We start from the raw sequence: 115,343 nt of genomic DNA, 5'->3' as shown, positions 1-115,343 counted from the left end.
AGGTCAATGATGAGCTGATTGCTGCTGATCAAATCATTGTCGCCACCGGTAGCTCGCCGTTTATTCCTGATGGATGGGCGGACAAGCTTGGTGATACCATGCTCACTTCTGATAGTGTCTTTGAGCTTGAAGATTTGCCGAAGACTATGGCTGTCGTCGGTGCTGGTGCTATTGGTCTAGAACTTGCGCAAGCATTTACACGCTTAGGTGTGGAAGTCACGCTGCTAAACCGTGCCAAACAAGTGGCTGGTCTAAAAGACGATGATATTAATAATAAAGCCATGGATTGCTTAAGTCATGAACTAACCATGCATTTAGGCAGCGAAATTACCAATGTAGGTACAACAGCAGATGGAGGTAATACAAGTGCGTTTATCAAATATGAAGACAGCGCTAGTGAGTCTCAGCAATGGCAAGGCGAGTACGTATTAGTTGCTACTGGTCGTCGCAACAATATTAAGCAGCTAGGTGTCGAAAACTTAGGTGTCGAGCTAGACGATAAGAACCGTCCAAAAAACTTGAGTAAAAAAACAGGCCAAATTGGCGACTTAAACGTCTATATCGTTGGAGATGCCAATGCTAATATTCCGTTACTGCATGTGGCTAGCGATGAGGGCTATAGTGCAGGCAGTATGGTCTGCGAGAACACAGAAGCGGCCTATATTCGCCCACCTGCGACTCCTTTCTCTATCGTATTTTGCTCACCGCAAATCGTCAATGTTGGTATGTCGCTACCAGAGATTCAAAAAGATTCAGAACTAGAATTTGTTATCGGTAGTGTGAGCTTTGATAATCAAGGACGTAGCCGTGTAATGGGTGTCAACTGCGGCTTACTACATATCTATGGCTGTAAAAAGACAGACAGAATTTTAGGCGCTAGTATGGTCGGTCCTGATGCTGAATATATCGGTCATATACTTGCTACAGCGATTACCAATGATTTGAGTATTAAAGATATGCTCGACACCCCTTTTTATCATCCGACGATACTAGAGGGACTACGTACGGCGTTACGTGATGTGCAGTACAAAATGGAGATACCTTTCCAATCTCTAGATACCCAAAAGGATAACTCTTAACAGGCCCTTTGACTAAGTCCTCAAGTCAGCAATGCCTTTAAATTAATAGTAGCTAGTCTTAACCATTACTTTATTTGATTGCTTTGACGACTTGAGGTAATTTATAAATATATATTCATTTATAATTTTTTGTACAAACACATCCTGCATGGACGAAAAAATGCCAATCGCTAGTGTTACCGACTTTTTTCAAGAGATCGTTCGCGACTTACATACTAGCCTATATCTTGCTCTCGGCGGCTCTATCGATGAAGAGTCACTTAATTGGTCCTCTCAGGCAGTAGAACTGGCGAGCACTGGCATCAAAATCCTAATACTGCTTGCGGTATTGGGATTTTTTTATTGGTTGGCCAATTATATCCTTAGACAAAGCCGTGCCAAAATTCGATTAAATGAGCGCCGCACTAAGATTGTCCGTTCAGTTTTGCGCTATGTCTGGATTGTCGCCAGTCTGATAGCAATTATGAGTCAGATAAACTTTGAGCCAGAAACCATCAAAGCCACCGCAAAGGCAAGTACTTGGGCAGGTATCTATTACGTACTTTGGGCATCATCAGGACAAATCATTCACAGAGTCCTACAGCACTATGGTCTCAATGCTTCCATAGAGCAGCTACTCAAAAATATTTTATCTGTACTACTATTGGTACTCGGGCTTGCCAGCGTCATGGCTCAATTTGGCTTTGACATCGTATCGTTAGTGGCGGGTTTAGGTATTGTTGGTTTGGCAGTAGGTTTCGCCGCTCAGTCTACCCTTGCTAATTTTATCGCTGGGATCACTATTCTGCTTGAGCAGTCTTTTCAAGTCGGTGATTGGATTCATATCAATGACAATGAAGGGCGTGTGGTACTTATCGCGTTGCGCACTACTCACATCCTCACTCGAGACAACATCACTGTCATTATCCCAAACTCTAACGTTGCCTCATCAGAAGTCATCAACCTGACTTCCAAGAACTTTATACGTTTTGATATTCGCGTACGTATCGCGTTTGAAGATGATATAGAAACAGCTCGCAAGGAAATTTTGCAAGTACTCAGCGATACCGATGCGGTGCTTAATCGTCCTGAAACTTCAGCGACCGTGGCAGAAATTGGCGAGTATGGGGTGTTCTTTATCGTACGCTTTTGGGTCAAACCAGCAGCCGTTGCCCGCATACCCAAAATCAAAGAAGTGCTACAAGAAGAGATTAAAATTGCATTTGATGCGGCTAATATCTCTACGCCCTATCCGCATATGCGATTGCTGATGCCAAAGGATGTTGACTACCCTATTGCAACCAAGCCCTTTGCAACCACTACTCAAATCGTCCCAGAGGAATTATCACTGACAAAGGGTGAGTAGAGAATTTATTGTCACGTATTTAGCTATCACATCTTAAAATCTTAAACACGGCTACTTTGAACCATCCTACTGTGAATTATGGTAAAATTGCTGGTTACACCGATTATCTTATTATTTGCTTTTTTGTCAATTTAGCCCACAGGTACCCGTATGACCGAACAAACCGCGCCCGCATCTCTAACAGCAGCTTCACCAGAGTTGTCGCTTGATCTTATTATTACCTGTGCCGATGGGCTTGAGGCACCACTGCAGACTGAGCTAACCAGTTTTGGCATTGACAGCGAAATCAAAAGTACCGGCCGTCTAGCCGTAACGGGTGGTTTACGTGAGCTATATACCATCTGCCTATGGTCACGCGTGGCCTCGCGGGTATTGATGCTGATCAAACGTAAAAATATCAATGCAGAATACGACGTTGCGGAGCAGCTATACGGCTTGGCAAAATCCGTCAATTGGACTGAGCAGTTTAGCCTAGAGCAAACCTTTGCTATTCGTCTGTCTGTCGATAAGCGTGTCGCTGTCAGTCAGCAGTTTGCGATGCTACGTATCAAAGATGCGATTGCCGATACCTTTAACGAAGTTTACGACAGCCGTCCTAACGTCGATAGCAAAAATCCAGACTTCTCTGTTTTTGCCACCATTAATGACAAGCAAGCTGAGCTGTATTTAGATTTATCAGGTACCAGTTTGCATCGCCGTGGTTACCGTGTGGCCATGACAGAAGCGCCACTAAAAGAAAACTTAGCAGCTGCCCTACTCTATAGCGCTGGTTGGCACAAGAAAAACGAAGCTGGCGACGCACCTTTCTATAATGCGTTAATTGACCCAATGTGCGGCTCTGGAACGTTCCTTATCGAAGCGCTATTGATGCATTGCGACTATGCCGTGGGTATCGACAAAGCTGCCAATCAATTTGGTTTTTATCAGTGGCAGCATCATGACGAGACGCTATGGCAAGAGATGATCGATGATGCTCAAACGCGTTTTCGCGAAGCATTAGAGATTGCCAATGAGCAGCCTGATACATTGCCGCTTATGTTGGGCTTTGATGCTGATAGTGGTGCGATTCTTGCCACAGAAAAAAACTTAATTGCCGCAGGTTTACAAGACCTTTTACCGCTACTCGATATCGAGCATCGTGCGCTTGACCAACTTAGTAATGTGCTTGAGCCATTGGTCAATGATGGTCGATTGAGCAATCCTTTGGTCATTACCAACCCACCGTATGGTGAGCGTTTGGGTGATGAAGAAATGATTAAGCCGTTGTACCAAGCGATTGGGCTGATATTGCAAGACAGCTTTGCCGGTAGTGGCATTGACCCGATGCTTGGCATATTGGCCTCTCATGTCGAACAAGTAGATATTCTACCGATTAAAGAACCAAAAACTTTACGCTGTCATAATGGTGCTATCACCGTCTATTTCCGCTACGGAAAGCTTATCGTTGGGCAAACGGGCAATCTTGTTAGTCGTTTTGAGAAACGCGAGATTGAAGTAGAAGAGGGTCAAGACTTCATTAACCGTCTGCAAAAAAACCTTGCTAAGCTCAAGAAACTGGCCAAAAAAGACAATGTAAGCAATATTCGTGTTTACGATGCTGATTTACCTGATTTCAAAGTCGCGATCGATTTATACGGTGATTATGCACATGTACAAGAATATGCGCCGCCAAAGACCATCCCACCTGAAACTGCAAAGAAACGCTTTAACTTGGCATTGATGGGTATCCGTGAAGTCTTTGATATTAACCGTGAACAGATCTTTATCAAAACGCGTGCCCGTCAGTCTGGTAACGATCAGTACAGCAAGCAGAACACCACAGAAAAACGTGGCAAGTTTCATGTTGCGCGCGAAGATGGTGCCTACCTGTATGTCAACTTTACCGATTATTTAGATACTGGTCTGTTTATCGATCACCGTAATATGCGTGCTCGTATCAAAGATAACAGCCGCGGTAAAGCAGTACTTAACCTATTTGCTTATACTTGTACCGCAAGTGTGCATGCAGCGCTTGCTGGTGCGAAAAAAGTCACTAGCGTTGACTTGTCACAGAACTATCTAGATTGGGGCAAACAAAACTTTGTCTTGAACGGTTTGGACGTTAGCCGCAATAAGTACCAGTTCGTTGCTGCCGATATCTTTGAGTGGATTAAAGACAATACCGAGCAGTTCGATGTTATCTTTATTGATCCACCGACCTTTTCAAACTCTAAGAAGTTTCAAGGTACTTTTGATGTGCAACGTGACCATGCTGCACTGATTAATCGTGCCATGAACCGCCTCACCTCTGATGGCGTCTTGTACTTTTCTAACAACTTTACGCGTTTTGAATTAGATGAGCAGTTGACTCAGCGTTATGACATCATTGATATTACGCAAAAAACCATTGGCTTTGATTTCAATATCAAAAAGCCTATTCATCAAAGCTTTGAGATTCGTCATCGTCAAAGTCTATAATTCGAAGTTTTAGATTTATAGTTTAGAATCTAAAGTCCGTAAACAGGATTTTGATAAATAAGACTATAGATTTATAAGGGCAATATAAGTACCTGAAACTTCTATTTTTTGCTGAATGTATATGAAATATAACAATGGTCCAATCAGCTTTGATTGGGCCATTTTTTGTTGCTATGATAGAGCGTTACTAGGCGATGGATTTGCGCAGTTATTGCGTAAGCATCGCCTTTTTTCGATGACTTTATAAAACCACTAATGTCTAATAAAAAGGATAACACCATGGCTTTATCACTTAATAAAGGCGGTAATTTATCGCTAACAAAAACTGACCCAAATTTAACCAAGTTACTTATCGGTCTTGGTTGGGATGAGCGCGCCACTTCTGGTGCTGAGTTCGACCTTGATGCTAGCGTATTTCTACTAAATGGCGCGGGTAAAGTACGCGGCGATCATGACTTTATCTTTTATAATCAGCTGAAGTCTGACAATGGCGCTGTCGAGCATACTGGTGACAACCGTACTGGCGAAGGCGATGGTGATGATGAAGTTATCAAAGTAAATCTCACTCAAGTACCTGCAGACGTAGATAAAGTAGTCGTGACAGTGACTATTCATGACGCTGCTGCTCGCAGCCAGAACTTTGGTCAAGTCGCAAACGCCTTTATCCGTGTTGTTAACGAAGAGACTGGCACTGAAGTCGTACGTTTTGATCTAGCAGAAGACTACTCTGTAGAGACAGCGATGGTGTTTGGCGAAGTATATCGTCACAACGGTGAATGGAAATTCCGCGCTGTTGGTCAAGGCTATTCAGGCGGTTTACAAGCGATGTGTCAACAATACGGTGTTGATATCTAAAACCATTATTTACTGGTATTTAGTCAGTTATTAGTCACCGTCAACACGTCCAAAATAGCAAATAGCCATCGTTGCAAATAGTCACAATTTTTAATGGCCAAATGACTAGTAATGCTTTACGTTTCGTTTAAAATTATGCATAAAAAGTGGTTAGTAATAACCGCTTTTTTGCGGTTCATGCCTATACTAGGTAGACCTTAGCTTTACGCAACCATACAGGATGTGTCATGAGACATTTTTATTTAGACTTTATCTTCACCGCAATTGCTTTGGCAATAGCAGCATGGTGGGGATATTCACATGGCGGTATGGGTGGCATGATAGCCACTCTTTCTATTACCGCTATTTTGGCCGTCATGGAAATTTCATTATCTTTTGATAATGCGGTGGTCAATGCTTCAGTCCTTAAGGGCTGGGACGAATTTTGGAAAAAGATATTTTTAACCGTTGGTATCCTAATCGCCGTATTCGGTATGCGATTGGTCTTCCCTATTGTCATCGTCGCGGTTACTGCCGACCTTGGTATGATGGAAGTCATCAACTTGGCTTTATATAGCCCTGAAGAGTATTCAGCAAGACTGATGGCACACCATGCAGAAATCTCAGCATTTGGTGGTATTTTCTTACTATTGGTATTCTTGAACTTTATTTTTGATGACAAAGAAGTACATTGGTTTGACTGGCTTGAGAGCCGTTTAGCCAAGCTAGGTAAAGTCGATGCCATGAGCGTATTTGTAGCGCTTATCGTCTTGATGATTGCGGTATCGTGGGCTAATGCAGAGCAGTCAAGCGCTGTCCTAATCGCAGGTGTTTGGGGTATCTTGGTTTATCTGGGCGTACAGGTTGTATCAGGTATGCTTGAGGGCGATCTGGAAGAAGACCTAGAGAACGAAGAGAATGGTTCGGGCGCTGCGGCAACTAGTGCCATTATGAAAGGCGGTATCATTGGTTTCTTATACTTAGAAGTCCTAGATGCTTCATTCAGTTTCGATGGTGTGATTGGCGCATTTGCAATCACCAATGACGTGATTGTTATCATGTTAGGTCTTGCAATTGGTGCGATGTTCGTACGTTCTATGACTATCTTCTTGGTAGACAAAGGCACGCTTGACGAGTTCATCTATCTTGAGCATGGTGCGCATTATGCAATCGGCGCATTGGCACTGATTATGCTATTGTCAGTGAAGTTCCATGTACCAGAGATTATCACTGGTCTGATTGGTATTGCCTTTATTGGTTGGGCGCTGCTAGCGTCACTTCAGCACCGTAAAGCTGAGAAAGCAAGCCTAAACTAAGGCATGTTCTCAGTGTAATATCGTCTGTATCTAGTTATACATCTAAGCAGGTCATATCATCAGGTATGGCCTGTTTTTTTTGTCACACTGTTTTTGTCATACTGTTTTTGCCACCCTATCAGGTCATATTGAAGCCCGAAGATATCGGAATAACCAATAATTGAGACAATCAATGGTTAAAATTACGTTTGCCCTGTTACTATTACCCTATCTTCAGTTAAAATCCTCGTCCTTAAATAACTTGTCGAAATAAGACCCTATAAACGATATGCAAAAAATTCTTGATGATATTGCCGCAGAGATGGCAAGAGAAACTGACCGCGGCAAAGTCGCAGATTATATCCCTCAATTGGCTCATATTGATCCTAATCAGTTCGGTATAGCCGTAGCGACTCCTGATGGGCATATGTATGCAGCAGGTGATGCAAGCACTCTGTTTTCCATCCAAAGTATCTCTAAGGTATTTACCTTAACCATTGGTCTTGGCAAGCTAGGCGATACACTTTGGACACACGTCGGACGCGAACCATCTGGCGATCCTTTTAATTCAATTGTGATGCTCGAGCATGAGTCTGGCCGACCGCGCAACCCATTTATCAATGCTGGTGCCATTGCCGTGGTGGATGCTATTATGATGGGGCATAAACCTAAAGAAACATTGGGTGAAATCCTGCAGTTTGTCCACCTCATTGCAGATGATGAGTCAATTCGCTTTGATCATAAAGTAGCGGCTTCTGAGATGGCGCACAAGGACCGAAATGCCTCTCTGGCGCACTTTATGAAATCCTTTGGTCGTTTAAGACACGATGTGGATAATGTATTAGGTACGTATTTTCATCAGTGCTCAATTGCAATGAACTGCCAACAGTTGGCCAGTGCCGGTCTTTATTTAGTGTCTAACGGAGTTGATAAGCACTCAGGAGTACGTGTAATCAATGAAAAACGAGCACGCCGTATTAACTCATTGATGATGATGTGTGGTCATTATGATGGTTCTGGCGAATTTGCTTACCGCGTGGGCTTACCAGGCAAAAGTGGTGTTGGTGGCGGTATTTTGACGATAGCACCTGGTAAAGGTTCTATCGCTGTCTGGTCACCAGGGCTTGATCATGTAGGTAACTCTAAGCTTGGACTAAAAGCACTAGAGCGCTTCGTACAAAAAACTGGCTGGTCGGTTTTTGCAGAATAAGAGATACATGTATATTTGTCTAAATAGGTTTTTTATATAATGCCAAGCTCTCATACTAGCTGCGAAGCATACCTAAGCCATGAGTTGGTTTATTCTAAGCCCATATAGTCAGTCGGTGCTTTTTAAAGCGATTGTTTTATCTAAGCTACCTTTGTGTTAAATCCCTTTTGTATGAAACATTACTTTTCATAACAATATCTTAACGACTATTGCTAAGTTGATTAGAAATTATCAAAGATACAGAAGTATTATGTCCCTTAGTAAGCATATAGTAAGCGCACAAAATACGCCTTGCTTAGTGAGCAAACGCTTAGTATAGTAAAACCTAATGATATGCAGGGCATAGCGTACAGGTAAGTTTTTATTATTTGCTCTGAGGTATCAGTCACTGCACAACTTTTAGTTTATTTTTTATCAATCAATCCACTTAACTATTAATCCAAAGGATATTTGTATGGCTATTAGCTTAACAAAAGGCGGCAACGTAAACTTATCAAAAGAAGCGCCAGGTTTAACTAACATTACAGTCGGTCTAGGCTGGGATCCACGTGCCACTGACGGGCAAGAGTTTGATTTAGATGCAATCGGTTTCTTGATTAACGAAGCAGGCAAAGTCCGTAACGACCAAGATTTTATCTTTTTCAATAACCTAAAATCAGACAACGGCGCTGTTGAGCATACTGGTGATAACCGTACTGGCGAAGGCGATGGCGATGATGAGAAAATCAAAATCAATCTTGCGAGCATTCCATCTGATGTCAACAAAGTAGCTATCTGTGCCATCATCTATGAAGGCCAAGCACGTAACCAAAACTTCGGTCAAGTGGGTGATGCTTATATCCGCGTTGTAAACGACAATGGCGAATCTGAAATCGCTCGTTACGACTTATCAGAAGATGGCAGTACTGAAACAGCGATGATTTTCGGTGAGTTATATCGTCACAGCGGTGATTGGAAATTCCGTGCGGTTGGTCAAGGCTTCAGCGGTGGTCTTGGACCATTAGCAGCCTCTTATGGCGTAAATGTTTAACGTTAAAACCAACGTAAACGTTTAGCAAGCCAATTATCATAAACAGACGTCTGGTTGTGATCTAATGAGCCATCAAGTGTGCCCCTTTAACGCATTTGATGGCTTTAAATTTAATTGGCTTATCATTAAAAGCTATAGAGCATATAAAAGCACACGCACATATTAAGAGCATTTAACAAAGATATTAGAATAAGGATTTGCAAGCCATGGCCGCAACATTCAGTTTAATCGGTACTATTGAACCTTTTTTGCATTGTAATCTTAAAAAAGGCGATTCAATTTATTGTGAAGCCAATGCGATGGTGATGATGGAGTCCAATCTTGAGCTGAAAGGTAAGCTACAAGGTGGCCTGATGCAATCACTGATGCGCCGCTTTGCAAACGATGAATCGTTGTTTCAACAGCAGATTGAAGCGGTTAATGGTGAGGGCGACTGTTTGCTTGCGCCTACGCTCGATGGTGATATGCAAATCATAGAAGTTGGCAAGCAGCAGTATACATTGAGTGATGGTGCGTTTGTCGCGGCTCAAACTGGTGTCGATATCAGAGCCAATATTCAGCGCAACTTAGGCGGTGCAGTATTCGGTGATACAGGCGGCTTTATGGTAATGCAGACTCAAGGCCAAGGCCAAGTCGTAGTATCTGGTTTTGGCTCGTTGTTCGAGATTGATGTCACACCAGACAAAGACGTCATTATTGATAACGGTCATGTGGTCTGCTGGGACTCAAACCTTGAATACAAACTGTCAGTTTCGACCAGTAAGAAAAAAGGCATCATGAGCAATATCATCAACTCTGTCACTAGTGGCGAAGGTATGGTTCTGAACTTTTCAGGAAGTGGCAAAGTCATTATTTGCTCGCGCAATCGCGACAGTTATCAAGGTTGGATACAAAGCGTCTTAGGTAGTAGCTCAGGCGGACGTGGCGGCGGTGGCGGATTTTTAGACAATATCTTATAGCACCTTTCGCAATTTATAATACTCTTTAGCATTATTTTTAAACGGTTTTACTCACAATTATTATAAGGATACTCACATGGCAGTTAGTCTTCAAAAAGGTCAAAAAATCTCCCTAAGCAAAGAAGCTGGTGGCGAGCTTACTCAAGTTAAATTGGGTCTAGGTTGGGATGTCGCTCAAGGGCCACAAGATAAAAAAGGTGGTTTCTTAGGAAAATTATTCGGCGGCGGTTCTGGCGGCGACTCTATCGATTTAGATGCTTCATGCATCATGTTCGATGCTAATAAGCAAGCAGTCGATGCCATTTGGTTCAGTCAGCTAAAATCGAAAGATGGCAGTATCGTGCATACTGGCGATAACCGTACTGGCGACGGTGATGGTGATGATGAAGTCATCAATGTCGATCTCTCAAGAGTACCTGCTAATGTGGTCTCATTGGTATTTACAGTTAATAGCTTTACTGGTCAAACTTTTGAGACAGTAGAAAATGCGTTTTGCCGTATCGTTAATGCCAATAACAATAGCGAAGTAGCACGTTATAATTTGTCTGCCCAAGGTGGACACACAGCGATGGTAATGGCAAAGGTTTATCGTCATAACAATGAATGGAAAATGCATGCGATTGGCGAGACAGCTTCTGGCCGCACCTTCCACGACTTAATGCCTGCTATCACACCGCATGCATAATTGACTTGAGACTTTAACTGGATTATTACCAATCTAGTTAAATAGTTTATTTCATAAAAGAGCGGCCCATCTATCAATAGATGGGCCGCTCTTTTATGTTTATTGTTTATAGTTAAGAATACTATTTACGTCCACGTTTCCAGCTAAAGCCCCAATTAAACGCTTTGTCCATCTCTTGATGACCTTTAAAATATTGGTTGATACGCTCAACATTGATACTGCCTTGCTGATTGACCAAACGGGCAATGGCACACATTGGTAGATTACCCGCACCTTCGGTCAAACGTGTCTCAATCGGTGATTGCTCTGGCACATGGATAGTCACAACCCCATCGGTTTTTTCCCAGTTGGGCGCGCCTTCATAAATAAACGCAAAGATAAACACCTCTTCAATCTGTGACCATTGCTGACCGTTAATATCTAGCCATTCACCACCGCTTACCTGCCCCGTTCTATCATCCGCACGTAGGCAAACATAAGGCGCTGATTGTAAACTACCAAAACGATTACCCAACGCTTGAATCAGGGTTTTTTCACCATTTTTTAGATGAATCATAGCGCCGACATCTAGATCGATACCGCTTGATTGATGCTGCTTAAATAAATCCCCTAGTATGCCTTTCTTGGGCGCTGATTTATCACTTTGCGGGCGTTGATTCCAATCTAAATTGACCGAAATTTTGCCAAAATCATCACGTTTTTTAAGATTAATGCTAGATTGGTTTTTGGTTAACGTTATTTTACTTAAGTTAATTGAAGAGTTAGCAGGAATCGGTGGCGGGTTGTTAGTTTGAGACGTGCTGCCTGCTTTTTGCGTATTGATTGGTCGCTGAGTGTTGATAGGTTGAGGCTGGCTTTGCGCAGGGTTATGGTTTTGGGCAGGTGCGTCATCAGCGATTTCCACACCAAAATGCTCAGATAAAGGCTTTAGCCCTCCCTCAAACCCTTGGGCGATAAAACGAAATTTCCAGTTTCCTTGTCTTCGATAGCATTCAGCTAATATAATGGCTTTTTCATTACGGCCTGCGCTACTCAGCTGACAGGTCATCAGTACTTGACTGCCCTGCAAAACTTGAATGTCCACATCGCCAACTTGCGACAGTGTTTGCGCACTAGAGAACGCTAGGGCAATTTTCTCAATAGTTGCAGGCTGTGCAGACAAATTGACATCAAAAAACCCATCACTGTCATGACCACGGAAGCTAACGCTACCATCATCGCTACGTGTCTGACCATAAAATATCATGTCTCCATCACCGCGTACTTTTCCGTCATTAGTCAGGCGATAAGCGGCACAATCGATGGCATTTTGGCTTAAAATACGAATACTAATATTGTCAGTTGGTAATGGCGCATTGGCACCTGCAATTAGTTTTTGAGGTTGGTTTTGACTCATCATACGTCCTTTAGATTATTTATTATGCTGTTGTCATTGTCATGCCGACTATCATCATATAGTAGCATGGATATTATGAAAGTTTTGAATCAGGCAATCGTGATATAAGCGACAAAGTCATCCTTACAAATCCCTATGACTATTTTATCAGAGGCGTTTATAACGCATATCATTTGTATATAATACGTCCTATTAAACCGTATACCTTTGCTAATATTACTACTAGATTTGCAGTAGCAGTATTGACTTGTCCACTCCCCTACACCTAATGATAACGCTGAGAGAATTATGAATAATCTTGCTGACAATAGTAACCCTTCAATACCAGTAGCGGCGTGGTTAGCTGAAGGTCAATCTAGCCAGCGTGATATGTTAGAGAGCTTACAAAATTTAAAGAGTAAATCAAATAAGCCTTTCCAAGTTATTGCCTCACACCGTCATGATAGACCTGAGATTTTCGAATTCGCCGATATAATTTATCGTGAGCCATCTAATTCAGCTATGGATGCTGATACCCAGACGACTAGCGAATCTGCTATACCACGCTGGCAGTTCGTATTGGAACAAGCTCAAAAGCATAACGTAAAAGTACTACTGACTGGACGCAATGGTATTGATTATGAAGTGCATCGTGAGAAATTTGACGCTGCGGGTATTCGCTTATTGACGGGAGCAACTAGCGTAGCGGCACTAGAATCAATCGATGACAAGTTTGCTTTTATGCAGCATTGTCACACTCATAATATCCCAGTGGCAGACGCATGGCGTTTTGACAATACGGCGGAGCTTGAGGATTTATTAGCCAAATATGGTGACCAACCTCTATGCGTCAAACCTGTTGTCGGTATTTTTGCCCAAGGGTTTTGGCGACTAGACACGGGTAAAGCAGATAGTACTGCGTACGATAGCTTTGAGCACTTATACTTCACTGAAGAGAAAAAAATCAACACAGCTCAATTTGTGAATGCCTATACCAACAGCCAAATGGTACATGAGCGCCCTATTCCCATGCTGCTTATGCCTTATTTATCAGGGCAAGAGTACTCTATCGATGTAGTTTGTGAATATGGTGAAGTCCTAGCTGCTGTTACTCGTCATAAAACAGGGAAAATACAACACGTTGGTTATGAGCAGTCTGTCATGGATGTCGTAATCCCACTGATTAGGGCCTTTGGCTGTGATGGCATCGTCAGTGTACAAACTAAAGCTGATGATAGCGGTCAGCACCGAGTTCTTGAGATTAATAGCCGTCCATCAGGTGGTATTGGGTATACCTCTCATAGTGGAATTGATTTGACGCAAGTCGGATTTTCTTATTGGTTGCGGCTATCAGAGAGACCTAACTTAGAAACCAATATTCAGCATATTGAACCATGCCAAGTACGCTCTATTATGATGAGTGTCAAAATTGAAAAGGATGATGAATAATAGTCTGCTAAGCATGCACGTGTTTAGCAGATGATTTGAACAGACACAAAAAAAGGTTTTTAGATTAATATCTAAAAACCTTTTTTATTTTCATTTTTAATTGGTATTAAAAATGAGCGTTTAAAATTACTCGCCAAATGCTAGTGTCGCTTGCTTAGGTGCATTTTTAGAAGCAATGACCCATAGTAAGCTTAATACAATTGCTGAACCGATGAAGATCATAATTGATGAAGAAATAGCACCTGCATGCGTGTAATCCATAGACATCGAGTGATTAGTCATCGTCATTTCCATCGCGGCTATACCAGTGTAATGCATCCCACAAACTGCAAGACCCATGATAAACGCACTACCAAAACGCTGTAATGTACCACGTAGATTGAATGCCAACCATAGCGCAGCGATAGCGGCTGCAATAGCAATTACAATCGATAATATAAGCAGCGGTATATTATATGACATGGTAGCCTCCATCTGCATAGAGGCCATACCGGTATAATGCATAGCTGCAACACCCAGCCCAGTAAGCACACCGCCACCAATTAACTTAGCAACGCTTGGTTCACCGCGACCTACGATGACGATACCGACTGCAACGAAACAAATCGCGAGTAGCATTGAGACAATCGTCAGACCCAAGTCATAAGTCACAGGCATTTTCATATCTACAGCCATCATACCGATATAATGCATAGACCAGATCGCACCGCCGATGGCAATCGATGATAGCGCCACCCAAAAGTACAAATCCGTTCCTGGCTTAGCAGAAGGTACTCGAATAGCAAGGTTTAAGCCAACATAAGAACCAAATACTGCAATGACGTATGAGACCAACACCAAAAGTAAGTTATATTCAACTTCCATCATTTTTTTGCCTTTTAACTATCATAAGAATTGAGTCAAATAACGTTACTTTTATTGCAACACGGTGCGTCATTCGCTCATTGATTTTTTTGCACAGACATGAAATTATCTACACACAGTTTTTCTTACCCAATGGTAAATTCACAAATATTGGTACTGCCTGCGCCGCAGTTAGTCTCTTCAACTTGAACCACATCTATAGCAGGGTTGCTTGCCAAAAAGCCTTCTATATAACCTACAATAAAATGGCATCCCGAGTGAGTATGATCTGACGACTTACAGAACGGACATTTAATTAAATAGATCACATTGTTCTTTGCTTTAACTTTAGACAGACCTTTTAATGCTGGCACAAGCTCACGAGTGATCGTAGTAGGCATCTTTAGTGGACTACCAAGTGAATAATCACGCTGGTAAATACCGCCGCCAACCTTGCGACCCAACTCCTGCAATGCAGTCACACGTCGCTCAATAGGCAAACTATCTTCATACTGACTGACAATATCTGCTATTTTAGGGTAATAAGCACCGATGGCTGATAAGACGCTTTTTTCATCTAATGTCTTTTTTGCAGGGGCAGCTGACGAGCCGCCCTCTTCATCTATTTCTAGATTAAAAAGCGTACAGCCTTCAATTGAAGACAAGTCATCGATTAGATCTGCTTGCGTTTTAGAGCCTAGGCTTCTTGCGATCACATGAATGATATTACCACCATTCTCTGAAGCCTCTTGTCTTTGGGAAACCAGCTGATAACCTGCTTTAATAAGCGGCGAAATAACATTGACCAGACGAATACGTTCAGAAGACGTTTCTAATGCACAAGAGAATTTCACAGAGCACTCCTTTTCTTAAAATACTGCTACGCTTTCTTATATCAAGCTATCTAGATAAGCTAATGTGAATAACGTTTCAAAGGTCCGACCAACTGGCTTTCTCACAATATAAAAGATATGCAGACATCAACCATGTGACAGTTTTTATATATCTTTTATATTATAAGAAATGAACTATATTCAGTAGATGAAACTTTGATTTTATAGTTATTAAGCATACAAGTGCTCTAACTACTAGAAATTCATTAATCGAGAAACAGCAATAAGCTTGAAAATAAGATTAGAATTAATAGGTTTAAATCAAATACTATTTTTAAACTTTACAGATAACACTTGGTCACAGTAAAGTTACTAAATAGCAATAGATTTTGATTGTATTATCACCGGAATCTTGTTTTGTAGCAATACGCTATATGGCTTTGTCCGATAAGTGGCTACATTAACCGACAAATGGCTAGACTATAAAACCTCATTATTATTTTCTAAAAGTAATTAATTATTAAAAGGAATTCCGAAACTATTAAAACCTATATATCTTGGTATATCTATTATGTAATTAATCTTAACTGTATATTAAAACACCTATTAACGTTTTCTCTTTGTAGAATCACAGGTTCAAAATAAAATCATTAACAATAAAAATAACTATAATCGCGCAAATAAACTAAGGAAATGTGATGTCGAAGCAAGTCGAATTAGTGCTAGGAGCCAATACGGTTATCGAAAATACAAAGTGTTCGATCGCATTTTCTACTACTAAACCATTAGAGTTTGGACAGCAGCTTGGGCTATTGTGGTTGCCATTAAATGCCCATCGTAAAGCCGTTTGTAGTCCTGCTTATTTACATGAGGCTAAAGACTGGGCTCAGCTCGATAGCAAGGATAATCCAAGCGCATGGCAGTTAGACTTACCTCAGTTATTTGATAAAAATAATGTTAATTTCTTACAACTGATTGCTTATGTTTATCATGATCCAAGCCTAAACTTGCCAGCGGTAGAGTTAAATGACGTAAACCTCATACTCAACAACGGGGATATGCGCTATAACTTCACAACAAACGAGCGGCATGTCAAAGCGGCGATTATATTAGAAATATATCAGCGTAATGGACAGTTCAAATGTCGGGCGCTTGGTGAGGCATCAACGCAAGGCTTGGCGAGCCTTGAACATCATGTACAGGTTAGTCTGGATGTTCGTCCACCTAGCACACATATACTTATTCAAGAAGCGCAACAGCAGCAGCGTACTCAACCAAACAACGAAGCTCGCCCTCCCCGTCAAGTACAAGCAGGCGAAACTTGGACAGGAACAGCGTTTGCTGTTGATCCCTATCATCTGCTGACCTGCTATCATGTGATTGAGTCAGCAGCGATGGTTGGCATACGTCAGCAAGGTCAGCCTGATCGCGAGGCACAAGTTGTACTTAGCGATATCGGAAGCGATTCAGCTATTATTAGAGTTAGCGATCCTTTGCCTAGCTATCTCCCATTGGCGCAGCAATGTGTTGATATATTGGGCGAGACCATTACCACACTGGGGTTTCCGTTATCAGGACTGAGTAGCCAACTGCAAGTCACTCAAGGCTGTATATCAGGATTGACAGGCTTAAATAACGATATCCGTCATGTGCAATTCACCGCACCCATTCAGCCTGGTTCTAGTGGTAGTCCTTTATTATTGCCGACTGGAGAGGTCGTCGGCATGGTCACATCCAGTCTGGTTCATGAACATGCACAAAATATGAACTATGCGGTGAAATTTCAGTTATTATCTGCCCTACTGGCGAGCGCTGGCGTCAGCTTGGAGAACACGACTGATTTGACCAGTGCTACGCCTCTTACAACACCTCAGCTAAGCAAGCAAAGTCGCAGTGCCTTATGGCTGGTTGGCTGTCAGGGTTAAAAATCTACGACGACATATAATTAAAAGCGCCAAGGAATATGAATGTTAAATGAGCAACACAGTACGACCATCACCCTACCCCGTGGTACGCTAGATCTGACTTATCAAACCAACTCAGCCACTAATAAAAATGGCGCAGAACAACACGAGCATTATCAATTAGAAGATTTGCTAGGATTTGCCCAGCGTATTAATCCAAAGCGTGCATTTTTGTTTGTCTCAAAAGTGCTAGGTCGTCATATTCCCGTTGCGCCAAGCACCATGCGAGAGGCATTCACTGATTTGGCTAACTTAGTGCCTAGTGACTTGGCTGAACCAGTACTAGTCATTGGTATGGCAGAGACCGCGGTAGGTCTATCTGCAGGCGTCCATCAGGCACTACAAACGCGCTATCCTCAAGCCCTGCTATTGAACTCTACGCGTCATGCACAGCAAGATGAAAGTAGTGATCCGAATGGTACCGACTCCTTGCTAACAACGTTTCGTGAAGATCACAGTCATGCCAGCCAGCATTTGATTTATCAGAGCAAAGATAGCGTTACTCAAGCGCAGCTACTGGCCAGTAAAACACTGATTATGGTCGATGATGAAGCCTCAACGGGCAATACCTGTGTTAATGTCGTCACTGCCTTACGTGAAGCAGGACTGACCCAGTTAGAGCAAGTACATCTGACGACACTGGTGGACTGGTCATTAGATCAAGAAAAACCTCACCCACAGTCAAATGATAAACCTGCACGTATGACTGATCGTCTCGCTGGTATTGAGTTTCATCGCCATCATTTATTGTCTGGCGCATGGCAATGGACAGACGCACCCAATCCTGAACCCATTACGATGCCATCGGTTGATACTACTGCCGCTGGTAGTCAGGCGCTCGGTGATACGGGTAATTGGGGCCGATTTCCAACGCTAGACAGTACAGAGAGTTTTGCTAACTATCTTTCAAGTTTTCAGACTGCATTTACGCGCTTCGATGGCCAAGAAAACTTTGATGTTACTCAGCTACCAAAAAGAATCCTAGTATTGGGTAGCAATGAGTTTGTTTGGTTGCCATTTTTATTGGCTGAATGGCTTGAAATAGAGTTTAAAAAACTGAGCGGAGATACAGCGTCCATGGTTAATTTTAGCGCATTAACCCGTTCACCGATTGCGCTTGGTGGAGCGATTACCACGATGCTAAGCTTCAGCGACAATTATGGGCTTGGTATGACCAATTTTGCTTATAACGTTGAGCCTAGTGATTGGGATTTGATTGTGTTGTGTATAGAAACATCAGCTGATAGTGTGGATGCTATGTGGCGAGGTTTGGATAACGTGCTGGTGGTAGGTGCAGGTCATGGAAATAGCTGAGCTCCTGACTTATATCAAAACCATTACAGGGTTTGGTGAATCCTCACTAGCAATCATAGCGCTTATATTTTCCGGTATTTTCGTATTAGTAAAGCTTTTTATTTATATCGTTAATCGTGTTGATGCTAAAGATGATAAACAGTTTGAAATGCTCTATAAAATAATTGATGACGAAAATTTTCTTGAACGACTGAGTAACCAACCATTCCTAATCAAGCAACTTTTTTACAAGCGCTTGTACCTACTCAAAGACTATAAGGTTGAAGAAATAGAGTTTCTGATGTCTCAGAAGTTTTTAAAAATTAACCTACATGAGCTTAGCGCTTTAAAATCAGGTTCTATAATAAGATTCGAAGATGGACAGTACATCAAGAAGGTTAGAGGTTTAAGTAGCTATTGGAGCAATAACTATCATCGATTCAATATTTTCATTATTATTTTTTTCTTGATCTGGATACTGATAGTAGGTTTTTTATCTCTCGTTCTCTTTCAAAATCAAACACTATTTTATATTGCAATGATACCTCTCTACATACTAGAAGCATATTTATTATTCAAAATTGATGCAGTAAGAACTTATTTGAGAACAAAAAACTTGATAGACGAATTTGTACATCAAAGTCAATTATTCAAAGACAATCAATGCAATAGGAACATATGACTACCTCATTTTTTAAAGCTAACCCAGACATTATTAAGCCTTATGCCTTGATGGATTTAGACGATACTCTATTCCAAACTCAACGCAAAATTGATACGTGGGATTTACCCACTACTGAACCTGAATCTTTGGTATGTGCAACGGTCAATAAACAAGACGAGCCACTGAGCTTTATGAGTCAGCGCCAAGCAACCTTTTTTAATTGGCTACTTGCCAGCACCGAATTAGTTGTAGTGACGGCGCGGGATCGTAGTGAAATAAAACGCGTTAAATTGCCCTTTGATAGCTGGCAAGTATTGACCCATGGAGCGATTATTTTAACGTCTGACGGAGCGCTGCTGAGCAGTTGGCAGCAGCATATGTATAGTAAGCTTGCGCCATTGCAAGTTAAGCTTACTAAGTTAAGCCAGTTATTTGCCAATCATAGTCAAAGCGAGCAAAGTCATTTAGTATTCACACCGCATATCGATAGCTTTAACAATGGTTCTGTTGATGAAGAATTAACGATTTATCTGGCTATCAAACATGCGCAAAAAGATCATCAATCGCTCGTAGATTTAGCTGAGAAACTGCCCACTCTGATACGCGATTTTGATCAAGATTTCTATGTACATGTGAATGCTAATAACCTAGCGATATTGCCACATGCGGTTCATAAGCGTCATGCGGTACAGTTTTTATTAGAGCATCATTTAGACCATCAGCGTCCCAGTTTTGGTTTTGGTGATAGCTTAGCTGATCTGCCTTTCTTACAGTTATTGGACTGGTACGGTATGCCCAATCATGGCCAATTGCATGAGCAATACCAGTCTAAATCGTCAGGCTAAATCATCAGCTTAAACTGCAGCCACGCAAATCCACTGTTATCATCACGAGTGCTATTATTCATACTATGACTTTACCTAATATACAGACAAAAAGAGCTACTCTGCAAAACTATGGCTCAGGCAGCTATCTTGCAAGCGATGTCACTGTCCTACTCGATATGGTGGATAAGGACGCAGTTGCCGATGTGCCCGTCAGTCAAAAAGAAGCGCTTATCCAAAGCGGACAACGCCATTACTCTGACATGTTGACTTTAGAGCAAGCGCCTACTGCAATGCATGAGCAGCTATACAAACAGGCATTAGAGCAAGGCTCAACAAGGACCGCGACCGATATCGCTCATTTGTCTCATACGCTACATCATGTTTTTCAGCAGAATGTGAGTGATGAGCATCCACTGGTTTTGGTCAGTTTGGTACGAGCAGGTCTACCAATTGGGGTGTTATTGCAGCGTGCGCTCTCGGATACAGACAGTAGCTATAACCTGCCAAGTGTACATTATGGTATCAGTATCATTCGCGATCGTGGTCTTGATCCAGTGGCCCTGCAAATGCTACTAGAGGCTTATCCAAACAGTCCAATCGTATTCGTCGATGGCTGGACAGGTAAAGGTGCCATCTATCAAGAGTTGGCTCGCAGTTTAGAGACGTTTAGCGATTCTACTCATGCTAATTTTGCTAATATTTTTCATCAAGGCGCTGACGTCATTCCGCTACTGACTCTCGCCGATCCTGCTGGCGTTGCTTGGCTGGCGGCAAGTGAAGAAGACTGGTTGATCCCATCTGGTTTATTGAATAGCACCGTATCAGGATTAATTTCACGCAGCTTATACACGGAGCCGTCATCAGGCCTGCATCGCAGTGTCTTTTATGATGATTTAATAGCAGCAGATCATAGCTTGGCATTTATCGAGCATATTGATGCCGCGAGACGATCATTGGCTACTACTCCAGCGCGTTTACCGACTTACCAGCAGCCACGCTATCAGACGGCTGCATTGATAAAGACGTTGGCAGCAGATTATCATATCGTCAATCGTAACCGTATTAAGCCGACTATTGCCGAGGCAACACGTGCCATATTACGCCGCGATCCAGAGCGCATATTGCTCGCCACTGCTGAGCACCCTGATACCATACTGCTACGCCATTTATGTGCACAACGAAACATCACTATCAGTGTATTAGGTGATAAAATACTGCCTTATCAAGCCATCACGCTTATCAAGCAGCGCTCCCAAAACACTTAATACATTTACCAGTATTAAATACTTTCTTTTTCGTTCTCTTATACTCTCTACTTATGATGCCAATTATGTCAGATATGCTAAAAACCGAGTCAGACCTTTACAATGATACCCAATCTTATGCGCATCTGATCACTGAGCGTCATGCGATGGTCAAACCGCACACGCACCATCCATATCAGCTCGGTGCTAGCTTGTACATGCCTGCGACTCGCCAAGATATTTGGCAAGTCATCAAGCGGGACAAACTACCGACGATTAATAGTATTATTATCTGTCTAGAGGATGCGGTCAGTCAGCAGGATGTTGAGTTAGCGCTTGAGCGTTTGCGAACCCTGCTCGATACATGGGCTGAGCATGTCAATAGCATCAATGCGCCATCTAAATCGGCAAAGATTCATGCCCAGCATCCGACACGTCCACTGGTCTTTATACGTCCACGTAGCCCGATGATGCTACAGCAACTGGCTGATTATACCCATATCGATCTTATCGATGGTTTCGTTATGCCAAAAGTTGATATGTATAGCCTATCTAACTGGCGCATGGCTTGTCAGAACCTAAAAGTAGATCAACTACTTATGCCGACGCTCGAAACCGCAGCGCTATTCAATCCGCATCACAATCAGGAGCTTGCCATCGCTTTTAAAGAAGCATTTAGCCAGCCAGTTTTTGCATTGCGTATCGGTGGTAATGACTTATTTGCAGCATTGCGCTTACGTCGCCCAAAAAACAGTATTGTTTACGATTCGCCTATCGGTACGTTGGCTTATCAAATGCTAGGCTGTTTTGTGCCGCATGGTTTTTATCTTACCGCGCCAGTATTTGAGTACTTGGATCAGCCGACGCTGTTTATGCAAGAGCTGAACCGAGACGTCAGCTTAGGGATGGTAGGCAAAACTGTCATTCATCCAAGCCAAATCGCCCTAGTACAGCAAGCTTACTGTGTGCCACTGAGTACACTGGATGAAGCACAAGCGATCCTTCACTCTGAAGCCAAAGCGGTATTTAAGTACAATAATACGATGCTAGAGCCTGCGACGCACCGTGCTTGGGCGACTGAAATCGTCAATCGTGCAGAAGCCTTTGGAACCATTGATGACGGACATAGCCAATACAGCTCACGAATGTAACTGTCATCGCTAATACAGATAACTGTCTGCTATTTAACAACTTACACCATACAAAAAGCCGCTATCAAATGACAGGTAGCGGCTTTTTTATATGGATATTTGCTTAGGATTTTCTATAGATATAAGGCTTTAAAGCTCTCGAACAGTATCTATATTAAGCACAACTTTCCAAAAACTGACGAAGTACCTGGTTCACTTGATCAGGCTCTTCTACTGTCGATGTATGACCCGCACCTTTAATAATAGCAAGCTTGGACCCAGCGATAGCAAAATGCATGCGTTCAGATTTGGCATAAGGCGTGGCGGCATCTTCATCACCTACCACAATCAGTGTCGGCGTTGCAATCTCACCCAACTGCTCATAAGTACCTGTACGCTCAATAACGCCCATTGTTGCTTTGACCACACCGCCCTTGCGATTGCTTTGTAGCATCGTTAGCCACTGCTTACGGTCAGATTTGCGCAGCTTGTCTGCCAAAAACGTACTGCCAAACATGATTGGCATCACTTTGTTACTCACACGCTTCATACCTAACCAGCGAATCGCTTTCACTAGCTTGCGATACTGAGGGATATTTTTTGGATCTTCAGGGTCAGCAGAGGTTTCTAACAGCGTTAATGACAACAACAACTCAGGGCGTTTGAGCGCAATACGTTGAGCCACGAACCCGCCCATAGATAGCCCAACAAAGTGACACTTATCAATACCAAGCGCTGCAAGCAAGCTAAGTGTATCTTCAGTCAGCGTCTCCATATCATAGCCAGACTTAGTAACCTGCGACTGACCTTGCCCGCGAAAATCAAAAGCAATACAACGATAGTCTGTTTGAAAGTGCTCCACTTGCTTGTCATACATCTGTGAGCTCCACAATAGACCGTGAGCAAATACGATAACGGGCTTTGTTGTGTCATTCGGTGCACTGTCTTCGTAATAAATATCAGCGTTATTTACAGTGATAGTTGGCATAACCACATCCTTGTTTGATCAATGAAAAGTTTAAGCGTACCCTTGTGTTTTTTACGACTCTTTTACGCTCAACCTGGCATATTAGCATAATCCATTACCCCATTAGGTCATAGCCTTTTTACGAGTCAGTCGTTTTGTCTCATTAGCTAGCATCAGCTTTTACGATAGAATAGTAAAGTTTACCAGTATATAGATGTGTCTTAAGCGCCCACAAAACACGCTTTTATAATCATAGCAAGCTGCTATAGTAATCAGCATTGAACCATTTTCACTTTTATTTCGTACCATTGTCATTGATACAGAATATTAAAACAGTCATTTAAAATAAGGAAATCTCAAATGTCACAGTCTCTCGTCGATTATCAAGTTGCAGAGCACATTGCTACCATTACCTTTAACGATCCAAAAAGCTTAAACGCCTTTGGCACGCCCTTAAAAAACCAAGTCTTGATAGCGCTAGATAAAGCGGCTGCAGACGATCAGGTACGGGTGATTATTTTGCAAGGGGCTGGTGGTAATTTCTCCAGCGGCGGCGATATTAAAGAGATGTTGTCTGAAGGATTAGACAAGGATATTGTTTCAAACAAATTAAGAGGTATGGTAGAAGGTGCAGGCGAAGTCAGCTTAAAATTACGTCATATTCATAAGCCGATTATTGCCAAATTAGAAGGTGCTGTAGCTGGTGCTGGCATGAACTTGGCGCTTACTTGTGACTTTCGAATTGCCGCAGACAATGCAAAGTTTGTACAAGCATTTGTTAATATTGGCCTAGTGCCAGATGCAGGTGGTATTTACTTACTAAACCAATTGGTTGGTGCAGCAAAAGCCACTGAGCTTGTAATGATAGGTGACAAATTAAAAGCAGAAGATATGGCACGTTTAAATCTAGTGAACAACGTAGTTAGTGCTGACGAGTTAGACGCCACCGTACAAGCATTGGCGCTACGATTGAGCCAGTTACCAGGCAAAGCGTTGGCCGCTATGAAAGAAAGCTTCAACGTACACGCCTTCGCTGGTTTGAGCGCGGCGTTAGATAAGGAAGTAGAACAGCAGACCGTAATGGCAAAAACTGATGACTTTATCGAAGGAGTTAGTGCTTTTATTGCAAAGCGTAAGCCTGTATATCAAGGTAAGTAACAAGATAAACAATAATGCCATCAAAAAAAGGCTGCCAGTATGGTAGCCCTTTTTTTGTTAATGCCTTTAATTAAGAAGCGGTTGCTGGTTTAGAATGATGAGGTAAAGTAAATATCTTGTCAAAGATCAGAGTAAACGTAAACGTATAAACTAAGAAAAACAGCAGTAGCGCTACTTCCATCATAAAGGCTTTTACTAGACCAACATCGTACCAAATCATATAAAGTGGCAAGCAGATTAACACTAGCCCACCTTCAAAACCAAAAGCATGAACACTGCGTATCCATAACGTGCGACGTACAATACGTCTGCGGCGTTCCCACGCTTCAAAAGCGGTATTGTATATAAAGTTCCAAACGACGGCTGCTACCGACATCATTACGGCGATTGGTAAGGATTCTGATGCGTCACTGTGACTGAGTTTCATCAATATGAGGGTAGATAAGATAATCGCGATAATTTCGAAAGCGGTCACATAAATTAAGCGACGTTTAAGCGGTGATAAGGTCATCAACCAAGACTCCAAAGCACCTGTATTCAAACAGCAAGGTGCGTATCAAAGTACCGGTCCGTCCCGAGTTAGAAAAGATAAAGGAAGTGCAGAGCCACGGTTTCCGCCTGCATTTATATTATACATAAGATGGCATAAAAAATCAGCCTGTACATTTATACAGACGTAAGCCGTTTTATTAACGATTATCGCCTGTTTTAACCGGACTATTTCGCTGGTAGACCCCATTTATTGGTTTCAGGCTTGGTATCACTCGCTAGAAATACCAGTAATATAATAGAGCCTATCAGTGGCACTATCCCTATCAAAAACCACCATCCTGAGCGGCTAGTATCATGCAAGCGACGGATAGTCACGGCAAGACCAGGCAGAAATAAACCAAGTGCCGCTACTATGTAAAATAAACCTGTCTCTGAGCTGAATATTAATGCGTCTAGCAGCATTGCAACGATCATCACCCCCATTTGCACTAGAAAGAAATACCAGTACTCTTTACGGCGCGCACGACCAGAAAAATTCGTGTAATTTCTCATGCCCTTTTTAAACCAATCAATGATGCCGTAATTTGCTTCAGCACTATGATTATTAGCCAACGTAGATCTAGGCAATGGCGGCGGTGTCGCTTTATCAAGCTTGATATTATTTTCCATAGGGCTTTTTATCTCAGTCGTGAAAAGTAGAAATCGTCAGTGAAAATTATCACAATTAGCTTTGATTATAGATACTCAATAAAAGTTTGTAAATGAATACTAGTTTTCTTAGAGTCATCAATAAAAAACCCCGCATCATGACGATACGGGGTTTTATTTATTCAAAAACGTTTTGCTTAAGCTGCAACCAAGATTAGGTCAACTGAGCAACGTTAATTTTGTCTGCTTCTTCAGTATAGTCTTCCATACGGTCGAAGTTCATGTATTGATAGACTTCATCACCCATGCTGTTTAGCATACCAGCATACTGCTGATACTCATCGTTAGTCGGCAATTTACCAAGTACCGCTGCGACTGCTGCAAGCTCTGCAGAAGCTAGGTATACGTTAGCGCCTTGACCTAAACGGTTCGGGAAGTTACGAGTTGAGGTCGATACCGCTGTAGATTTCGGTGCGATACGTGCTTGGTTACCCATACATAGTGAACAACCTGGCATTTCAGTACGAGCGCCGGCTTGTGCATAGATGTTGTAGTAACCTTCTTCCATCAACTGGCGTGCATCCATCTTAGTAGGAGGTGCAATCCATAGACGAGTCTTCAAGCTACCTGCTGGTACGTCTTGTAGCAATTTACCAGCGGCACGGAAGTGACCGATGTTAGTCATACATGAACCAATGAATACTTCATCAATCGTATCACCAGCCACGTCTGCTAGCGTTTTTGCATCATCTGGATCGTTCGGGCAGCAAAGGATAGGCTCTTTGATTTCGCTCATATCGATAGTGATGTCGATCGCGTATTCAGCATCATCATCAGCACGCATGAGGCTTGGATTAGCCAACCACTCTTGCATTTGCTCAACACGGCGGCTGATCGTACGTGCATCGCCATAGCCTTCTGAGATCATCCACTTAAGCAGCGTGATGTTTGAGTTTAGGTACTCAGTCACTGACGCTTCAGATAAAGTGATGGTACAACCAGCAGCACTACGCTCAGCTGAGGCATCAGACAATTCAAACGCTTGCTCAGCGGTCAAATCTTCTAGACCTTCGATTTCAAGAATACGGCCGTTGAACTCGTTGATTTTACCTTTCTTATCAACCGTCAAGTAACCTTCCTTGATCGCTTGATAAGGGATAGCATGTACTAGGTCACGTAGAGTGATACCAGCTTGACGCTCACCAACAAAACGAACACGAACAGATTCAGGCATATCAAGTGGCATCACACCAGTTGCAGCTGCGAAAGCAACTAGACCAGAACCCGCTGGGAACGAGATACCCATTGGGAAACGAGTATGCGAGTCACCACCAGTACCAACGGTATCTGGAAGTAGCATGCGGTTCAACCACGAGTGAATGATACCATCACCTGGACGTAAGCTTACGCCGCCGCGGTTCATGATAAAGTCAGGTAGTGTGTGCTGAGTCTCAACGTCAACTGGCTTTGGATAAGCCGCAGTATGACAGAATGACTGCATTACTAGGTCTGCTTGGAAGCCTAAACATGCCAAGTCTTTTAGCTCATCACGCGTCATCGGACCAGTCGTATCCTGAGAGCCGACCGTAGTCATCTTAGGCTCACAGTACATACCTGGACGTACGCCTGTCAGACCACACGCTTTACCAACCATTTTCTGGGCAAGCGTAAAGCCTTTACCGGTATCAGCTGGCTCTTCTGGCTTAGCAAAGATGTCTGAATGACCAAGACCCATGTATTCACGAGCACGGTTAGTCAAACCACGACCAACGATTAATGGAATACGGCCGCCAGCACGAACTTCATCAAGCAATGTTGGTGAGTTTAGTGAGAACGTTGATAGTACTTCATCAGAGTTATGCTTAGTGATTTTGCCTTCGTACGGATAGATGTCAAATACATCGCCCATGTTTAGGTTATCAACTGCCACTTTTTCGATTGGCAATGCGCCAGAATCTTCCATCGTGTTGAAGAAGATAGGAGCGATATTGTTACCAAGTACTAAACCGCCGCCACGTTTGTTTGGCACGTTAGGGATATCTTCACCCATCAACCACAATACTGAGTTGGTTGCAGACTTACGGCTAGAACCAGTACCAACAACATCACCAACATAGGCTAGCGGATGGCCTTTTTCTTTAAGCGCTTCGATTTGCTTCATTGGGCCAACAACGCCCTCTTCGTCAGCATTGATGCCGTCGCGAGAGTTTTTGTGCATGGCTAGTGAATGCAATGGGATATCAGGACGGCTCCATGCGTCTTGCGCAGGTGACAAGTCATCCGTGTTGGTTTCGCCAGTTACTTTAAACGTCGTGTAAGTGGTTTTCTTTGGTACTTCAGCACGGTTCAAGAACCATTCTGCGTCAGCCCAAGACTGAATCACTTCTTTAGCAATAGTGTTGCCAGCTTCAGCTTTTTCAGTCACATCATTGAACGCGTCAAATACTAGCAAAGTTTTCTTTAGTGCTTCAGCAGCGTCTTGTGCAACTTCGCTATCATCTAGTGCAGCAACTAGTGGCTGAACGTTGTAACCACCTTGCATAGTACCTAGAATTTCAACAGCTTTTTGCTTGCTGATAAGTGGTGATGATGTTTCACCCTTTAAGATAGCAGCCAAAAATGCCGCTTTAACGTATGCTGCTTGGTCAACACCAGCAGGGATACGGTTTTCTAATAGGTTCATCAAGAACGCATCTTCGCCTGCAGGCGGGTTCTTTAATAATTCAACCAACTCTACTACTTGTTTTTCATTTAGTGGTAGGGGTACAGTTCCTAGCTCAGCACGTTCTTCGACATGTTTACGATAAGCTTCTAACACAATAGTCGTCCTCGTCAGTTGGGGTGTAGCACATTACGTGGGTAGTCAGCATGACTGCCTGCGTCTATATACTATATGAAATAATTATCCGTGCAATCATAGCTTAAAACGCTTTAAATGTTAATGGCTCAGCTCTGAAAAGGCGCATAGTAAGGCCATATTGAACATTTATTATAAAAATAGTGCCATCAATAAATGATTGTAGCGCTCATTATAACTGGCATTTGCCTGATTACGCTTATCAATAAATACTTGCTTTATGACTGAGCAGACACCATATGACTGATATACAATTTTGTAAGAAACAACTTCGATAAAATTCAGCTTAAAGAAATGTAGCAACTTAGATTTATTAATAGTCGATTGATTAGTAGTCGATTTGGTAAAAACATTTTGGTAAAACATTAAGGACGACAATATGACTGATAGCAATACGGACAACAATATTAACTATGATAATGGTCTCAAGGTACGCACTGAGGTGATGGGTGAGCAGCATGTCAAACGCTCGCTTGATGCTGCCACAGGATTTACCCAACCATTGCAAGACTGGATTATCGAACACGCTTGGGGCAGCACTTGGCAAGATGACTCAGTATTACCACGCAAGTATCGCTCATTAATCACTATTGCCTTTTTAATTGCCCAAAAAAGCCCAAACGAGTTGAAAGGACATATACGCGGTGCCATTAACAACGGGGCCAGTGTCGCTGAGATTAGAGAAGTGCTCATGCATAGCTTGCCGTACTGCGGTGCACCTGCCACTCAAGAAGCGTTTCGCGCCGCCATAGATATACTGAATGAGTTGGAAATCGATATAGATATTTAAAACTATGGTCGTCCGAGCAATCATAGTAATCTTAACAATATTGTTTAAAAATTGACGACCAAATTTCTGCTATAATATCTGCACTCATAAAACATTCTGATAATTCCATAAACCCTTATAATATAAAGGGTTAAGAGATAACTCCATTATGACAACTGCCGTACAAACACATGTACCTGCTGCTAAGGCCAAACCAAAAAAAGCCATCCAAGGCGAAAAGCTGCGTGGCTATGACAAAGTTGCCCGTATCCCAATTAAGGTAATCCCGACTGTCGAGGCCAAGAAAAAGCCTGATTGGATTCGGGTAAAAATGTCCTCGCCTGCTGAAGTCGCTCGTATTAAAGCAACCTTGCGTGAGCAAAAGCTTTATACCGTTTGTGAAGAAGCGGCCTGCCCTAACCTGCCACAGTGCTTCGCTGATGGTACAGCCACCTTTATGATCATGGGTGATATCTGTACGCGTCGCTGCCCATTCTGTGATGTAGGACATGGTCGTCCTAATGAGCTAGACAAGGATGAGCCGCGTCATACTGCTGAGACGATTCAAGGTTTACAGCTTAAGTATGCCGTAATCACCTCTGTCGATCGCGATGATCTAAAAGACGGCGGTGCGGGACATTTTGTAGAAGTGCTAAACGAATCAAGAGCACTTAGCCCAAACTGCTTGATTGAAATCCTAGTACCAGATTTCCGTGGTCGTATGGATATTGCATTGGATTTATTGACAGAGACTGCACCAGATGTGTTTAACCACAACATCGAAACCGTGCCACGTTTATACAAAGCCTTCCGTCCAGGTTCAGACTATCAGCATTCGTTAGATTTGCTTAAGATTTATAAAGAGCGTCGTCCTGATATCGCCACCAAGTGCGGCTTTATGGTTGGTCTTGGTGAGACAGAAGAAGAGATCTATGCCCTACTCGATGATCTAAAAGCTCATGATGTAGATATGATCACTATTGGTCAGTATCTACAGCCTAGTAAAAACCATGCGCCTGTCGATCGTTATGTCCATCCAGACGAGTTCCAACGCTATATGGACTACGGCAAAAAAATTGGCTTCTTTAGCATTTGGGCAGGTCCAATGGTACGCTCAAGCTACTTTGCAGATCGTCAGTACTATGGCGAAGATTGCCCAGCACCGATCCGTAGCAAGAAAGCATTAGAAGCTGAAGGCAAACTTGGCTGCTAATTTAGCTACAAAGTGATGTGAAAGTAGTTGCGAACAACAGCCGCTAGGACATCTAGAGAATATTAAAAAGGGTGAATAACAGATTTGTTATTCACCCTTTTTTTAGCTTTGTTAGATTTAAGAATGATTAAACCTAACGCTTTACACGGTTAAAGTTGGCGTTGGCTTTCCAGCTGTTTTTATATTGAATGCAGCAATACCAAGGACAATAATACCACCTGCGATACTAGTCGTAATCTCAGGATAAATCAATAATAAAGCGCCAATAGCTAAGATGACACGGGTCACCGTATTCATACCGCCTCTGAAGTAGCCTTCAAGTGCTGAGCTCAGTGCAATGACACCAGTTACCGAAGTCACTACCACTGTAATGATATCTACAATAGGTGGCAGCGGGAAATCTTTTGCCGTGACTGCTAGGCCAGTTGGATCTATCATCAACATCGTTGGATTATAGATAAACATAAACGGCACGATGAATCCTGCGAGGGCAAGTTTGAGGGACAAGAACCCTGTCTTCATCGGATCACCACCGGATATACCTGCACCCGCAAAGGCTGCAAGACACACAGGCGGTGTAATATTGGCAAAGATACCAAAATAAAAAACAAACATGTGCGCTGACAAGATTGGAATATCAAAACCGGCCAATGCTGGCGCAGCCATCGTCGCCGTAATGATATAGGCAGGAATAGATGGTAGTCCCATGCCCAAGACCATTGATGCCAACATCGTCAAGATAAGCGTGAAGAATAATGATCCTGCACCTAACGTGACGATAGAGGATGTCATCACCGTACCAAAACTGGTCAGACTCACAACCCCAATGATAATACCGACGACCGCACAAGCAGCCATGACCGCTAGTGACTGGCGCGCACCATCTTCTAATGCACCTAAAATATCAGAAAAACTCATGCGCGTTTCAGCACGCAGCATACTGATCACAACAGTGAAACCAATGGTATAAGCTGCTGCATATCCTACAGGTACGTTTCTGATTAATAAGAAAATCAAGAAGACAATCGGCAATAGCATATGACCGCGGGCTTTCAATACTTCTTTTACCGCTGGTAAATTTTCTTTAGCAATACCTTTTAGATCGCGACGTCCAGCGCGGAAATGCACCTGCGCAATGACGCCTAAATAGTATAATATCGCTGGCAATAATGCTGCTAAGGCAATCGTGCTATACGGCAAGCCTGTTGTCTCAGCCATAATGAAGGCACTGGCACCCATAATCGGTGGCAAAATCTGTCCACCAACCGAAGCACTGGCCTCAACTGCACCCGCGAAATCTTTGTGATAGCCGACCTTTTTCATCAACGGAATGGTAAAAGCACCTGTACTAACCACATTTGATAAAGCTGAGCCATTGATACTGCCCATAAAGCCACTAGAGATGACTGCTACTTTTGCAGGTCCGCCCTTTTTATGACCAGCGATAGCCAATGCCAAGTCATTAAATAACTGCCCCATTCCTGAACGTGCTAAAAACGCACCGAATAGAATGAATAAGAAGATAAAGGTAACCGAGGCACCAATCGCAACAGAGTACAAACCTTCTGTTTTTAAGAATAATTGACCAAAGATATCACCCATATCATAAGGGCGAGTCAAAAGCCTGTCAGGCATAAAGTCTAAATGACTGACAAATGGATAGGCCAAAAATATGCCGGCCAAGATTGGCAAAATCCAACCAGTGATACGGCGACTGCCCTCTAGTACGCAGACTACCGTAATCAAGGAAAATATCACATCGACCTGATTGGCCATACCGCCACGCGAGGTCACGATATCTTGATATTCATAGATGAGATAGCCCATACCGGATAGAGACAGGGCAAACCAAATCCAGTCATACCATGCCACTCGCTTGCGACTGCTTTTTTTGCTGGCTGGAAAAATTAGGAATATCAATGCAAAACCAACACCCACGTGTACAGAGCGCTGTAACAGTGCTGGCATTGGATTAAAAGTAATATATAAATGAAACAGTGAATAGAGTATACAAATGCCAGCAATAAAATATTTTACTGGTCCTTGAGTGATATGACGCGTGATTGACTCTCGGTCATATTTTTCCAATACTGCTCGGTTGACCGCATCCGCCTCAGCATCGTTATCAACTTGAGCATCTGGCATGGTAGTCACACTACCTTGATCCGTCACTTGGGAGTTCATGACAAAAGTCCTTTTTAAATCTATCAATTAAATCATACGTCTTAGGCATGATCACCACTTCAGAATAGTCTGGCACCCACTGGTGAATCAAGAAACGATGACCACCATAATCCATTTCACCTTTGGTCAGTCTAGATACGACCCAATTAAGGCGATGCAGTTTTTCGTTGATTTGATAACCCAGATAGCCAGGCTTTTGTATAGGAGCGAGCATTTCGGTGGAGGGTGTCCCTGCACCGAACGCTTCAAAATAGGTCGTGGTCAGTAACAGCTCCGCACCTTCTGTACTGCTGCCGTCTATGCGTTGATACTGCTCTTCCCACCACTGTTTTTCTACAGAATGTATCCAACGTAGCTGAAAATCAGGCTCCGTGAAATAGCAGACCTTATCATCAGCACCGTCTACGCCTGCGACTCGCACTTCAACGACAGACTGAAGCGTAGAGCCTAACCATAGCGTAAAAAAAACTAGCGCTGCAATAAATGCCGCGCCAGTTGATAACCATAATGAATTACTTGGCTGCTTGTTCGTCATAGTACTTTTTAGCTCCAGGATGGATTGGGGCTACCATGCCATCACGAGCGGTTTCTAGACTGATATCATTGGCCGCTTGGTGAGCTGTTTTTAGACCATCTAAATTATCGAACAATGCTTTGGTTAGTTTATAACCATCCGCTTCAGACAGATCAGAGCTAACCAATAGTGCATTCATAATTGCTGCAGTTGGTACGGCTGTTTCGTTACCATAAGTGCCAGCAGGAATCTCAAAGGTTTTGAAGTAAGGCTTGGTCGCGATGATTTCTTTTAGCTTGTCTTGGTTGATAGTGACAATCTGTAAATCTAAACCTTGCTCTAACTCCATCAAAGATGAGTTTGGTAGGCCACTACTAAAGAATGCCGCTTCAATCTTACCTGCTTTCATACCATCAGCAGCTTCAGCAAAACCTAGATAATCAACGGTGACATCATCATACGTGATACCAAACCCTTCAAGTAAAGTACGAGCATTGACTTCAGTACCAGAACCTTGATCGCCTACAGCAATACGCTTGCCTCGTAAATCCTCAATGTTTTTGATACCAGATTTTTTCGAGGTCACGATTTGCACCACATTAGGGTACAAAACAGCAATCTGTTGAATGTTAGTGATTGGCTGCTCAAAGTTGTTTTTACCTTCGACAGCATCTGTCACTACGTCACTTAGTGCCAAGACCATGTCGACCTTGCCTTGGGTCAATAGATTGACGTTTTCAACTGATGCGCCAGTGGTTTGAGTTTTTGAGTTTACGCCAAAGGTTTTGACATAGACTTCAGACAATGAAGTACCAATGATATTGTAAGGGCCAGACGCGCCGCCAGTAGCGATGGTCAAAAACTTAGTATCAAGCTTATCTGCTGCAGTATCTGTTGTAGCGCTATCTGCAGATGCAGTATCACTGTCTTCTGAGCTTGGAGATGAGCATGCAGTTAGACCTAACGCAGCACTCAACATAGCTGACAAAAGTAACGGGGATTTTAAAGAATTAAGCATTGAATTCATCCTTGAAGTGATCGGTTTTATACGTTTAACAATATCCGTATTTATACATAAATACGTTACAGACGAGTAATAATATAGTAATTCTATCAATAAATAAACCTTAGCTTACTTTCTCTTTTTCTTTCAATACCTTATATTTAAAGCTATCAGAGAAAATATAGGGCATTCATTAATTAAGCTAACATATATGTATGTTTTGCTATGCGAAACAAAGTTCCATTTAATAAATATTAAAACAAAAATCGTCGCTATTGTAAACCTTTATCGATATCTGAAAAATATTGTCATATCGCATTATTTCTTAGGAATTTTTAGATATAGCAAATTAATGAGAATTCTCTATTTATAACTATCTCGATTTATAACTATAAGGACAAAAGTTCTGCTATATTTTATCTGAGCTATTTTTTGGTTCAGGATATTACATGGCACTAGTCTGTGTCTCTCTTTTATTAATCTACTCGGATAGTTCTTATGACAATACCCCACACGGAAGTACTGGCAACGTTATCTGCTGATATTGCTATCATTGGTGGTAGCGGTCTCTACCAAATGTCATCACTGACCAACAAACGCAGTGTGACAATACAGACGCCTTATGGCAGTCCATCTGATGATATTGTCTTAGGTGAGCTTGAGGGAGTGACAGTCGCATTTCTAACACGGCATGGTCAGGGCCACAGACTGACCCCGTCTGAAGTGCCTTATCGTGCCAATATCTATGCGCTAAAAACGCTAGGGGTACGCTATATCGTCTCTGTATCCGCAGTTGGCTCTCTACGAGAATCGCTTAAACCATTAGATATGGTCGTGCCTGATCAAATGATTGATATGACTAAGCAGCGAGTGAGTACTTTCTTTGGTGAGGGTGCCGTCGCTCATGTGTCGATGGCAGACCCACTATGCCCTGTCCTAGCAGACATCTTGACGCGCGCTTATGACCAAGCAAATATTGTAGAAGGTAGCAGTCATTTTAAGGCAACTTATGTCTGTATCGAAGGGCCTCAATTCTCAACTCGGGCAGAGTCAGAATGGTATCGTCAGATGCAGGCAGATATTATTGGCATGACCAATATGCCAGAAGCCAAATTGGCACGTGAAGCCAGTATTGCTTATGCCACGTTAGCTCTGGTGACAGACTTCGACTGTTGGCATCCAACGGAAAAAGCCGTCAGTGCCGACTATGCTATACAGAACCTAATGAAAAATGCGGACAATGCTCAAAAAGTGATTAAAGAAGCCGTTGCTTTAATTGCTGCTGAACTGCCTGACTCAATCGCCCACAATGCCCTCACGCAAGCATTGGTCACACCTATAGATGCGATGGACGAGCATACCAAGATTAGACTGGCCGCCTTGCTAACGTAATCTTAATACGTACTCTCCATTTTGGACTGACTACTGCTAATCGGTCTAATTTTAATCGTGCTGTTTCCCATTGAATCAAAAAAGGCCATTATCTAAAATAATGGCCTTTTTTATAATTAAGCATGTATATTTAAATTTATGCTAAATACATTACTTTAATGTTAGCAACAACCACCTGCACCAGATGCCAGCATCATAGGTTGATTAAATGGCATTAACTCACCGCAACCTGCAAAAATACCGTAGTGGCGACTTTCATCACCGATAAACTCAAAGTGCGGCGCAAAGCGTGATTCTTGTAGCATTCTAAACGTATTGCCACATACTGGAAATACCCGACCAACTTCGATAGCATGATGTTTATCTAAATCAAACCGATGCGGGGACTGCTCGATAGTTCCTTTATATATCACCGCTTGTCCGTGATCTTCGCAAGCATCCTCAAGCGACGCTATCTTAAACAAACGGTAAGTCGCAGAGAAAAATTGAATATCACCAATTTTGGCTGCCAATGCAGGATCTGTAATCTCAAGTGGGCGATCTTCAACCAAACGTACGTCTAAAAACCCTGCCCCTCGCGCCAGTCGGTTAAAGTCCTTCCAATACAACGCGCCGCTCAAACACTCTCCATATAAGACTGGGTCATCGATCAGATGTTGCGGGATACGGCGATCGGCATAGACGTCAGAAAAATAAAACTCCCCACCAGGTTTCAGCAAACGCTGCACACTGGCCATAACCGCGGCTTTATCTGGTGATAGATTGATAACGCAATTGGAGACGATAATATCAAAGCTATTAGCCTCAAGATCTAGTTCATCTAGTTTCTCGATGTAGCCGTGTAAAAATGTCACATTATCATAACCGAACTTATCGACATGGTAGGCTTGATGCTGTCTGGCCACGGCTAGCTGTTCATCGGTCATATCAACACCGACTACGTGCCCACTCTCACCAACCAGTTGCGCCAATGCGTAGACATCTCGTCCTGAGCCACTGCCCAAATCTAAAACTCGGCAGCCTTCAAGCAGTGCTGGACATACCAGACCGCAGCCATAATAGCGATTCAATACTTCATCGTGAATATTCGCGAGTAATGGTTTGAGCCACTCAGGCATATTGCTGATATCACAACAAGCCGAGGTCTTTAAATCATCGGTACTCTGTAACTCTTTTCCATAGTAATTTTGCACGACGTCATGCATAACAATATCCTTATTAAATGTACCATCCGGTTAAAAGTATTAGGGCGTGTCCTCATTTTAAAAATGGTGATAAAAATGAGATAAATTGCAGTCAAACAAGGAAAATAGCGCAGATAATATCGAGATATTAGTCAGCTATTTGACGCCGTTTGGCAAGATTTAGCCATTTTTAACCCATTTAGATAACTATCGATTGAATTGAGGACACGCCCTAGTAAATCATCTTAGAATATACAGCTACGTTAGTGAGTTTATTAACCTAGTTATTAATTATGCGTTATCAGCTATCAGTCGTTATCGACTTTGATATTGAGTTGAGAGTCTGGCCAGCCTGACGGTAAATGCACTAGATCTTTAGGCTCATCAATATCGCGCAAAGGGTCAAATAGTGCCAGTGTCCAACCTAATGCCGCCATGCGCTGCCTGGTAACAGCGGCTACACTAGCCGTACTCCAGATTATGTTCGAAAACAGGCTTTCATCAACTCGCTTAAACCCTAACAACACATAACCACCATCAGTCGCTGGAATCATAACCGTGTCGTGTTGATCTAGCTGCTGTACCGCTGTCTGAATACGTGTTGTCGTGAGACTAGGACAGTCCGTACCAATTAATACAACCTTGTCAAAACGTTCCAATGCCCGCTGACTGGCTATCAACATACGCAAACCCAAATCACCGTCGGCCTGCGTAGACCAACGCAGTGAGTTGGGCAAATCAAGCGCCTGCCAACATGGATCTGTTGGTGCTGGACTCACACATAACTCAACGGAAAAGCCTGTATCAACGGCCTGCTCAATACTATGCAATAATAGTTGCCTCGCCATACGTGCAGCGCCATCTACCCCTAGCGCTGGCTGCAAACGGGTCTTCGCCTTATTAGGCGCTGGATATTTTGCAAACAGAAAGATGCAGGTATCTTGCTGTCTTGCAGATGAATCAGCTGTCACTATAACTGTCTCTCAATTGGTCAAATGCATCAGTACGAGTTTGTTTTCCTTCTTACCTACCATGTTTATGAACTAAACAATCTCACTAGTTATAGTAGCGTTGCTTTAAGACGCTAGGCGATACGCCGCGCCAATAATCAAAGCGCAACTGCCACATCAAAAAAATCGTCCGCCACGTGCCATGCTGCTGCCAACGCCGCGCGGATGTTATGACTTTACTTTTTAGACAAGCTGGTCGAGCAATTTTCTTTAGACGTTTACAGAGCTCAATATCTTCCATCAGTGGCTGATCAGGATAGCCACCAATCTGCTCGAACAAAGACTTTTTGATAAATATTGCTTGATCACCAGTGGCTATACCCATTAAGCGCGAGCGTTGATTTATCATTAATCCGACGATTTTTAACAATGGCTCACGGCTGTCTAAACGGACATCAAAACGTCCCCAATCGTACTGAACTACTGCCTGCTGAACGTTATCTATCGCGTCAGCTGGCAGCTCGGTATCGGCATGTAAAAATAGCAACACATCACCTGTTGCTAACATAGCGCCCGCATTCATTTGCTGTGCACGCCCTACCGTAGATTCGATAATATGCCAATCAATGATTGATTGAGCAATCTCTGTACTTTTGAGCACACTGTTGGCGATAGCAACCGAGCCATCCGTTGACCCACCATCGACCAATATCACTTGCTGCGCTGCTGGATCGAGACTGGCAATATGAGCGATAAGCTGCGGCAAGTTATCCGCTTCATTTAACAATGGAATGATGATGGAGAGTTTCAATGGATATACCGTCACGTTAATCAGCGGGTAAGATTAAAAACTGGCTTATTTCTTATTTAGGTTCCAGTTGTAGTCGGTATAGCTTATTTTTATCTTGCCTTGTTTTAGCTCTGCTGTCTGAGCTTTACTCAAGCCTAGTGACAAGCTATAACGACCCAAAAACCCTGCTAAATCTTTTGTTCCACGCCAGTTGGTTGCAAAGTCTTCTTTATACCATTTAAAAATTGGTGACACTCTTAGCGTATCGCCTTTAAGACTGTTGCGGCTACTGTCTGCTAAAAACTTGGACGTTGCCTGTTCTAATTGACTGTCTAAACGCTTGCCGGTAAAGGCATCATCTTGCAGTGCAGGACAACCAATACTGGCACAATTGACCGCAAAGTGAATGCGCGGATCGTTGTAACGCTTAGAACCACGGATAAGATTGTGCTCGATATCATCAAGTGAGCGCGTTTTACCGAGTAGCGAAACAAACTCTTGTTTCCATGGTGACCCAAACAGTCCGCCAATATCTTTGATAGATTTGACGTTTGGATATTTCGTCAATACCAAATCAACCGTACCAGCGTTATAAACATTGATTAAAAATGCCAACTGCTCGTTTTTACTCCAACGATTGAATTCTGATTGAGACACTTTGCTCGTCGCCTCTAGATAGCTTGTCAGCTTACTTTGATCTGCTTTCATACCAGCATAATTGACCACTGAAGCTTTACCACCGTTGGTCATGGTCACATGCTTATTTAATAAACCATCCCAACTCTGATGATTAAAGTCAGCATGAGCGGCCACGCTTGCTAATAAAATAGTCGTGGCAATCACTGGTTGTGCGAACAACGTTTTCGCTGAAAAGTTAAATACTGACATAAGGCTTACTCCGTTTACACTGATTGTTTTTTATCTATGTTTTTTATCTATGCCTTAGTACTTATATTGAACGTACTTATATTAAAAGTACTTACATTAGAACGACTAAGGCGTGTCTACTAACGCTGGTTCTACTGCCTCTTCTTCTAACGCGCCGCCACAACTACTGCCCTGTCCTGCTGTACAGCCATAGCAGTGGTCAGCAATGGCGATGTCATCACCAGACGGGTTTTGCGTTAACAAATCACTTAGGTGTCGCCGTGACTTGTTTGGGACAGGAATCTCTAACTGCTGATTGAAATCACAATCAAACAGCTCACCCAACCAGTTGACACTAATGGTCGAACGGCACATGACCTCGGCCAAATTAGCAGCCATATAATTAGCTTTGAGCAAATCCATATACGGGTGGAACTGTTTTTTTGCCAATAGCACCGCCCCAAACCGCTGAATCGGCATGTTTGTTAGGGCAAACAGATGATTAAACTCGATATCAAAGTGTGCTTTTAACTCACGCTTGTAATCTGCTTCAAGCTGCTGTTGATTGGGCGGCAGCGTCGCGCCTTGTGGATTGAAGACCAAGTTTAATGTTAAATTTGAATCAGGCTTGCCATAGCCCAACTGATTGAGCTTCTGCAATCCCAATATACTGTCGTCAAACGCACCTTTACCGCGCTGCTTATCTACATTTTCTAAGGAATAACAAGGCAAAGAAGCCACCACTTCCACTTGGTTATCTGCTAAAAACTGCGCCATATCCTCATAACCCTCTTCCATAAGAATGGTCAGGTTACAGCGGTCTATCACTTTGACACCTAATGCCCGAGCGGCCTTGACCAAATACTTAAAATCCTCGTGCATCTCAGGCGCACCGCCTGTCAAATCAAGCGTATCGATATTTTGTGCTTGCAATACTTCTGGTATCAACTCGACCAATTCACGCGACATCATCTCGGTACGATAAGGGCTGGCAGCCACATGACAGTGTACGCAAGACATATTGCATAAATAGCCCATATTCACTTGCAATATGGTCAGTTGACGACGTTTTATCGCTGGAAAATCCGTATGCTCAAGTAGCTCGATAGTTGATTTCATGGTGGTCTAAAATCCTGTTAGCAGTACAACTAAAAAAGGATAGCAACGTGACATTAAAGATTAAAAAACACAGATAGCGCATTGCTTTTACTGTTTATTTTTAATATTTACAACGTAAAACCTGATTGCTCACTTTATGGTTTATCTAATCAATCATACCTGATTATCAATAAGCATTGACAACTAATCATATGGATTTTATGGTTTATTCCAAATGAGCATTAACCTTCGTTAGTTCTTATCAGCTTCGTCAACTCTTATCAACTTCGATAAAACGCTTATCGATATACTTCTTGAGATGCCATACCCAGCGACCTTGTAGATTTACATTACCCCAACTACCAATGGCATATTTATCGCCGCACGATAGCAGGTATAGCGTGCGTGACTTTGGCTGATAGCTCTTCATTACGCTATCTTTCAAATAGGCCAATAAGTTATTGGCTTCGACAGCACCGCCGTGCACCGAGTGAACCCCCGAATGCGCCACGTATTTATCGACTCGTGTCGCCACATCACCAACCGCAAACACATTAGGATGAGAGACGCTCTGTTGCTTATCGTTCACCGCGACAAACCCATTACCTTCTATCTCCAAATCTGTAGAAGCCGTCCATGCCGACCCTATGACGCCAGTCGCAGCGATGACAGCATTTATGGGCAATAATTTATGCGTAGTTGATAATTTACCATCACAATAATCGGTCGCTCGTTCTCGAACTATCGTAATGTCATGACTATGTAACTGCTTAATAACCCGTTGTCGAAAACCCGAATTAAACCCTGACAAGAGATTCTCACCGCATACTAATGTCACCTGATGGTTACGGTTGATGTTCCGTAGCGCGACTTGGGCTGCCATCACCAATTCTATTGCCGCAGCGCCTGCCCCGATAATAGCCAATTGATATTTTTCAGATTGCTGAGCTTCCTTTAGAATCCGCTGCCATTGTGTGATGAATGTTGATAACGGTCGTATGGCAATCACGTCGGTATTAGCATAGGTATTAACAGCGCCAACATCTCTATCATCACTATCGCTTTTATGCTCGTTGTAGCCATTGTGGTCACGTAGCCAACGCATATCTGTATCTGCGCCCGTATTTAAAGACAAAACATCGTAGTCAAAATCCGTTTTTTCATCGCCAGTCGTAACCACCTTGTTTGACGCTGCGTTTACTTGTACAAGCGACTGCTGAATAAAACGCACGCCTGCTCGCACACAAAGCGATTTGATATCGATACTGATATCATGCAGCTGATAATGCCCTGCCATCCAACCTGGTAACATGCCAGAATAGATGGTTTGCGGTTGCTCACTAATTAAGTGAATGTCTGCCTCTATCATATCGGCATCCTTTAAACGCGCTGCGCTAAGTCGGCGTAACATGCCAATGTGAGCGTGACCTGCGCCTGCCAATAGTAGTGTCTTTTTCGGTAAAAATTTTGTCATAGATGATTTTATCAAGGCGGTTGGTTGCTGTTAGTGTTTGATCGAATGTTGATTGATATAAATGACTTTAAAAACTCATTTAAAAGTATCATATAAATAAGACCAGTCTGTTGCGGGCAAACAGTAAGAGCGTAAATGGCTTATGTGATTCATGTGACTTATACATATTCAACCATAGTCACTGCGTTAACCGTTATTGGCAGAACGCTATTTTGTATAACTGAATTAAAATCATAAAATAAGGTGAAATTATTTATCATCGCCCAGTACAATAGGACATTATAAAAGCCGCATGATAAATTGTGCTGCTTAACTCATTGTTTGAGAAACATCATCAAAACCGTTAATGAAAATTATAAGTAATCAAGGAACCTTACATGAGTACCAATATCGATACCAGTAACGATCACATTTTGTCTTCTGACAATATTCACTACTTGCACCATGATTTTTTTGAACCAAGTAGCAAAGACGTCGAGATTAGCGCGACTTTACTGATTGTGCATGGCATGGCAGAGCACAGCGGTCGCTATAGCGATTTTGCACAGTTTTTGGCAGATAGTGGTATCGCTGTGGCCACTTACGATCATTTGGGTCATGGACAGACAATCAAGACTGAGGCCGATCTTGGGTTTTTTGGTGAAGAGCATCCGGTACAGTCGCTTTTGAAAGACGTGATTGTCATGGCCGATAGCCTAAAAGACCGTCATCCAGACGTCCCGCATTTTGTGATGGGTCACTCGATGGGGTCGTTTATCGTGCGCAATGTACTCAAGCATCATGCGCATAATTTCACAGGCGCCATCCTAATGGGTTCCGCAGACGCCAACCCACTGGCAAAGGTTCTATTACCTATTAACAAGCTACTGGCCAGAATCGCCCCAAGACAACCGAATACAGTTTTCGCCAAGGTGATGAATAAAGTCCTCAACAGCCAACTCCCTGATCGCAATTCGTCCTCACAGTTTGCTTGGCTCAGTGAAAATACCGCAAACATTGAAGCCTATGAAGCCGATCCTAAGACTGGTTTTGACTTTACCAATAATGGCTTTATGACATTGTTTACGCTCATGGATACTGGACTGAATAAAAATTGGGCTACCACTATTGCCAAAAACTTCCCGATGCTGTTTATCAGCGGTGAAGATGATCCGATTGGTGAAATGGGTCGCGGTATACGTAGGGTTGTCACGCGTCTGGACAAGCGTCATTTCAGTCATGTCGATATTCAGCTGTATCCTAATATGCGTCATGAAGTGCTGCACGAAAAGGATAAACAGACCGTTTATCAAGATATTTTAGAGTGGATAGAGACCAACACGACAGACGATTAAATCATGATAGATGAGTTGTTTTGAGGGAATATCTGAAAACAACTCATTTAATATTATCATAATAAGACCCTCAACGCGTTTGCTAAAAGTGGTCAAATTAGCGACAATACGGCAAGCAAGTTTTTGGACCAAGCCATACCTTGAATTTTCTTTAGGCTGGGTCATATAAGTCTTTAACCATAACATTAAGATCACCCTCCCTTTCATTCATTTTAGGAACCTTTATGTCATTACAACAAACCATCGAACAAGCATTTGAAAATCGCAACGAATACAGCCCAGCTAATATGCCACAAGATGTGCGTGATGCTATCAATCAAGTACTTGAGCAACTAGATAACGGTAGCCTGCGCGTAGCAGAAAAGAAAGATGGCGAATGGGTTGTCAATCAGTGGGCCAAAAAAGCCGTATTATTGTCTTTCCGTCTAAACGACAACTACGTTCAAGCTGCTGGCGAACACGTACAGTTCTATGACAAAGTACCGACTAAATTTGCTAACTGGACTGAAGCACAGTTTAAAGAAGCAGGCGTACGCGTTGTACCACCAGCTGTCGCGCGTAGAGGTTCATTCATCGCAGCAGGCGCAGTATTGATGCCGTCATACGTCAACATCGGTGCATATGTCGATCAAGGCGCGATGGTTGATACATGGGCGACTGTTGGTTCATGTGCTCAAATCGGTAAAAACGTGCATTTATCAGGCGGCGTTGGCATCGGCGGTGTATTAGAGCCATTGCAAGCAAACCCTACTATCATCGAAGACAACTGCTTCATCGGTGCACGCTCTGAAATCGTTGAAGGCGTTATCGTTGAAGAAGGCGCGGTCATCTCTATGGGCGTCTACATCGGTCAATCGACGCGCATCTATGATCGCGAGACTGGCGAGATTCATCGTGGCCGTGTACCAGCAGGTTCTGTTGTCGTACCAGGTAGCTTACCGTCAGAAGATGGCACGCACAGCTTGTACGCTGCTATCATCGTGAAAAAAGTTGACGCGCAAACTCGTGCAAAAACATCAGTAAATGAGCTATTACGCCTAGCCTAAATATCTGGCAAGTACCGTTGTTTATTGAATAATATTGTTTTATATGAAGATGCTGGGGGGATGACTCCAGCATCTTTTTTGCAGCTTAATATAGCGCGTTACGTTATAATCCTCTTTTAGTTTGTCTGTATACAAACGCAAAATCATTCGTACCATTCCCTGCCTTTTTATTACGATTGATAAGCGCTTCATCGCCTTATCGACCTTTAACTGTATTTGAAATATTATGAGTGAATCATCATTACGCACCGCCGCTATCCCTGTCACTGACCCTGAAGCAGGGTTACGTCTGACTGAGATTTTTTATTCCTTACAAGGTGAGGCAATCACTTCAGGCTTGCCGACGATATTTGTACGTCTAACAGGCTGTCCGCTGCGCTGCGTCTATTGTGATACTGAATATGCTTTTACTGGCGGCGAACGTCAATCATTAGAAACCATCATAGAAACCATCAAAGGTTATCCGTGCAAGCGCATCTGTCTGACTGGTGGTGAGCCGTTAGCACAGCCAAATGCCATTGAATTGATGAAACGTTTGCTGAGCGATGGGTATGAGATATCCCTTGAGACCGCAGGTGCGCTCACGGTAGAAAACGTGCCAGCAGCAGTCAGTAAGGTAATGGATCTTAAAACACCAAGCTCAGGCGAAGTCGATAAAAATCTATGGTCAAACCTCGACTACCTCACTCAGCACGACCAGATCAAGTTTGTCATTATGAATCGTACAGATTACGACTGGGCAAAAGCTAAATTGACTGAGTATAAGCTAAACGAATTGGTCGGTACGGTATGGTTCTCTCCAATGTTTAACGTCGCAGATGATGTCGATGAACAGCTCAGCCCTGAAGTACCTGTACTGGCGCGCGAGCTAGCAGAATGGATGTTGGCTGATGCCTTACCAGTTCGTTTTCAGCTGCAATTGCACAAAATCATCTGGGCAGATGCCAAAGGCAAGTAACTATCAGCAAGTAACAAACAGAAAGTGTGAACACGTTGAGTGCCATGGATAAGGTAGCGGTATGATCAAACTCATTTTATTGGGCTTGCTAGCGGGTGCGTTTTTTAGCTTGACATTTATCTTAAATGAGCTTATGAGTAGCGCAGGTGGACATTGGTTTTGGTCAGCGAGTCTACGCTATGTCTTTATGCTGTTGATTATCACCGCCGTTATTACGATGCAACATGGCTTTGGTCGTATTAAAGCGCTAATAAAGATTTTTCTACAGCATTGGGGCTTTTGGTGCATTACTGGCAGTATTGGGTTTGGACTGTTTTATACCGGTATTTGCTATGCCGCAGATCATGTTGCGGGATGGGTAGTAGCAGCTACCTTTATGTTTACCGTCGTCGCCAGTTTGCTTGTGCTATCGGCATTTGGTCAACGTTTTGATAAAAAGTTCATCGTATATGCTGTCATTGTATTTATCGGTGTGGCGTTCGTTAATATCAGCGAAGGTCTGCATGCTGCTTCTATAACCGACACCGTCCCCATGTCTGACATGCTGCTCTATGGTGCGCTACCCGCTCTTATCGCTGCTTTTAGCTACCCAATTGGTAACCAGCTGGTTTGGCAGGCTTCTCATAATGCCCGCCAGCGTAATACTGAATTACAGAAGGCAGCAGAGTTGAACGCTCAAAAAGCTAGTATTGGTATTGATATTAATGAGCAGAGTGAACCGCTCATATCTGAAGCTTATGATTTGCCAGCTACGACATATGATGCTACCGATATTGATAGCGTACTTCAAAGTGACAACACTGCGGCAACCTCATCCCTACAAAATCTAATTGCTCGTATTCCTTCTATCGAAACCACGCTACTGCAAAATGCCTTTAACAAAGTTTGGCTAATGACTCTTGGGTGTTTGCCATTTTGGCTGTTTTTGGGCATTATAGTGCGCCCTGACCAGCCCCACCCCTCACAAATAATCAATACGTTGCTCGTTGCTCTATTAGCAGGCGTGGCAGCGACCACTATATTTTTGTATGCGCGCGAGCAAGCTGTTACTTCAAGCGAGGTTGCAGGCGTTGACTCAACTCAAGCCAGTGAAGTTATCTTTGCTTTGATTGGGGGTATATTACTGTTAGATAATGCCATACCTTCGTCGATGGGACTGGTCGGTATAGGGCTGATTATTGTAGGGCTGATATTCTTTGCAAAAGATGGCTAAATGGTGCTATAACACTACGCCTATTTCGTCAAAGTTATGCATTGAATAACCGCATAAAAGACACCTATCACTTTGATGATCTCGATTTGGCACTATAACCATGGGTAATGCTTTGATTTTTCCTGATATTCTATTATATTTATTGGACATGGTTGGCATTATTGCCTGCGCGATTGCAGGGACTTTGCTTGCGCAGCATAAAGGCTTCGATATCGCTGGGTGTATTCTGGTAGCGATGGTCAATGCCATCGGCGGTGGTACTTTACGTGATATGGCTCTAGACCGTCATCCTCTATTTTGGATGACTGATCTTAATTACGTGATCGTTATCACGGTGACCTCCCTTATCTTACAAATATTCTTTCACCTTTATCATAAGATTGATAATGCATTGAAACTCTTTGATGCCATCGGGTTGGCCGCTTTTAGTGTCATTGGTTTTAAGGTGGCCTTGACCCTAGATATGTCTCCCCTTATTGCTATTATGATGGGTGTCTGGACTGCCATTATCGGTGGTCTACTACGTGATATCATTTGTAATGAGATTCCGCTGGTACTACAGCGTGAGATTTATATTACTGCCAGTATCGCAGGGTCTGTAACCTATTTATGCTTACAGTATTTCGGAGTGGGTGCTAGTCTCAACGAATTTATTATGCTGTTTGTCATCTTTGCGGTACGTATGCTCGCGCTCAGATTCGACTGGCATCTGCCTTCTATTCGACTCGTGGATTGATTGATTGAGCAAGACTCTACTTAGATAGCCTTTGTTTAACTGACAATAATTGAAAATAGTGAGAACTGCCCATGTTGGCTATCGTATTGGATCCTACCGTACTGATCACTACTTTTGACCCGCGCTCTTTGATATATTTCTTTGATATGATTGGCATCATCGCCTGTAGCGTCTCAGGCACGATACTTGCCAAGCACAAAAACTTCGACGTCTTCGGCTGTCTGCTCGTGTCTATTGTCACTGCTATCGGTGGCGGTACGGTACGTGATGTCATTCTGGATCGCCATCCGTTATTTTGGATGGTAGATATGAGCTATCTGACCCTTATTACGATTTCATCGCTAGCGATGCAGATATTTTTTCATCCAAACTCTAGACGAGTAGATAAGTTCCTCAAACTTTCCGACACTATTGGTCTGTCAGCATTTACGCTGATCGGTATCAAAGTCGCTGATAGTATGGGTGCCAATGTGCCTGTAGCGCTATTATTAGGTGTGATTACCATCGTGGTTGGTGGCATCATTCGCGATATGATTTGCAATGAGATTCCATTGGTACTACAGCAAGAGATTTATATCACGGCAGCGTTGACAGGTGGGGTTCTGTACTTTGCTCTAAAGAATTTAGGCGTGACAGATTGGGTAGCTGACATCTCTACGATGAGTACGATTTTTACCTTGCGTATGCTGGCTATTCGTTACGATTGGCAGTTCCCCACATTAGAGTGGAAATACTGATACTAGGGCGTGTCTTCATTTCAAAAATACCAACGCGCCCATACTTGAGCGCGTTTAACGTTTTAGCACTGCTGTTTTAGCCCTGCTCTACCACAGCCAAATCTTTGACCATCAGCTGTAAGCTTTGTTTGCCATTCCATTCATTGATGTCTAGCTGAAATAATAAATGGACTTGCTTGGCACGGTAATCCCAAGCATCATTATCGAAGTTAAAGCAAATTGCCTCTATCGGATATTGAACATCTGGATAGCGCAGCGATAACTTAAGATGTTTATCTTTTAAAATCTTGAAGCTCAATACCTCAAACACACCATCAAATATTGGCGGTGCAAATCCATGACCCCAGATACTGGCATCGGCTAAATGCTCGGCAAACCATAGGCTAAAGTCACTCGCTTGCAAAGGTCCATCGGTGAATTTTTGCTCTGCAAATACCTCATCATCCATCTGAGCCATCACTTCATTAAAAGCTGTGACAAATGCCTCAAAGTTACGGCGCTTGAGAGTCAGACCTGCTGCCATCGCATGCCCGCCGAAATGACTGATTAAGTCAGGATAACGCTCAGCAACCTGTTCAATCGCATCACGAATATGTACGCCAGAGATAGAACGTGCAGAGCCTTTAATAGCGCTATCTTCATCTGTTTGTTCAGTGTCTGCTGGTGCAAATACGATACTGGGTAAATAATGGCTTTCTTTTAAGCGACCAGCGACAATGCCAATGACTCCTTGATGCCAGTCATCTTGGTATAGAATAATACTACGCGCGCCTGCATTGCTGGCTTTAGCAGTAGAGACAGCTTGAGTAGCCACATTCTGAGTAATAAGCGCTTGAGTAATTGTGTCATTGTTACTGGCATTATCATTGATATCGCCACTCACACTCTCGTCGCTATTATTTTCAGTGGCCAATGCTTGTACGATACTATCAGCTTGCGCACGCATCTCGCCCTCTACATGACGACGCGTACGGTTCAACTGTTCAAGCTCTTGTGCCAAACGTTGTGCGGTGCTCCAGTCTTCAGTTAATAAGCACTCAATACCGATGCGCATATTGTCCATGCGCCCAGCTGCATTGATACGTGGGCCTAGTACAAAACCGAAATCTTGTGCATGAAGCTGCTTGGGATTACGGCCCGCTTGCTCAAGCAATGCCAGTATTCCCATACAGCAGCGGCCTTGACGAATAGCTGATAAGCCGTGATGTACCAAGATACGGTTGTTTTTATCCAGTACCCCGACGTCTGCAATCGTCCCAAGTGCGACCAAATCCAAATATTGGCTCACCTGTACGGTAGACTTGCCAGCTTCGCGGCGTAGCTTTGCTAAGCGTCCGAGCACATAAAACGCGACTCCAACTCCGACCAGTGCTTTACTAGCAAAGTTACAACCTAGCTGATTGGGATTGACTACCGCTTCCGCAGGTGGTGTCTCTTTGGTCGTGAGATGATGGTCAGTGATAATCACCGTGATACCATCAGCTTGGGCGCGCGCCACCCCTTCGTGACTTGAGATACCATTATCAACCGTCACTATCATATCTGGCTGAAAAGTCTCAATACCTAACTCGACAATCTCTGGCGTCAGACCATAACCGTACTTAAAACGATCTGGTACTAGGAAATCAACGACCGCACCCATCTTTGTGAGCGCACGCATCATTAAGGCTGTACTGGTGGCACCATCACAGTCAAAGTCACCAACGATCAAGATACGCTGACGCTCATCAATGGCCATATCTAATAAGCGCACGGCTTCAGTGACACCGTGCAGGGCCTCAGCAGGCAATAGACCTGATAGGCTAGTCTCCAGCTCATCAGGCGCAGTGATACCTCGCCCTGCATACAGACGGGCAAGCGTAAATGATTGAGCGGCAAATGGTTGCAGCGCGGCGGGCAACTCGTCGATGCGAGTGCTGGTATAACGGGGGGTTAAATTTAGCATGAGCGTATTCTACTGGCTTTAGTAGAAGCTCACAATGACAATTTATACTACCTCTGTATATCATTAGGCATTGTGCAACCTGATGAATAATGCCTGCAAATTAGCAATAATTGAGACTGTCATTTTTATAGCTCATGTAAATCACATTCATTTAATCACTTACAAAAAAGGTGCACAGTGTGAGTAATTTCATTCATTTTGCTACAAAGCAATGATTGTAAGCCACGTATAAATCCATAAAATAGTAAGCAACTGAAAGATTTGTTATTCATTGAACTTTTTATCATTTATATTTTAATTATTTATAAGGACACTTTATGAAAACCACGCCACTTGCCGAAAAACTTCCAAATACGATCGACCCTAACCTAGACCTTGATAAAGTTAAAAAAGAATGTCAGGGAATGGTAAAAAGACGCGCTAGAGTTTCTGCTGGTGTAGCGGTTGTGCCAGTACCATTTTTTGATGTGGCAGTTGATGCGGGCATGTTGACGCAGTTGATTCCAGAGATTAGTGAGCGTTTCGGTCTCATTGAAGACCGTCAATCAGCTATTAACTTGGAATCTCGCGAAGTGCATTGGAGCGCAGTAAAAGATCGTACTGTAGATTTCGCTGGTCTAATGGCAACACGTGGCATCGTCAAAAAAACCATTCAAGGTTTCGGTGGTCGTATTGCTGCCAAACAAGTGACCAAGTTTATTCCACTTGGCGGCCAACTGGTGGCTGCAACGATGGGTTATACGATTTTTAAGAAAATCGCTAATGATCATATCAATGAATGCTATAAATTGGCAAAAGATATTCAGCAAAAAGAACATGGCAAAAATGTGTAAATAAGCCAAATAGCCTAGTCTATATCAAGCCAGTTAAGTGATTACTTAGCTGGCTTTTTTATGGTTTATACAGATAGGTTATAGAGCTCTAAAATAACATGCGCTTGTGGTCAATGATGTCATTGCTAGGTTTTACTGATAATATACAGCTTTATTTATGACAGACACCTTAAAGGACTAACTTATGAAAAAAATCTTGGCTTCAACGATGATGCTAGCGACTTTTGCCTTGGCGGGATGTACCACAACAGGTGCTACAAACAACGGTACAGGTACAGCAATCGGCACCGCAAATGAGATCGGCATGAATGTTTTTAAAGCAGCAATCGATAATCAGTGCCGTAGCCAAATTGAAAAACAAAACGCATGGCGTGTTGCAAGTGTCGCCATGACAGAAGCACAGCAAGAATCTGTTAAAACCAATGTTTGTGGCTGTGTCAGTGAGCAAGCACCGCAGCAAGTGACGATTGTTGAGCTGGGCAATGCCGCGATTGACTCTCAGTACCGTACTCAATTAGTCGCACAAGTCGTCGCCAAATCTCTACAGAGCTGCTATACAAGCTTTGTTCAATAGAACAATTAAATTATTCATTAGAATAAAAAGCAATAAAAAGGGTGCGTTATACATAACGCACCCTTTTTATTGCTAACAGATTAGTTCAATCAATTAGCCTAAAACTTATTTGTGTCAGATGCTTGAGACGTTATAGAAGCCGTAAAAGGTAATGATTGGCTACGACGGAAATATTTCGAGGTGCTATCAATAATTTTATCTACTTCCTTAATTAAATCATTAATCACATCATCATAAATACCATGATATAGCTCTTTTTCAAATGCTGTAAATGGGTGCTTGCGCGACGCTGAACCTACTTCAGTGACACCGTCTTTACTATAAAAAATATCTACGCGACCATCACTATTCAACACACAATTTAATAGTCCGCCTTCAATCTCCATCTCTACGCGTTCTGGCATAAAAATATAGTCATCTACATTGATAAGCTTTTTTTCTACTTCTCGTTTAAAAAATGATTTGATATCGAACATAGGTACATCCCTAACTTTATAATTATAAGATACGTGAGCATGCCGAGCACTGTGTCTGTTACCCAGTATTCATCTGCGTGATTAACGGGTCATGCTTTACTCAGTTATCCTATAAGATAGCGTTAGATAATTTAAGGTGCGATATGTAAAACTGCGTTTGATGTTGGTAAAAATGTGCGCTTAACTTTGGCTTCAATACAGTTCCAACAACCGAAATAAACACAACAAAAAAGGAAGCGACCAATAAGCAACTTCCTTTTTTATTATTAAACTCCATTAACTGACTTAATTAGACCCAGCCCTTCTCACGGAATGATTTGAGTACTTCTACAAATACTGCCATCTCATCAGGTCTGCCAAGTGTTAAGCGATTAAAGCCAGTGATTGGCGCAAACTCACGCCCGACCGCAATACCATGCTCACGCATTCTGTCGATATAGGTTTGTACATCGCCTTTTATCTCATGGAATATAAAACTGGCCTGTGATGGCAAATAGCGTAAGCCAAGCTCATCTAATGTTTGCTCAACCAACTGACGCGATTGATTGGTCGTACGTAAGCTCAATGCTAAAAACGACTCATCATCAAGGGTCGCTAATGCAGCTACAGCACCTGACAAATTGGTATTATCAATTGAGATAAATGCTTCTAATCTAGCAATCATTTTCGGGCTAGCAACTGCATAGCCGACGCGCATGCCAGCGAGTGCACATAGCTTTGAGAAAGTACGCACCACAATAATATTTTCTGAGTACTCCTCTCGTATCCATGCAACCCCACTCTCAAAACTTGGATCAGTCACATACTCTGAGTAAGCTTCATCTAATAAAAAGTAATGGTTACTTGGTGCATGCCCTACCCATTCTTTAAGCTTTACTGTGTCAGTAATAGTCGACGTTGGGTTATTTGGATTGCACAGATAAAACAAGCTAATACCGTCAAAGTCATCAGCCACTTTTTGCATGCTTTGCAAATCAAAGGCGTAGTTTTCAGTCGTCAGCGGTACTTTTACCACAGGCACATCGATGGACGTCGCGTATAACTCAGCATAGGCAAAGGTTGGATACGGTACGATAACTTGGAATTTTTTGCCTGCTACTAATGCTTGATTTTGTAGCATTTGGACGACAGTACGAATATTTTCACTAGAGCCACTGCCCAGTGAGATTTGACTCTCTGTCACACCATTTATCTCAGCGACTTTGGTAATCAGAGCCGCACGTTGGTCATCAGGATAACGAAAACCGATGTCTAAAGAGTTGATAACGGCTTGTTTGGCCGCATCTGACATGCCGAGTGAATTTTCGTTAGAGTTTAACTCTATTAAGTTGTTGGTAAGCACAGTGAATAATACGCCTAGATTATGTCCATTCCAAAAATTTAGTCTGTGTTGGCAATGTGAGCTATGGGAACGACAAGCCTAGCCCAAATAGAGCATTACACGTACTCGGCTTATTCGCATTTGACTTAAATTTTTGAAATATTATATGGATGGTGAGGTTTATGCGGATATGGTAAGTGGCAATGCGCAGTATTACAAGCATTCTGCACATTCCGATATTGAATAAACCACAAAAAAGTGAGGTACTCGAAAAGCACCTCACCTTCACTATTATTTAGCCTCTTTTTAACCTCAGTATTTAACCCACGCTATCAGATTAAATGTGCTTTTAACTCCAGCACTTTGTCACGCGTTTTTGCTGCTTCTTCAAACTTCAAATCACGCGACATCTGCTGCATTTGCTTCTCTAATCGTTTGATTTCTTTGGCAAGCAGATCAGGACTACGCAAGATATTGATATCCACATCTGGCAAGTTACTCTTAACTGGGATAGCTTGATTATCATTGGCATCCAAGCTTTCACCCGTATCAATCTTATCCGTGATACTACGACGAGCACCTTTTGGCGTGATGTTATGCTCAAGGTTAAAGGCAATCTGCTTATCACGGCGACGATCCGTCTCATCTATTGCCTTTTGCATACTTGGCGTAATGCGATCAGCATAGAGAATGGCTTTACCATTCAAATGACGCGCTGCACGACCAATGGTCTGAATCAGCGAACGTTCTGAACGCAAAAAGCCTTCTTTATCAGCATCAAATATCGCTACCAGTGATACCTCAGGCATATCCAAGCCTTCGCGTAATAAGTTGATACCGACCAACACATCATGCACGCCAGTACGGAGCTCATGGATAATCTGCATACGCTCAACAGTATCGATGTCCGAATGTAGATAGGCGACCTTTACATCATACTCTTTGAGGTAACTGGTCAGATCTTCTGACATACGCTTGGTCAATGTGGTAATCAGTACACGCTCGTCCTTTTCACGGCGTTTGGTAATCTCTGATAACACATCGTCAACTTGCGTCAAGACAGGACGTATCTCAATCTCAGGATCAATCAGACCCGTCGGACGGACGACCTGCTCTACGACTTGCTCGCTATGTTCAAGCTCATACAATGCTGGCGTAGCACTGACATAAATGGTTTTGGGCTTGATACGCTCCCACTCTTCAAACTTCATTGGGCGGTTATTCATCGCACTGGGTAATCTAAAACCATAATTGACCAAGTTTTCTTTGCGCGATCTATCGCCTTTATACATCGCGCCAATCTGCGAAACCGTTACATGTGACTCATCAAGGAACAACAAGGCATCTTCTGGAATATAATCAAACAACGTCGGCGGCGCTTCCCCTGATGGACGCCCAGAGAGATGCTGTGAGTAGTTTTCGATACCGTTACAGTAACCAAGCTGCTGAATCATCTCCAAGTCATACTGGGTACGCTCTTTGAGACGCTGTGCTTCAATCAACTTATTGTTATCACGGAAGTACTCTAAACGCGGCTCTAACTCAGCACGAATCGTGTGGCTAGCAGCTTCTAGCTTATTGCGCGGCGTCACATAGTGCGACTTTGGATAAATGGTAATACGTGGCACGCTGCGTACTGTCTTACCCGTCAAAGGATCAAACCACGTAATCTTCTCGACCTCATTATCAAATAAATGCACACGTACCGCTAGCTGCTCAGACTCAGCAGGATAGATATCTAACAGCTCTCCACGCAAGCGATACGTACCACGGCCAAAATCTAGCTCATTACGCGTGTACTGCATCTCAACCAAACGCTTGATAGTCGCTGTACGATCGATGTTATCGCCCACAACGACATGCAGTAGCATTTTTAGATAGCTTTCTGGATCACCCAAACCATAGATACAGGATACCGAAGCGACAATAATCGCATCACGACGCTCTAATAATGCACGCGTGGCTGACAGGCGCATCTGATCAATATGATCATTGATGGCGCTGTCTTTTTCGATAAAGGTATCACTCGCTGCGACATACGCTTCTGGCTGATAATAATCATAATAGCTGACGAAATATTCGACCGCATTATTAGGGAAGAACGATTTGAACTCACCATATAGCTGAGCCGCTAGCGTTTTATTGTGCGCCATAATAATGGTCGGACGTTGAGTTTCAGCGATGACCTTCGCCATGGTATAGGTCTTACCAGAACCAGTCACACCCAATAGCAACTGCTCGTCCATGTCCGAATTAATACCGTTAACTAGCTTTTTGATGGCTTGCGGCTGGTCGCCTGCTGGTTCAAAATCAGTAACCATCTCAAAGGCACGGCTTGATATTTGCGTCCCTGACGCATTAACACCACTAATTTCAGCTTCGCCTTGGAGCTGAGTGGCCAATTGATTTAACTGACGCGATGAGCGCGGTTCAGGCATTCGCATAATGGCTTTCTTCTTCTTAAGGTTTATAACAATATGGGGTCTGAGCAGCGGTTTTTAAAGGAGAATAAGGAGTATCATCCTGTAGTTAAAACACTGTCTCGCTGCCCAAAAACATGAGTGTATAAATGTACGGTTTATCAAAAGTTAATGCTTAATAGTAGCGGATAAAACTTACATCGTTATAAAAAATGCACACAGTATTCAATAAATTTACAAAGCTTTTCATGGTTAACAACCTCGTTACACGACTACTCAACAAAACCTAACACTCAAGGGTTCCAACACTGAGTTAAGCTGCTATTATCGTTCTTGAATTAACAAGTTGATGACTTTCAAGTATTAATGATCAGTACTAATGAATGGATAGATTTATAGCAATTCGTATTGTTGGCTTTAACTTAATTGTCATCGAATAGAAAACCAATAAAGAATAGAAAACCAATAAAGACACATTGAACTTTCATTCAATATAATAATTTTAAATAAATGACGGAGTAAAATATGAGAGAACGTTACGCAAGTGGTATTTCAGACGAAACTGCGAAAAAAATGATTGATTTGCTAAACGCTAACCTAGCAAACGTTATCGATTTAACCTTAGATGGCAAACAGTGCCATTGGAATCTACAAGGCACTGGCTTTATCGGTGTGCATCAATTACTAGATGAGACATCAGATCGTATCCTTGAAGTATCAGATACTATCGCAGAGCGTATTGTAATCCTAGGTGGCCAACCGAATGGTTTAGCAAGTCGCGTAGTCAAAGAGTCTATTCTAGATGACTACCCAACCGATATCACTGAAGTAGATCAGCATGTTCGTGAACTAACTAGCCGTTATAAAAAAGTCGCAGAGACATTGCGTGAAGCGATTGCTACTGCTGGCGACGCAGGTGATGAAGACACCGCTGACTTATTTACAGAAGCTAGCCGTATCATCGATAAAGATGCATGGTTCATTGGCGCAAACGCACCGAAAAAATAGTATCGTTTAAGTTAAACAATTACTAAGTACTAGAGTTATAGAAAAAGCCGTCATAGTTGACGGCTTTTTTGTGTCTGGGTTCTTGAATTTAGAAAGCTTACTTAAAAGCATTCAACAGGATTCCTCTACCACACGTCCAATCTACGACACCTCTAAATCAAATATTCTCTAAACTTAGCAGCTCAGCGTTAGGTTCTGACAGTGTCAGAATAGCCTCTTGAAAGACTGGGTTACCTCTAAATAGATTTTCAATCTCTTCAAACTTCTGTGCGATATGCTCTTCTTTTTGATTGCCTGCGATATCTACTGCCGCCACCATAAATATCTTTTTTGGGCCAACCCACTCTAGGTGCAGATAGGACACGCTATCGATATCTGGATGATTTAGCAGCTCGCTCAAAACGTATTCGTGCATACGGTCAGTAACTCTATGCCCGACCAAGAAATCTCGGTTACGACTAATCAAGAATATCGCGACGACGCCCAATAGTAGACCGACGATAATAGACCCTAACGCATCCCAATATGGTTCGCCCGTATAAGCGTGCATACCCATAGCAGCAGCGGCAATCACCAAACCGATAACTGCTGCTAAATCTTCAAAGAATACACCGCGCAACGTTGGGTTAGACGTATCTACGACATAGCCAAGTGCACTGATATCGAGCGCTTCACCATGCTTTTTGCTTTGTCTGTATGCCTGAACCAATGAGATCCCTTCTAGCACAAACGCCACTGCCAATACGATAAAGCCAATCGTATAATTAGTCTCAGATTCAGTAGCGTTCCATTCCTTAATACCAGTATAGATAGAGACAATCGAGCCTGCCGTAAATACCCCGAAGGCAGCAATCATCGACCAAACATAAGACTCTTTGCCATAGCCTAACGGATGGCTTTTATCAGCAGGTTTGATGGACTTTTTTTCTGCGACGATGAGCAATGTACCATTGCCAGCATCTGCCCATGAGTGAGCTGCTTCTGCAATCATAGAGGCTGAGCCTGTCATAAAGGCGGCAACAGTTTTTGCGATTGCAATAACCAGATTGGCCCCGACCGCAATCAACACAGTGATCAGTGAGCCTGAGTGCTCATCATTGGTTTCAGGGCTTTGATTAAGGGTATGTTTTAGTTCAGGGTCACTTGGAATTTTAGGATTACCTGCCCCACGCGCGCGAGGTGTTTGCGCCTTAGGAGTGACTGGTAAATGGCGCTGGGGATTAGCAATAGATGGCTTTAGACTCATGCTAGACTCACTGAAATAACGTATTGATAGTAGAATTTTTGCCGTAGATAAATGGCTTGAAACATACATCAGCTTAAAATAAGCGCTCTACAATCTCAGTGTCTTTTTAGTGAGTCGTTGTATGAATTATTAATTCAATAAAACTAAATAACTTTATAAAATTTTAGATAGCTTTAAATAACTTAGGCTATTTTCCTACCTCAGCATTTTCTTCGTTCTCGTCAAACTGCTTGTTAATCTCTTCGAAGTCGCAACTAGGACGATGCGAGCTTTCCATACGCAGCTTCTTTCGCTCTTTAGCTGCATCAGCTCGACATTGCTGCATCTTGTTTTTGATATCGAGTGGCGGTGCGGAGGTTGGTTTGCCATTGTCATCGATAGCCACCATCGTAAAGTAACAACTGTTGGTATGACGGACGGTACGACCACGTACATCTTCTGCTTCGACGCGGATACCTACTTCCATTGAGGTGTTACCAACATAATTGACACTGGCTGCAAAAGTAACCAACTCGCCCACATATATCGGCTCACGGAACATTACTTGATCGACAGACAATGTCACCACATAGTTACCACTATAGCGACTGGCACAAGCATAAGCGACCTGATCAAGCATCTTGAGCAAATCCCCACCATGCACATTGCCAATGAAATTCGCCATATCAGGCGTCATAAGTACTGACATGTATAGCTCATGGTTTAATGGGGCTTTTTTGGCAGTGGAGCTGGTATTGTATTGCGGCATAATATTCCTTAATGGTTTGACACTTATTTATTATGCCTACCATTTATACAGCAGGTCGCCGTATAGCACAAACAGACCTCTGTCATTAGACAGTCTAAATTGTGTAAATTGGGGCTATTTAAACAGCGTTATATAGGCCAAGATGTAAGCGCTAGCTCAACCAATGGAAGCGATACGCAAGCCATGCCACTATGGCGCTCACTGAACCGGTCAAAATACCACCCCATACAAAGTCAACGAGCGCTGTATCTAGCGTAAAGCCCTTATACAGTGCCAAATTGGTAAAGTCGTATGTGCCATAAGCCATCAAGCCAATTAGCCCGCCAAGTAAGAAGATATGACCAACGGATGCGCCAGCTTTGATTTGCGGATATAGAACCAAGATACAAAGTGCCAATATATAGAACATATAGAACACGCCAGCCGCCATCATGTTTGGCTCATCAGCCAATAGATGCCCGATACGCGACTCATAAAAGGCGCCTTTCATGGTCGTCAGCCATACAGCATCGACACCCAAAAAGATAACCACAGCAGCGAGATAAATAAAAACGTAACCCATGATATTACCTCTTATAAAATGAATAAAAACGGATAAAATTTATAGTGTTAGTCTTGGTTGAACGAAATCTAAAAATGCCAGAATACGTGAAGATACGGCACTGTTTTTGTAATAGACCGCCTGTATGGCTTCACGGTTGTTTGGTCTGACTATCGCCTCAGGCAATACTTCAACCAATCTGCCAGACTCCAAGTCTTCACCAATCATAAAGTGTGACAGTAAAGCGATACCCTGGTGATTCAAACATAGCTGACGCAAGGTCTCGCCGCTACTGCCAGTCATATGAAAATTCAGTTTAACTGGAGTTTTTAGTGGCCAGCTATTTAGTTTTGACGCATCGTTAAAGCCAATTAATTTATGAGTGCTCAAATCATCAACGTTCAAATTATCAATATGAGTCACTTCATTATGCTGGTGTAAGTATTCAGGACTGGCTACTAGCCGCAGCTTACTTTTACCTAATAGACGCGCATGCAAATTTGAGTCTTTTAAGTCGCCAATTCTGATAGCCAGATCCGTTTTGTGCTCAAGCAAATCAATAATATTGTCATGCGAGGTAAGGTCGAGAGTGATGTGTGGATATTGCGCCACAAAATCACCAACCAAAGGCGTCAGTTGATGAAAGACAAACGGGCTCGCGGCGTCAATTCTTAGATGCCCACTTGGTGCTTGTTTTAACAGCTTAAGCGCCTCTTCACCGGTATATAGAGTATTTAAACTCTCACGCGCATATCTAATAAAGACATGCCCCTCCTCCGTCAGCTCCAAACGTCGTGTCGTTCTATTTAGGAGCGTGCATTGCAGCGTATCTTCGAGTCTGGACACAGCACGAGATACTTTGGCAACCTGCTGATTCAGTAAGTTGGCAGCGCCAGTAAAGCTGCCCGTGTCTACTACCGTCAAAAATATCTCTATATCTTCTGTTTTAGCATGTCCCATCATCATGATTACCTTTACAAAATCGACAAAGGTATTTTGTCATTTATGCTGTTTTTTGCAAACTATAAATCGGTCAAACTACGCGCATCATTTAATTATTAGGATGTCGTTATGCCACTCGCTTTATGGGCGCTTACTCTAAGCGCATTTGCAATTGGGACAACCGAATTTGTCATCGTTGGATTGGTACCAACTATTGCCGCTGATCTGGGCGTTAGCTTACCTTCAGCAGGGTTGCTCGTCAGCCTATATGCTGTCGGCGTTGCCATCGGTGCCCCTATACTTACTGCACTCACTGGCCGCTGGAATCGAAAAATAGTACTGATGAGCCTAATGGGTCTGTTTGTCATCGGCAACTTGCTGGCTTGGCAAGCACCCAGTTATGAAACCTTGATACTCGCCCGTATACTGACCGGTCTGGCGCATGGTGTGTTTTTCTCTATTGGTTCCATGATTGCTACCAGTCTCGTCAGTAAAGAAAAAGAAGCCAGCGCAATTGCCATTATGTTTACTGGGCTTACCGTGGCGCTCGTCACTGGCGTACCCCTTGGCACATGGATTGGACAGCATTTTGGCTGGCGCGCTACGTTTCTAGTCGTCTCAGTACTGGGTTTAATCGCTTTAATTGGTAGCGCCATATTGGTACCAAAAAACCTAAAAAAATCTATCCCTGCAACGTTCAAAGAGCAATTACAAGTCATTGTAAAACCACAATTACTGCTGGTTTATCTCATGACTATCCTTGGCTATGGCGGTACGTTTACGGCATTTACCTACCTAGCACCTATCTTAGAGCAGCAGACCAAATTTGCACCATCAGCCATTGGTCTTATCATGCTCGTATATGGCGTGTCCGTTGCGATCGGCAATATTTGGGGCGGAAAACTTGCAGATAAACGTGGCCCTATTAGTGCGCTTAGCATTATATTTAGCGCCTTAAGTGTCATTCTTTTATTGTTCACCTTTACTATGCAATCCAAGATTGCTGCTGTGCTGACTATTTTGGTATGGGGTGCTTTCGCCTTTGGTAATGTACCAGGCCTACAAATCTATGTGGTCAAGCAAGCTGAAAAATATACACCGAACGCTGTCGATGTCGCTTCTGGATTGAACATTGCTGCATTTAATATCGGTATTGCATTAGGCTCAATCATCGGTGGTAGCGTGGTCGAAAATATGTCGTTGCAAGATACAGCTTGGATCGGCGCTGTCATCTCTTTAATGGCATTAGCGGTCACACGCTATTCAGGTCTGCGTGATAAGCGTGCCCTGCAAGCATCGTAGAACTTTTCAATATACAACCCTTCAATACATGGGTCTCAAACTGTTCATGCAGTATGAGACCCTATGAACGTTACGAACAAACCATATCTATATCATCAGACTTATATCGACGCGGTGTCTGTTCTATCTTCTTTACTAAAGGCTGTCTCATCGTTCAAAACCGTTTTATGATTTAAGACGGCAGATGGCAGATCAGAAAAATGCAGCGTATCGATATTATTAGGCTTTACCGCAGTAACTTGTACCACACCGATCGTGCGCTCCAAAAAGCCACCTTCGCAATAGCAGAAGTAAAACTCCCATAGGCGGATAAAGGCATCGTCATAGCCAAGCGCTTGAATCTCTGCACGCTGCGCCATAAATGCAGCACGCCAGTCGCGCAGTGTGTACGCATAATCAAAGCCATAATCATGCAATTGTTTGACGACCATATCAGTCTGCTCAGTAAATTGTGTCGTCAGCTCTTGGTTTGAGAGCAGACAACCACCTGGGAAGATATGCGTTTGTATAAAATCAACCGAATCGATATAGTCTTGATAATTTTGATCATTAAAAGTGATGGCCTGCAATACCATGAGACCCGTCGGCTTGAGTAAACTATTACACTTGGCAAAGAAAGTCGGTAAATACTCATGCCCCACCGCTTCAATCATCTCGATACTGACTAGCTTGTCATATTGACCTGTCAGCTCGCGGTAATCTTGTTTGAGCAGTGTGATTTTGTCAGACAATCCTGCCGCTTCGACTCTTCGTTGCGCCTCGTCATATTGCGCGTCAGAGATAGTCGTGGTGGTCACATGGCAGCCGTAGTGCTTGGCCGCAAAGATAGCAAAACCGCCCCACCCTGTACCAATTTCAATCACATTATCATCAGCACTAAGCTGTAAACGTTGGCATATGAGCGACAGTTTGTGCTGTTGCGCATCGCTAAGCGTCACGTCAGGCGTAGGATAGACTGCTGATGAGTACATCATGGTATCGTCCAAAAACCGCTCATACATATCGTTGCCCAAATCATAATGCGCTAGGATATTGGATTTGGAGCCAGATTTGTCATTGCTACGTAGCTGATGCTTCGCTTTTTCAAATGCTTTACTAATACCTGCAAAACGATTCTCTAGTTTATTGAGTACGGCTAAGTTACGAGCCGCCAAACGAATCAAACCTGTTAGATCATCCGTATCCCACTCACCATCGATATAACTGTCTGCTAGCGCGATAGAGCCACCAAGTAATAGCTGACGATAAACAGCGCTATCATGAATTTGTAGCGTCACATGTAGCGAATGGCGACCAACTGCCGAGCTACTAGCGTCATTAGTAGCTACTTTACCAAAACTACTTGTCTTAGGTTCCTGCTCATCGAATGTTTCAATCAGCGTGAGGCTACCAAACTGAACGTGCTGTAACGCACGAAAGATAAGCTTTCTAGCTAAGTGATTCACACCATTACTGACTGGCTGTAGTACCGCGCTTTCATTAACTACTTTACTCACACGAGCAGTTAATTTTTCTAGTTTTGTCACTGGTGCTCGATCGGTCGGTCGTGCTGGCATCGTGTATTTATCCTTGTTTAAATGCTTTGTTTTCTAGTGGTTCATTTTCAGTAGTACATTGACAAAATTTTTGGATTGTTGATATTTAAAAATTGCTGTAACTATAAGGCATCTTTTTTGACTATTACTTTTCTACTGGCTGCTTTTCTACTGTCTACTTTTCTGATGTCCGCCTTTCTGTTGACTGTCGGCCAATTTTTCATCGTAGTTGATATACGGCACTTTTTTTATCGCATATAGCTTAAACGCATGCCAATAAATACGGGTTAATGATGTCATATTCATCAGAGGGTTTTTTCGCAAGCTATGACGAACAGCCTCTTCTGTCATTGGCACCCCTGATATCTTTATGCCAGTTTTTAAAACTTCACCGCGCTCATCACTGATATTGATAGCGATACGTACCTGTAATCCAGCGTTAGGTTGATCGTCTGTTTTTGTACGTTTTACCGTTACCTGCCAGCGGTAAAGCTGATCGATAGGGTTAAAAGGTGATACGTGAAAGTCCTTGTCATGACAGAACTCAGTATCCTCTCCTTCTAACGAAAACCCGTAGTAATGACGCTTGTCCCATGGCGTATTAGACACTTCAGCCAGTAGATGAGTTGGCGTCTGCTGCGCATCAAATCCTAAGTAAAAATTAACTGGGCTAAAGTACATGCCCGCATTACGGCAGACAAGTAATCCCAATATATCGCCTTCAGGCGCGCTTCCTGCATGTTTTTCAAATGCTTGGCTTAGACGTTTTTCTAGTGCTTGAATAGACTTTACATTACTATTAAATTTTTTAGCATCGCTTAGGCTATTGGTATTTTGTAGGTCAGTATGCTGTAGATAGTCATCAGGACAGAATCGTTGTAGCGCCTTTTTCTTTGCTGAAAATAGAGGCAGACCTTTTGCTAGTAGCTTTTTCGGCAATACTTTACGTAATGGTAATTTTTCTAAAACCTTACTCTTATCAAATGACGCCGTACTAATTTCAGAAAGTTCTTGCCCTTTCGCAAGCGCGCTAATATTGATGCCCCAATAGCGATAAGGGTAAACGAATTTATTTACACTAGGTAGCAGCCGACTGTGCCATGTCGTACCCTCAAACAGCTGATGTGGCAATGCATTGGTATCATAAGAAGACTCATGATTTGGCGTATCATTGGTATCTTGAGCGGACGTGGTCATAAATAGTCTCTTATGTAACGGTGTGCTTTTCGTATGGCGAATCTTTCAAAACACTTAGAATACATAACGGCATTAATCGTCATATTATTTGGTTTTACGGCGACCGAATAAGCCACGTTTCTTATATTGGCTCGTATCAGCAGTTGAACTCTGTAAACGATTAGCATACTCGACCAGTTCCTGATTGATCGTCGCTGTGGTTACTTCGCGCTTATTCAGCCTACGTAATTTGGTATCCGCTTTTATAGGCAAGTCTTTATAACGAAACGGCGTATGCGCACTATCAGCGTCAGGTAAATGAGCTGGGTCAACCTCGTCTTTTATATCAATATCAAGACCAAGCGCCCGACAGACGCGTAATCCACTGCGTACGCCATCTTCATGAAAACCATTAAACCAATAGGCTCCGCAGAAATGCGTGTGCGAACCGTTACCAGAGATACTCGACCATTTAGTTTGCGCATCAATCATCGCAAGATCAAACACTGGATGACTGTAATCGATGCTTTTAATTATCTGCTTATCATCGACGCTTTTATTGTTTACAGCTGGATTTAGGGTGACCAAATAATTGTGTTTTTTGGTCAAGCGTTGCAGGATATTCATGTGATAAGTCAGCACTGGCTTTGTGGGTATCTGTGCGTTTCCAACCGCTTGCTCATCCTTAGCATTGCCTGAAACTGTCTCATCTATTAAGTAATTCCAGCTTGCCCATGCCAGTGGTTTCTTAGGTAAAACACTGATATCAGTGTGCAATACAGCCGTGTTTTTGGTAAAGCAGAAATGACTTAGTACCTCAGATTCATCGGTACTCGCATCCTTTAAAATCTTTAATGCAGTATCTGCATGACAAGCAAAAATAACCTCATCGAATACAAAATTTTCGCTACGGTTGTCAGCGTTACCTTTATCCTGCACTGTTAAAGCATTCTTCACCGTCAAAATTACTTGCTCACCATCACGAACTACAGACTGTACTGGACTATTGACTCGTATTTTGCCACCCGCCTTGATAAAGCGTGGAATCAGTTTATTGACATACTGTTTTGAACCGCCTTTTATCGTAAACCACTGCGGACGATTGACCACGTCGAGCAACCCGTGGTTGTCAAAGAATTGTGCAAAAAAAACCAAAGGAAATTCTTGCACTTCATCTAGACTGGTTGACCAAATGGCCGAGACCATTGGCAATAGATAATTATCGGTAAATAGCTGACCGTATTCCTTTTGCGTCAAATAACCGCCAAGTGTTTGTATTGCAAAGCTACTGAGATCTTGTCCTTGAGAGCGTGCGCTGTCGTAATCTTGGCGTAGTTGTTTGATATGCTTGTTAAACTGTAAGATATCTTTGATAAATTGCCAGAATTTTGGATTAAGTACATTTTTACGTTGTGACAATAAAGTATTGAGCGTATGACCATTGTATTCAAAATGACGTGCAGTATTTTTGACAGAAAAGCTCATATCCGTTGCCTGAAACGGCACCTGCAACTCATGAAGCAAACGAAAGAAGTTCGGGTATGTACGCTCGTTAAAAACAATAAACCCTGTATCTATCGCACTACTCTCTACATTGCTGCTCTTTGCTTTTTTACCGTCTTGTAGTGCCACATCAATCGTATTTACATGCCCGCCGATATAATCATTGGCTTCAAATACCGTCACATCATGTTGCGTACCTAGATAATGAGCGCATGTCAGTCCTGACACACCTGAGCCGATGATAGCAATACGTTTTGGGGTAGTCTGATGGTCAGAATCTGTTGTAGCATCGGTAGCAATCTTTTGGTTACTTGCACGCTTGAAACGAGTAAACGGCATAAAAGCATTCCCTTCTGTATTTTTCTGTCGATATGATGGCTGAGAGTTCTACTGATAGTAGATTATTTTTTATTAAGTTTTTCACTAACTTGCTGCCAGACCAAATCAGGCAACGTGCCCAATGCTTTTAAAGGCATAGTTAGTTTCTTTGGGAACTCAATCACCTCATGCCCGCTTTCGATACCGTCACGTATGGCTTGACTTGCCTGCGCTGGCGTCTGGATAAATGGCATCGGAAAGTCATTCTGTTTGGTCATCGGTGTCTCAACAAAACCAGGTACAACTAAGCTAACTGACACATCATGCGGAGCAAGGCTAATCTGTAGAGTCTTCATTAGATAATGGATAGCAGCTTTTGAGCTACCATAGGCTTCAGCGCGCGCAAAAGGCACATAAGCAGACGCTGAACCGATACCGACCAAGCGACCTTTTGAAGCGATTAGCTTTGGCAGCACTCCTTCGATCGCATGGGACAACGTACCCATATTGACCGACATGACTTTCATAAAGACACTGCTATCAAAGTTCGGCATATCTAAGTACTCGCACATGCCAGCACCGCAAATTGCTAGATCGACATTGTCGATTTTTTCAAAAGCTTCGATGACCTTTTCTCGATCCATGAGGTCTAAATCAATCGTTTCTGCGCCTAACGCTTTAAGCTCAGCCAACGCTTCGTCGTCACGGCCAACTGCATATACATGATGATCCGCTAGCAGATAGTCTTTTGCCAACTGCTTACCAATGCCTGACGTCGCCCCAGTAATGAGAATATATAATTTTTCAGTAGAATCTGTCATCGTAAATATCCTTTTTGAGTATTCTTATCTTTTTAAGTATTTTCATAATATGGAATTAGTGCTCTTGAACTGATTGCTTAATAAAAAATCAAACCTTTGATAACAGCTATCTATTATCGTTATTCTTGGCAGATATCATTGGTCGCATTTTATTAAGCTATAGGCCATTTTATTTAATAAATCTAAATAATTATAGTGGTCGGCTACAGGTTTATTGTTGTGTCTTCGCAATCATATGGGCTTAAGCTTAATCTCAGCGTTTTATTTGTCATTTTCACAAATACCCTGCTATCACAAGCAACGACACAATATTCTGTTACTAGCGTCGTAAGACAGCTCAATATCAGCATGCTACAATGCAAAAACTAGCAATCGCGTCGTTTGCCGAAGCATCATCTATAACCGCATGAGCGCCGTATCACGGTAAGATGACGCTATCTTTTCTTAAACTGTCTGACATCTTGTCCTGATAGCAATGAAAACGTTATATAATTAATATCAGATTTCCACCAACCCCACCCTCATATAAAAAAGGATCTCTCATGAGCGAGTTGCAACTGTCTGACCGCGTCAACAACATCCAACCATCACCTACGCTAGCGATTACCAATAAAGCCAAAGAACTAAAAGCAGCTGGTAAAGATATCATCGGTTTGGGCGCTGGTGAACCTGATTTTGATACCCCTGAACACATCAAAAAAGCAGCAATCGATGCAATCAATGATGGCTTTACTAAATATACGGCTGTCGATGGTACGCCAGAGCTAAAAACAGCCATCATTGAAAAATTTAAGCGCGACAACGACATCAGCTATGAGCCAAACGAAATCCTAGTATCAGTCGGTGGTAAGCAGTCATTCTTTAACCTTGCCCAAGCATTTATCAATCCTGGCGACGAAGTCATCATTCCAGCGCCATACTGGGTCAGCTATCCTGACATGGTTATCATCGCAGAAGGCGTGCCAGTCATCGTCAAATGCCCAGCTGAGCAAGATTTCAAAATTACTCCTGAGCAGCTAGAAGAAGCGATCACTGACAAGACTAAACTCTTGGTATTAAACAGCCCATCTAACCCAACGGGTATGATTTATACGTTAGATGAGCTAAAGGCCATCGCTGAAGTATTGAAAAAGCATCCACAAGTCTATGTAGCTTCAGACGATATGTACGAGCACATTCGCTGGACAGGCGATAAGTTCTACAATATCTTAAATGCGGCACCTGAGCTAAAAGATCGCGCCATCATCTTGAACGGTGTGTCTAAAGCGTATGCGATGACTGGCTGGCGTATCGGCTATGCGGGTGGCCCTGCTAAGCTAATCGGCGCGATGAAAAAGGTACAGTCACAGTCTACTTCATGCCCAACATCAATCAGCCAAGTAGCTGCCGAAGTTGCTATCAGTGGTGATCAGAGCGTACTAGAGCCGATGGTAGCCGCTTTTGAGAAACGCTGTGACCTAGTCGTAGATGGTCTAAATGCCATCAAAGGCATTACTTGCTTGCGTCCTGATGGCGCATTCTATGTGTATCCAAATATCGTACCGCTCATCAAAGCAGCTGGCCTGTCATCATGTACTGAATTCTCAGCATGGTTATTGGACAAAGTAGGCGTGGCAGTCGTACCTGGCGATGCGTTCGGTCTTGGCGGCTATATGCGTATCTCGTACGCTACTGATGAAGCGACGCTAAAAGATGCCCTATCACGTATCGAAAAAGCAGTGGCTGATTTGGACATTGCTGAATAAATCGTAAATAGCAACGAGTCTTACCGCTGTTCATAAAAAAGACGCCCTATACACTCTATAGGGCGTCTTTTTTTGCGAGTGTCTTGGGCATAACTAGGAAAAACACGCTATCTCATCATTAAAATGACAATTTTTACTAATTATGCAAAAAAAGGCTTGACGTATTTTTTAACTTTGCTAGAATACGCCCCACTTAGCAAGAACTCGTTAGAGACTTCTAAGGCTCGTTGTAAGCGATTAAACACTTACAGCCTATTCTCCAATAGCTCAGTTGGTAGAGCAACGGACTGTTAATCCGTGTGTCCCTGGTTCGAGCCCAGGTTGGAGAGCCACATTTTAGTAGTAAATTTCTTGAGTCAACTTTGATTCAATTATGGCATTTGCCAAAACCCTCATCAATTTGATGAGGGTTTTTTTATGGCTGAGATTTGAAGGAAACTCTACACTTACTCTAATTCTTTGATAAGCGGCTGCATTTCTTTTATCTCGCGTTTTTGGGCTTCAATAATATCGTCGGCAAATTATAGCTGCTGAGCCATAGATTCAACCTCCGCATATACTTGGTTTGTCCCGTCTTTGTTTATTTGCATAATCTGATACGGCATGAACTGGTCTTGATACTCCATGCCTGGACTACCGACTGGCATACCAGGTACAGCGAGGCCAATGGCTTGCTCTGGTGGATTCTGCAAAAACTCTGCCACATACTTAGCAGGGACATGGCCTTCAAACACATAGCCATCGGTCGTGACTGCCGTGTGGCAAGAGCGTAGCTCATCAGGCACGCTATGGCGGTCTTTAATCAATGACAAATCAGCTGGGTGCTGTACTGTCGCGCTTAGGCCATGTGTCTGTGCATGACCTATCCATTCTTTGCAGCAGCCACAATTGGCATCTTTATAGACGGTTGCAGATACATTTTTCAAAATACCATTCTGGCTCGCTTGCGTCTGGGCTGTCGATTCTGACACCGCTTCAACGTTTGTCTCTTTAGCGTTGGTATTGACACTTAACTCATCAGTATTATCAGACTGTGTGCATGCTGACAATAAAAGCACAGCCACCAATACGGCTGCCTCTCGTGTTGGCATGAGTAAGTGATTACGAGGCCTATCGGTAGGTTTTACAGTAAGCATTGTCATTTTATGGCCTCATTTTTGGTAAAACACTGATCGCATTTAGACCTTATCATGTCAGAATAAAGCTGAACATCAATACTATTATCAAATTGCCGTCCTAGTAAAGAAATCTTACTAATACTTTGATTAGCTTGGCAGCATTGGCAACCAGAATACCAATGCCAACAGTGTCACTAACAACACAGGCGGAGTGATCAATAGACCAATCTTTATATACTGTCCCCAGCTGATTTTGTAGTCCTTCTCTGCCAATACATGTAGCCATAGTAAAGTAGCCAGACTACCAATCGGCGTAAACTTAGGACCCAAGTCATTACCGATGACATTGGCATAAATCATTAGCTCTCGCGTTGCCGCAGGCACTTGTGCTTGATCAATCGCAAGCGCACCGACTAAGGTGGCTGGCATATTATTCATGACAGAAGCAACTATAGCGGACAAGAACCCAGTTCCAACCGTAGCAATGACTTCGCCTTGTTGTCCTAACCAGTTTAATACTTGCGCCCCATAGGCAGTGAGACCTGCATTACCCAGACCATATACCACCAGATACATACCGATTGAAAATAGTACGATTTGCCAAGGCGCTTTACGTACTACATCGGTCACTGAGACCACCGCACCATGCCCGCCTTGCCATATACGACCAGCGATTGCCATCAGTGCAACAGCAGCGATGCCCGTGACCAGTGAAATAGGTAGTCCTAACGGCTCAGTCGCAAAATAGGCGACCAGTAGCAAGCCTAATAGTGGAAAAGCAGCTCGGAATACCAATGGATCGGTAATAGCAGACTCTGGAGCGCTGAGCTCGCTAGTCGAGTAAGTTGTTGGAATATGACGTGCATAGACAACCCACAACACCAGTAGCGTCGCTAATACAGACACGATATTGACTGGTACCATCACCGCCGCATAACGACCAAAGCCAATATCGAAATAATTGGCACTGACAATGTTGACTAAATTTGAGGTAACCAATGGCAGGCTTGCCGTATCAGCGATAAAACCAGTTGCTATGATAAATGCCAAAGCTGATGGTGGCGAAAATTTCAGACGCAGCAAGATAGCAATGACAATCGGGGTTAGTAATAGCGCAGCACCATCATTGGCAAAAAATGCAGAAATAAAGGCGCCGAGCACGACAATCATCGGAAACAATAAACGCCCTTGCCCATTGCCAAGGCGTGCCACATGTAATGCAGCCCAGCCAAAAAACCCTGCCCGATCTAAGATAAGCGAGATGATAATCAGCGCCACAAAAGTAAAGGTCGCATCCCAGACAATATCCCAGACGATACCCACATCTGATAACTGCACGACGCCAAGCGCTAACGCGACTAAAGCACCACCCATGGCGCTCCAGCCGATGCCCAATCCTTTAGGTTGCCAGATAACTAAGACTAAAGTGACCACAAAAATAGCAAATGCAAGCATTGTACAACCTTACTTAAGCTGATTTTATTCAGCCGATTTAATATAGGAAATTAGATCGATTAGGAGGTTAGATCGATTAGAATGTTAATCGATTTTTGATTGACGCGGCTCGATAGTTCTTCAGCACTCTCAACGCGTTCTGAATAACGATCAGTAAGATAATCTGAACGTCCGCGTGTGAGCCAAGTAAACTTCACTAGCTCTTCACAGACATCGACAAGACGCAGATATAACGGAGACATATCCATGCGATTGTCGTCGTTGAACTCCAAAAACGCTTTGGGTATCGAAGATTGATTAGGGATAGTAATCATCCGCATCCAGCGCCCAAGAATACGCATCTGATTAACCGTATTAAAGCTCTGACTACCACCGCTGACTTGCATCAGTGCTAGTGTTTTACCTTGAGTTGGACGTACGCCACCTAGTGACAGCGGTATCCAGTCGATTTGCGCTTTCATGATACTGGTAATACTGCCGTGACGCTCCGGACTGACCCACAGCATGCCTTCTGACCACTGCGCCAGCTCCCGTAACTCTTGCACTTTGGGATGGTCTGAGTCTACATCGTCAGGCAACGGCAAACCGGATGGATCAAACATTTTTACTTCACAACCATACCAACGTAGCAATCGGCTAGACTCTTCAGCGGCCAATCTAGAAAACGAGCGTGCACGGACAGAACCGTATAGCACTAATATTTTCGGCGGATGACGTGAGTCATTTGATGCAACCAAAGAATCAATATCAATAGGCTGAAGATTATCTATATCAATATTGGGTAAATCGTCTAGGCCAGTTTTCGGCGAAACAGTAGGATCAACTGCCAATGCTTGGTCAACCTCAGTGTTTGTCATGAGTAACAACCTCGCCGTCTTCTTTTGTGAAGCTACTTACTGGATTGGCTAGCAATTCAAACACACGCTCTGACGGGCGGCATAGAGCAGCGCCTTTATCAGTCACCACGATAGGACGGTTGATTAAAATAGGATGCGCAATCATGGCATCGATAATTTGATCATCAGACAACTCAGGATTATCTAGACCAAGCTCATCATTGATAGCTTCTTTACTTCTTAACAGCTCTCTAGGCGAAATCTGCATTTGTGCCAATAGCTCAACTAAACGGTCGCGGGTTGGTGTATTTTTCAGATATTCCACCACTTCTGGCTCTTCACCTGACGCTTTAATAATGGCAAGCGTATTACGAGAGGTTCCGCATTTAGGATTATGAAAGATTAATGGCTTCATAGTGTTTACACCTATTTTATGTATTTATTGAAATGATAATTGGTTTAATCGTTACCTTGCTCAGCAGACTCATTTATTCTGCAGCCACTCAGGCTATCCATGAGTGACGCACACAATTCTGGATGTCCCGCACAGCAATCTTGCAACAGGAACTGAATGACGTTATCCATATGTGATAGCGAAGCACGATAGATAATCTGTCGGCTATGACGCTGTGAGACCACCCATCCTGCCCGTGCTAGCACCGATAAGTGGGCTGACATTGTGTTATGAGGAACAGAAAGCTGACGGGCTATTTCGCCCGCAGGTAGGCCTTCAGGCTCATGGCTGACTAGCAGCTTAAAAGCCTTTAAACGAGTATCTTGAGAGAGCGCAGCAAAGCTTGTGATAGCATTAGTTATTTCCATATGTCCAATAATATAGACATATTAAAATAATTCAATGTTTTACAGATATTTTTATTCTAAAAGAAATATACCTGTGCAATTAAACTATATATATCAACAAGTAAAAGCGATTAACTAAATAGCGAAAATAATGCTTGTTTAACCTTTTGAACCTAAAATCCTCTACGTTTGGCCTTATGTAAATAACAAGTTTAATATATGTTATTGTATATTGATGATACTTAGAATTTCATGCTAGATTGAATACAAGTTTATGCAACAGTAAAACTAGATTTGGCTGGTAGCTCTCGCTCTGTACTGCCCATAAATCTGATTAAAATAACTATTATGATTAAAACAATAATAAGGAAATGACTATGCTACTAGAGAAAATTAAGACACCTGGACTTTCGCACTTATCCTACTTGGTAGGCTCTGGCGGTCAAGCAGCGGTAATTGATCCACGTCGTGACTGTGCGGTATATGTAGAAAAAGCGCGTGCAGCAGGGCTTGAAATCACTCATATTTTTGAAACACATCGTAATGAGGATTTGGTTTCTGGCGCACCTATCTTGGCTGCAATGACAGGAGCAACAGTTTTGCATGGACCCAATCCAGAGCAACCTGTTGTCTACGCTGAGACCGCACGTAATGGTGATTGCTTTTCAATTGGCCAATTAGAAATCCGTGTCCTAGAAACGCCTGGTCATACCGATGATCATCTGGCTTATGCGCTGTTTGACACGGCGTACCCAGATAAGGCGGTTGGAGTCTTCACTGGGGATGCGCTTTTTGTAGGTGATGTCGGTCGTACTGACTTCTATCCTGAGCGTCGTAGAGAAGTTGCAGGTTTACTTTATGACTCCTTACAAGACATTTTAGCGCTCGGTGATCAGGCGATTATTTATCCAGCTCATGGTGCTGGTTCCGTCTGTGGCTCAGGCATGGCGGAGCGAGAGTTTTCTACCGTCGGTCACGAAAGAATGAACAATCCACGTTTACAGATTAACGATCGTGAGGCTTTCATTGATTTCAAGACTAGCGAGAACCATTATCAGCCACCCTATTTCAGATTGATGGAGCGCCTTAATATGGAAGGTGGTGAAGCGCCTCCAGTCGTTATGCGTCCGCGTAACCTTTCGCTCAAACAGCTGCATGACTGCAATGCTGATCATCTCATCGATATTCGTGAACCAATGGCATATGCGTCAGGACACCTGCCCGGTTCTATGAGCTTACCTGTCAACATGTTACCTGCGTTTGCTGGATGGTTTATCGAGGAAGGACAAAGCTTGGCACTGATTGCCTCTGATGAAGATCAACTGGCGACTGCGATGGAGCATCTGGTACGTATTGCTTTTGATAACATCATAGGTGGCTATGTGGGTGTCGTCCCTGCTGCTGCCAAAGGTAAACAGATGCAGCAAACCCCTATGATCGATACAACCGAGGTACAGAGTCGTCTTGATAATGCTCAAAATTGGACATTGCTCGATGTACGCGATATCGATGAGAGGAATACCAATGCGATTGAAGGCTCACAGCATATCTATGTTGGTCACCTGAATGAGCGTTGGCATGAGCTTGACAGGAGTCACTACTATACCTTGATGTGTGCCAGTGGTGCTCGGGCAGCGATAGCAGCAGGATGGCTCGCTAGTCGAGGTTTTGAGCACATTGATATATATCTAGGGTCAATGGGTGCATGGCAAGCAACGCTTGACTAACCCTTTATTCGTAACTAAAATCTACAATGAGCTAAAACGCGTCTCAAGTTTTAAGCAAAGGCATTTTAAAGTGCTGTAACTAAGACATGCTATACCTAAAATAAGTACAACGACCCTTCTTTTATTCAGTATAAGACTGATATAAAAGAAGGGTCGTCGTTTTAGCTGACCTTTAAGCGATATGACTTAAGTAAATATCAGTCATAGTACTAAACTCTAACTATTACTGTACTTCCTTACCTGACTTATAACTCATAAAAAACAGACACAAAAAAACCCCAAACAATCTAATGCTTGAGGCGAAACTTGCTTAAACCCAAAGGTTTAAATTCGTTTTAAATATGGCGCAGCGGACGGGACTCGAACCCGCGACCCCCGGCGTGACAGGCCGGTATTCTAACCAACTGAACTACCGCTGCTTAGGTCTCTTAGCTTCTTGCTCTTATTTAAGGAGCCCACTTGCTAAGAAGTGGTGGGTGATGACGGATTCGAACCGCCGACATTCTGCGTGTAAGGCAGACGCTCTACCAACTGAGCTAATCACCCTTCGAACAATTGCTAGGCAATTTATTCAACATCAACTGAGCTCTTAAGTTTGTCACTAAGCTCCGTTGCTGTGGGTGTGTATTATATAGATTTACTGTTGGGTGTCAAACAGTATTTACCACTTTTTTAGATATTTTTTCGATTTTTATTAGAATACCCAGCAAGCATTTGTTTTTATTGATTTTATATTTTCACACAAAACCAATATTTTTTAGGTTTAATGCTTACTTATTGGCCAGTGCTTGCTCGATGTCGTTTTTGATGGCTTCTGGCTTAGTCGTTGGTGCATAACGGTCAATCACCTGACCTTTACTATCGACTAGGAACTTGGTGAAATTCCACTTGATACCATCTGTCAGTACGCCACCCTTTTGTTCTTTGAGCCATTCATAGATAGGATGAGCATCTGCGCCATTAACATCAGTCTTTGCCATCATTGGAAAGCTGACACCATAGTTCTTTTGGCAAAACGCACCAATCTCATCGTTGCTACCTGGATCTTGGCTACCAAATTGATTACAAGGAAAACCGACGACCACTAGTCCTTGATCCTTATATTGTTGATATAGCGACTCTAAGCCTTCGAACTGCGGCGTAAATCCACATTTGCTTGCGGTATTGACGATTAATAATACTTTATCTTGGTAATCTGAAAACGCTTGCGAGCTACCATCCATGCGCTCAGCCGTAAAATCATAAATTGTACTCATCATTTATCCTTAAATTGAGGTTTTTATTGTTTTGGATGTCTATGCACTACTTCTTTTTCTATCATACACATAATAAAACTATTGAAAAGGAAGCACCCTGTACTTCCCTTTCACACTTCTAATACTACTTACTTCTCAGACTTATCTAAATCGATAGATACTGAGTTGATGCAATAGCGCATGCCTGTTGTCTCGGTAGGACCATCAGGGAATACATGGCCCAAATGGGCGCCGCAGTTACTGCAAGTGACTTCGGTGCGAGTCATGCCTAGCGAGTTATCGACGTGCTCTTCAATCGCGCTGTTATCGATACCTTGATCAAAACTTGGCCAGCCACAACTCGCATCAAACTTATTACTTGAGTCAAATAAGCTTGCACCGCAGCCTTTACAACGGTAAACGCCATCATCAGTCGCATCATTATATACACCTGTAAATGGACGCTCAGTGCCCTTCTCACGCATAATATGATACTCATCAGCGGTTAAACGCTCTTTCCAGTCAGCTTCAGTCAACTGGCTGATTTCTTCTTTGCTTAGTTGATTGTCTTGCATAATTTATCCTTATTCGAGTATTTATTATCTCATCTCGGTAACTATTTTATCGCCATATGATTATGAAAACGACGTGCTCTATCTGTTGGTTATCAGCACACTATTCAAGGCATATATAAGAAAAGCACTCTTTATATTGGGAGATAGACAACATGATTGAGGAGATTAACTAAGCTAAATATAGCAAATTAATTTTAGATAATGATGGATAAAGATGTAATTTTGATACATATACATTTTATGCTCTATATAAGGGATTTAGAGATATAGAGAAATAAACCAAATATTAATTGCAAGATATACTTGCAATACCTAATTAAACCAATTATAAAATCATTTGCAAATTAACTATCAATGCAATAATATCTTTCATTAATGTTTAACTAAAATATTTAATGTATATCTACACTAAATAATTACTGATTAATAAAGGCTCAAACGACAATGTCTGACGACAATAGCAAAAGTACGCAAGCGGAACGACTGGTACAGTTGCGCCGTGACAAAGGATTTACTGCTGAGCAGCTAGCACAAGCCATGACAGCCGCTGGTGCAAAAGTGAGCCGTGGGGCTATCTCAAACTGGGAGCGCGGTACCAACGGCATTGTCTCATCCAAGCTACCTACGCTCGCACGTATTTTGGGCTGTAGTGAAGGATATCTGTTGCGCGGCGACCTCAACAACGAAGCTATTGATGCAGACGAATCGACATCATCTATAGAGCGCAGTAAACATCAAAAGCTAGATACGATTTCTCCCACACAGTCAGGTATTAAGACAACTGATGCTCAATCGACGACACCTTATCCTGCTAGTAAAGGCTCAAAAACCAATTCGACAACCAATCTGAAAAACGGTCATGCTATGAACACCATAAAAAAATCTGATAAATTACAAAACGTTTGCTATGACATTCGTGGTCCTCTATTGCAGACTGCTAATAAGATGGAAGCAGAAGGCAAACGCATATTAAAACTAAACGTGGGTAATCCAGCGCCCTTTGGTTTAGAAGCCCCGCATGAGATTTTGCGTGATGTCGCTATGAATCTATCTGAGGCAACTGGCTATTCAGACTCGCAGGGGATTTTTTCAGCGCGCAAAGCCATTTTGCAATATTACCAATCAAAAGGATTGCTGTCGGCCGTTGACGTACGTGACGTATATTTGGGCAATGGGGTTTCTGAGCTTATTGTCATGACCATGCAGGCGTTGATGAATGATGGCGATGAAGTCCTGATTCCAATGCCAGACTACCCGCTTTGGACGGCAGCAGCCAACCTCGCTGGCGGTACTGCTGTGCACTATCGCTGTAATGAAGAAGATAACTGGCACCCTGATATTGAAGATATTAAGTCTAAAATCACGAGCAAAACAAAGGGTATCGTGGTTATTAACCCAAACAACCCGACAGGCTCACTTTATAGTGATGAGCTATTAAAGCAAATCATCGAAGTTGCTAAAGAGCATGATTTGATCATCATGGCCGATGAGATTTACGATCGTATTCTCTATGATGATAATATACATACCCCAATGAGCACCCTAACTGACGACGTGCTGGTACTTTCTTATAATGGCTTGTCAAAGTCACATCGTATCGCAGGATTTCGCTCAGGTTGGATGATGGTATCAGGCCTCAAACAGCACGCAGCTGACTTTATTGAAGGCTTAGATATGCTAGCATCCATGCGCCTTTGCTCTAATGTGCAAGGACAGTATGCTATTCAAACAGCGATGGGTGGACATCAGAGCATGCAAGACCTGACTTCTGAAAAGGGTCGCTTATATAAGCAACGTGAAATGGCAGTCTCACGTCTTAATGCTATCAAAGGTATTTCTTGTACCATGCCTCAAGGCGCGTTTTACTGTTTTCCAAAAATGGATCCAGAGGTTTACCCTATCACCGATGATATGGACTTTATGATGGATTTGCTCGTTGAAGAAAACGTATTGATGGTTCAAGGTACTGGTTTTAACTGGGACAGACCCGATCATTTCCGTCTGGTGTTCTTACCTAACTTGCTTGACCTAGAAAATGCGATGGATAGGTTGGACAGATTTTTTGCCAAGAAACGTAAGCAATTTGGTACTGAGTAAATCGTCATACATCATTAAAAAAACGCTTATCGGCATGATGCTGATAAGCGTTTTTTATTGCGTTGAACCTAGTTATTCAAACTCAGTTATAATAATTCACTGATAAAAACAGCGCATTAAAAAATATTGCTCAATACGAGATAACTGATAGCTGACATAGTAGCCGCTGCAGGCAGTGTCACAATCCAAGCCAAGCCAATCGGCTTCATAAGCTTCCAGTTAGTATCTCTGTTGACGATACCGATACCTAATACCGCGCCTACTAGCGTGTGAGTACTTGATACAGGCAGACCCATCGTCGATGCGCCCATCACCACCGCCGCCGCCGCCAATTCAGCTGAGAATCCTGAAGCTGGATGCATTTTCGCTAGATTGGTACCAACGGTTTGAATCACTTCTTTACCAATGAACCAAAGACCAACGATTAGTGCTACACCAAAAGTCAGCATGACAGCAGGTGGTACAGCAGCTTCAGTAGCGATACTATTGGTACGAATCACATCCATAATGGCGGCAAAAGGACCAACCGCGTTGGCGATATCGTTTGAACCATGACTAAAGGCAAAAGCTGACGCGGTAAAGACCTGCATCCAGCTAAACATAATGAACGTCGCTTTGGTCAAATCTTCTTTGTGCTTACCGCGAATACTCTTGGTATAGATATAGGTCGCTAACCATACTAGCGCCGCTATCATACCCATAATCAAGAAGCCCTGCAGTGTGGTCAGGCCGCTATTAACATTTTTCAGGCCTTTAAAGACGACTAGAGAAGTCATCACCGCACCGCCTGCGGCAGCAATGATAGGTACCCATTGCTTAAGTGCTTTTAGAGTATCAAGGCTACTGCGCTCATTTTCAATATCATAAAGCTTTTTGTAGTAATCAGTTTCTAGGTCTTCAACGATACAATCGTCATCTTTATAGATTTCCTGATCACGTAACATCGCTGACGTATAGGCCAATTGCTCAGACTCTGTCAAACCATCCAAAAACTCTTTATGGTTTTGCTTTAAGACTTTTTTATTGCCTTTTAGCGTCGCAATATAGGCTTCGGTTTTATCATTATATTCAATGATGTTTTTCTTGATTTGTCCATATAAAAGATAAGACAACACGCCACCTAGTAGCGGCGACAGCACCCAAGAAATAGCGATAGTTCCAACCGTTCCCCAGTCTACCGTTGATAGCGCCATGTCCGTACCACCTAACGTGATACCTAAAACAATGGAGCTACCAATCACACCGCCAATAATGGAGTGAGTAGTCGAAACAGGCAGACCTTTTTTGGTCGCAAATAACAGCCAAAATGCTGCTGCAACCAATGCGGAGAGCATGACATAAATGAACTGATTGGGCGTCACTGATAGACCATCTAGATCGACGATGCCGCTTCGAATCGTATCAGTCACCTCCCCGCCTGCAAGGACTGCCCCCGATACTTCAAATATCGCGGCAATACCCAATGCTTGCGGGATAGTCAACGTCCCTGCACCCACCGAAGTACCAAAGGAGTTGGCGACATCGTTACCACCGATATTGAATGCCATAAAGACACCAAAAGCGGTCGCCACGATGAATAGCGTCGTTTGCTGACGCATGGTGTAATCTAAACCCCACCACAAAAAGTAGGAAGTCATCGCAATCAGTAAAATGGCAAAAAATAGATTTATTCTCATAGAGCCAACTGGCTTGACTGACTCTGTAGAACTGCTGCTAATACCCATACGTTAGTACGTCCTGCGTAAGCTGATTAAAATTATATGAGGTTGATAATATTGCGCTGCTACTCACAGTACTTGTTACGGCATCTAATGAAGTAGCATATATAAAATATACAACATGCGATTAGAAGGTCTTAAACCGACTAGAGCGAAAGTAAATAATACATCTCTCAACATGTCACAAAGCCGCAAGTGATATTGCCAAATCGTCTGATTACAGCATCTTGCGGCTTATATATTTCTTAGCGATATTTGTGGTACTACTAACAGCTATTGTAACAATTTTTGTCGTAATTATTAAGTTATCTATACTAAATAACCAAAACACGTTATTTGCTAAATTAAAATTATTATTTAGCAGAAGCTGTTTCGCGCTCTATTATATTAAATATGAGCACATAATGCATGATGATATTGCGAGATTTGTAACTGCGAGTGTATACGGACAAGACCACACTCTGTAAAAGACAGGATAACTCGAATATGTTTCGAGCCATCCTACTTAGGAAATACGTGGAAAATACAATTATATAAATCTATGACAGTCCTTAAACTTCAGGCATCTTTAACAACTACTTGCTTTTGGTGATTGCCGACAACTGCTCTATAGCATGATCTAACACATCTAAACGCGCCTGACGCTTTTCGTTGGTTGCAATAACACACCATGGCGCTGTCGTTGTATCCGTGCGTGCCAGCATATCTGCTGCAGATTGCACGTAGTCTGACCATTTATCACGGTTACGCCAGTCATCATCCGTTAGTTTAAACTGCTTATGCGGTGTTTCTTGACGATCTTCAAACCGTTTAAGCTGCTCTTTTTTATCAATCGCTAACCAATACTTGATAACCAACGTTCCTGCTGCTGCCAAATCCGCCTCGAAACGGTTGATTTCATCATATGCTCGTTGCCATTCATCAGTAGACGCAAATCCTTCGATGCGCTCAACCAACACGCGCCCATACCATGTACGATCGAAAATAGCGATACGGCTAATACGGTTCGTTTGTTCGTCAGGCAATCGCGTCCAGAATCGCCACAAGTAAGGATGCTGGGTCTCATATAACATCGGTGCGCCAATATTATAGATTTGATACTCGCGGGGATCTAGCGGTGCAACTAACCTTTTGATTGCACCGCCCTTGCCAGCAGCGTCCATTCCTTCAAAAGCAAACACCACATGCCGACCTTGGCGTGCACGTAGCAACTCAGCTAGTTTTGCTTGCTTCTCCCCCAATGCCTCACGATAGTCGGACTTACTGATTTTTTTATCTTTAATAGACGTCAGTTGCTTAGGTATCGGTACAGGTTCAAACTGTTTTTGTTTAGTATCTGAGCTAAGTTCCAGTGTCTCGGACTGGAAATGGTTTTCTGACGTTTCCTTGTCATTGTCATCGCTATCTGTCCGACTACTCGCTAGCGCGGTTTGTATAGCATGTAGCACCAAATGACAAAAGTTATCAGCGGCCTCTAACTTATCGTCACCATCAATAATGACCCAATCATCCTGCTGACGCAGCAAGGTCGCAGCCACCTCATTGAACTTCTCGATGACTTGCTTATTATGCCAGTCAATTTGATACAGAAACTGCGGATCTGCCTCATCATCCTTTAAGCGACTGTGCAACGTTTCAATATCGACATGAAACCAACATTTTAATAACTTGGTTTGATTGGCAATGAGATCCTTTTCAAATGCTTTTAGCGTGTCTAATTGCTGCTGTAGATAGTCTTGCCACTGAGCAATAGGAAGCGAATTTTTATCTGTTTGACCTTTATTATTTGATAATGCTTCAAGGTTCTCACTATCTGATGTCGCCAGTCGCATGACGTTGTATAATAAATCAGCATACCAGTTGCCGAAATATACCATGACATCGCCATGGCGCGGCATTGCACTAGTATGCGCTTGCCAAATAGGTTGATAATTCAATGGCGAATGACCGATAGTAGCCTCCACTTTAAGCAGCCTTGGATCCACCCATTGCCTCAACTGTTTAACGGCGGTACCTTTACCTGCCTGCTCCATTCCATTAACTAGCACCAATAGACCTGTTGGTTTATTGAGGGTCGGCGGCGTTTGCTGGCGAGTGGCTTTTAAAGCATACTGAGCTGTTACCAGTGCCAATCTAAGCGAATCCTCATCCAGTGAAAACTGACTCAAAGGATTGGGCTTTAGACGCTGCTCCACAACTTGCTCACTAAATTGTGTACTTACCGCTTGTGGTGCTTTTGGTTCAGTAGTATCATTTTTTTTAGACATGATTACACTCGCTATTATTGTTATTGGGCTGCTTTACCGTTGAGTGACTTATGGGATAGCTCTCGATAAGATAACTCTTAATATTTCTATCTCATCGCTCATTTTTATCTCATTTAATCATAGCACTGCGCCAATCGAGTAAATAATATTGCTGTGTAACAGATTGATATTTGTATTCTTAATTATTTTCTTTTAAGGTGAACACAATTTTGGGTATAGGATAGAACAGTTGTTGAAAACCTTATAACCCTGAATCACAATACTTAAAACAACCATACTTAAATTTGATTACCTTATTTACTTCTACAGGATTCACTGCCATGACCGCTTTAGCTGATTTACAACAGCATTTGACACGATTTTGGGCGATGTCTCATCACCAAGATGATGAATTAAATGCTAAGCTCAAAGAAGTACAATCATGGCAACAAGCTCGCCTCCAGCAGACGCATCGTGAGCTATTTGAACAACCCAAAAACCAATTAATGGCGGATTACTTCCTCACCCAACTGTATGGCGGCGAAGAATTCAAGTTATTGGCAGAGCAGTTAGCACGTATTCTGCCAAAAGCAAAAAAGCTAGAACGTCTTGCCAAAGAGTCAGCTCTAGAGGCTGGTAGCATGGGCATCCAAGCGGCGATTTTTGCCATTGAGCTAGATCTGCATTTAGCCCAGTGGTTACTCGCTCAAGATTTGCCAGTGAACGAAGAGAATATGCTAACCGCCTATCGTACTGTAGATGAAGAAGATGAGCGCCGAGTTCAGATTGCCAATTTAAAAGACGTCTGTTATCGCACGGACAAACACCTAAACTCGTTTATGCTCAAAAAAGCCTTTGCACTAGCAAAAAGTACAGCCTATCGTCACGGTTATCAGCCGCTTTATGATTTTATTGATACAGGGTTTAAGGCCATGAAACCTCTGACCAGCGTCAGCGATTTTATTGAGCCGTTTTGCGAGCGTGAATTGTCTATTATCGATCAGGTTCATGATACGGATAAGGGCAGTAAGCCAGTAGCGTTTGGTGTATCATAAGGTCAGTATGCTAAATAGCCAGTTGACGCTTACTATTTAACGATTTCTTCCGATAAAGACAATCATACGATAAAGACAATCATAAAAATAAATTCTAGGACAACATGATGACTGATAATTCAAAAGATAGCAGCGCTCCTTCTAATCAAGCCACAACGACCAATGGTCATTTGCAAGAAAAACTGGTAAAAGACAGTATTGCTCATAATCAGCAGATTAGCGCGCAGATATTACGCAACCAAACAACCAATGTCGTGCCGAGCAAGAATAATAGCGTTGCTAATGACGACAATAGCGACTTTACTAAAGTTCAAGATCTACCAACTGGAACGCCGCAAGGCCAAAAAACTACTATGCCAAACAACGATCAAACGACTCGCACAAACCCTTCAGAGCAAACCATAAAACAAACGCTATTCAATCAGCGTGATGATATCAATAATCCGCACACGCCTGAAACAGACGGCAACGAGCAGACGCATTTTGGTTATAAGACCGTCAATAAAGCAGAAAAACAAGCACGTGTGGCTGACGTATTCACTTCTGTTGCCAAAAAATACGACATCATGAATGACTTGATGTCATTTGGTATTCATCGTCTGTGGAAACGCTATGCGATTAGCCTATCAGGCGTGCGTGCTGGTCAGCATGTCCTTGATATCGCGGGCGGTACGGGCGATTTGGCCAAAGTATTTAGCCGTGAAGTTGGTAGAAATGGCCACGTGGTACTATCTGATATTAATGCTGCGATGTTAGAAGTGGGCCGTGAGCGCCTAATCAATGCTGGTTGTAATAACGTCGATTTTGTATTAGCTAATGCTGAGACATTGGCCCCTTTTGATGACGAAAGCTTTGATTTGGTGACCATTAGCTTTGGTTTGCGTAACGTCACAGACAAAGATGCCGCGCTAAAGTCTATGTATCGCGTCCTAAAACCAGGCGGTCGTCTCTTGATTCTGGAATTCTCGAAGCCAGTGTTTGAGCCACTATCTAAAGCCTATGATTTGTATTCATTTACCGCATTGCCAGTAATGGGTAAGCTGATTGCTAATGATGCTGAAAGTTATCAGTACTTGGCTGAGTCAATTCGTATGCATCCTGATCAGCAGACACTCAAGCAAATGATGCAACAAGCTGGGTTTGAAAACTGTGATTATCATAACCTGACTGCTGGCATCGTAGCTGTCCATCGCGGATTTAAAGCGTAATGATAGAATAAGATTGGCAAAACCATTACATTTAATAGACCCTATTGAACCTAACACGAACACACGATGCGCTGATGCAGCTAATGCAAAGGCGCTCACTTAACGATGCGAGAGCCTTATGCTGACTGTCCTTCTATTAGCTGGTGCCGAAAAGCTAATCAACATTGCCATTGCTAGTGATGAGATTACCAAAGCAGGTTTAGCACCGCTTGCAGGTAAAGTGTTACGTCTTAATATGGGACTGCCTGAAATTCATTTAGATATCTTGTTTACTCAAGAGCGTTTGCGCTTTGAGCCGGTCACGACGGATAGCGTGTTTGAGCCAAGTGGCCAGATGAATGAGCGCCAAAAAGCCAGCATGGAACGCGCACGTTTTGGTCATAGTCGTCCAGACTGTACTATCACTGTAGATAATGCCGCTCAACTGCTTAATCTAATGCGCGGTGCGGAAGGCAACTTGCCAATCGCTGGTGATTACAAGGTGCTAATGCAGCTCAAACAACTGGTTGCAGGGTTTGATCCTGATGTGGCTGGACAGCTTGAACCATTTATCGGTAAACCCATGGCTAGCCAGTTACATCTTCTTATCTCTCAGTTCAAAGGTAGCTGGCGTCATAGTGCCAAACGTGCTTTTGATGACGTTAGCGATTGGGCCAATGAAGTGGCTGGCAATAGCACACCTGACCCTATCGAGGTGGCTGAAGTAAATGATCTAAAACAGCAACTGTTAAAACTGCGTGTGGACGTCGAACGAGAAGCAGCCAAACTTGCTGCTATCAAAGAAGAGCAAGCGCAGTTTCTTAACAACTCGTTTCATCAATAGCCGATTGCATCCATCATAAATGAATGCTATTACCGATGGCACTATTTATGATTAAGCGCAGCGCTTACCCCATTTTCGTCTTTGTTTAGAGTACCTAACCTCATGCTATTATCGCACCGCGCTCGTCTACTTGAGCTTTGGCGTATCGCCGCAATGTATCGCCTTGATACCCATTTTTCTATCGAAGAAGCACCGCAGCTACAACCTTTGGCGCGATTAATTCGCATGCATCCAGCAGCATGGGGCAAGAAGCACCAACCAAATGCGATTAAGTATGCGCTTGAGGACATGGGTACGCTGTTTTTGAAACTGGGCCAGTTGCTCTCAACGCGTCGCGACTTGGTGCCGCCTGAGATTATCGCTCAATTGATTCAGTTGCAGGACAAAGTTAAGCCTTTCGACGCTGATATTGCTGTCGCTCAAATTCAGCATTCTAAACATGGTCTTGGCCAGTCTATTGAGACCTTGTTTGCCCGATTCGATATCAAACCGTTAGCAGCTGCTTCTATCGCCCAAGTACACACGGCTGCCCTACATGATGGGCGTGAAGTCGTGGTAAAAGTAGTGCGCCCTGATATTCGCACTGTGATTGTTTCTGACTTTGAGCTACTGCGAGAGTTGGCAAGTTGGGCATCTGCTCGTATTGAAGCAGCACGTGCCGTTCATATCATTGATATTGTCGAAGACTATCGGCAAGTCATGCTCAATGAGCTTGATTTGACACTTGAGGCTGACAATACTACTCAGATGCGCAACAACTTCTTGGGTTCAGCACTGATGTATGTGCCTGAAGTTTATGACGCTGCAAAAAACGTGATGGTCATGGAGCGTATCCAAGGCGTCCCTATCTCACAAGTTGAGATGTTTGATCAGTTAGGTTATGACCGTGCAGCGCTTGCAGAGAAAGGCTTAACGATATTTTTTACCCAGGTCTTCCGTGATAACTTCTTTCATGCTGATATGCATCCAGGCAATGTATTCGTAGAGACACCACCTGTGCAAACCTTACATGCAGATATGGCAGCAGTTGATTTAGGTCATGAGCCACGTTATATCGGGCTTGATTGCGCCATCATGGGCACTTTATCAAAAGACGATCAGCTCATCGTGGCACGGATGTTACTTGCCGTAATGAACAATAACTTTACCGCTGTGGTTGATATCGTCAGTCGTGCAGGTTGGATACCACCAAATGCTGATAAACATGCCCTAATGCGTGATATGAAACGTACCGTCGGTCCTATGCTACAAAAATCAATCGATGATATCGACTTTGCGGGCGTACTGATGCAGATTTTGGACATTGCGCGTAGACATCATATGAGTATTCCGCCGCAGCTGATGCTTCTTCTAAAGACTTTGGTCCATGTAGAAGGGCTCGGTCGTGATTTATATCCTGACCTTGATATTTGGTCACTTGCCAAGCCAATTCTAAGCAGTTGGATTAAAGAGCAGTTAGATCCTATGCGTAATCTACAGCAACTGCGCCAACAACTGCCTGAAATGCTACTGTCTACCACTGATATTCCTAAACTATTAGATCAAGGACTACAAAGCCTTGCCTCACAGGGTTCTCGTCAGGACAGTCAATTACGGGAAATACAGCAGATTCGCGCTGACATGCTAAATGACCGTCGCCGCGATTGGTTGGCACTTGCAGGGTTTGCTATTTTTATCGCTATCGCTACGCAAGTCATCGGCTGGCTATCTCCTATATTTTATATACTGGCTGTCTTGGTAGTTGTTTGGAGAATTTTAGCTTAGAAATCAAATTTATTTTTAATCAATCAGTTCAGAAAATTTTTCACAATTTTAGACTTAAACAGAAAATGCGCCTACTTCTAATCAAAAGCAGGCGCATTTTTTTATTGAATACTGATTGCTTATTACTATAACATCTGATCTATTGCCATCTGTGTCAGTACGCGGCCACGAGCAGTACGCAGCACATAACCTTGTTGAATCAGATACGGCTCAATCACATCTTCGAGCGTACCACGGTCTTCAGCCATCGCTGCTGCCACTGCTTCAACACCAGCAGGACCACCATCAAAGCGTTCATGCAATATTTCGATATAACGTCTGTCTAGATGATCAAGACCGCGTCTATCCACTGCCAGCATATCTAGCGCGCTACCTGCAATCGCGCCATTAATACTACCATCGCCTCTTACCTCGGCATAGTCACGCACGCGGCGTAATAGGCGGTTAGCAATCCTTGGTGTACCACGTGCACGGCGCGCAATCTCTACAGCGCCATCTTCACTCATTGGTACACGCATTAGACGTGCTGCGCGACTGACAATCGTCGTTAGGTCTGCAATGTTGTAAAACTCAAGGCGCTGTACAATCCCAAAACGGTCACGTAGTGGTGACGTCAGTAGCCCTGCTCTCGTCGTTGCTGCTACCAAGGTAAACGGCGGCAAATCAAGCTTGATAGAACGCGCAGCAGGCCCTTCACCAATCATAATGTCCAATTGGAAATCTTCCATTGCTGGATAAAGGATTTCTTCAATAACCGAGCTTAGACGGTGAATTTCATCAATAAACAGTACGTCACCTGCTTCTAGGTTGGTCAGCATGGCTGCCAAATCTCCTGGGCGCTCAAGCACAGGCCCTGAAGTAGAACGCAGATTACCACCCATCTCACGAGCGATGATATTGGCAAGGGTCGTCTTGCCCAGACCCGGTGGACCAAATATAAGTGTGTGATCTAGCGCTTCGTCACGGCCACGAGCAGCACCGATGAACACTTCCATCTGCTCACGCACCACCGGCTGACCAATATACTCGGCCAATAATGCTGGTCGGATATTGGCATCAGGAGCGTCACTTGCACCTTCTAGCGGATTAATTAAACGATCTTGCGTCATAGAATTTATCATTGTATTAAAAAATTAGTTAACAAATAGCATAACCAAACGCTGCGCATAAGTCATGCAAAACCTCATTAAGCGAGTACTAAAACGAAAATAAGCGACATTTAATGTCGCTTATTAATTTAATACATTATGTGGTTGTCATCGATAGACGGCTAGTTAATATGAATTAAAAGCCAGATAGTTGCTGTAAAGTAGCTTTTAACAGACCTTGAGTATCAGCAAAAGTATCTCCTTTACTCTTAGCAGCTTTAATCGCCAGCTGAGCTTCTTTTTCTTTGTAGCCCAAGCTAATCAACGCGCCTTCTACTTCAGCGATGATACTACCTTCGTGAGAAATCGTAGTTTCCTGAGGCGTCAATTCAAACGCACCATTATCAACGTCGATATTCTTTAGCTTGTCTTTTAGCTCAATCAATAAGCGTTGCGCCGTCTTTTTACCGATGCCTGGGATGCGAGTCAATGCCGTCTCCGACTCTTGCTCGACGTGCATCTTTAGCTCAGCTGCTGACATTGCAGACAGCATCGCCAAGGCCATTTTTGCTCCAACACCGTTAATTTTAATTAACTGGCGAAAGACATCTCGTTCTTTTCGATCGATGAAGCCGTATAGCAACTGGGCATCTTCGCGAACATGGAAATGTGTCCAAATGCTGGCTTGTTCATTCAGCTGTAACTGACAAAATGAAGGCAATGGCAGTTCGATATCATAACCCACACCAGAGGTCGTCATGATACAAGCCGTCGGTGCCATCAAGTACTGCACCTGTCCGGTAATCAATCCAATCATTATTTACGACCTCTTATGTGGAATATTATAAAATCAGCTGCTATTTTATGATTAACAACTACGTTCTACAACACAGTCTTATTGGTAAAAGTTCACCATACCTTCAAGACTAGTTGGACGAATTTTGTGTGCTTGACCTGCAGAACCAAACGCTTCAAAACGATTGGTACAGATATCTGACATCGCTACCATAGACGCTTTGAAGTATTTACGCGGATCAAATTCACTTGGATTTTTCGCAAGGAATTCGCGGATAGCACCAGTTGATGCCAGACGTAAATCCGTATCGATATTTACTTTACGCACACCATGTTTGATCGCTTCAACAATTTGTTCAACTGGCACGCCATAAGTTTCGCCGATATCACCGCCATTTTCATTAATAACTTTTAGCCATTCTTGTGGCACTGATGAAGAACCGTGCATGACAAGGTGGGTATTAGGAATACGGGCATGAATCTCTTTTACACGCTCAATAGATAAGATATCGCCTGTCGGTGGACGTGTGAACTTATAGGCACCATGGCTAGTACCGATAGCAATCGCTAACGCATCGACATTGGTATCTTTTACAAACTGCTCAGCTTCATCAGCACTGGTCAATAGTTGCTCATGATCTAGCACACCTTCAGCGCCAGAGCCATCTTCTTCGCCAGCCATACCAGTTTCAAGACTACCTAGGCAACCGATTTCGCCCTCTACAGAGACGCCGCAAGCATGAGCCATCTTAACAACTTCGCGCGTGACGCTAGCATTGTAGTCATAATCCATTGGCGTTTTGCCATCTTCACCAAGTGAGCCGTCCATCATCACTGATGAGAAACCTAATTGGATTGAGCGTTGGCAAATAGCTGGTGACATACCGTGATCTTGATGCATTACCACTGGAATATGTGGCCATTCTTCGATCGCAGCGATAATCAAATGACGCAAAAATGCTGACCCTGCATAGTTACGTGCGCCTGCACTGGCTTGGACAATAACAGGTGAATCACAAGCATCCGCAGCCATCATGATTGCACGCATTTGCTCTAAGTTATTGACGTTAAAGGCAGGAACACCATAGCTGTGTTCAGCGGCATGATCTAGAAGTTGACGTAAGGATATTAGGGCCATAAGACGCTCTCTGATTGGATTTTGAATAGTATTTTAAAAAACAGCTTAATAGCAATCATTTCACTGTATATTCGACCATACTGACCGTATATAGGCTAGTGAAAGTCTGAATGATATTGGATATGATTACCACGCGGTGATTATAGCAAAAATTGTTCTGTCTTCGTAGCGGTTGACCGACTATTTGTCAGTCTATACCGTCTCTTAATATCAATTTAACTTTTATAAACTGTCACTTTATAAACTGCCACAATGACATATAACGCAAAAAGCCTTGGCAATCACCAAGGCTTTTCTAGTATTTTGAGGCTTATAAAGCAATGACTCTTTTTAGAAATTATTTACCGATGAGTATCTATTAATCAATAGCATACCAGCAAATCAGTCATTATAGTGCTTAGTTATCGCGTAGCTTAGTACTGTTGCTCTGCATCAACTGCAACATCATTTGCGCCATCAGCAACAGCGTTAGCGCCATCAGCAACAGCTTCAGCAGTATTTTCAACCGCTGTGTTAGTGCTTTCAGCAATAGCATCGCCAGTGTTTTCTAGAGCGTCTGTCGCAGCTGCACCAGCAGTGTCAGCGCCTTCGGCAACTTCAGTACCAGCGTCTTGAGCAGCAGCTTCAGCTTCAGCAGCAGCAGCGTCTGTTTCAGCGGCAGCAGCATCAGCGTTTGCAGCAGCATCATCGCCAGCAGATTCAACGGCAGCTTCAGTGTTTTCTTCTGTTTGTTGGCTACATGCAGTGATTGCAAAGGTACCAGCAAGTACGCTAGCAAGTAATAAATGACGTTTTAACATAATAAACCTCTCATAAATAATGCATGTCAAAATACATGGTCGCGCTATTTTATAGAGTGCGAATCAGACATGCAATAATAATTTTCAGTATATAAATAAATAATTACTGCTTAATAATAATCGATGGCTATTGCACTTACTTATGCTAATAAAAACAAGTAAATCAACAGCCAAAATATTATTTTTACAGACTACCTTAGTTATTTAAAGTTAGTTGTACGTCTAATGTTACTAAGCTACAGAGTATCGTTAATTAGTTAGGCATCTATTTGCAGCGCAGCGACTGCCGGAAGTACTTTACCTTCAACAAACTCTAAAAACGCGCCACCACCCGTTGACATATAGCTCACACCGTCAGCAACTTGATATTTATCGATGGCCGCTAACGTATCACCGCCGCCCGCGATAGAAAAACCATCGCTGTCTCTTACAGCAGTAGCTAATATCTGTGTGCCTTGCCCGAAAGCATCGACTTCGAAGACACCCACTGGACCATTCCACAAGATAGTTTTTGCATTAATAATGGCATCGGCAAGCTGTTTTGCGCTTTCTGGTGCGATGTCCAATATCATGTCATTTTCACCAATCGCATCAACTGATTTGATCGTTGCAGTGGCTTTTTGCAATGAGCCAGTAAAGTCAGCGAAATCGATGTCGTGTTTATCAGCGACTACGACGTATTCAGGCAGTAAAATTTCTGTCTTGGTCATAATATCACGTGCAGTATCAAGCAAATCTGCTTCGTACAATGAGGCGCCAACACTGTGTCCTTGTGCTGCTAAGAAAGTATTAGCAATACCGCCACCAACGATAATCTGTGTACAGACTTCAGCCAAGCTGTGTAAAACTTCTAATTTGGTTGATACTTTTGACCCACCAACGATGGCAAGCATTGGCTGTGCTGGTGTTTCAAGCGCTAGGCTTAAAGCATCAAGCTCAGCGGCTAACAATGGCCCTGCACAAACAGTTTTGTCTGCTTGACGCATCGCTTGCGTAACGCCTTCTGTTGATGCCTGTGCACGGTGCGCTGTACCAAAAGCATCCATCACAAACACATCGCATAAATCAGCATACTTTTTCGCTAGCGTGGCATCGTTTTTCTTTTCACCGTCATTGAAGCGTACATTTTCTAATAGAACCACTTCGCCCGATTTTACATTGGCACCTTGGGTAAGGTAATCACTATTAAGACGTACAGATGTCGATAATTGCGAGCTTAATTTTTCCGTTAAATAGTCAGCAACCGGTGCCAATGAATATACAGCTTCAGGATTGCCTTCTGTTGGGCGGCCTAAATGTGAGCAAACAATTACCGCAGCACCTTTTTCGAGCGCCATTTTGATGGTAGGAAGACTGGCTTGCAAGCGCGCATCGCTCGTGACCTTACCGTCTTTAATAGGCACATTTAAATCTTCTCGAATCAAGACCACTTTATCCGTTAAGTTCAACTCACTCATACGCAAAAAATTCATTACCTGCTCCTATGCATCAATATATCTGTTAATTTGCGATTACTGTCGTTACTGATGTGACCATTATAGTCAGCTCTATATAAATCGGATTCAGTGCTAAGCTCGATCAATCTACTATTTTGTAGCATTCTCGCTCGCCTGCCATATAGCCAAGCTATTTTATACCCGTGCTATATAGTCACTATCAGCTTTATTGCTTTTTAATGTCTTTTTAACGCTTGGCTCTGACACCTCTCAAACCACTCTGATGAGTCGCTCAAGTAAGCAGAATTCAGCGGCGGTGTATTCTACCAGTTTTCTACCACAGTCTCACAAGCAACCTGACACAAATTTCAGCACGTTTAAAATATTTAGTCTAAATTCTCAGACCGTTATTCGATGGCAACAATTGCGGTTGCTAGCTTCAAGCATAGTCAATAAACCGTAACATTTCGTGGTGGTACTCAGCAGTCAAGCTCTTTATGATAGAAACATTGACAATAAAAATAATCCATTAGGAGAAAATAATGAGCATCAACTTAGACACTGCTAAACAAAACCTATTAAAATTACAAGATGAGTACGAATCTCGAATTGATAAGATAGAAGATCATATTCAGAATCCGCAAGATGATCTCAATGAACATTGGGAAGATCAGGCCATATCCTATCGTCAAAACGACATGCGCAAAAATTTGATGAGCGAGGCACGTCAAAGCTTAATCTATGTCGAAAATGCATTGAGTCGAATTGAAAATGGTACTTATGGCGAGTGCGAAGTCTGCGGTGAACAGATCGAAGAGCAGCGCTTAGAAGCGCTACCCTATGCCACCTTATGTATGGAACACGCTGAGTAGCGCTGTCATATTAATACTCTATTGTAAGAGTATTGCTACTTTAAAACCTCTCTAAGAAGCGTGCTTCAAGTAGGTATTTTCCATCTAGAAAATGCCTGCTGCCATTCATGACAACGCTGCGCTATGTCTGCTACTGGCAAGTCCATAATATCCCCAACTACTGCCACAAGCGCAATGGGCAAATCTACTAACTCTGAGACATTTTCTGCGGTTAACCCCCCTATCACACAGATTGGTATGCCTTGTTGACACCCTTCCACAAGCTGCTGACGTGAAATGATATTAGCATTTGGCTTAGTCGTAGAAGTAAATACAGCACCCATCGCAGCATAACTTGCGTCATCATTTTTTGCTTCTTTAATCAGCTCTATATCACCATGGCAGGTACGACCAATGATTTGATACGGTGATAGGGATTGCAGAGCATCACCGATACTGCCGTCTGTTTGACCAAGATGTACCCCAACGCCAAGCTTTTCGGCTAACTTCACGTCATCATTAATAACAACTGGCACGTTGTACGTTTTAGCTAACTCGACGATTTTTTGCGCCTCATCAAAGAGCTTCAAAGCTCCATCAGGCAGACTAAGAATTTGCTTACGACGAATTTGTAGTAACGCAATCAATCCTGTCGATAAGGCTGCCTCTAGCTTTTGATACAACAGCTCAAATTCATCATCGTTGGTCAACAAATATAGCTTAGGCATAACTGAGGAGAGTAGTGAATGACCCATAGCGTGTATCCTTAATTCTTGAATTCAACACAATAAAAAAGCCGTTATATGATATAACAGCTTTTTTATATATTTAGAATAGCAAACTTACACTGTACGGCGTGTAGCCAAACTATTTAAGATATTTTTAGCATCGCCCCAACGTGTTGCTGAGCTGTTTGCCCCTAAAATAACGATAATCGCAGGACGGTTATTGACACGAGTTTCCATTACAACACAACGTCCTGCTTCATTGATAAATCCTGTCTTAGAGATACCGATTGGATAGCTGCCGTCACGGACCAACGTGCTAGTATTACTGGCTTTATAGGTACGGTTACCACTTGAGTAGTTTGAGACAAAAAAGTCATAGCTCTTAGTGGTAGAAAAACGACGAATAACATCATAGTTACCAGCAGCACGTACCATCTTGACCAAATCTTTTGAAGAAGCTACGTTACGCTTATCAAGTCCAGTTGGATCACCAAAAAATGCCGTATTCATGCCCAAATCTTGCGCTTTACGATTCATCGCACGCATAAAGGCATCATAGCCACCTGGGTAGTTACGTGCCAGACTCTTCGCCGCTGGATTTTCAGACTTCATCAACGCCATCAATAGCATCTCAGCGCGGTTTAAACGATCACCTGATTTCAAACGTGAGCTTGCACGCTTTGGACCAACAAAATCTTCTGGATCAAGCGTGATTTCTTCACGCATATCAAGACCGGCATCCAACACGACCATCGCCGTCATGACTTTAGTGATACTGGCCATCGGGCGTGCGATATCAGCATCTTTTTCGTAAATAGATTCGCCAGTTTCAGCATCGATCACCGCAACACTACGTGAATCAGTACTAATCGGAATCATATCGCTGCTACCAAATGCCCCGCGATAGGTTGTGTTATAGCGAGCACTATTGGTGTTATTACTACTAGCAAAACTATTAGTATTCGTAATATTGGTAGTACCATAGCCATTATCGACTTTCTTAATAGCAGAGCCGTTGGACTTGTACATTATGTTGCGGGCTTCAGACAAACTATCAGCGCCGCCCCAACTCAGGCGTGCACTAGAGGCAGTGTCAGTGCTACCATTAATTGTAAGTGCGGCTTGTGCAACACTGCCCAAACTCAATGAAATCATAGCAGCGATCAATTGCTGTTTGGTTAATGGTAGTTGCTTCATTATGCCTCCTGCTGTCGCTATTACGCCAGTTACATATTGTCTGACGCCAAAAACGTACGTAGCGTTTATAGATGTGTTTGTAAGTACTCACATAGAGCTTTTGTATTTTTAGTGTATCATGGTTTACATTTAAGTTTAATCTATCAAACTGATTTAGTAGTTTTTTTTGGCTTCGTTCAAAATTTACTACAACCAATTTATATTCTAGAAACATCAATTCACACTGCAGCAATATAATTTAACTTCGAATGTTATGATTACTCGTATTTTGTTATATTAATCAGCGGTATTTTGAATATACAAAGATAAGAATAATGGTTGGAATATATTCGTTTTTTATACTATTTGAACCTAATAAAGCGTTCATTCTGACAATCAATAAAGAGTATGGTTATGATTAAAGTATTAGTGGTAGATGATCATGATTTGGTACGGATGGGTATTAGCCGTATGTTGTCAGACAGCCCCGATATCGAAGTGGTAGGTGAAGCAGACAGCGGTGATATGGCTATCAAACAAGCCAAACAACTACATCCTGATGTAATTTTGCTAGACGTCAATATGCCGAATATTGGCGGGCTCGAAGCAACCAAACGTCTGATTCAACTCGATATGGGTATCAAGATTTTGGCGGTCAGTAGTATGTCTGCACAGCCCTATCCCTCCATGCTGATCAAAGCAGGTGTGAATGGTTACATTACCAAAGGCACACCGCTTGATGAAATGATACGTGCGGTCAAAAAGATTTATCAAGGAGGTCGCTACTTCAGTCAGGATGTCGCTGAACAGTTAGCAGATGTTTTATTGTCTGATAATGCAAACTCACCTTTTGACTTATTAAGTGACAGAGAAAAACAAGTGGCCATGATGGTTGTCAATTGTCAGAGTCCTCAGCAAATAGCTGATCAATTATTTGTTAGTGTCAAGACCATTAATACGTATCGCTACCGTATTTATGAAAAAGTTGGGGTTGATAGTGATGTTAAATTGACTCATTTGGCCATTCGTCATGGTCTGATTCAACCATAAACCATTTAGCGTTTATTTTATTACGGCCAGTTTATGAACCCTGCTACCAATTTTAGCTCTGCCATTACTCGTTATGTTCATCATGACGATACGCTTCCTCTGCCGCAGTTGCGTAAGTTGGGGCTGATCTATAGCAGTTATCGTTTCGTCGTTAGCTTGTTCTCTATGCTCATGCTATACATCTCTGCTCGTACCGGTGCTAGCGCGTCTTTACCAAGTTTTTTACAACAAACTATTCTGAGCTTCTATGTACTGCTAAGCTTGATACTGCTTGGATTATTTTATGTCGTTAACAAACATATGCGCCGCCAACTGGCATTCGGACTGGCCTTAGACGTTATTATATTAAGTCTACTGCTCTACACGACAGGCAACCCTGATTTGCAGTTAACAATGCTATACATGGTGGTCGTCGCAGCTAGCTTTATGCTACTACATGGCTCACAAGCGTTGGTTATTACGTTACTTGCCATCATTCTCGTTATTTATCAGCAGTTTTTCTACGCTATTGCTAATAGCATGAGTCTAGCCAACCTAGGTGATGCGCTACTGATGTCAGCGAGTTTTTTAGCAGTGGGCGGTTTGAGTTGGTCTATCTCTCAACGATTAGTACAGCTTGAAAAGGTCGCGGCAAACCATGCTAAGGAAGTCGAGCGACTAAACGTGATCAATCAAGAGGTTATCACGCAGATGGTGAATGGTGTTGTCGTTATCGATAAGCAACATATTGTCTTAGCAAATCTTGCCGCACATCAATTGCTGAGCCTTTCGCTTGTCACGCCTGGTACGCCTGGTACGCCTACCACAGCACAGAATACCTTTGACGATACAAAAGAGACTCATAACAAAGCGCTTCTCTCTAATTTTGAGCAGCAACTCAATGAACAGCATTCCCAGTTGTTTAATGCCTGCTTGTCAGTAGCTTCTGGGCAGTCACGCGTTTTTACCTACGACGTGCCAGCTGTGGCAAATGCCTCAATATTTGGCAAATTACGTGTACAGATTATTCCACTAAAAGACGATAGCAAACTTGTCATATTAGAAGACTTACGCCGTGAGCAAGCCAGTGCTCAACAGTTGAAACTGGCTTCTTTAGGGCAATTAACTGCCAGTATTGCCCATGAAATCAGAAACCCATTAGCAGCGATATCGCAAGCCAGCCAGCTATTAATGGAAGATGTTGCAGAACAAATGGAAGATGACAGTGCATTAACAAGTGAATCGAATGCTGCCATGACCGGCAACCATGAGCTTTATGAAATGATATTTTCACAGACAAAACGTGTAAACCGTATCATTGAGGATATTTTAAAGCTGTCTCGTCAGCAGACGGCTACCCAGCAGGTGCTCGAATTGGCTGAATGGATGCCATCGTTTTTGGAGAATTACTTTCAAGGACACGACATTTTTCTACGAATAAAAACCAAACCCATCATATCATTTGATACTCATCAGTTAGAGCAGATATTAATCAACCTAATCAACAATGGCCTGCGTTATAGCAGCTATTCTCATCCCCATGCTTATGTGGAAATCGACATTTACTGCGCAGACAACGATGTTATAATCGATATATTAGATAACGGTAATGGTGTTAGTGCTGGAAATTTAGAACTTTTGTTCGATCCATTTTTTACAACAGATAAAGCTGGTACAGGACTGGGGCTCTATTTATCACAAGCATTTTGTGAAGCCAATCAAGCGCGTTTACTCTACATTCCTGAACATGAGAAAACATGCTTTCGATTAATTGTACCTTCTATTAAATCTGATAATAAATTTCAAACTATCGAAGAAAATCTTTCCTAAATTTATCCTTTGAAAGCTATTACGCCCATTTAGACCCAGCTATTGATTTTATAGCCATAAAATACGATGAGATGATGTATGACAACAACCGCGCTAGTCGTCGATGATGAAGTGGATTTATGTCGATTGATGCAAATTACCCTGACTAAAATGGGTATCAAAAGTGATGTGGCTTATACATTGTCGCAAGCAAGAACGTTTTGGCAAGACAATGACTACGATTTCTGTCTGACGGATTTAAAACTGCCAGATGGCTCTGGACTGGAGCTTGTAAAAGAAATTAGCAATAGCTCTAATATTCCAATAGCGGTGATTACGGCTCATGGCAGCATGGATTTGGCTATTGAGGCGTTGAAACTCGGTGCCTTTGATTTTGTCAATAAACCGTTAGAACTACCACGTTTGCGCCAACTGGTAGAGAATGCCATAAAAGTTATTCATCAAGATAATGAAGTACAGGCTGCACCGGAATGCTCTCCTGAACAAAAAATGCTAGATAGTAGACTGATTGGTAATTCTGCTGTCATGCATCCCCTCAAAAATACTATTTTAAAGCTAGCACGCTCACAGGCACCTGTGTTTTTATCGGGCGCTTCTGGCACAGGTAAAGAAGTAGTCGCCAGATTGATCCATGATTTAAGTCCACGGCGTGATGGCAGCTTTGTACCAGTGAACTGCGGTGCGATACCATCGGAGTTAATGGAGTCGGAGTTTTTTGGTCATAAAAAAGGCAGCTTTACAGGGGCTGTCGCTGATAAACAAGGGTTATTCCAGCAAGCCAATGGCGGCACGTTATTTTTAGATGAAGTGGCGGACTTACCGTTAGCCATGCAAGTTAAGTTGTTACGTGCTATTCAAGAAAAAACAGTAAGGGCAATCGGTGATACAAAAGAAGTTCCAGTAGACATCCGCATTTTGTCTGCCACTCATAAAGACTTGAGCCAATTGGTACAAGATGGTGCATTTCGACAAGATTTGTATTATCGCATCAATGTCATTGAGCTAAAGCTTCCAACACTTAATGCACGCCGTGATGACATTCCTGTATTAGCAGACCACTTTTTAGCTATGATTGCTGATGACTGGCAATTAGAGTCGCCGCCGTCATTGACGATGGAAGCCTGCGAACGCTTACAGCGCCACGATTTTGCGGGTAATGTCCGTGAACTACGCAACTTATTGGAGCGTGCAGTTACGTTAGCTGAAACCTCATACATCGACATTAGTCATTTAGGTCTTCCTGACATTAAAACTGAGCTTGTAAATACACAAGAGCAAAATCATAGCTCAGTTATCGATAGCTCTGAGCTACCTGCCCGTAACGTAGAAAATCAAATAGACGTTCAATCTACAGACCAATCAACAAAGGACGATGAGCAAGTCATTCAATCTAGTCGCAATATGACGACGCAGGTTGAGCAAAGGGCGACCAACTTACACCCTTATCGTACTAATACCAACCACTACCCCTCAATGGTGCAGCATTCGTCAACTAGTAATGATAGTTCGTCAACCAACGTAGCCAGTACTCATGACAAAGAGTCGCTCCTTGACTCCAACGTCCAACAAGAAACCTCTAAAGGTATATCAGGTTTACAAGAATTGTTCGACGGTCAATTACCGCCTAAAGGGTTAGAGCATTATTTGCAGGAACAAGAAAAGCAGCTGATTATCACGGCACTCAAACAAACTGGCTGGAACAAAACCCAAGCAGCTGAATTATTAGGAACTACTTTTCGCTCTTTACGCTACCGTATGAAAAAGCTCGAAATTTCTGAAGATGCGTTTGACTAATTTCCTTTAAACATCATCTTCAAATATTTTTAAGCGTTGAATGGTATGTACTGTTAATTGAATGCTACGAAATTCTATTCTTTCGTAGCATTTTTTCTGACAAAGCGAATACCTGAATCAAGCGCGCGCGCCTTTACCAGTTCTAATGCTTGCTGTTCCCACGTATTCTCGCTGCCTGATAAAGTCACATCAGGTTCTACACCGATCTCATCTATTTGTTTGCCTGCTGCCGTCATATAATTGGCCACAGTCAATTTAACGGCTTGCTCATCGTTTAACGGTATGACCGATTGTACTGAGCCCTTACCATAGCTAACTTCACCGATAATAGTAGCGCGTTTTTGTGCTTGTAAACTACTGGCAAGTACCTCTGCCGCTGATGCTGAATAGCGGTTTTGTAATACCACTAAAGGCAAAGGTTTAAGTATCGCATCACCTTGGGTCGATAGTACCCGTGATTTATTTTGACGTGCTTGCACCTGCACCACATCGGTATCATCCATAAATAAACTGGCCACGCTCACTGCTGATGTAAGTACGCCACCTGGATTATCACGCATATCTAGTAAAATGCCTGATATCGGAGCGTTTAGGTTAATTAAACCTTCTAGTAATTTTTCACGGCTGTTGTTTTGAAACGCCGGTAATTTAACAATAGCAATGCCATCAACCAGTTTGGTCTCGATAATCTGCGGATGACTATTATTACGCTGCAACGTCGTTGTGTGCTTACGGCGACCAGCTTTGGAAGTAATAATATCTACCTGCGTACCAGCGATACCTGTCAAAAGCTGCTCAACGTCATTAACCTGTCGCCCTTCGTCTAGCTTAAACTCATCAACCTGATGCAAATAATCACCAACTGCGATGCCTTTTTTGTCTGCAGGTGAGTCATCGATAACCTCTGTCACAACCCAATAACCTGCCTCTGGTTGGTAAGTAACTTTAATACCAATATCACCAACGTCACCCTCAGTAAAAGCACGTAGATTCTCATAAGCTTCTGCATCCAAAAACTCAGCATGGCTATCAAGCTTGGTCAGCATACCGCTCATCGCATTGCTAAATAACTCTTCGTCATTGACTGCATCGACGTATTGACGGCGTACTAAATCTACCACAGCCACAAATGTCTTTAGCGTCTCAGGAGAGATAGCATTTAGCGATACTTGTGCAACTTCTGCTGGAATCTCTGTATCAATATCATCGGCATCATCCGTTAGCGCGCTTTCATCTGGCACACTATCTATCGAGTCATCTGGCTCATCGGCGACATCTAACATATCAGCAATGTTAGATAAGTTATCAGCATCGTTTTCATCCGCTATCTCATCTGCATTTAAACTGATGAGCTGTAGCCCATTTGTAGGATTATCATTATTTGTAGAAGCTCCCACTGCTGCTTGTGCATTTACGCTAATCGCACAACCAAGTACACCTATTAAAATTGCAGGCGGCAAAACCGTGGACGCGACTGACGCCTTCCCTACTGATTTACTTAACCCTTTGGATAAAAAAGAACGTGCAAAAGAAATAGGCTGCATAAAAGAACTCATTTGAATAATAGAGAATACGAATTTATCGTTATATAGCGACTTATAAGATAGCACCAAACGCATATTTCGAACTAGCATAGTATTGCAAGTAAATTAAGTAAAATGTATCACAAAAAAAGGAAAGGATAATAGGTTATCCTTTCCTTTTTCATATCTTCTAATACAGCTAACGGATTGATATAAACCACAGTAATTCAAGTACTGTAGTTTAATTCGACTGGCCTAGACTGCTGGAACCAATAAGCTCTCACCTGTCATCTCAGCAGGGGCGTCAACATTCATCAATGATAAAATAGTCGGCGCCACATCACTAAGTTTGCCGCCACGGCGTACTTGCAGCTTTTGCTCACCTACATAAATTAATGGCACATGTTCTGTCGTATGCTGTGTATGTACTTGTCCACTTTCATAGTCTTGCATCTGCTCGCAGTTACCATGATCGGCTGTGATAAGCATATCACCACCAGCAGCACGCACCGCTGACTCGATACGGCCAACGCATACATCTAAAGCCTCTACCGCTTTTACCGCTGCATCAAAGATACCTGTGTGCCCAACCATATCACCATTGGCATAATTGACCACCAATACATCATACTTACCAGACTCAATTGCCTCTACTAATTTATCAGTGACTTCAGGCGCACTCATCTCAGGCTGTAGATCATAAGTCGCAACGTCTGGAGATGGCACTAAAATGCGGGTCTCACCCTGGTACTCTTCTTCTCGGCCGCCACTAAAGAAAAACGTCACATGCGCATATTTTTCAGTTTCAGCGATACGTAGTTGAGTTTTTCCTTGATCCTGCAAGTACTCTCCCAATGTATTGGCCAAAGATGTTGGGTAGTAAGCAATGCTGGTTTTTGAATTGTCAGCTAGGACATCTGAATACTTAGTTAGCATCACAAATGCCGCCAGTTTTGGCTGTTTTTGACGCGCAAATCCAGAAAACTCATGATCTGGCAGAATAAATGCTTGGGCAAGCTCACGAGCACGATCAGCACGGAAATTCATAAAAATAAGTGCGTCGTTATCATTGACAGTATATGGCACTTCATCACGTCCAATCACAGTCGTTGGACTGACAAACTCATCAGTCTCACGCGCTTTATAAGCAGCTTGAACAGCGCCATCTGCCCGTGTCGATAGACGATCAGCTTTGCCTTCAGTAATCAGCTCATAAGCTTTTTGCACTCTATCCCAACGATTGTCACGATCCATTGCATAGTAGCGTCCGATGATACTCGCAATCTGTACGCGGCCACCTTCGTAATGAGCATTCAATTTATTGATATAATCGCGCAGACGATTGATGTACTTATCAGCAGATTTAGGCGGGGTATCACGGCCATCTAAGAAACAATGAATAAAAACATTCTTGGCACCATGGACCAATGCTGAATGACACATACCTTCGATATGGTCTTGATGTGAGTGGACGCCGCCATCAGAAAGCAGGCCCATAATATGGACGTTACCGCCACGCTCATTAGCCGCTTTTACCGCATTGACCAATGCTTCGTTCTTATAAAATTCACGATTGGCAAGCTCACTTGAGATACGAGTTGAGTCCTGATAAAGAACACGCCCCGCCCCTAAATTCATGTGACCAACTTCTGAATTACCAAACTGACCATCTGGCAAACCAACATCTTCCCCTGACGCTGAAATCAGCCCATGAGGATATTGCTGATAAATCTTGTCTAAATTTGGCATATTGGCGGCAGCGATAGCGTTATCTTTATCTTCTTCACGATGACCAAAGCCGTCTAATATCATCAAGACATGCGGTATTTTTTTATTCTGTGCACCGTCTTGGTTATTGCTAAGCTGTGTTTTATTATTATCAATAGAGTCTGATACTTGTTGGGTACTGGTCATATATTACCGCTCCTCGAGTGAATGAACGCCTATAATGCTGTGTAAGGGAATATAAAGCCCTCTATATTAACACACATCTTGAAATAGCTGAAAAACTGAGCATTTTTCGTGAGTTTATGAATAATTTTATAGGGTTATCTTGCTGTAGTTTTTCTAGATAATGCAATATGAATGCGGCCAATTAACCAAGCTACGTATCAATCTGTAATTCAGACTTGCAATCACTCTTTTCATTGGTTAAGATAAAACTATTCTGAAGTGTTGGCTAGTAGATGTTTATTCCCTGAGCCGATAATGCTTTACCAGGATGTGGTACCTATTGTCTCATTGTGTATGCCTGCACCGCTTGCGGTGTATCAGGAAACCTGCAGAGATGATGACGCATCCGCCCTGAACTTCACGGTTCATGGGTCACCATCTTACAGCGGCACTTCGGTTGTTTCATTCGGTTTGTACGTATATTCTTTATAAAAATATATTTCCTATAAATAGTATGCTTACTACCACCAAAAAGCTCCTTTTGTCATCGACGAAAGGGGCTTTTTTTATGCTTACGATTTAACTAAATAGTTATTCGTCATTAGCCGATTTAGTAATTTTCTTTACATCTTTAGGGATGTTTTTGGCAGTACCATCAACCGTAGTATGTTGTTTAAACACATCACCAAATGGGTTTTGCTGCTGTTGACCAAATGGATTTTGACCATTCATGCCACCTGCGCCACCGAACGGGTTTTGACCGCCCATGCCACCAGTACCGCCAAATGGATTTTGACCACCCCCCATTTGACCACCCATCTGCTTCGCCATCATTTCCATCATTTTTTGCTGATTATTCATGACGTAATTATTGGCCAAGTCTTTTAGCTTTTTCTGCACAGGTGGCAATACGACCAACAGCGCCATTAAATCACTAAGTACCCCAGGAATAAGCAGTAAAATACCAGCAGCTGCCATCGCGATACTCTTAATCATCGTGGTCTCTGGCGGACGCATCGCAGGGTTCATCATGCCACCAGCTTTCATTTGCTGTGCCATTGGATTAAGAGCAGCCATACCTTTGCGCATCAAGGAGATACCAATAACCGCGGCGATAATAAACCACATAAACACCCACCAGCCGCTCATAAACTGAGCAAGCAAATACCACAGTAGCATCTCGATAATAAACCAAACGATGGCTATACCAACTATCTGACCCATAAAGTGTCGTCCTATAAAATAAAAACCAATAAATTGAGCGCCATGAAAATTAAAATGGCTAACATATGATGTATATGGGGATTGGTTGCTATACTATCAAACTTAAGGCTAATTTTTAAGCCATATAGTCGGTACAATATAATTTGGATAGAAGGAAGGCGGAAGCCAGTACTACGAATAGTAGGCTAAGCGAGTCTGACATCGTATCCAATTTATATAAGACTAAATATAAAATGACAGGTAAGCAAGACGGAATATTATGGCAATTATTATAGGCATTGATCCAGGGTCACGCATGACTGGTTATGGGATAGTACAGCAGACAGGTGACAAGCTGACCTATATCGATGCAGGGACGATTCGCACAGATACCAAAGAGATGCCTGAACGCCTCAAGCGTATCTTTAATGGACTGACCCGTATCACACAGCATCATTTAAAATACGCAGACGAGCCTATCTATACGGCAATTGAGCAAGTATTTATGGCAGAAAACCCTGATTCTGCACTTAAGCTTGGGCAAGCACGAGGTGCAGCGATTGCAGCGATGGTTGCTTTAGATTTAGAAGTATCAGAATATACGGCTCGGCAAATCAAACAAGCCGTCTGTGGTTATGGAGCAGCGGCCAAAGAACAAGTACAAGAGATGGTGTGCCGGATATTAGCGTTAGAAGTTGTACCGCAACAAGATGCTGCCGATGGACTTGCCTGCGCCATCTGTCACGCTCACTCAAGCCATTCAATGAATAAGTTAATATTGAATAGCGCTATGCGTGGTCGCGGTGCTTCTAAAAAGAAAGGCCGTTGGCGCTTGTCTGAAGAAGATTTAGGTAACTTACGTTAAAGATCAGCGTTAAAATAGCGAGGCGTTAAGATAGCGAGGTGTTGAAGCAGAAAAGCATCAAAATAGATAAACAGCCAAGTAGACATCCCATAAAAAAGCACGCGCTATTAGACGCGTGTTTTTTATGACTATGAGCATTTCAAAGCTCAAACTACAGTAAACTACTCTACAACTGCACTTTCAATCACAGCATCTAGTATATAAGCATACTTTTCATCAGCAGTATCATCTTTAGTTGGCTCATTAGTCTCTGATAACTCATCGATATGTAATGGATAGCGTTGTAAGCGTAATACTTCTTCGTGTTTGCTGTCATGCTGATAGCCATCGATCTCACCAACGAATACTCGCCACTGTCCTTCGTGAGTTTTAATACCTTGATCATTATAAGTAATAGGCTTAACTCGTAGACACTGCTCAGAGTTACCTGCTTCGCAAGGTACTGTTTCGGAGTTTACTGCCCAAAATACTGTTTCACCCTTACTGTTATATTTCGCTTGTGCAGTAAGCCTACCATTCCAAACCAGAGTTACATCATCGTCGGTAAACTGGGTTAATACTGGGCTATCGCCTTGATCAATTTTGAACTCACTACTGCCCTGCATTAACGTATTCAAGGTGTTTTCTGCCACGTCTAGCTCGCCACAAGACATCTTCGTACTCATGCCCTCTTCAGTAGTTAAGGTATGGCCCTTTAACTGATAGCCAGCACTAATCGTATTACAGCCTACGCTATAGCTTAGCGTGTCTTGCCCTTGATATTGGTTGAATGCAAGCGTTACCTGGCTGTTGATATTCGCAAATTCAGCCATAGGTTGTTCATTGGCGTCAACAGCATTTACTAACGTCCAACGATGATGAGATAAGGTGGTCGTCAGCTTTTCTTGAGCAGTTAATTCAACAGGTTCAGATTCGTCTGATGTAGGGCTCATACTAGATACCAGATCTTCACTTACGGCTGAGTCTGTCATCTCGCCAACTTCAGGACCCTGCGATGTATCATTCTCGCTAGACGCCGCTTCTTTTTGACACGCACTTAGCATCAGACTAACTGCCATCATACTGGGTAATAGCAGTAATTTTAACGTTGGCTTATTTCGGCTACCTACCATATTACATACCTCTTAGTAAGCTTGTACAACTTATCTCGCGTACCATCTATGTTTTACAAACCTATTCAAAAGAAGTCATAATTTAAAAGTATTCCTCTTTAATGAATAAGTAAGAAACATAATTGATATAACTAAGCTAGATTAACCACTATAACCTTGGCTCTATTAACCTATGTAACGAAATGTTGATTTTTATTATATTTCATAAAAAAACAGCTAACGATTGAGGTTAGCTGTTTTGCTTTATAGCGATCAATTTATCGGATAGGTTAATAGATAAATTTTATGATTTAAACTATTTTTCTAGAACCTTTTAGTCATTCACACTGGCAGGTTTGGCTTTAGCCATATTTTTAATACTGAAGCGTTCATTCATCTTTTGATAAAAACGAGCTAGGTTTTCGCCTTGCTCATTGGGATTAATCTTCAATACTTTGCCAAAATCCAAGCTTAGATATAGCACGATATCTGCAAAACTTAATTGTTCACCTACTAGGTATTCGCGACCTTCTAGTATCGTCTCAAAATACGCCATGGCTTTAACAGCACGAGCAATTGATGGTGCGACGAACTCGGGCACTTGCTCAATACGTTGTGCTTTAGATGGATGACTGTGCTGAAACGCGAGCATCAAGTTATACATCACTTCAAACTCTGCAACACGGCGCATAGAGCAAACTTGCGCACGCTGTACCACATCATTACCCATGACTGAACGCTCACCGTAAACACGATCCAGATACTCACAAACTGCCTGCGAATCATTCAATACAGTACCATCATCTAAGGTCAAAACAGGTACGGTCTGCATCGGATTCATTTGCGTAAAGGCTTCTGACATTTGCTCATTTGCCGCAAAATCAATATCGATCACATCGACATCATCCATATCATCAACATCGATACCTTTTGAAGCCAATAAGATAAGCGCTTTACGTGGGTTGGGCGCTGTACGGGTAATATATAGTTTTTTCATAGCAAACTCCTTTTAAGAATGATTGGACAGCGATTTGGCGCTGATACGCTTTATTATGGTTGTTGTACTGATAAGCACAAATATTGATACGCTATACCACAGTTATAGCCTAATCTGGCCATCATGGCAAAGTCTTATTAATCATAAAGTAGAAATAATAAAAGCCCCATAACCTTGAGTCATGGGGCTTTATTTAATCACATTTATACATCAGTCTAATTATTTGTTTGGTGCAGGTGTGGTACGTAGATACGGCTTAATCTCTTTGTGACCTTTTGGATATTTGGCAGCGATATCTTCGTTTTTCACACTTGGTGGAATGATTACGTCGTCACCATCTTTCCAGTCTACAGGTGTTGCAATGTTGTACTCATCCGACAACTGTAGTGCGTCAATCACGCGGATAATTTCATCAAAGTTACGGCCACAGCTGGCAGGATATGTCAGCGTTAGACGAACTTTTTTGCTTGGATCAATGATAAAGACGCTGCGTACCGTATGAGTACTGTCGGCATTAGGATGCATCATGTCATATAGTTCAGCGACTTCTTTATTAGGATCAGCGATGATTGGGAAGTTCATATCTGTGCCTTGAGTCTCACCGATATCGCTCGCCCACGCTTTGTGATCTTCTAGACTATCAACAGAAATACAAATCGGCTTTACATTGCGCTTTTGGAACTCGCCATTTAATGCAGCGGCGCGACCAAGCTCAGTGGTACATACTGGCGTAAAATCTGCTGGATGCGAGAAGAAAACAACCCAATGATCACCTGCCCACTCATGAAAATTAATGTCACCTTCTGTGGTTGTAGCGTCAAAATTTGGTGCGGTATCACCTAAACGTAAATGTGCCATGCTTGATTCCTTAGCTATGTGAATGAACGCTTATATCGACACGTCGGCCTCGCGTTCTATTATTATCATCGACGTGCTCAGCTATCAAATATAACATAAAGCACATCGGCAAAAACTGACTTTATCTTAACAAACTGGTTATGAATGTCTTGTGACGGATTGTAATGCGGTTATTCCGTTTACCTCTAAGCTGATGGACAAATTTTTTAATGAATTTTATGGACAAGCAGCTTTGATAAATAATTAAACCACCATCCCTGCATCCCATAAGCAAAACTCGCCAAATTTACCCTTTTTACTGGTACCACCAGCTGCACGTCCAGCATCAGTCAATACTAGTTCACCATCTTGCGATTGTAGGTAACCTGCTGCAAGCAGCTTTTCATTCAACTCTTGCGTTTTAAAGCCCAACTCTTTAGCAAGCTTGGCGGTGGTCAGTTTAGAGTAATTAGGTGTAGTTTCTATCGTAGAGTTACCGGTTACGTTGATAGTAGCGCTTATTATTTTGGGACTAGGCTCAGACTTACTTTCAGTTTCGGTCACTTTTTCAAGAGACATTCTCACTTCATCACTGATACGAATGATGCGCTGCGCTTCCTCATAGGTGTCGGCATAAAGTTTGGCATCATCATTACGATAAATCAGTACGCCCATCTCATTGTTATTAACTTGGCTAAATTCATAAAGATTTAAACTGGTAATAATGCATTCATTTTCATTCAGGTAGCATTTCGCATGTAAGTTTTTGCAAAAGCTAGTACGAATAAAGGTCAGATTTTTGAGCCAGTTTATTTCTTCAGGGTGCAGATCATTCTTGCCATAAACAATGCGAATGTCGATCTTGAGACGGTTGCGGTCTTCCAATAATTCTTTGATACGTTCATTAAGCTTCAAATATGGGCTAATAATAATCAACCTGTCAGAAGCGTTTTTAATCAACTCTTCTAAATGATACGTTGTACCACTGCTGTTTAGAAACTTTGCCATTCTTATTTCCTCAAATCTTACTATGCTTAACTTTATAACTGCACATAAAAAAGCCCATTCCTAGCGTACTAGAAATAGGCTAACTTGCAAACTACTATTGTTCAGTATTATTTCAAAATATCTATTTGGATAAGGGTACTTTCAAATACTAAGCCAACATAAATTAAGCTGGCTTATAACTATCACGTAAGCTAACGATTTGGTTAAATACTGGCTTATCAGTGCTGTGATCTTCACTGTCAGAGATGAAGTAACCTTCACGCTCAAACTGGAAACGCGTACCAGCATCTGCATTGACCAAAGATGGCTCAACCACTGCGTTCAGCTCAGTGAGCGAGTTCGGATTTAGCGCTTGATGAACATCAGCGACGCCACTTGGGTCCTCAGCACTGAATAGCTGCTCATACATGCGGACTGTCGCTGGCACACCTTGACTGGCTGATACCCAATGAATCACACCTTTGACCTTACGCCCTTCAGGGTTATTGCCTAAAGTAGCAGGATCAATCGTCGCTTTTAGCTCAAAAACATTGCCACTCTCATCAGTGATATGCTCAGTGACGGCTAGCACGTAAGTGTTACGCAGACGAATCTCTGGCTTTTCTGGTGATAGGCGCTTGTAGCCTGCTGGCGGTTCAATTTCATAATCACCTTGATCGATGTATAGCGTCTCGGTAAACGGAATCTCACGCTCACCCATATCGACGTTAGGATGGTTCGGCTGAGTCAACCAAAGCGTCTGCGTCGCATCATCAAAACGTGCATTAACGCTATCGGCTTTTTGCGACTCCCAACTGCTGACGGCATCAGAGAAATTAGTAATGGTCACTTTTAACGGCTTTAGCACCGCCATACCGCGACCAGTAGTCGTCTCTAACGATTGACGAACGCTAAACTCTAGCAAACGGAAATCAACCACACTATCCGCTTTGGTCACACCCACACGCTCACAAAAATCACGCAAGCCCTCTGGCGTATAACCACGGCGACGCATGCCAGCGACGGTTGGCATACGTGGGTCATTCCAACCACTGACGATACCTTCATCTACTAGCTGCTTTAGCTTACGCTTACTGGTCAATGTGTGATCAACGTTTAAGCGGCTAAACTCATACTGATGTGGTGGTACGTCAAAGCCGATTTTTTCGATGACCCAATCATAGAATGGACGATGATCTTCAAACTCAAGCGTACATAATGAATGGGTAATCCCTTCTAACGCATCTGAGAGTGGATGAGCAAAGTCATACATTGGATAGATGCACCATTTATCACCAGTCTGATGATGTTCTTGATGCATCACGCGATAGATGACAGGATCACGTAGGTTCATATTTGGGCTGGCCATATCAATCTTGGCGCGCAAAATAGCCTTTCCTTCAGCGTATTTACCGTCTTTCATATCGTTGAAAAGCGCTAGGTTTTCTTCAACACTGGCATCACGATATGGTGAAGGCGTTCCCGCTTCATTGAATGAACCACGGTTTTCTTTGATTTGTTCAGGGGTTTGCAAATCAACATAAGCGTCGCCTTGCTCAATCAACTGAATTGCCCATGCATGTAGCTGATCGAAATAACCTGAGGCATGATGTGCTTCGCCTGCCCACTCAAAACCTAACCACTGCACATCGTTTTTAATATTGTCGATGTAATCTTGCTTTTCAGCAGTTGGGTTGGTGTCATCAAAACGTAGGTTGCACACACCGCCAAACTCTTTGGCCACACCAAAGTTTAAGCAGATAGATTTTACGTGGCCTAAATGCAGGTAGCCATTTGGCTCAGGCGGAAAGCGCGTTACAATTTGCTGGTATTTTTGCGCATTGACATCGTCACGAATGATATTACGAATAAAATCATTTTTTGCTTCGTCTTTTTGTGCATTGTTGCTTGAGTGATCACTCATCGGGCATTGCTCCTAACGCAAATTGTCAGTTCATGATGCGTGCCGTTACGCATCACGAAACATTTAAACTAAAGTGTTAAAATAAAACGGGAATATAAAAACTTAGATAGTGCGACCGCATTATCAAAATTTGTCAAAAATGGGTAAAGTTGCGTTATTCTATCAGGTTTCGCAAACGCATTAACAGCCTGATACATGACACGGGATAAAAAAGCCGTTAGACTACCCGTAACTTTTTAACCACCACTCACAATAGTGCTATTTAAGGCGCTGCAATCAAAAAGGAATATCCCATGGTAGACATGCCACCAGTAGTAGAACTTGAAACTAATATGGGTGCGATCGTTATCGAACTCAACGAAGAAAAAGCACCAAAAACCGTAGAAAACTTTTTAAACTACGTAAAATCTGGTCAGTATGACGGTACAATTTTCCATCGCATCATTGATGGTTTCATGATTCAAGGCGGCGGAATGGACGCTGAGATGAATGAAAAACCAACCAATGCGCCTATCGAAAACGAAGCGGACAACGGTCTAAAAAATGACAAAGGTACTATCGCAATGGCGCGTACCCAAGATCCGCATTCAGCAACTAGCCAGTTCTTCATCAACGTAAAAGACAACGACTTCCTAAACCACTCTGGCAAAAATATGCAAGGTTGGGGTTACACCGTATTTGGTAAAGTAACAAGCGGTATGGACGTTATCGAAAAAATGCGCAGCGTACCAACTGGTCGTTTCGGCATGCATGCTGATGTGCCAAAAGAGCCAGTTGTTATCAACTCAGCAACCATCATTACTCAGTAATAGCCATTCAATAGTGGCTATTCAGTAATAGTTACTTAGCGAAGCTGTGAATGAGCGAGCATTTTCTAGTAGAGTCTATTAAATCATGCTCGCCATACGATAAGTCACGAGGACCAAGATAAATGCAAAGTTTTAATCACTTAATCACGACCCGCCCTCATCAAGTGCGGCAAGTATTGATTAGCGATTTGCATTTATCGCCTCAGGAGCCTGCCTTAGTGCAGGCTTTTTTGGCGCTATTAGATGACTGTCTTGCCCTACCTGCGCTCAAACGCCTCTTTATATTGGGTGATTGGTTCGAGGTGTGGCTGGGTGATGATACCTACTTGTCCCTATTAAAAGAGAAAAGGTCAGAAGACGAGAAGATAGCGCACTGGTTGACTCCACTTATCACCAAACTCAAGCAGCTACGTATCAATGGCTGTGAGATATTGGTCATGCATGGCAATCGTGACTTTCTATTGGGTCAGCCGTTTTGTAATCTATTCGGCGGCGAGCTAATCAGCGAGCCATATACTTTGCCTATTGGTCAGCAGAATTATCGTTTAGAGCACGGCGATGCGCTATGTACTGATGATAAAAAATATCAGTTTTTTCGCAAAATTATGCGTAACCGTTTAACTCAGTGGTACTTGCTTAATAAGTCATTAGAAAAACGCTTAGCCATCGCAGACAACATGCGCAAAAAAAGCCAGCAGAACAATGCGAACAAAGCTGCGCATATCATGGATGTAAATGATAAAGCCGTACGTCAAGCTATTGCTACTAGCGATGCCTTATTGCACGGACATACTCATCGTCCAGACATTCATCAGGCGACTGATGATAAAAAGCGCTACGTACTTGGCGACTGGCGATTATTAGATAAAGACACTCGCCAGCCGAAAGTTAGCGCCGTGATTGGTGCAGTGACAGATGACGAGCATTCAAATGACGGTTTTAGTAGTAACGATTTAAGCAGTAATGATGCTGAGTTTGGATTATTTGAGTTTACAATGCTTATTTGATCGTTGGATCTATCTAAAAAAAAGGGTCTGTTGATAATTCAACAGACCCTTTTTATTTTTACTACAATTCTTTTACTACACTTTTAAATAGCTTATCTCTTGCCAGTTTTTTAAGGTATTAGCTTAAAGAAATGCTGACGGTAGTGCTTTAGCTCACGGATAGAGTCACGAATATCGTCTAAGGCTAAATGACTGCCACCTTTTTCAAAATTCTTTAAGATATCAGGACGCCAGCGGAAACAAAGCTCTTTAATTGATGACACGTCAAGATTACGATAATGGAAGAAACGCTCAAGCTCTGGCATTTGGCGCGCCATAAATCGACGATCTTGACAGATAGAGTTGCCGCACATTGGTGACTTACCACTATCGACCCATTTATTTAGGAACTTGATGGTCTCAGCTTCGGCTTCTGCCAATGTCACCGTACTACGGCGCACACGATCGACCAATCCTGATTGACCGTGCTGCTTGGTATTCCAGTCATCCATTTTGTTTAAGACTTGATCTGATACCTTGATAGCAAACACAGGTCCTTCAGCAAGTACATTCAAATCTTCGTCAGTAACGACAGTAGCAATCTCGATAATCTCATCGTTTAAGGTATCAAGTCCGGTCATTTCTAGATCAATCCACACCAGCCCTTTTTTGCCTTGATTTTTGATTTTAATCTTATTGGGATGGTCACCGGTAGTCATACAATATCCTATGGTCATTAAATTTTGGGACAGTTTTAAACATAATTTAAAAAACGTATTACGGTTGAATACTCATATTCAGGCAGCATTGTAATGCACTGATTGATTCAAAAAATCTAGCAATCAGCCAAAATATTACAAAACCACTGTCTGCCGCAGACGCTTTAGGCTGTATGTTAGCAAATTTTCACGCTACACTTAGCAATATTTTTATAATAGGTCAAAAACCCATGGCATTAATCCGGCAACGCAAACTGACTAAACAACAGATTCGTCGCATCGACAAGCAGCAACTGTCCAATCAAGATAGTATTGATGACAGTTTGATGGATGGCGTGGTCATGGCGCATTACGGTAAGCAACTAGAAGTACAAGTCACTAGCCTGCCAGCTGTCATACCTGAGCAGCCAGAGATTGCACCTGATGATCCTGAGCCGTTTTGGCAAACGCTTGAATTGAATGATATCTGGCGCTGTCATGTGCGTACCAATCTACCGATGCTAGCTGCTGGTGATCAAGTACGCTGGAATGCTGACTCTAATACTGGCTTTGGTCGTATCGAAGCGGTCAAACCACGTACATCGCTGGTTTCTCGTCCTGACCGCTACCATAAGCTCAAACCTGTTGCCGCGAATGTCGATATTTTGGCGATTGTTTTTGCACCACTGCCTGCCGCCGCGCCAACGCTGATCGATCGCTATCTCGTGGTATGCCATCATGCAGGTGTCAAACCACTATTGGTACTCAATAAAGCCGATTTATTAGCAGAAGAAAACGGTGTGGATACCAATGAGCTATTGGCGCAGTATGCCGCGCTTGGTTATGAAAGTGTTCTAACTTCGGTCGATTGCCCTGAAAATATCGCTGAGAGCGATGAGCAAGAAGGCCTTGATGAACTAAAACGCTATATAGATAAAAAGCTGGTGATCTTTGCGGGTCAATCTGGCGTCGGCAAAAGCAGTCTAATCAATGCCCTTTTGCCTGACTCTGGACAGAGCGTCAATATTATCTCGCAAAACTCTAAGCTCGGTCAGCACACCACGACGACTAGTCGACTGTTGCCATTTAACCCAGAAGACCTCACTCAAGGCGGTATCGTTGATACACCAGGGATTCGTGAATATGGCATCTGGCATCTCACCCCTGATGATATTATTTCAGGATTCGTTGAGCTAGCACCATTGGCTGGTGACTGCCAATTCCGTGACTGTCGCCATACTCACAACAGCAAAGGCTGTGCACTATGGCAAGCAGTGGCTGATGGTGAAGTTTTGCAGCGCCGCGTTGAAAATCTTGTCACGCTACGAGAAGAGGCAGATACTAAGCCTTATTAATATTTGGCTTGTTAGTGTCCGCCTTAGTTAAAAGTGGTCATGTGAGTAGATACTTTTATTAGGCTGAAAAGATCCATAGATAGGTACAATAACCGCTCAATTACTGCCTGTGTCATCGCCCGTTTACTATAGATGGCCTTATCGGTATAATAGCGCCTTGTTCAATATCATTGGGCTGTCTTCTCAGCTTAATAGAACACTTATTTTTTTGGAGGTATGGTTTGGATCGTGCGCTGGAATTTGTGGGCAACCACCCGTTTTTATTTGGTATATTAGCCGTACTTGCTATACTGTTTTT

The 115,343-nt window shown here is 42.8% G+C and carries 99 protein-coding genes, 3 tRNA genes and 1 other RNA gene (2 of these 103 only partly in view); 48 read left to right on the top strand and 55 right to left on the bottom strand.

The window, feature by feature from the left end; all coding sequences use genetic code 11:
• The 9 genes from ACTXGF_RS18370 to ACTXGF_RS18330 all read left to right on the top strand — a co-directional run.
• Window positions 1-1,079, top strand: partial view of a dihydrolipoyl dehydrogenase gene (locus tag ACTXGF_RS18370; RefSeq protein WP_443533793.1) — the 3' portion only. It extends 412 nt beyond the left edge of the window; the window shows 1,079 of its 1,491 coding nt (coding positions 413-1,491); its start codon lies beyond the left edge, outside the window; the stop codon is at window positions 1,077-1,079.
• Between the two features lie 160 nt (window positions 1,080-1,239).
• Window positions 1,240-2,424, top strand: a complete 1,185-nt coding sequence (locus ACTXGF_RS18365) for a mechanosensitive ion channel family protein (protein ID WP_397477251.1) — start codon at window positions 1,240-1,242, stop codon at window positions 2,422-2,424.
• Between the two features lie 150 nt (window positions 2,425-2,574).
• The gene (gene rlmKL / locus ACTXGF_RS18360; RefSeq protein ID WP_443533794.1) at window positions 2,575-4,881 is read left to right on the top strand and encodes a bifunctional 23S rRNA (guanine(2069)-N(7))-methyltransferase RlmK/23S rRNA (guanine(2445)-N(2))-methyltransferase RlmL; all 2,307 of its coding nucleotides are present in this window, start codon (window positions 2,575-2,577) and stop codon (window positions 4,879-4,881) included.
• Between the two features lie 279 nt (window positions 4,882-5,160).
• Complete coding sequence (locus ACTXGF_RS18355; RefSeq protein ID WP_057760825.1) at window positions 5,161-5,736, top strand: TerD family protein; 576 nt, start codon at window positions 5,161-5,163, stop codon at window positions 5,734-5,736.
• A gap of 227 nt (window positions 5,737-5,963) precedes the next feature.
• Window positions 5,964-7,031, top strand: coding sequence for a DUF475 domain-containing protein (locus tag ACTXGF_RS18350; RefSeq protein ID WP_057760827.1), 1,068 nt, complete (start codon window positions 5,964-5,966; stop codon window positions 7,029-7,031).
• Between the two features lie 268 nt (window positions 7,032-7,299).
• Entirely contained in the window at window positions 7,300-8,220 is a 921-nt protein-coding gene (locus ACTXGF_RS18345) for a glutaminase (RefSeq protein WP_165596804.1), read from the top strand.
• 454 nt (window positions 8,221-8,674) lie between these two features.
• Entirely contained in the window at window positions 8,675-9,250 is a 576-nt protein-coding gene (locus tag ACTXGF_RS18340; RefSeq protein ID WP_443533797.1) for a TerD family protein, read from the top strand.
• A 206-nt stretch (window positions 9,251-9,456) separates the two neighbouring features.
• Window positions 9,457-10,209, top strand: coding sequence for a TIGR00266 family protein (locus ACTXGF_RS18335; RefSeq protein WP_057760834.1), 753 nt, complete (start codon window positions 9,457-9,459; stop codon window positions 10,207-10,209).
• A 76-nt stretch (window positions 10,210-10,285) separates the two neighbouring features.
• Entirely contained in the window at window positions 10,286-10,894 is a 609-nt protein-coding gene (locus tag ACTXGF_RS18330; RefSeq protein WP_057760836.1) for a TerD family protein, read from the top strand.
• Window positions 10,895-11,015: 121 nt separating this feature from the next.
• Here ACTXGF_RS18330 and ACTXGF_RS18325 read toward each other — a convergent pair whose 3' ends face one another.
• Window positions 11,016-12,290 carry a TerD family protein gene (locus ACTXGF_RS18325; protein WP_443533799.1) on the bottom strand — a complete coding sequence of 425 codons (1,275 nt, stop codon included), beginning with the start codon at window positions 12,288-12,290 and terminating at the stop codon, window positions 11,016-11,018.
• Window positions 12,291-12,578: 288 nt separating this feature from the next.
• On the opposite strand from ACTXGF_RS18325, the gene ACTXGF_RS18320 reads away from it, so the two are divergent.
• Window positions 12,579-13,718 (top strand): ATP-grasp domain-containing protein, encoded by a 1,140-nt coding sequence (locus tag ACTXGF_RS18320; protein WP_443533801.1) that lies wholly within the window; start codon window positions 12,579-12,581, stop codon window positions 13,716-13,718.
• 126 nt (window positions 13,719-13,844) lie between these two features.
• Here the strand turns inward: ACTXGF_RS18320 and ACTXGF_RS18315 are convergent, their stop codons facing one another.
• Window positions 13,845-14,585 carry an MHYT domain-containing protein gene (locus ACTXGF_RS18315; protein ID WP_443533803.1) on the bottom strand — a complete coding sequence of 247 codons (741 nt, stop codon included), beginning with the start codon at window positions 14,583-14,585 and terminating at the stop codon, window positions 13,845-13,847.
• 122 nt (window positions 14,586-14,707) lie between these two features.
• Complete coding sequence (locus ACTXGF_RS18310; RefSeq protein ID WP_165596808.1) at window positions 14,708-15,415, bottom strand: hypothetical protein; 708 nt, start codon at window positions 15,413-15,415, stop codon at window positions 14,708-14,710.
• A 677-nt stretch (window positions 15,416-16,092) separates the two neighbouring features.
• On the opposite strand from ACTXGF_RS18310, the gene ACTXGF_RS18305 reads away from it, so the two are divergent.
• The 6 genes from ACTXGF_RS18305 to ACTXGF_RS18280 all read left to right on the top strand — a co-directional run bounded on the left by ACTXGF_RS18305 (window position 16,093) and on the right by ACTXGF_RS18280 (window position 22,537).
• The gene (locus ACTXGF_RS18305) at window positions 16,093-17,319 is read left to right on the top strand and encodes a S1 family peptidase (RefSeq protein ID WP_443533805.1); all 1,227 of its coding nucleotides are present in this window, start codon (window positions 16,093-16,095) and stop codon (window positions 17,317-17,319) included.
• 42 nt (window positions 17,320-17,361) lie between these two features.
• Window positions 17,362-18,672, top strand: a complete 1,311-nt coding sequence (locus ACTXGF_RS18300; RefSeq protein ID WP_443533806.1) for a phosphoribosyltransferase domain-containing protein — start codon at window positions 17,362-17,364, stop codon at window positions 18,670-18,672.
• The gene (locus ACTXGF_RS18295; RefSeq protein ID WP_201606458.1) at window positions 18,659-19,333 is read left to right on the top strand and encodes a hypothetical protein; all 675 of its coding nucleotides are present in this window, start codon (window positions 18,659-18,661) and stop codon (window positions 19,331-19,333) included. Before ACTXGF_RS18300 ends, ACTXGF_RS18295 begins: the two co-directional genes overlap by 14 nt.
• A complete protein-coding gene (locus ACTXGF_RS18290; RefSeq protein WP_443533807.1) occupies window positions 19,330-20,160 on the top strand; it encodes an HAD hydrolase family protein in 831 nt (276 codons plus the stop codon). Before ACTXGF_RS18295 ends, ACTXGF_RS18290 begins: the two co-directional genes overlap by 4 nt.
• A gap of 65 nt (window positions 20,161-20,225) precedes the next feature.
• Entirely contained in the window at window positions 20,226-21,407 is a 1,182-nt protein-coding gene (locus ACTXGF_RS18285) for a cysteine protease StiP domain-containing protein (RefSeq protein ID WP_443533809.1), read from the top strand.
• 65 nt (window positions 21,408-21,472) lie between these two features.
• Window positions 21,473-22,537 carry an HpcH/HpaI aldolase/citrate lyase family protein gene (locus ACTXGF_RS18280; RefSeq protein ID WP_227511148.1) on the top strand — a complete coding sequence of 355 codons (1,065 nt, stop codon included), beginning with the start codon at window positions 21,473-21,475 and terminating at the stop codon, window positions 22,535-22,537.
• A gap of 154 nt (window positions 22,538-22,691) precedes the next feature.
• Here ACTXGF_RS18280 and ACTXGF_RS18275 read toward each other — a convergent pair whose 3' ends face one another.
• Window positions 22,692-23,504: an alpha/beta fold hydrolase gene (locus ACTXGF_RS18275; protein ID WP_443533811.1), complete on the bottom strand. Its 813-nt coding sequence runs from the start codon at window positions 23,502-23,504 to the stop codon at window positions 22,692-22,694.
• Window positions 23,505-23,843: 339 nt separating this feature from the next.
• Here ACTXGF_RS18275 and ACTXGF_RS18270 point away from each other — a divergent pair, with 339 nt between their 5' ends.
• The gene (locus ACTXGF_RS18270) at window positions 23,844-24,641 is read left to right on the top strand and encodes an enoyl-CoA hydratase/isomerase family protein (RefSeq protein WP_443533813.1); all 798 of its coding nucleotides are present in this window, start codon (window positions 23,844-23,846) and stop codon (window positions 24,639-24,641) included.
• Window positions 24,642-24,711: 70 nt separating this feature from the next.
• On the opposite strand, the gene ACTXGF_RS18265 is transcribed toward ACTXGF_RS18270, so the two are convergent.
• The 3 genes from ACTXGF_RS18265 to acnB all read right to left on the bottom strand — a co-directional run bounded on the left by ACTXGF_RS18265 (window position 24,712) and on the right by acnB (window position 28,599).
• The gene (locus tag ACTXGF_RS18265) at window positions 24,712-25,152 is read right to left on the bottom strand and encodes a PACE efflux transporter (protein WP_160020982.1); all 441 of its coding nucleotides are present in this window, start codon (window positions 25,150-25,152) and stop codon (window positions 24,712-24,714) included.
• A 206-nt stretch (window positions 25,153-25,358) separates the two neighbouring features.
• On the bottom strand, window positions 25,359-25,802 hold the full coding sequence (locus tag ACTXGF_RS18260; RefSeq protein ID WP_443533815.1) for a DUF805 domain-containing protein: 444 nt from the start codon (window positions 25,800-25,802) through the stop codon (window positions 25,359-25,361).
• Window positions 25,803-25,995: 193 nt separating this feature from the next.
• Window positions 25,996-28,599, bottom strand: a complete 2,604-nt coding sequence (gene acnB, locus ACTXGF_RS18255; RefSeq protein ID WP_443533816.1) for a bifunctional aconitate hydratase 2/2-methylisocitrate dehydratase — start codon at window positions 28,597-28,599, stop codon at window positions 25,996-25,998.
• Window positions 28,600-29,017: 418 nt separating this feature from the next.
• Here acnB and ACTXGF_RS18250 point away from each other — a divergent pair, with 418 nt between their 5' ends.
• Window positions 29,018-29,428, top strand: coding sequence for a carboxymuconolactone decarboxylase family protein (locus tag ACTXGF_RS18250; protein ID WP_443533818.1), 411 nt, complete (start codon window positions 29,018-29,020; stop codon window positions 29,426-29,428).
• A 148-nt stretch (window positions 29,429-29,576) separates the two neighbouring features.
• The gene (gene lipA / locus ACTXGF_RS18245) at window positions 29,577-30,620 is read left to right on the top strand and encodes a lipoyl synthase (RefSeq protein WP_057760861.1); all 1,044 of its coding nucleotides are present in this window, start codon (window positions 29,577-29,579) and stop codon (window positions 30,618-30,620) included.
• A 141-nt stretch (window positions 30,621-30,761) separates the two neighbouring features.
• Here lipA and ACTXGF_RS18240 read toward each other — a convergent pair whose 3' ends face one another.
• Genes ACTXGF_RS18240 through ACTXGF_RS18230 form a run of 3 tightly spaced genes read right to left on the bottom strand, consistent with a single transcriptional unit; the run spans window position 30,762 to window position 34,336 of the window.
• Window positions 30,762-32,765, bottom strand: a complete 2,004-nt coding sequence (locus ACTXGF_RS18240) for a TRAP transporter permease (protein WP_443534046.1) — start codon at window positions 32,763-32,765, stop codon at window positions 30,762-30,764.
• Between the two features lie 10 nt (window positions 32,766-32,775).
• Complete coding sequence (locus tag ACTXGF_RS18235; protein WP_443533820.1) at window positions 32,776-33,339, bottom strand: DUF1850 domain-containing protein; 564 nt, start codon at window positions 33,337-33,339, stop codon at window positions 32,776-32,778.
• A complete protein-coding gene (locus ACTXGF_RS18230; RefSeq protein WP_443533822.1) occupies window positions 33,317-34,336 on the bottom strand; it encodes a TAXI family TRAP transporter solute-binding subunit in 1,020 nt (339 codons plus the stop codon). The genes ACTXGF_RS18235 and ACTXGF_RS18230 overlap by 23 nt, the downstream gene beginning before the upstream one ends.
• A gap of 483 nt (window positions 34,337-34,819) precedes the next feature.
• Here ACTXGF_RS18230 and mtnP point away from each other — a divergent pair, with 483 nt between their 5' ends.
• The gene (gene mtnP / locus ACTXGF_RS18225; RefSeq protein ID WP_443533824.1) at window positions 34,820-35,713 is read left to right on the top strand and encodes an S-methyl-5'-thioadenosine phosphorylase; all 894 of its coding nucleotides are present in this window, start codon (window positions 34,820-34,822) and stop codon (window positions 35,711-35,713) included.
• Window positions 35,714-35,874: 161 nt separating this feature from the next.
• Here the strand turns inward: mtnP and ACTXGF_RS18220 are convergent, their stop codons facing one another.
• From ACTXGF_RS18220 to ACTXGF_RS18195, 6 genes are all read right to left on the bottom strand, one after another.
• A complete protein-coding gene (locus ACTXGF_RS18220; protein WP_443533826.1) occupies window positions 35,875-36,918 on the bottom strand; it encodes a methyltransferase domain-containing protein in 1,044 nt (347 codons plus the stop codon).
• A 287-nt stretch (window positions 36,919-37,205) separates the two neighbouring features.
• Window positions 37,206-37,868: a TIGR04282 family arsenosugar biosynthesis glycosyltransferase gene (locus tag ACTXGF_RS18215; RefSeq protein ID WP_443533828.1), complete on the bottom strand. Its 663-nt coding sequence runs from the start codon at window positions 37,866-37,868 to the stop codon at window positions 37,206-37,208.
• Window positions 37,869-37,953: 85 nt separating this feature from the next.
• Window positions 37,954-38,658, bottom strand: coding sequence for a TIGR04283 family arsenosugar biosynthesis glycosyltransferase (locus ACTXGF_RS18210; RefSeq protein WP_443533829.1), 705 nt, complete (start codon window positions 38,656-38,658; stop codon window positions 37,954-37,956).
• Window positions 38,659-38,703: 45 nt separating this feature from the next.
• A complete protein-coding gene (locus ACTXGF_RS18205; protein WP_443533831.1) occupies window positions 38,704-39,525 on the bottom strand; it encodes a DUF547 domain-containing protein in 822 nt (273 codons plus the stop codon).
• Between the two features lie 105 nt (window positions 39,526-39,630).
• Complete coding sequence (gene arsS / locus ACTXGF_RS18200; RefSeq protein WP_443533833.1) at window positions 39,631-40,623, bottom strand: arsenosugar biosynthesis radical SAM (seleno)protein ArsS; 993 nt, start codon at window positions 40,621-40,623, stop codon at window positions 39,631-39,633.
• A gap of 250 nt (window positions 40,624-40,873) precedes the next feature.
• A complete protein-coding gene (locus ACTXGF_RS18195; protein WP_443533835.1) occupies window positions 40,874-42,076 on the bottom strand; it encodes an FAD-dependent oxidoreductase in 1,203 nt (400 codons plus the stop codon).
• A gap of 377 nt (window positions 42,077-42,453) precedes the next feature.
• Here ACTXGF_RS18195 and ACTXGF_RS18190 point away from each other — a divergent pair, with 377 nt between their 5' ends.
• From ACTXGF_RS18190 to ACTXGF_RS18165, 6 genes are all read left to right on the top strand, one after another.
• Window positions 42,454-43,410 carry an alpha/beta fold hydrolase gene (locus ACTXGF_RS18190; protein WP_443533836.1) on the top strand — a complete coding sequence of 319 codons (957 nt, stop codon included), beginning with the start codon at window positions 42,454-42,456 and terminating at the stop codon, window positions 43,408-43,410.
• A 224-nt stretch (window positions 43,411-43,634) separates the two neighbouring features.
• Window positions 43,635-44,456, top strand: a complete 822-nt coding sequence (dapD, locus tag ACTXGF_RS18185; RefSeq protein ID WP_057760881.1) for a 2,3,4,5-tetrahydropyridine-2,6-dicarboxylate N-succinyltransferase — start codon at window positions 43,635-43,637, stop codon at window positions 44,454-44,456.
• 226 nt (window positions 44,457-44,682) lie between these two features.
• Window positions 44,683-45,414, top strand: coding sequence for a 7-carboxy-7-deazaguanine synthase QueE (gene queE / locus ACTXGF_RS18180; RefSeq protein ID WP_057760883.1), 732 nt, complete (start codon window positions 44,683-44,685; stop codon window positions 45,412-45,414).
• A 61-nt stretch (window positions 45,415-45,475) separates the two neighbouring features.
• Complete coding sequence (locus ACTXGF_RS18175; RefSeq protein ID WP_443533838.1) at window positions 45,476-46,627, top strand: multidrug resistance efflux transporter family protein; 1,152 nt, start codon at window positions 45,476-45,478, stop codon at window positions 46,625-46,627.
• Window positions 46,628-46,727: 100 nt separating this feature from the next.
• Window positions 46,728-47,363 carry a trimeric intracellular cation channel family protein gene (locus ACTXGF_RS18170; protein WP_201549133.1) on the top strand — a complete coding sequence of 212 codons (636 nt, stop codon included), beginning with the start codon at window positions 46,728-46,730 and terminating at the stop codon, window positions 47,361-47,363.
• A 71-nt stretch (window positions 47,364-47,434) separates the two neighbouring features.
• On the top strand, window positions 47,435-48,100 hold the full coding sequence (locus ACTXGF_RS18165) for a trimeric intracellular cation channel family protein (protein WP_057760888.1): 666 nt from the start codon (window positions 47,435-47,437) through the stop codon (window positions 48,098-48,100).
• A 76-nt stretch (window positions 48,101-48,176) separates the two neighbouring features.
• On the opposite strand, the gene recJ is transcribed toward ACTXGF_RS18165, so the two are convergent.
• The gene (gene recJ / locus ACTXGF_RS18160; protein ID WP_443533840.1) at window positions 48,177-50,045 is read right to left on the bottom strand and encodes a single-stranded-DNA-specific exonuclease RecJ; all 1,869 of its coding nucleotides are present in this window, start codon (window positions 50,043-50,045) and stop codon (window positions 48,177-48,179) included.
• A gap of 317 nt (window positions 50,046-50,362) precedes the next feature.
• Between recJ and ACTXGF_RS18155 the strand changes: the two genes are divergently transcribed.
• Both ACTXGF_RS18155 and ACTXGF_RS18150 read left to right on the top strand, forming a co-directional pair.
• Window positions 50,363-50,878, top strand: a complete 516-nt coding sequence (locus tag ACTXGF_RS18155; protein ID WP_057760892.1) for a hypothetical protein — start codon at window positions 50,363-50,365, stop codon at window positions 50,876-50,878.
• A gap of 184 nt (window positions 50,879-51,062) precedes the next feature.
• Window positions 51,063-51,452, top strand: a complete 390-nt coding sequence (locus ACTXGF_RS18150) for a hypothetical protein (RefSeq protein WP_102092901.1) — start codon at window positions 51,063-51,065, stop codon at window positions 51,450-51,452.
• 98 nt (window positions 51,453-51,550) lie between these two features.
• Here ACTXGF_RS18150 and ACTXGF_RS18145 read toward each other — a convergent pair whose 3' ends face one another.
• The 3 genes from ACTXGF_RS18145 to uvrB all read right to left on the bottom strand — a co-directional run bounded on the left by ACTXGF_RS18145 (window position 51,551) and on the right by uvrB (window position 55,693).
• A complete protein-coding gene (locus ACTXGF_RS18145; protein WP_101206413.1) occupies window positions 51,551-51,928 on the bottom strand; it encodes a hypothetical protein in 378 nt (125 codons plus the stop codon).
• 289 nt (window positions 51,929-52,217) lie between these two features.
• Window positions 52,218-53,270, bottom strand: a complete 1,053-nt coding sequence (locus tag ACTXGF_RS18140) for a pyridoxal phosphate-dependent aminotransferase (protein ID WP_443533842.1) — start codon at window positions 53,268-53,270, stop codon at window positions 52,218-52,220.
• 311 nt (window positions 53,271-53,581) lie between these two features.
• Entirely contained in the window at window positions 53,582-55,693 is a 2,112-nt protein-coding gene (uvrB, locus tag ACTXGF_RS18135) for an excinuclease ABC subunit UvrB (RefSeq protein ID WP_101206411.1), read from the bottom strand.
• Window positions 55,694-56,194: 501 nt separating this feature from the next.
• Between uvrB and dps the strand changes: the two genes are divergently transcribed.
• Window positions 56,195-56,677, top strand: coding sequence for a DNA starvation/stationary phase protection protein Dps (gene dps / locus ACTXGF_RS18130; RefSeq protein WP_114700342.1), 483 nt, complete (start codon window positions 56,195-56,197; stop codon window positions 56,675-56,677).
• Window positions 56,678-56,834: 157 nt separating this feature from the next.
• Here the strand turns inward: dps and ACTXGF_RS18125 are convergent, their stop codons facing one another.
• From ACTXGF_RS18125 to ACTXGF_RS18110, 4 genes are all read right to left on the bottom strand, one after another.
• Complete coding sequence (locus tag ACTXGF_RS18125) at window positions 56,835-57,923, bottom strand: cation diffusion facilitator family transporter (RefSeq protein ID WP_443533843.1); 1,089 nt, start codon at window positions 57,921-57,923, stop codon at window positions 56,835-56,837.
• 187 nt (window positions 57,924-58,110) lie between these two features.
• The gene (locus tag ACTXGF_RS18120) at window positions 58,111-58,671 is read right to left on the bottom strand and encodes an acyl-CoA thioesterase (RefSeq protein ID WP_443533845.1); all 561 of its coding nucleotides are present in this window, start codon (window positions 58,669-58,671) and stop codon (window positions 58,111-58,113) included.
• A gap of 151 nt (window positions 58,672-58,822) precedes the next feature.
• Window positions 58,823-59,233: a DUF2177 family protein gene (locus ACTXGF_RS18115; protein ID WP_057760908.1), complete on the bottom strand. Its 411-nt coding sequence runs from the start codon at window positions 59,231-59,233 to the stop codon at window positions 58,823-58,825.
• Window positions 59,234-59,272: 39 nt separating this feature from the next.
• A complete protein-coding gene (locus ACTXGF_RS18110) occupies window positions 59,273-60,178 on the bottom strand; it encodes a LysR family transcriptional regulator (protein WP_443533847.1) in 906 nt (301 codons plus the stop codon).
• 105 nt (window positions 60,179-60,283) lie between these two features.
• Between ACTXGF_RS18110 and ACTXGF_RS18105 the strand changes: the two genes are divergently transcribed.
• The gene (locus ACTXGF_RS18105) at window positions 60,284-61,456 is read left to right on the top strand and encodes an MFS transporter (protein ID WP_191113921.1); all 1,173 of its coding nucleotides are present in this window, start codon (window positions 60,284-60,286) and stop codon (window positions 61,454-61,456) included.
• A 101-nt stretch (window positions 61,457-61,557) separates the two neighbouring features.
• Here ACTXGF_RS18105 and ACTXGF_RS18100 read toward each other — a convergent pair whose 3' ends face one another.
• From ACTXGF_RS18100 to ACTXGF_RS18085, 4 genes are all read right to left on the bottom strand, one after another.
• Complete coding sequence (locus ACTXGF_RS18100) at window positions 61,558-63,012, bottom strand: class I SAM-dependent methyltransferase (protein WP_443533850.1); 1,455 nt, start codon at window positions 63,010-63,012, stop codon at window positions 61,558-61,560.
• A gap of 147 nt (window positions 63,013-63,159) precedes the next feature.
• A complete protein-coding gene (locus ACTXGF_RS18095) occupies window positions 63,160-64,188 on the bottom strand; it encodes a DUF1365 domain-containing protein (protein WP_443533851.1) in 1,029 nt (342 codons plus the stop codon).
• Window positions 64,189-64,272: 84 nt separating this feature from the next.
• On the bottom strand, window positions 64,273-66,009 hold the full coding sequence (locus ACTXGF_RS18090) for an NAD(P)/FAD-dependent oxidoreductase (RefSeq protein WP_443533852.1): 1,737 nt from the start codon (window positions 66,007-66,009) through the stop codon (window positions 64,273-64,275).
• A gap of 62 nt (window positions 66,010-66,071) precedes the next feature.
• Complete coding sequence (locus ACTXGF_RS18085) at window positions 66,072-66,809, bottom strand: SDR family NAD(P)-dependent oxidoreductase (RefSeq protein ID WP_443533854.1); 738 nt, start codon at window positions 66,807-66,809, stop codon at window positions 66,072-66,074.
• A 542-nt stretch (window positions 66,810-67,351) separates the two neighbouring features.
• Here ACTXGF_RS18085 and ACTXGF_RS18080 point away from each other — a divergent pair.
• A complete protein-coding gene (locus ACTXGF_RS18080; protein ID WP_347163404.1) occupies window positions 67,352-68,554 on the top strand; it encodes a pyridoxal phosphate-dependent aminotransferase in 1,203 nt (400 codons plus the stop codon).
• 256 nt (window positions 68,555-68,810) lie between these two features.
• Window positions 68,811-68,886, top strand: a tRNA-Asn gene (locus ACTXGF_RS18075).
• Window positions 68,887-69,075: 189 nt separating this feature from the next.
• Here ACTXGF_RS18075 and ACTXGF_RS18070 read toward each other — a convergent pair.
• The 5 genes from ACTXGF_RS18070 to ACTXGF_RS18050 all read right to left on the bottom strand — a co-directional run bounded on the left by ACTXGF_RS18070 (window position 69,076) and on the right by ACTXGF_RS18050 (window position 72,785).
• Window positions 69,076-69,696: a DUF411 domain-containing protein gene (locus ACTXGF_RS18070; RefSeq protein ID WP_443533856.1), complete on the bottom strand. Its 621-nt coding sequence runs from the start codon at window positions 69,694-69,696 to the stop codon at window positions 69,076-69,078.
• A gap of 123 nt (window positions 69,697-69,819) precedes the next feature.
• The gene (gene arsB, locus ACTXGF_RS18065) at window positions 69,820-71,127 is read right to left on the bottom strand and encodes an arsenic transporter (protein ID WP_443533858.1); all 1,308 of its coding nucleotides are present in this window, start codon (window positions 71,125-71,127) and stop codon (window positions 69,820-69,822) included.
• A gap of 59 nt (window positions 71,128-71,186) precedes the next feature.
• Entirely contained in the window at window positions 71,187-71,984 is a 798-nt protein-coding gene (gene arsH / locus ACTXGF_RS18060; protein ID WP_443533860.1) for an arsenical resistance protein ArsH, read from the bottom strand.
• Window positions 71,971-72,378 carry an arsenate reductase (glutaredoxin) gene (gene arsC / locus ACTXGF_RS18055; protein WP_057760920.1) on the bottom strand — a complete coding sequence of 136 codons (408 nt, stop codon included), beginning with the start codon at window positions 72,376-72,378 and terminating at the stop codon, window positions 71,971-71,973. Before arsC ends, arsH begins: the two co-directional genes overlap by 14 nt.
• 44 nt (window positions 72,379-72,422) lie before the next feature.
• On the bottom strand, window positions 72,423-72,785 hold the full coding sequence (locus ACTXGF_RS18050) for an ArsR/SmtB family transcription factor (RefSeq protein ID WP_443533862.1): 363 nt from the start codon (window positions 72,783-72,785) through the stop codon (window positions 72,423-72,425).
• Window positions 72,786-73,141: 356 nt separating this feature from the next.
• Between ACTXGF_RS18050 and ACTXGF_RS18045 the strand changes: the two genes are divergently transcribed.
• Window positions 73,142-74,491 (top strand): MBL fold metallo-hydrolase, encoded by a 1,350-nt coding sequence (locus ACTXGF_RS18045; protein ID WP_443533864.1) that lies wholly within the window; start codon window positions 73,142-73,144, stop codon window positions 74,489-74,491.
• Between the two features lie 342 nt (window positions 74,492-74,833).
• Here the strand turns inward: ACTXGF_RS18045 and ACTXGF_RS18040 are convergent.
• The 4 genes from ACTXGF_RS18040 to msrB all read right to left on the bottom strand — a co-directional run bounded on the left by ACTXGF_RS18040 (window position 74,834) and on the right by msrB (window position 76,301).
• Window positions 74,834-74,910: transfer RNA gene (locus ACTXGF_RS18040), tRNA-Asp, on the bottom strand.
• A gap of 51 nt (window positions 74,911-74,961) precedes the next feature.
• Window positions 74,962-75,037, bottom strand: a tRNA-Val gene (locus ACTXGF_RS18035).
• 224 nt (window positions 75,038-75,261) lie between these two features.
• Window positions 75,262-75,747 carry a glutathione peroxidase gene (locus ACTXGF_RS18030; protein WP_238050728.1) on the bottom strand — a complete coding sequence of 162 codons (486 nt, stop codon included), beginning with the start codon at window positions 75,745-75,747 and terminating at the stop codon, window positions 75,262-75,264.
• Window positions 75,748-75,875: 128 nt separating this feature from the next.
• A complete protein-coding gene (msrB, locus tag ACTXGF_RS18025; protein ID WP_057760931.1) occupies window positions 75,876-76,301 on the bottom strand; it encodes a peptide-methionine (R)-S-oxide reductase MsrB in 426 nt (141 codons plus the stop codon).
• Between the two features lie 444 nt (window positions 76,302-76,745).
• Here msrB and ACTXGF_RS18020 point away from each other — a divergent pair, with 444 nt between their 5' ends.
• Window positions 76,746-78,398: an aminotransferase class I/II-fold pyridoxal phosphate-dependent enzyme gene (locus tag ACTXGF_RS18020; protein WP_443533867.1), complete on the top strand. Its 1,653-nt coding sequence runs from the start codon at window positions 76,746-76,748 to the stop codon at window positions 78,396-78,398.
• Window positions 78,399-78,514: 116 nt separating this feature from the next.
• Here the strand turns inward: ACTXGF_RS18020 and ACTXGF_RS18015 are convergent, their stop codons facing one another.
• Together ACTXGF_RS18015 and ACTXGF_RS18010 are read right to left on the bottom strand one after the other, a co-directional pair.
• Window positions 78,515-80,122, bottom strand: coding sequence for an inorganic phosphate transporter (locus ACTXGF_RS18015; RefSeq protein WP_101206393.1), 1,608 nt, complete (start codon window positions 80,120-80,122; stop codon window positions 78,515-78,517).
• A 569-nt stretch (window positions 80,123-80,691) separates the two neighbouring features.
• Window positions 80,692-82,383 carry an ATPase gene (locus tag ACTXGF_RS18010; RefSeq protein WP_443533869.1) on the bottom strand — a complete coding sequence of 564 codons (1,692 nt, stop codon included), beginning with the start codon at window positions 82,381-82,383 and terminating at the stop codon, window positions 80,692-80,694.
• 320 nt (window positions 82,384-82,703) lie between these two features.
• On the opposite strand from ACTXGF_RS18010, the gene ACTXGF_RS18005 reads away from it, so the two are divergent.
• From ACTXGF_RS18005 to ACTXGF_RS17990, 4 genes are all read left to right on the top strand, one after another.
• Window positions 82,704-83,417 carry an FFLEELY motif protein gene (locus ACTXGF_RS18005; RefSeq protein WP_443533871.1) on the top strand — a complete coding sequence of 238 codons (714 nt, stop codon included), beginning with the start codon at window positions 82,704-82,706 and terminating at the stop codon, window positions 83,415-83,417.
• A gap of 104 nt (window positions 83,418-83,521) precedes the next feature.
• Complete coding sequence (gene ubiE / locus ACTXGF_RS18000) at window positions 83,522-84,625, top strand: bifunctional demethylmenaquinone methyltransferase/2-methoxy-6-polyprenyl-1,4-benzoquinol methylase UbiE (protein WP_443533873.1); 1,104 nt, start codon at window positions 83,522-83,524, stop codon at window positions 84,623-84,625.
• Window positions 84,626-84,743: 118 nt separating this feature from the next.
• Window positions 84,744-85,448, top strand: a complete 705-nt coding sequence (locus ACTXGF_RS17995) for a ubiquinone biosynthesis accessory factor UbiJ (protein WP_443533875.1) — start codon at window positions 84,744-84,746, stop codon at window positions 85,446-85,448.
• A 102-nt stretch (window positions 85,449-85,550) separates the two neighbouring features.
• Window positions 85,551-87,212 carry an ABC1 kinase family protein gene (locus tag ACTXGF_RS17990; RefSeq protein WP_443533877.1) on the top strand — a complete coding sequence of 554 codons (1,662 nt, stop codon included), beginning with the start codon at window positions 85,551-85,553 and terminating at the stop codon, window positions 87,210-87,212.
• 125 nt (window positions 87,213-87,337) lie between these two features.
• On the opposite strand, the gene ruvB is transcribed toward ACTXGF_RS17990, so the two are convergent.
• From ruvB to ACTXGF_RS17965, 5 genes are all read right to left on the bottom strand, one after another.
• Window positions 87,338-88,321, bottom strand: a complete 984-nt coding sequence (gene ruvB / locus ACTXGF_RS17985; protein ID WP_057760949.1) for a Holliday junction branch migration DNA helicase RuvB — start codon at window positions 88,319-88,321, stop codon at window positions 87,338-87,340.
• A gap of 175 nt (window positions 88,322-88,496) precedes the next feature.
• Window positions 88,497-89,117, bottom strand: a complete 621-nt coding sequence (gene ruvA, locus ACTXGF_RS17980) for a Holliday junction branch migration protein RuvA (RefSeq protein WP_191113941.1) — start codon at window positions 89,115-89,117, stop codon at window positions 88,497-88,499.
• A 78-nt stretch (window positions 89,118-89,195) separates the two neighbouring features.
• The gene (gene fba, locus ACTXGF_RS17975) at window positions 89,196-90,233 is read right to left on the bottom strand and encodes a class II fructose-bisphosphate aldolase (protein ID WP_057760953.1); all 1,038 of its coding nucleotides are present in this window, start codon (window positions 90,231-90,233) and stop codon (window positions 89,196-89,198) included.
• Window positions 90,234-90,646: 413 nt separating this feature from the next.
• Window positions 90,647-91,033 (bottom strand): hypothetical protein, encoded by a 387-nt coding sequence (locus ACTXGF_RS17970; protein ID WP_201567361.1) that lies wholly within the window; start codon window positions 91,031-91,033, stop codon window positions 90,647-90,649.
• A 257-nt stretch (window positions 91,034-91,290) separates the two neighbouring features.
• The gene (locus tag ACTXGF_RS17965; protein ID WP_443533879.1) at window positions 91,291-92,505 is read right to left on the bottom strand and encodes a phosphoglycerate kinase; all 1,215 of its coding nucleotides are present in this window, start codon (window positions 92,503-92,505) and stop codon (window positions 91,291-91,293) included.
• 506 nt (window positions 92,506-93,011) lie between these two features.
• On the opposite strand from ACTXGF_RS17965, the gene ACTXGF_RS17960 reads away from it, so the two are divergent.
• Complete coding sequence (locus tag ACTXGF_RS17960; protein ID WP_443533881.1) at window positions 93,012-93,341, top strand: TraR/DksA family transcriptional regulator; 330 nt, start codon at window positions 93,012-93,014, stop codon at window positions 93,339-93,341.
• Window positions 93,342-93,406: 65 nt separating this feature from the next.
• Here ACTXGF_RS17960 and ACTXGF_RS17955 read toward each other — a convergent pair whose 3' ends face one another.
• Window positions 93,407-94,075, bottom strand: a complete 669-nt coding sequence (locus tag ACTXGF_RS17955) for a thiamine phosphate synthase (RefSeq protein ID WP_443533882.1) — start codon at window positions 94,073-94,075, stop codon at window positions 93,407-93,409.
• Between the two features lie 87 nt (window positions 94,076-94,162).
• Window positions 94,163-95,245: a serine hydrolase gene (locus ACTXGF_RS17950; RefSeq protein ID WP_057760963.1), complete on the bottom strand. Its 1,083-nt coding sequence runs from the start codon at window positions 95,243-95,245 to the stop codon at window positions 94,163-94,165.
• A gap of 393 nt (window positions 95,246-95,638) precedes the next feature.
• On the opposite strand from ACTXGF_RS17950, the gene ACTXGF_RS17945 reads away from it, so the two are divergent.
• The 3 genes from ACTXGF_RS17945 (at window position 95,639) to ACTXGF_RS17935 (ending at window position 99,877) form a co-directional block, all read left to right on the top strand.
• Window positions 95,639-96,274 (top strand): response regulator, encoded by a 636-nt coding sequence (locus ACTXGF_RS17945; protein WP_101206382.1) that lies wholly within the window; start codon window positions 95,639-95,641, stop codon window positions 96,272-96,274.
• Between the two features lie 33 nt (window positions 96,275-96,307).
• Window positions 96,308-98,083, top strand: coding sequence for a sensor histidine kinase (locus tag ACTXGF_RS17940; protein WP_443533884.1), 1,776 nt, complete (start codon window positions 96,308-96,310; stop codon window positions 98,081-98,083).
• A 78-nt stretch (window positions 98,084-98,161) separates the two neighbouring features.
• A complete protein-coding gene (locus tag ACTXGF_RS17935) occupies window positions 98,162-99,877 on the top strand; it encodes a sigma-54-dependent transcriptional regulator (RefSeq protein WP_443533886.1) in 1,716 nt (571 codons plus the stop codon).
• Between the two features lie 74 nt (window positions 99,878-99,951).
• Here ACTXGF_RS17935 and ACTXGF_RS17930 read toward each other — a convergent pair whose 3' ends face one another.
• Together ACTXGF_RS17930 and gpmI are read right to left on the bottom strand one after the other, a co-directional pair.
• Window positions 99,952-101,421 (bottom strand): S41 family peptidase, encoded by a 1,470-nt coding sequence (locus ACTXGF_RS17930; protein ID WP_443533887.1) that lies wholly within the window; start codon window positions 101,419-101,421, stop codon window positions 99,952-99,954.
• A gap of 234 nt (window positions 101,422-101,655) precedes the next feature.
• The gene (gene gpmI, locus ACTXGF_RS17925) at window positions 101,656-103,314 is read right to left on the bottom strand and encodes a 2,3-bisphosphoglycerate-independent phosphoglycerate mutase (RefSeq protein WP_443533888.1); all 1,659 of its coding nucleotides are present in this window, start codon (window positions 103,312-103,314) and stop codon (window positions 101,656-101,658) included.
• Between the two features lie 247 nt (window positions 103,315-103,561).
• On the opposite strand from gpmI, the gene ssrS reads away from it, so the two are divergent.
• A non-coding RNA gene (gene ssrS, locus ACTXGF_RS17920) (6S RNA) lies at window positions 103,562-103,757 on the top strand.
• A gap of 127 nt (window positions 103,758-103,884) precedes the next feature.
• On the opposite strand, the gene ACTXGF_RS17915 is transcribed toward ssrS, so the two are convergent.
• Window positions 103,885-104,517, bottom strand: coding sequence for an FxsA family protein (locus ACTXGF_RS17915; RefSeq protein ID WP_443533890.1), 633 nt, complete (start codon window positions 104,515-104,517; stop codon window positions 103,885-103,887).
• Between the two features lie 259 nt (window positions 104,518-104,776).
• Here ACTXGF_RS17915 and ruvC point away from each other — a divergent pair, with 259 nt between their 5' ends.
• Window positions 104,777-105,361, top strand: coding sequence for a crossover junction endodeoxyribonuclease RuvC (ruvC, locus tag ACTXGF_RS17910; protein ID WP_443533891.1), 585 nt, complete (start codon window positions 104,777-104,779; stop codon window positions 105,359-105,361).
• A gap of 161 nt (window positions 105,362-105,522) precedes the next feature.
• Here ruvC and ACTXGF_RS17905 read toward each other — a convergent pair whose 3' ends face one another.
• From ACTXGF_RS17905 to ACTXGF_RS17885, 5 genes are all read right to left on the bottom strand, one after another.
• The gene (locus ACTXGF_RS17905; RefSeq protein ID WP_443533893.1) at window positions 105,523-106,473 is read right to left on the bottom strand and encodes an META domain-containing protein; all 951 of its coding nucleotides are present in this window, start codon (window positions 106,471-106,473) and stop codon (window positions 105,523-105,525) included.
• A 313-nt stretch (window positions 106,474-106,786) separates the two neighbouring features.
• The gene (locus ACTXGF_RS17900; RefSeq protein WP_191113951.1) at window positions 106,787-107,449 is read right to left on the bottom strand and encodes a glutathione S-transferase family protein; all 663 of its coding nucleotides are present in this window, start codon (window positions 107,447-107,449) and stop codon (window positions 106,787-106,789) included.
• 219 nt (window positions 107,450-107,668) lie between these two features.
• Window positions 107,669-108,307 carry a peroxiredoxin gene (locus tag ACTXGF_RS17895; protein WP_057760978.1) on the bottom strand — a complete coding sequence of 213 codons (639 nt, stop codon included), beginning with the start codon at window positions 108,305-108,307 and terminating at the stop codon, window positions 107,669-107,671.
• A gap of 243 nt (window positions 108,308-108,550) precedes the next feature.
• Window positions 108,551-109,294 carry a phospholipase D family protein gene (locus ACTXGF_RS17890; RefSeq protein ID WP_443533896.1) on the bottom strand — a complete coding sequence of 248 codons (744 nt, stop codon included), beginning with the start codon at window positions 109,292-109,294 and terminating at the stop codon, window positions 108,551-108,553.
• Window positions 109,295-109,457: 163 nt separating this feature from the next.
• Window positions 109,458-111,197: a glutamine--tRNA ligase/YqeY domain fusion protein gene (locus ACTXGF_RS17885; protein ID WP_443533897.1), complete on the bottom strand. Its 1,740-nt coding sequence runs from the start codon at window positions 111,195-111,197 to the stop codon at window positions 109,458-109,460.
• 293 nt (window positions 111,198-111,490) lie between these two features.
• Here ACTXGF_RS17885 and ACTXGF_RS17880 point away from each other — a divergent pair, with 293 nt between their 5' ends.
• Window positions 111,491-112,006, top strand: coding sequence for a peptidylprolyl isomerase (locus ACTXGF_RS17880; protein WP_057760980.1), 516 nt, complete (start codon window positions 111,491-111,493; stop codon window positions 112,004-112,006).
• A 122-nt stretch (window positions 112,007-112,128) separates the two neighbouring features.
• Window positions 112,129-113,013, top strand: coding sequence for a UDP-2,3-diacylglucosamine diphosphatase (locus ACTXGF_RS17875; RefSeq protein ID WP_443533899.1), 885 nt, complete (start codon window positions 112,129-112,131; stop codon window positions 113,011-113,013).
• Between the two features lie 110 nt (window positions 113,014-113,123).
• On the opposite strand, the gene orn is transcribed toward ACTXGF_RS17875, so the two are convergent.
• On the bottom strand, window positions 113,124-113,711 hold the full coding sequence (gene orn, locus ACTXGF_RS17870; RefSeq protein ID WP_057760984.1) for an oligoribonuclease: 588 nt from the start codon (window positions 113,709-113,711) through the stop codon (window positions 113,124-113,126).
• A 230-nt stretch (window positions 113,712-113,941) separates the two neighbouring features.
• Here orn and rsgA point away from each other — a divergent pair, with 230 nt between their 5' ends.
• Entirely contained in the window at window positions 113,942-115,045 is a 1,104-nt protein-coding gene (gene rsgA, locus ACTXGF_RS17865; RefSeq protein ID WP_261869670.1) for a ribosome small subunit-dependent GTPase A, read from the top strand.
• Window positions 115,046-115,266: 221 nt separating this feature from the next.
• Window positions 115,267-115,343: the 5' portion of a rhodanese-like domain-containing protein gene (locus tag ACTXGF_RS17860; protein ID WP_057760987.1), read on the top strand. The gene runs 379 nt beyond the window's last position; 77 of the gene's 456 nt are visible here — the first part of the coding sequence; it begins with the start codon at window positions 115,267-115,269; its stop codon lies off the right edge, out of view.

The sequence above is a fragment of the Psychrobacter sp. 1Y6 genome (assembly GCF_052258385.2).
Lineage (GTDB): Bacteria > Pseudomonadota > Gammaproteobacteria > Pseudomonadales > Moraxellaceae > Psychrobacter.
The sequence above is the reverse complement of the archived record's forward strand: the minus strand, read 5'-3'. Positions and strand labels throughout refer to the sequence as shown.

Coding starts and splice junctions, on each gene's coding strand:
- ACTXGF_RS17960 (WP_443533881.1), top strand. CDS start 93,012: ATGAGCATCAACTTAGACACTGCTAAACAAAACCTATTAAAATTACAA.
- ACTXGF_RS18235 (WP_443533820.1), bottom strand. CDS start 33,339: ATGACGAACAAGCAGCCAAGTAATTCATTATGGTTATCAACTGGCGCG.
- ACTXGF_RS17930 (WP_443533887.1), bottom strand. CDS start 101,421: ATGCAGCCTATTTCTTTTGCACGTTCTTTTTTATCCAAAGGGTTAAGT.
- ruvC (WP_443533891.1), top strand. CDS start 104,777: ATGGCAATTATTATAGGCATTGATCCAGGGTCACGCATGACTGGTTAT.
- ACTXGF_RS18085 (WP_443533854.1), bottom strand. CDS start 66,809: ATGACAGATTCTACTGAAAAATTATATATTCTCATTACTGGGGCGACG.
- uvrB (WP_101206411.1), bottom strand. CDS start 55,693: ATGCGAATGCCTGAACCGCGCTCATCGCGTCAGTTAAATCAATTGGCC.
- ACTXGF_RS18110 (WP_443533847.1), bottom strand. CDS start 60,178: ATGATGATGGGACATGCTAAAACAGAAGATATAGAGATATTTTTGACG.
- ACTXGF_RS18270 (WP_443533813.1), top strand. CDS start 23,844: ATGTCACAGTCTCTCGTCGATTATCAAGTTGCAGAGCACATTGCTACC.
- ACTXGF_RS18045 (WP_443533864.1), top strand. CDS start 73,142: ATGCTACTAGAGAAAATTAAGACACCTGGACTTTCGCACTTATCCTAC.
- ACTXGF_RS18230 (WP_443533822.1), bottom strand. CDS start 34,336: ATGCTTAATTCTTTAAAATCCCCGTTACTTTTGTCAGCTATGTTGAGT.
- ACTXGF_RS17905 (WP_443533893.1), bottom strand. CDS start 106,473: ATGGTAGGTAGCCGAAATAAGCCAACGTTAAAATTACTGCTATTACCC.
- ACTXGF_RS18275 (WP_443533811.1), bottom strand. CDS start 23,504: ATGCCAACTATCACTGTAAATAACGCTGATATTTATTACGAAGACAGT.
- ACTXGF_RS18285 (WP_443533809.1), top strand. CDS start 20,226: ATGACTTTACCTAATATACAGACAAAAAGAGCTACTCTGCAAAACTAT.
- ACTXGF_RS18190 (WP_443533836.1), top strand. CDS start 42,454: ATGAGTACCAATATCGATACCAGTAACGATCACATTTTGTCTTCTGAC.
- ACTXGF_RS18125 (WP_443533843.1), bottom strand. CDS start 57,923: ATGAGTCTAAAGCCATCTATTGCTAATCCCCAGCGCCATTTACCAGTC.
- ACTXGF_RS17955 (WP_443533882.1), bottom strand. CDS start 94,075: ATGGGTCATTCACTACTCTCCTCAGTTATGCCTAAGCTATATTTGTTG.
- ACTXGF_RS18300 (WP_443533806.1), top strand. CDS start 17,362: ATGTTAAATGAGCAACACAGTACGACCATCACCCTACCCCGTGGTACG.
- ACTXGF_RS18165 (WP_057760888.1), top strand. CDS start 47,435: ATGTTGGCTATCGTATTGGATCCTACCGTACTGATCACTACTTTTGAC.
- ACTXGF_RS18290 (WP_443533807.1), top strand. CDS start 19,330: ATGACTACCTCATTTTTTAAAGCTAACCCAGACATTATTAAGCCTTAT.
- ACTXGF_RS18265 (WP_160020982.1), bottom strand. CDS start 25,152: ATGACCTTATCACCGCTTAAACGTCGCTTAATTTATGTGACCGCTTTC.
- ACTXGF_RS18365 (WP_397477251.1), top strand. CDS start 1,240: ATGCCAATCGCTAGTGTTACCGACTTTTTTCAAGAGATCGTTCGCGAC.
- ACTXGF_RS17970 (WP_201567361.1), bottom strand. CDS start 91,033: ATGTTAAAACGTCATTTATTACTTGCTAGCGTACTTGCTGGTACCTTT.
- recJ (WP_443533840.1), bottom strand. CDS start 50,045: ATGCTAAATTTAACCCCCCGTTATACCAGCACTCGCATCGACGAGTTG.
- ACTXGF_RS18295 (WP_201606458.1), top strand. CDS start 18,659: ATGGAAATAGCTGAGCTCCTGACTTATATCAAAACCATTACAGGGTTT.
- ACTXGF_RS18015 (WP_101206393.1), bottom strand. CDS start 80,122: ATGGGTATTAGCAGCAGTTCTACAGAGTCAGTCAAGCCAGTTGGCTCT.
- ACTXGF_RS17950 (WP_057760963.1), bottom strand. CDS start 95,245: ATGAAGCAACTACCATTAACCAAACAGCAATTGATCGCTGCTATGATT.
- ACTXGF_RS18345 (WP_165596804.1), top strand. CDS start 7,300: ATGCAAAAAATTCTTGATGATATTGCCGCAGAGATGGCAAGAGAAACT.
- ACTXGF_RS18325 (WP_443533799.1), bottom strand. CDS start 12,290: ATGAGTCAAAACCAACCTCAAAAACTAATTGCAGGTGCCAATGCGCCA.
- ACTXGF_RS18335 (WP_057760834.1), top strand. CDS start 9,457: ATGGCCGCAACATTCAGTTTAATCGGTACTATTGAACCTTTTTTGCAT.
- ACTXGF_RS17890 (WP_443533896.1), bottom strand. CDS start 109,294: ATGGCAAAGTTTCTAAACAGCAGTGGTACAACGTATCATTTAGAAGAG.
- ACTXGF_RS18220 (WP_443533826.1), bottom strand. CDS start 36,918: ATGCATGACGTCGTGCAAAATTACTATGGAAAAGAGTTACAGAGTACC.
- ACTXGF_RS17875 (WP_443533899.1), top strand. CDS start 112,129: ATGCAAAGTTTTAATCACTTAATCACGACCCGCCCTCATCAAGTGCGG.
- ACTXGF_RS18170 (WP_201549133.1), top strand. CDS start 46,728: ATGGGTAATGCTTTGATTTTTCCTGATATTCTATTATATTTATTGGAC.
- orn (WP_057760984.1), bottom strand. CDS start 113,711: ATGACTACCGGTGACCATCCCAATAAGATTAAAATCAAAAATCAAGGC.
- ACTXGF_RS18010 (WP_443533869.1), bottom strand. CDS start 82,383: ATGTCTAAAAAAAATGATACTACTGAACCAAAAGCACCACAAGCGGTA.
- ACTXGF_RS17885 (WP_443533897.1), bottom strand. CDS start 111,197: ATGAGTGATCACTCAAGCAACAATGCACAAAAAGACGAAGCAAAAAAT.
- ACTXGF_RS18105 (WP_191113921.1), top strand. CDS start 60,284: ATGCCACTCGCTTTATGGGCGCTTACTCTAAGCGCATTTGCAATTGGG.
- ACTXGF_RS18280 (WP_227511148.1), top strand. CDS start 21,473: ATGTCAGATATGCTAAAAACCGAGTCAGACCTTTACAATGATACCCAA.
- mtnP (WP_443533824.1), top strand. CDS start 34,820: ATGACAATACCCCACACGGAAGTACTGGCAACGTTATCTGCTGATATT.
- fba (WP_057760953.1), bottom strand. CDS start 90,233: ATGGCCCTAATATCCTTACGTCAACTTCTAGATCATGCCGCTGAACAC.
- ACTXGF_RS17945 (WP_101206382.1), top strand. CDS start 95,639: ATGATTAAAGTATTAGTGGTAGATGATCATGATTTGGTACGGATGGGT.
- ACTXGF_RS18240 (WP_443534046.1), bottom strand. CDS start 32,765: ATGCCAGATGCTCAAGTTGATAACGATGCTGAGGCGGATGCGGTCAAC.
- ACTXGF_RS18155 (WP_057760892.1), top strand. CDS start 50,363: ATGAAAACCACGCCACTTGCCGAAAAACTTCCAAATACGATCGACCCT.
- ACTXGF_RS18350 (WP_057760827.1), top strand. CDS start 5,964: ATGAGACATTTTTATTTAGACTTTATCTTCACCGCAATTGCTTTGGCA.
- ACTXGF_RS18175 (WP_443533838.1), top strand. CDS start 45,476: ATGATCAAACTCATTTTATTGGGCTTGCTAGCGGGTGCGTTTTTTAGC.
- ruvB (WP_057760949.1), bottom strand. CDS start 88,321: ATGACGCAAGATCGTTTAATTAATCCGCTAGAAGGTGCAAGTGACGCT.
- ACTXGF_RS18080 (WP_347163404.1), top strand. CDS start 67,352: ATGAGCGAGTTGCAACTGTCTGACCGCGTCAACAACATCCAACCATCA.
- ACTXGF_RS18005 (WP_443533871.1), top strand. CDS start 82,704: ATGACCGCTTTAGCTGATTTACAACAGCATTTGACACGATTTTGGGCG.
- ACTXGF_RS17895 (WP_057760978.1), bottom strand. CDS start 108,307: ATGGCACATTTACGTTTAGGTGATACCGCACCAAATTTTGACGCTACA.
- ACTXGF_RS18095 (WP_443533851.1), bottom strand. CDS start 64,188: ATGACCACGTCCGCTCAAGATACCAATGATACGCCAAATCATGAGTCT.
- ACTXGF_RS18145 (WP_101206413.1), bottom strand. CDS start 51,928: ATGTTCGATATCAAATCATTTTTTAAACGAGAAGTAGAAAAAAAGCTT.
- ACTXGF_RS17900 (WP_191113951.1), bottom strand. CDS start 107,449: ATGAAAAAACTATATATTACCCGTACAGCGCCCAACCCACGTAAAGCG.
- ACTXGF_RS18260 (WP_443533815.1), bottom strand. CDS start 25,802: ATGGAAAATAATATCAAGCTTGATAAAGCGACACCGCCGCCATTGCCT.
- ACTXGF_RS17965 (WP_443533879.1), bottom strand. CDS start 92,505: ATGAATTTTTTGCGTATGAGTGAGTTGAACTTAACGGATAAAGTGGTC.
- ACTXGF_RS18250 (WP_443533818.1), top strand. CDS start 29,018: ATGACTGATAGCAATACGGACAACAATATTAACTATGATAATGGTCTC.
- ACTXGF_RS18115 (WP_057760908.1), bottom strand. CDS start 59,233: ATGGGTTACGTTTTTATTTATCTCGCTGCTGTGGTTATCTTTTTGGGT.
- ACTXGF_RS18070 (WP_443533856.1), bottom strand. CDS start 69,696: ATGACAATGCTTACTGTAAAACCTACCGATAGGCCTCGTAATCACTTA.
- ACTXGF_RS18315 (WP_443533803.1), bottom strand. CDS start 14,585: ATGATGGAAGTTGAATATAACTTACTTTTGGTGTTGGTCTCATACGTC.
- ACTXGF_RS17995 (WP_443533875.1), top strand. CDS start 84,744: ATGCTGACTGTCCTTCTATTAGCTGGTGCCGAAAAGCTAATCAACATT.
- arsS (WP_443533833.1), bottom strand. CDS start 40,623: ATGAAATCAACTATCGAGCTACTTGAGCATACGGATTTTCCAGCGATA.
- ACTXGF_RS18305 (WP_443533805.1), top strand. CDS start 16,093: ATGTCGAAGCAAGTCGAATTAGTGCTAGGAGCCAATACGGTTATCGAA.
- ACTXGF_RS18100 (WP_443533850.1), bottom strand. CDS start 63,012: ATGCCAGCACGACCGACCGATCGAGCACCAGTGACAAAACTAGAAAAA.
- rlmKL (WP_443533794.1), top strand. CDS start 2,575: ATGACCGAACAAACCGCGCCCGCATCTCTAACAGCAGCTTCACCAGAG.
- msrB (WP_057760931.1), bottom strand. CDS start 76,301: ATGCAAGACAATCAACTAAGCAAAGAAGAAATCAGCCAGTTGACTGAA.
- ACTXGF_RS18330 (WP_057760836.1), top strand. CDS start 10,286: ATGGCAGTTAGTCTTCAAAAAGGTCAAAAAATCTCCCTAAGCAAAGAA.
- dps (WP_114700342.1), top strand. CDS start 56,195: ATGAGAGAACGTTACGCAAGTGGTATTTCAGACGAAACTGCGAAAAAA.
- arsH (WP_443533860.1), bottom strand. CDS start 71,984: ATGACAAACACTGAGGTTGACCAAGCATTGGCAGTTGATCCTACTGTT.
- ACTXGF_RS18355 (WP_057760825.1), top strand. CDS start 5,161: ATGGCTTTATCACTTAATAAAGGCGGTAATTTATCGCTAACAAAAACT.
- ACTXGF_RS18320 (WP_443533801.1), top strand. CDS start 12,579: ATGAATAATCTTGCTGACAATAGTAACCCTTCAATACCAGTAGCGGCG.
- gpmI (WP_443533888.1), bottom strand. CDS start 103,314: ATGACCAGTACCCAACAAGTATCAGACTCTATTGATAATAATAAAACA.
- ACTXGF_RS18205 (WP_443533831.1), bottom strand. CDS start 39,525: ATGTCAGTATTTAACTTTTCAGCGAAAACGTTGTTCGCACAACCAGTG.
- ACTXGF_RS18195 (WP_443533835.1), bottom strand. CDS start 42,076: ATGACAAAATTTTTACCGAAAAAGACACTACTATTGGCAGGCGCAGGT.
- dapD (WP_057760881.1), top strand. CDS start 43,635: ATGTCATTACAACAAACCATCGAACAAGCATTTGAAAATCGCAACGAA.
- ACTXGF_RS17940 (WP_443533884.1), top strand. CDS start 96,308: ATGAACCCTGCTACCAATTTTAGCTCTGCCATTACTCGTTATGTTCAT.
- ACTXGF_RS18020 (WP_443533867.1), top strand. CDS start 76,746: ATGTCTGACGACAATAGCAAAAGTACGCAAGCGGAACGACTGGTACAG.
- queE (WP_057760883.1), top strand. CDS start 44,683: ATGAGTGAATCATCATTACGCACCGCCGCTATCCCTGTCACTGACCCT.
- ACTXGF_RS18150 (WP_102092901.1), top strand. CDS start 51,063: ATGAAAAAAATCTTGGCTTCAACGATGATGCTAGCGACTTTTGCCTTG.
- ACTXGF_RS18120 (WP_443533845.1), bottom strand. CDS start 58,671: ATGCCGCAATACAATACCAGCTCCACTGCCAAAAAAGCCCCATTAAAC.
- ACTXGF_RS18340 (WP_443533797.1), top strand. CDS start 8,675: ATGGCTATTAGCTTAACAAAAGGCGGCAACGTAAACTTATCAAAAGAA.
- ACTXGF_RS18090 (WP_443533852.1), bottom strand. CDS start 66,009: ATGCCGTTTACTCGTTTCAAGCGTGCAAGTAACCAAAAGATTGCTACC.
- ACTXGF_RS17915 (WP_443533890.1), bottom strand. CDS start 104,517: ATGGGTCAGATAGTTGGTATAGCCATCGTTTGGTTTATTATCGAGATG.
- arsC (WP_057760920.1), bottom strand. CDS start 72,378: ATGAAGCCATTAATCTTTCATAATCCTAAATGCGGAACCTCTCGTAAT.
- ACTXGF_RS18030 (WP_238050728.1), bottom strand. CDS start 75,747: ATGAGTACAATTTATGATTTTACGGCTGAGCGCATGGATGGTAGCTCG.
- rsgA (WP_261869670.1), top strand. CDS start 113,942: ATGGCATTAATCCGGCAACGCAAACTGACTAAACAACAGATTCGTCGC.
- ACTXGF_RS17990 (WP_443533877.1), top strand. CDS start 85,551: ATGCTATTATCGCACCGCGCTCGTCTACTTGAGCTTTGGCGTATCGCC.
- lipA (WP_057760861.1), top strand. CDS start 29,577: ATGACAACTGCCGTACAAACACATGTACCTGCTGCTAAGGCCAAACCA.
- ruvA (WP_191113941.1), bottom strand. CDS start 89,117: ATGATTGGATTGATTACCGGACAGGTGCAGTACTTGATGGCACCGACG.
- ACTXGF_RS17935 (WP_443533886.1), top strand. CDS start 98,162: ATGACAACAACCGCGCTAGTCGTCGATGATGAAGTGGATTTATGTCGA.
- ACTXGF_RS17880 (WP_057760980.1), top strand. CDS start 111,491: ATGGTAGACATGCCACCAGTAGTAGAACTTGAAACTAATATGGGTGCG.
- ubiE (WP_443533873.1), top strand. CDS start 83,522: ATGATGACTGATAATTCAAAAGATAGCAGCGCTCCTTCTAATCAAGCC.
- arsB (WP_443533858.1), bottom strand. CDS start 71,127: ATGCTTGCATTTGCTATTTTTGTGGTCACTTTAGTCTTAGTTATCTGG.
- ACTXGF_RS18050 (WP_443533862.1), bottom strand. CDS start 72,785: ATGGAAATAACTAATGCTATCACAAGCTTTGCTGCGCTCTCTCAAGAT.